This window comes from Streptomyces sp. NPDC051569, from assembly GCF_044454085.1.
GTDB lineage: Bacteria > Actinomycetota > Actinomycetes > Streptomycetales > Streptomycetaceae > Streptomyces.
In genome coordinates, this window is sequence record NZ_JBITDJ010000001.1 from 549,939 (window position 1) to 664,341 (window position 114,403).

At 71.2% G+C, this 114,403-nt stretch carries 102 protein-coding genes, 5 tRNA genes, 3 pseudogenes and 1 riboswitch (1 of these 111 running past the window's edge); of the genes and pseudogenes, 81 read left to right on the plus strand and 29 right to left on the minus strand.

Translation table 11 applies throughout. The annotated features are described in order from the left end of the window. The 6 genes from ACIBAE_RS02315 to ACIBAE_RS02340 all read left to right on the plus strand — a co-directional run. Positions 1-581, plus strand: the 3' portion of a protein-coding gene (locus ACIBAE_RS02315) for an ABC transporter ATP-binding protein (protein ID WP_399281870.1). 520 nt of this gene lie to the left of the window's left edge; only the last 581 of its 1,101 coding nucleotides appear in the window; its start codon lies off the left edge, out of view; the stop codon is at positions 579-581. Further along, positions 578-1,558, plus strand: coding sequence for an ABC transporter permease (locus ACIBAE_RS02320; RefSeq protein ID WP_399281871.1), 981 nt, complete (start codon positions 578-580; stop codon positions 1,556-1,558). The genes ACIBAE_RS02315 and ACIBAE_RS02320 overlap by 4 nt, the downstream gene beginning before the upstream one ends. 3 nt (positions 1,559-1,561) lie before the next feature. Beyond that, on the plus strand, positions 1,562-2,641 hold the full coding sequence (locus ACIBAE_RS02325) for an ABC transporter permease (protein WP_399281872.1): 1,080 nt from the start codon (positions 1,562-1,564) through the stop codon (positions 2,639-2,641). Then, positions 2,638-3,630, plus strand: a complete 993-nt coding sequence (locus ACIBAE_RS02330) for an ABC transporter ATP-binding protein (RefSeq protein ID WP_399281873.1) — start codon at positions 2,638-2,640, stop codon at positions 3,628-3,630. Before ACIBAE_RS02325 ends, ACIBAE_RS02330 begins: the two co-directional genes overlap by 4 nt. A 93-nt stretch (positions 3,631-3,723) precedes the next feature. Then, positions 3,724-5,163, plus strand: a complete 1,440-nt coding sequence (locus ACIBAE_RS02335) for a GH1 family beta-glucosidase (protein ID WP_399281874.1) — start codon at positions 3,724-3,726, stop codon at positions 5,161-5,163. Between the two features lie 130 nt (positions 5,164-5,293). After that, a complete protein-coding gene (locus ACIBAE_RS02340) occupies positions 5,294-6,388 on the plus strand; it encodes a hypothetical protein (protein WP_399281875.1) in 1,095 nt (364 codons plus the stop codon). A gap of 96 nt (positions 6,389-6,484) precedes the next feature. On the opposite strand, the gene ACIBAE_RS02345 is transcribed toward ACIBAE_RS02340, so the two are convergent. Beyond that, positions 6,485-7,102: a YceI family protein gene (locus ACIBAE_RS02345; protein ID WP_399281876.1), complete on the minus strand. Its 618-nt coding sequence runs from the start codon at positions 7,100-7,102 to the stop codon at positions 6,485-6,487. A gap of 224 nt (positions 7,103-7,326) precedes the next feature. On the opposite strand from ACIBAE_RS02345, the gene ACIBAE_RS02350 reads away from it, so the two are divergent. After that, positions 7,327-7,836, plus strand: a complete 510-nt coding sequence (locus tag ACIBAE_RS02350) for a hypothetical protein (protein WP_399281877.1) — start codon at positions 7,327-7,329, stop codon at positions 7,834-7,836. A gap of 77 nt (positions 7,837-7,913) precedes the next feature. On the opposite strand, the gene ACIBAE_RS02355 is transcribed toward ACIBAE_RS02350, so the two are convergent. Continuing rightward, on the minus strand, positions 7,914-9,119 hold the full coding sequence (locus tag ACIBAE_RS02355; RefSeq protein WP_399281878.1) for a glycoside hydrolase family 64 protein: 1,206 nt from the start codon (positions 9,117-9,119) through the stop codon (positions 7,914-7,916). A gap of 106 nt (positions 9,120-9,225) precedes the next feature. On the opposite strand from ACIBAE_RS02355, the gene ACIBAE_RS02360 reads away from it, so the two are divergent. The 3 genes from ACIBAE_RS02360 to ACIBAE_RS02370 all read left to right on the plus strand — a co-directional run bounded on the left by ACIBAE_RS02360 (position 9,226) and on the right by ACIBAE_RS02370 (position 13,651). After that, positions 9,226-11,661, plus strand: a complete 2,436-nt coding sequence (locus ACIBAE_RS02360; protein ID WP_399281879.1) for a polysaccharide lyase 8 family protein — start codon at positions 9,226-9,228, stop codon at positions 11,659-11,661. Between the two features lie 152 nt (positions 11,662-11,813). Then, on the plus strand, positions 11,814-13,397 hold the full coding sequence (locus ACIBAE_RS02365) for an acyl-CoA carboxylase subunit beta (protein WP_399281880.1): 1,584 nt from the start codon (positions 11,814-11,816) through the stop codon (positions 13,395-13,397). Between the two features lie 47 nt (positions 13,398-13,444). Beyond that, on the plus strand, positions 13,445-13,651 hold the full coding sequence (locus tag ACIBAE_RS02370; RefSeq protein ID WP_399281881.1) for an acyl-CoA carboxylase subunit epsilon: 207 nt from the start codon (positions 13,445-13,447) through the stop codon (positions 13,649-13,651). Between the two features lie 89 nt (positions 13,652-13,740). Here ACIBAE_RS02370 and ACIBAE_RS02375 read toward each other — a convergent pair whose 3' ends face one another. From ACIBAE_RS02375 to ACIBAE_RS02410, 8 genes are all read right to left on the minus strand, one after another. Further along, positions 13,741-14,322 (minus strand): ATP/GTP-binding protein, encoded by a 582-nt coding sequence (locus ACIBAE_RS02375; RefSeq protein WP_031229389.1) that lies wholly within the window; start codon positions 14,320-14,322, stop codon positions 13,741-13,743. After that, positions 14,303-14,965: a DUF742 domain-containing protein gene (locus ACIBAE_RS02380; protein ID WP_399281882.1), complete on the minus strand. Its 663-nt coding sequence runs from the start codon at positions 14,963-14,965 to the stop codon at positions 14,303-14,305. Before ACIBAE_RS02380 ends, ACIBAE_RS02375 begins: the two co-directional genes overlap by 20 nt. A gap of 93 nt (positions 14,966-15,058) precedes the next feature. After that, positions 15,059-15,472 (minus strand): roadblock/LC7 domain-containing protein, encoded by a 414-nt coding sequence (locus ACIBAE_RS02385; protein WP_010984131.1) that lies wholly within the window; start codon positions 15,470-15,472, stop codon positions 15,059-15,061. Positions 15,473-15,482: 10 nt separating this feature from the next. Next, complete coding sequence (locus tag ACIBAE_RS02390; protein ID WP_399281884.1) at positions 15,483-18,647, minus strand: nitrate- and nitrite sensing domain-containing protein; 3,165 nt, start codon at positions 18,645-18,647, stop codon at positions 15,483-15,485. 337 nt (positions 18,648-18,984) lie between these two features. Next, positions 18,985-19,566, minus strand: coding sequence for an ATP/GTP-binding protein (locus ACIBAE_RS02395; RefSeq protein WP_189282429.1), 582 nt, complete (start codon positions 19,564-19,566; stop codon positions 18,985-18,987). Then, a complete protein-coding gene (locus ACIBAE_RS02400; RefSeq protein WP_030351795.1) occupies positions 19,547-19,954 on the minus strand; it encodes a DUF742 domain-containing protein in 408 nt (135 codons plus the stop codon). The genes ACIBAE_RS02395 and ACIBAE_RS02400 overlap by 20 nt, the downstream gene beginning before the upstream one ends. 110 nt (positions 19,955-20,064) lie before the next feature. Further along, positions 20,065-20,478, minus strand: coding sequence for a roadblock/LC7 domain-containing protein (locus tag ACIBAE_RS02405; RefSeq protein ID WP_030351794.1), 414 nt, complete (start codon positions 20,476-20,478; stop codon positions 20,065-20,067). Positions 20,479-20,487: 9 nt separating this feature from the next. Continuing rightward, entirely contained in the window at positions 20,488-24,306 is a 3,819-nt protein-coding gene (locus tag ACIBAE_RS02410) for a nitrate- and nitrite sensing domain-containing protein (protein ID WP_399281886.1), read from the minus strand. A 576-nt stretch (positions 24,307-24,882) separates the two neighbouring features. Between ACIBAE_RS02410 and ACIBAE_RS02415 the strand changes: the two are divergent. From ACIBAE_RS02415 to ACIBAE_RS02450, 8 genes and pseudogenes are all read left to right on the plus strand, one after another. Continuing rightward, positions 24,883-25,062: pseudogene (locus ACIBAE_RS02415) on the plus strand (hypothetical protein); the annotation flags it as partial. 238 nt (positions 25,063-25,300) lie between these two features. Continuing rightward, positions 25,301-26,086, plus strand: a complete 786-nt coding sequence (locus ACIBAE_RS02420; protein ID WP_399281887.1) for a fumarylacetoacetate hydrolase family protein — start codon at positions 25,301-25,303, stop codon at positions 26,084-26,086. Beyond that, positions 26,079-27,569: a glutamate--tRNA ligase gene (gene gltX / locus ACIBAE_RS02425; protein WP_399281888.1), complete on the plus strand. Its 1,491-nt coding sequence runs from the start codon at positions 26,079-26,081 to the stop codon at positions 27,567-27,569. Before ACIBAE_RS02420 ends, gltX begins: the two co-directional genes overlap by 8 nt. A gap of 178 nt (positions 27,570-27,747) precedes the next feature. Then, positions 27,748-27,819, plus strand: a tRNA-Gln gene (locus tag ACIBAE_RS02430). A gap of 20 nt (positions 27,820-27,839) precedes the next feature. Beyond that, a tRNA-Glu gene (locus tag ACIBAE_RS02435) sits at positions 27,840-27,912 on the plus strand. Positions 27,913-27,973: 61 nt separating this feature from the next. Further along, positions 27,974-28,046: transfer RNA gene (locus ACIBAE_RS02440), tRNA-Glu, on the plus strand. A gap of 16 nt (positions 28,047-28,062) precedes the next feature. After that, positions 28,063-28,134, plus strand: a tRNA-Gln gene (locus ACIBAE_RS02445). Positions 28,135-28,151: 17 nt separating this feature from the next. After that, positions 28,152-28,224, plus strand: a tRNA-Glu gene (locus ACIBAE_RS02450). 327 nt (positions 28,225-28,551) lie between these two features. Here the strand turns inward: ACIBAE_RS02450 and ndgR are convergent. Beyond that, positions 28,552-29,268 carry an IclR family transcriptional regulator NdgR gene (gene ndgR / locus ACIBAE_RS02455; RefSeq protein WP_030361934.1) on the minus strand — a complete coding sequence of 239 codons (717 nt, stop codon included), beginning with the start codon at positions 29,266-29,268 and terminating at the stop codon, positions 28,552-28,554. 193 nt (positions 29,269-29,461) lie between these two features. Between ndgR and leuC the strand changes: the two genes are divergently transcribed. The 4 genes from leuC to ACIBAE_RS02475 all read left to right on the plus strand — a co-directional run bounded on the left by leuC (position 29,462) and on the right by ACIBAE_RS02475 (position 32,650). Then, positions 29,462-30,901, plus strand: a complete 1,440-nt coding sequence (leuC, locus tag ACIBAE_RS02460; protein ID WP_399281889.1) for a 3-isopropylmalate dehydratase large subunit — start codon at positions 29,462-29,464, stop codon at positions 30,899-30,901. A 2-nt stretch (positions 30,902-30,903) separates the two neighbouring features. Then, complete coding sequence (gene leuD, locus ACIBAE_RS02465; RefSeq protein ID WP_399281890.1) at positions 30,904-31,512, plus strand: 3-isopropylmalate dehydratase small subunit; 609 nt, start codon at positions 30,904-30,906, stop codon at positions 31,510-31,512. Between the two features lie 104 nt (positions 31,513-31,616). Further along, positions 31,617-31,844 (plus strand): hypothetical protein, encoded by a 228-nt coding sequence (locus ACIBAE_RS02470; protein ID WP_399281891.1) that lies wholly within the window; start codon positions 31,617-31,619, stop codon positions 31,842-31,844. Positions 31,845-31,987: 143 nt separating this feature from the next. Continuing rightward, positions 31,988-32,650 (plus strand): HU family DNA-binding protein, encoded by a 663-nt coding sequence (locus ACIBAE_RS02475; protein WP_399281893.1) that lies wholly within the window; start codon positions 31,988-31,990, stop codon positions 32,648-32,650. Positions 32,651-32,731: 81 nt separating this feature from the next. Here the strand turns inward: ACIBAE_RS02475 and ACIBAE_RS02480 are convergent, their stop codons facing one another. Continuing rightward, the gene (locus tag ACIBAE_RS02480) at positions 32,732-32,935 is read right to left on the minus strand and encodes a hypothetical protein (RefSeq protein WP_399281894.1); all 204 of its coding nucleotides are present in this window, start codon (positions 32,933-32,935) and stop codon (positions 32,732-32,734) included. 37 nt (positions 32,936-32,972) lie between these two features. Next, positions 32,973-33,758 (minus strand): 2-phospho-L-lactate guanylyltransferase, encoded by a 786-nt coding sequence (gene cofC / locus ACIBAE_RS02485; RefSeq protein ID WP_399281895.1) that lies wholly within the window; start codon positions 33,756-33,758, stop codon positions 32,973-32,975. A 156-nt stretch (positions 33,759-33,914) separates the two neighbouring features. On the opposite strand from cofC, the gene ACIBAE_RS02490 reads away from it, so the two are divergent. From ACIBAE_RS02490 to ACIBAE_RS02500, 3 genes are all read left to right on the plus strand, one after another. Continuing rightward, complete coding sequence (locus tag ACIBAE_RS02490; protein ID WP_399281896.1) at positions 33,915-34,667, plus strand: lysophospholipid acyltransferase family protein; 753 nt, start codon at positions 33,915-33,917, stop codon at positions 34,665-34,667. After that, positions 34,664-35,665 (plus strand): NAD(P)H-dependent glycerol-3-phosphate dehydrogenase, encoded by a 1,002-nt coding sequence (locus ACIBAE_RS02495; protein ID WP_399281897.1) that lies wholly within the window; start codon positions 34,664-34,666, stop codon positions 35,663-35,665. The genes ACIBAE_RS02490 and ACIBAE_RS02495 overlap by 4 nt, the downstream gene beginning before the upstream one ends. A gap of 160 nt (positions 35,666-35,825) precedes the next feature. Then, positions 35,826-37,007, plus strand: a complete 1,182-nt coding sequence (locus ACIBAE_RS02500) for a D-alanine--D-alanine ligase family protein (protein ID WP_399281898.1) — start codon at positions 35,826-35,828, stop codon at positions 37,005-37,007. A 57-nt stretch (positions 37,008-37,064) separates the two neighbouring features. Here the strand turns inward: ACIBAE_RS02500 and ACIBAE_RS02505 are convergent, their stop codons facing one another. Further along, positions 37,065-37,541, minus strand: a complete 477-nt coding sequence (locus ACIBAE_RS02505) for a DUF3515 domain-containing protein (protein ID WP_399282001.1) — start codon at positions 37,539-37,541, stop codon at positions 37,065-37,067. Positions 37,542-37,582: 41 nt separating this feature from the next. Continuing rightward, positions 37,583-37,816, minus strand: coding sequence for an Lrp/AsnC ligand binding domain-containing protein (locus tag ACIBAE_RS02510; protein WP_399281900.1), 234 nt, complete (start codon positions 37,814-37,816; stop codon positions 37,583-37,585). A 206-nt stretch (positions 37,817-38,022) separates the two neighbouring features. On the opposite strand from ACIBAE_RS02510, the gene ACIBAE_RS02515 reads away from it, so the two are divergent. Together ACIBAE_RS02515 and thiD are read left to right on the plus strand one after the other, a co-directional pair. Then, on the plus strand, positions 38,023-38,991 hold the full coding sequence (locus ACIBAE_RS02515) for a thiamine-phosphate kinase (protein WP_399281901.1): 969 nt from the start codon (positions 38,023-38,025) through the stop codon (positions 38,989-38,991). 10 nt (positions 38,992-39,001) lie between these two features. Beyond that, positions 39,002-39,808 (plus strand): bifunctional hydroxymethylpyrimidine kinase/phosphomethylpyrimidine kinase, encoded by an 807-nt coding sequence (gene thiD / locus ACIBAE_RS02520; RefSeq protein ID WP_399281902.1) that lies wholly within the window; start codon positions 39,002-39,004, stop codon positions 39,806-39,808. Positions 39,809-39,953: 145 nt separating this feature from the next. Here thiD and rpmB read toward each other — a convergent pair whose 3' ends face one another. Continuing rightward, positions 39,954-40,139: a 50S ribosomal protein L28 gene (gene rpmB / locus ACIBAE_RS02525; protein ID WP_003957616.1), complete on the minus strand. Its 186-nt coding sequence runs from the start codon at positions 40,137-40,139 to the stop codon at positions 39,954-39,956. A gap of 278 nt (positions 40,140-40,417) precedes the next feature. On the opposite strand from rpmB, the gene ACIBAE_RS02530 reads away from it, so the two are divergent. From ACIBAE_RS02530 to mutM, 9 genes are all read left to right on the plus strand, one after another. After that, complete coding sequence (locus tag ACIBAE_RS02530; protein ID WP_399281903.1) at positions 40,418-42,052, plus strand: DAK2 domain-containing protein; 1,635 nt, start codon at positions 40,418-40,420, stop codon at positions 42,050-42,052. Positions 42,053-42,158: 106 nt separating this feature from the next. Beyond that, a complete protein-coding gene (gene recG, locus ACIBAE_RS02535; protein WP_399281904.1) occupies positions 42,159-44,360 on the plus strand; it encodes an ATP-dependent DNA helicase RecG in 2,202 nt (733 codons plus the stop codon). A 237-nt stretch (positions 44,361-44,597) separates the two neighbouring features. After that, a complete protein-coding gene (rsmD, locus tag ACIBAE_RS02540; protein WP_399281905.1) occupies positions 44,598-45,182 on the plus strand; it encodes a 16S rRNA (guanine(966)-N(2))-methyltransferase RsmD in 585 nt (194 codons plus the stop codon). Positions 45,183-45,208: 26 nt separating this feature from the next. Next, positions 45,209-45,697 (plus strand): pantetheine-phosphate adenylyltransferase, encoded by a 489-nt coding sequence (coaD, locus tag ACIBAE_RS02545; protein WP_399282002.1) that lies wholly within the window; start codon positions 45,209-45,211, stop codon positions 45,695-45,697. A gap of 90 nt (positions 45,698-45,787) precedes the next feature. Further along, positions 45,788-46,939 (plus strand): cell division initiation protein, encoded by a 1,152-nt coding sequence (locus ACIBAE_RS02550; RefSeq protein WP_399281906.1) that lies wholly within the window; start codon positions 45,788-45,790, stop codon positions 46,937-46,939. A gap of 176 nt (positions 46,940-47,115) precedes the next feature. Next, on the plus strand, positions 47,116-47,751 hold the full coding sequence (locus ACIBAE_RS02555) for a YceD family protein (RefSeq protein WP_399282003.1): 636 nt from the start codon (positions 47,116-47,118) through the stop codon (positions 47,749-47,751). Between the two features lie 2 nt (positions 47,752-47,753). Next, positions 47,754-47,927, plus strand: a complete 174-nt coding sequence (rpmF, locus tag ACIBAE_RS02560; protein WP_003965982.1) for a 50S ribosomal protein L32 — start codon at positions 47,754-47,756, stop codon at positions 47,925-47,927. A 19-nt stretch (positions 47,928-47,946) separates the two neighbouring features. After that, positions 47,947-48,825: a ribonuclease III gene (gene rnc, locus ACIBAE_RS02565; RefSeq protein ID WP_399281907.1), complete on the plus strand. Its 879-nt coding sequence runs from the start codon at positions 47,947-47,949 to the stop codon at positions 48,823-48,825. A gap of 136 nt (positions 48,826-48,961) precedes the next feature. Then, complete coding sequence (gene mutM, locus ACIBAE_RS02570; RefSeq protein WP_399281908.1) at positions 48,962-49,816, plus strand: bifunctional DNA-formamidopyrimidine glycosylase/DNA-(apurinic or apyrimidinic site) lyase; 855 nt, start codon at positions 48,962-48,964, stop codon at positions 49,814-49,816. A 27-nt stretch (positions 49,817-49,843) separates the two neighbouring features. Here mutM and ACIBAE_RS02575 read toward each other — a convergent pair whose 3' ends face one another. Continuing rightward, positions 49,844-50,746, minus strand: a complete 903-nt coding sequence (locus tag ACIBAE_RS02575; protein WP_399281909.1) for a CAP domain-containing protein — start codon at positions 50,744-50,746, stop codon at positions 49,844-49,846. A 134-nt stretch (positions 50,747-50,880) separates the two neighbouring features. Here ACIBAE_RS02575 and ACIBAE_RS02580 point away from each other — a divergent pair, with 134 nt between their 5' ends. The 4 genes from ACIBAE_RS02580 (at position 50,881) to ACIBAE_RS02595 (ending at position 57,352) form a co-directional block, all read left to right on the plus strand. Further along, positions 50,881-51,162 carry an acylphosphatase gene (locus ACIBAE_RS02580; protein WP_399281910.1) on the plus strand — a complete coding sequence of 94 codons (282 nt, stop codon included), beginning with the start codon at positions 50,881-50,883 and terminating at the stop codon, positions 51,160-51,162. 390 nt (positions 51,163-51,552) lie between these two features. Further along, positions 51,553-51,771, plus strand: a complete 219-nt coding sequence (locus ACIBAE_RS02585) for a hypothetical protein (RefSeq protein WP_399281911.1) — start codon at positions 51,553-51,555, stop codon at positions 51,769-51,771. Positions 51,772-52,001: 230 nt separating this feature from the next. Further along, entirely contained in the window at positions 52,002-55,847 is a 3,846-nt protein-coding gene (locus ACIBAE_RS02590) for an AAA family ATPase (protein ID WP_399281913.1), read from the plus strand. A 65-nt stretch (positions 55,848-55,912) separates the two neighbouring features. Continuing rightward, positions 55,913-57,352, plus strand: coding sequence for a sugar porter family MFS transporter (locus ACIBAE_RS02595; protein ID WP_399281914.1), 1,440 nt, complete (start codon positions 55,913-55,915; stop codon positions 57,350-57,352). Between the two features lie 58 nt (positions 57,353-57,410). Here ACIBAE_RS02595 and ACIBAE_RS02600 read toward each other — a convergent pair whose 3' ends face one another. Next, positions 57,411-58,901: a purine-cytosine permease family protein gene (locus ACIBAE_RS02600; RefSeq protein ID WP_399281915.1), complete on the minus strand. Its 1,491-nt coding sequence runs from the start codon at positions 58,899-58,901 to the stop codon at positions 57,411-57,413. A 198-nt stretch (positions 58,902-59,099) separates the two neighbouring features. On the opposite strand from ACIBAE_RS02600, the gene ftsY reads away from it, so the two are divergent. Continuing rightward, entirely contained in the window at positions 59,100-60,326 is a 1,227-nt protein-coding gene (gene ftsY / locus ACIBAE_RS02605) for a signal recognition particle-docking protein FtsY (RefSeq protein ID WP_399281916.1), read from the plus strand. A 127-nt stretch (positions 60,327-60,453) separates the two neighbouring features. Here ftsY and ACIBAE_RS02610 read toward each other — a convergent pair whose 3' ends face one another. Further along, positions 60,454-61,110, minus strand: coding sequence for a bifunctional DNA primase/polymerase (locus ACIBAE_RS02610; RefSeq protein WP_399281917.1), 657 nt, complete (start codon positions 61,108-61,110; stop codon positions 60,454-60,456). 424 nt (positions 61,111-61,534) lie between these two features. Here ACIBAE_RS02610 and ACIBAE_RS02615 point away from each other — a divergent pair, with 424 nt between their 5' ends. The 5 genes from ACIBAE_RS02615 to ffh all read left to right on the plus strand — a co-directional run bounded on the left by ACIBAE_RS02615 (position 61,535) and on the right by ffh (position 69,246). After that, complete coding sequence (locus tag ACIBAE_RS02615) at positions 61,535-63,013, plus strand: hypothetical protein (protein ID WP_399281918.1); 1,479 nt, start codon at positions 61,535-61,537, stop codon at positions 63,011-63,013. 426 nt (positions 63,014-63,439) lie between these two features. Then, entirely contained in the window at positions 63,440-64,720 is a 1,281-nt protein-coding gene (locus ACIBAE_RS02620; protein ID WP_399281919.1) for an ammonium transporter, read from the plus strand. Beyond that, entirely contained in the window at positions 64,717-65,055 is a 339-nt protein-coding gene (locus tag ACIBAE_RS02625) for a P-II family nitrogen regulator (protein WP_384184609.1), read from the plus strand. Before ACIBAE_RS02620 ends, ACIBAE_RS02625 begins: the two co-directional genes overlap by 4 nt. A gap of 35 nt (positions 65,056-65,090) precedes the next feature. Then, positions 65,091-67,526 (plus strand): [protein-PII] uridylyltransferase, encoded by a 2,436-nt coding sequence (locus tag ACIBAE_RS02630; protein ID WP_399281920.1) that lies wholly within the window; start codon positions 65,091-65,093, stop codon positions 67,524-67,526. A gap of 166 nt (positions 67,527-67,692) precedes the next feature. Then, the gene (gene ffh / locus ACIBAE_RS02635; RefSeq protein ID WP_399281921.1) at positions 67,693-69,246 is read left to right on the plus strand and encodes a signal recognition particle protein; all 1,554 of its coding nucleotides are present in this window, start codon (positions 67,693-67,695) and stop codon (positions 69,244-69,246) included. A gap of 160 nt (positions 69,247-69,406) precedes the next feature. On the opposite strand, the gene ACIBAE_RS02640 is transcribed toward ffh, so the two are convergent. Continuing rightward, positions 69,407-70,318 carry a methyltransferase domain-containing protein gene (locus ACIBAE_RS02640; RefSeq protein WP_399281923.1) on the minus strand — a complete coding sequence of 304 codons (912 nt, stop codon included), beginning with the start codon at positions 70,316-70,318 and terminating at the stop codon, positions 69,407-69,409. A gap of 223 nt (positions 70,319-70,541) precedes the next feature. Here ACIBAE_RS02640 and proS point away from each other — a divergent pair, with 223 nt between their 5' ends. From proS to ACIBAE_RS02730, 18 genes and pseudogenes are all read left to right on the plus strand, one after another. Continuing rightward, positions 70,542-71,957, plus strand: coding sequence for a proline--tRNA ligase (proS, locus tag ACIBAE_RS02645; protein WP_399281925.1), 1,416 nt, complete (start codon positions 70,542-70,544; stop codon positions 71,955-71,957). 285 nt (positions 71,958-72,242) lie between these two features. Continuing rightward, a complete protein-coding gene (locus ACIBAE_RS02650; RefSeq protein ID WP_399281926.1) occupies positions 72,243-72,836 on the plus strand; it encodes a hypothetical protein in 594 nt (197 codons plus the stop codon). 197 nt (positions 72,837-73,033) lie between these two features. Then, positions 73,034-73,480 carry a 30S ribosomal protein S16 gene (gene rpsP / locus ACIBAE_RS02655; protein ID WP_399281927.1) on the plus strand — a complete coding sequence of 149 codons (447 nt, stop codon included), beginning with the start codon at positions 73,034-73,036 and terminating at the stop codon, positions 73,478-73,480. Between the two features lie 2 nt (positions 73,481-73,482). Next, positions 73,483-73,722, plus strand: a complete 240-nt coding sequence (locus tag ACIBAE_RS02660; RefSeq protein ID WP_030011889.1) for an RNA-binding protein — start codon at positions 73,483-73,485, stop codon at positions 73,720-73,722. Positions 73,723-73,829: 107 nt separating this feature from the next. Then, positions 73,830-74,453, plus strand: a complete 624-nt coding sequence (rimM, locus tag ACIBAE_RS02665; RefSeq protein ID WP_399281928.1) for a ribosome maturation factor RimM — start codon at positions 73,830-73,832, stop codon at positions 74,451-74,453. Then, positions 74,453-75,274 carry a tRNA (guanosine(37)-N1)-methyltransferase TrmD gene (gene trmD / locus ACIBAE_RS02670; RefSeq protein ID WP_399281929.1) on the plus strand — a complete coding sequence of 274 codons (822 nt, stop codon included), beginning with the start codon at positions 74,453-74,455 and terminating at the stop codon, positions 75,272-75,274. The genes rimM and trmD overlap by 1 nt, the downstream gene beginning before the upstream one ends. 131 nt (positions 75,275-75,405) lie before the next feature. Continuing rightward, entirely contained in the window at positions 75,406-75,756 is a 351-nt protein-coding gene (gene rplS / locus ACIBAE_RS02675) for a 50S ribosomal protein L19 (RefSeq protein WP_399281930.1), read from the plus strand. 72 nt (positions 75,757-75,828) lie between these two features. Then, positions 75,829-76,662, plus strand: a complete 834-nt coding sequence (gene lepB / locus ACIBAE_RS02680) for a signal peptidase I (RefSeq protein WP_399281931.1) — start codon at positions 75,829-75,831, stop codon at positions 76,660-76,662. Beyond that, positions 76,655-77,793, plus strand: a pseudogene (lepB, locus tag ACIBAE_RS02685) (signal peptidase I). The gene lepB (ACIBAE_RS02680) and the pseudogene lepB (ACIBAE_RS02685) overlap by 8 nt, the downstream one beginning before the upstream one ends. Then, positions 77,762-78,715, plus strand: coding sequence for a signal peptidase I (gene lepB, locus ACIBAE_RS02690; RefSeq protein ID WP_399282004.1), 954 nt, complete (start codon positions 77,762-77,764; stop codon positions 78,713-78,715). The pseudogene lepB (ACIBAE_RS02685) and the gene lepB (ACIBAE_RS02690) overlap by 32 nt, the downstream one beginning before the upstream one ends. A gap of 59 nt (positions 78,716-78,774) precedes the next feature. Continuing rightward, positions 78,775-79,536, plus strand: coding sequence for a signal peptidase I (gene lepB / locus ACIBAE_RS02695; RefSeq protein ID WP_399281932.1), 762 nt, complete (start codon positions 78,775-78,777; stop codon positions 79,534-79,536). Between the two features lie 100 nt (positions 79,537-79,636). Continuing rightward, positions 79,637-80,143, plus strand: coding sequence for an NUDIX hydrolase (locus ACIBAE_RS02700; protein ID WP_399281933.1), 507 nt, complete (start codon positions 79,637-79,639; stop codon positions 80,141-80,143). 54 nt (positions 80,144-80,197) lie between these two features. Then, positions 80,198-80,506, plus strand: a complete 309-nt coding sequence (locus tag ACIBAE_RS02705) for a DUF2469 domain-containing protein (RefSeq protein WP_014675276.1) — start codon at positions 80,198-80,200, stop codon at positions 80,504-80,506. Positions 80,507-80,603: 97 nt separating this feature from the next. Then, positions 80,604-80,981 carry a YraN family protein gene (locus ACIBAE_RS02710; protein ID WP_399281934.1) on the plus strand — a complete coding sequence of 126 codons (378 nt, stop codon included), beginning with the start codon at positions 80,604-80,606 and terminating at the stop codon, positions 80,979-80,981. Further along, positions 80,981-82,618 carry a YifB family Mg chelatase-like AAA ATPase gene (locus ACIBAE_RS02715; protein ID WP_399281935.1) on the plus strand — a complete coding sequence of 546 codons (1,638 nt, stop codon included), beginning with the start codon at positions 80,981-80,983 and terminating at the stop codon, positions 82,616-82,618. The genes ACIBAE_RS02710 and ACIBAE_RS02715 overlap by 1 nt, the downstream gene beginning before the upstream one ends. Beyond that, the gene (gene dprA, locus ACIBAE_RS02720; protein WP_399281937.1) at positions 82,615-83,778 is read left to right on the plus strand and encodes a DNA-processing protein DprA; all 1,164 of its coding nucleotides are present in this window, start codon (positions 82,615-82,617) and stop codon (positions 83,776-83,778) included. Before ACIBAE_RS02715 ends, dprA begins: the two co-directional genes overlap by 4 nt. A 241-nt stretch (positions 83,779-84,019) precedes the next feature. Next, the gene (gene whiG, locus ACIBAE_RS02725) at positions 84,020-84,856 is read left to right on the plus strand and encodes an RNA polymerase sigma factor WhiG (RefSeq protein ID WP_399281938.1); all 837 of its coding nucleotides are present in this window, start codon (positions 84,020-84,022) and stop codon (positions 84,854-84,856) included. A gap of 79 nt (positions 84,857-84,935) precedes the next feature. Beyond that, positions 84,936-85,475, plus strand: coding sequence for a TetR/AcrR family transcriptional regulator (locus tag ACIBAE_RS02730; protein ID WP_399282005.1), 540 nt, complete (start codon positions 84,936-84,938; stop codon positions 85,473-85,475). Between the two features lie 143 nt (positions 85,476-85,618). Here the strand turns inward: ACIBAE_RS02730 and ACIBAE_RS02735 are convergent. Then, positions 85,619-86,188, minus strand: a pseudogene (locus ACIBAE_RS02735) (peptidoglycan DD-metalloendopeptidase family protein); the annotation flags it as partial. A gap of 235 nt (positions 86,189-86,423) precedes the next feature. On the opposite strand from ACIBAE_RS02735, the gene rpsB reads away from it, so the two are divergent. The 9 genes from rpsB (at position 86,424) to ACIBAE_RS02780 (ending at position 96,418) form a co-directional block, all read left to right on the plus strand. Further along, positions 86,424-87,374 carry a 30S ribosomal protein S2 gene (gene rpsB / locus ACIBAE_RS02740; protein ID WP_399281939.1) on the plus strand — a complete coding sequence of 317 codons (951 nt, stop codon included), beginning with the start codon at positions 86,424-86,426 and terminating at the stop codon, positions 87,372-87,374. Positions 87,375-87,461: 87 nt separating this feature from the next. After that, entirely contained in the window at positions 87,462-88,298 is an 837-nt protein-coding gene (gene tsf, locus ACIBAE_RS02745; RefSeq protein ID WP_399281940.1) for a translation elongation factor Ts, read from the plus strand. 180 nt (positions 88,299-88,478) lie between these two features. Further along, positions 88,479-89,246 (plus strand): UMP kinase, encoded by a 768-nt coding sequence (pyrH, locus tag ACIBAE_RS02750; protein WP_399281941.1) that lies wholly within the window; start codon positions 88,479-88,481, stop codon positions 89,244-89,246. Between the two features lie 127 nt (positions 89,247-89,373). After that, entirely contained in the window at positions 89,374-89,931 is a 558-nt protein-coding gene (gene frr, locus ACIBAE_RS02755; protein ID WP_399281942.1) for a ribosome recycling factor, read from the plus strand. Further along, positions 89,931-91,001, plus strand: coding sequence for a phosphatidate cytidylyltransferase (locus ACIBAE_RS02760; RefSeq protein ID WP_399281943.1), 1,071 nt, complete (start codon positions 89,931-89,933; stop codon positions 90,999-91,001). The genes frr and ACIBAE_RS02760 overlap by 1 nt, the downstream gene beginning before the upstream one ends. 173 nt (positions 91,002-91,174) lie before the next feature. After that, the gene (rlmN, locus tag ACIBAE_RS02765; RefSeq protein ID WP_399281944.1) at positions 91,175-92,287 is read left to right on the plus strand and encodes a 23S rRNA (adenine(2503)-C(2))-methyltransferase RlmN; all 1,113 of its coding nucleotides are present in this window, start codon (positions 91,175-91,177) and stop codon (positions 92,285-92,287) included. Positions 92,288-92,318: 31 nt separating this feature from the next. Further along, a riboswitch (TPP riboswitch) is annotated at positions 92,319-92,444 on the plus strand. 85 nt (positions 92,445-92,529) lie between these two features. Then, positions 92,530-93,630, plus strand: a complete 1,101-nt coding sequence (locus ACIBAE_RS02770) for a thiamine ABC transporter substrate binding subunit (RefSeq protein ID WP_399281945.1) — start codon at positions 92,530-92,532, stop codon at positions 93,628-93,630. A gap of 89 nt (positions 93,631-93,719) precedes the next feature. Next, positions 93,720-95,333 carry an ABC transporter permease gene (locus ACIBAE_RS02775; protein ID WP_399282006.1) on the plus strand — a complete coding sequence of 538 codons (1,614 nt, stop codon included), beginning with the start codon at positions 93,720-93,722 and terminating at the stop codon, positions 95,331-95,333. Then, entirely contained in the window at positions 95,333-96,418 is a 1,086-nt protein-coding gene (locus ACIBAE_RS02780) for an ABC transporter ATP-binding protein (protein ID WP_399281946.1), read from the plus strand. The genes ACIBAE_RS02775 and ACIBAE_RS02780 overlap by 1 nt, the downstream gene beginning before the upstream one ends. Before the next feature lie 3 nt (positions 96,419-96,421). On the opposite strand, the gene ACIBAE_RS02785 is transcribed toward ACIBAE_RS02780, so the two are convergent. From ACIBAE_RS02785 to ACIBAE_RS02805, 5 genes are all read right to left on the minus strand, one after another. Further along, positions 96,422-97,555 carry an LOG family protein gene (locus ACIBAE_RS02785; RefSeq protein WP_399281947.1) on the minus strand — a complete coding sequence of 378 codons (1,134 nt, stop codon included), beginning with the start codon at positions 97,553-97,555 and terminating at the stop codon, positions 96,422-96,424. Positions 97,556-97,709: 154 nt separating this feature from the next. Next, positions 97,710-98,894 carry a hypothetical protein gene (locus tag ACIBAE_RS02790; RefSeq protein WP_399281948.1) on the minus strand — a complete coding sequence of 395 codons (1,185 nt, stop codon included), beginning with the start codon at positions 98,892-98,894 and terminating at the stop codon, positions 97,710-97,712. After that, a complete protein-coding gene (locus ACIBAE_RS02795; RefSeq protein ID WP_399281949.1) occupies positions 98,876-99,604 on the minus strand; it encodes an ABC transporter ATP-binding protein in 729 nt (242 codons plus the stop codon). Before ACIBAE_RS02795 ends, ACIBAE_RS02790 begins: the two co-directional genes overlap by 19 nt. Positions 99,605-99,813: 209 nt before the next feature. Then, the gene (locus ACIBAE_RS02800; RefSeq protein ID WP_399281950.1) at positions 99,814-101,193 is read right to left on the minus strand and encodes an aspartate aminotransferase family protein; all 1,380 of its coding nucleotides are present in this window, start codon (positions 101,191-101,193) and stop codon (positions 99,814-99,816) included. Further along, positions 101,178-101,669, minus strand: coding sequence for an Lrp/AsnC family transcriptional regulator (locus ACIBAE_RS02805; protein WP_399281951.1), 492 nt, complete (start codon positions 101,667-101,669; stop codon positions 101,178-101,180). The genes ACIBAE_RS02800 and ACIBAE_RS02805 overlap by 16 nt, the downstream gene beginning before the upstream one ends. 225 nt (positions 101,670-101,894) lie before the next feature. On the opposite strand from ACIBAE_RS02805, the gene ACIBAE_RS02810 reads away from it, so the two are divergent. Next, positions 101,895-103,334, plus strand: coding sequence for a gamma-aminobutyraldehyde dehydrogenase (locus ACIBAE_RS02810; RefSeq protein WP_399281952.1), 1,440 nt, complete (start codon positions 101,895-101,897; stop codon positions 103,332-103,334). Positions 103,335-103,519: 185 nt separating this feature from the next. On the opposite strand, the gene ACIBAE_RS02815 is transcribed toward ACIBAE_RS02810, so the two are convergent. Then, positions 103,520-104,212, minus strand: a complete 693-nt coding sequence (locus tag ACIBAE_RS02815; RefSeq protein WP_399281953.1) for a glycerophosphodiester phosphodiesterase — start codon at positions 104,210-104,212, stop codon at positions 103,520-103,522. 26 nt (positions 104,213-104,238) lie between these two features. Next, positions 104,239-105,264, minus strand: a complete 1,026-nt coding sequence (locus tag ACIBAE_RS02820; RefSeq protein ID WP_399281954.1) for an adenosine deaminase — start codon at positions 105,262-105,264, stop codon at positions 104,239-104,241. A gap of 159 nt (positions 105,265-105,423) precedes the next feature. On the opposite strand from ACIBAE_RS02820, the gene ACIBAE_RS02825 reads away from it, so the two are divergent. Continuing rightward, entirely contained in the window at positions 105,424-106,200 is a 777-nt protein-coding gene (locus ACIBAE_RS02825; protein ID WP_399281955.1) for a DUF4190 domain-containing protein, read from the plus strand. Here the strand turns inward: ACIBAE_RS02825 and ACIBAE_RS02830 are convergent. Beyond that, a complete protein-coding gene (locus ACIBAE_RS02830) occupies positions 106,190-106,723 on the minus strand; it encodes an NADAR family protein (RefSeq protein ID WP_399281956.1) in 534 nt (177 codons plus the stop codon). The genes ACIBAE_RS02825 and ACIBAE_RS02830 overlap by 11 nt on opposite strands. 175 nt (positions 106,724-106,898) lie before the next feature. On the opposite strand from ACIBAE_RS02830, the gene ACIBAE_RS02835 reads away from it, so the two are divergent. The 6 genes from ACIBAE_RS02835 to ACIBAE_RS02860 all read left to right on the plus strand — a co-directional run bounded on the left by ACIBAE_RS02835 (position 106,899) and on the right by ACIBAE_RS02860 (position 114,336). Next, complete coding sequence (locus ACIBAE_RS02835) at positions 106,899-108,416, plus strand: gamma-aminobutyraldehyde dehydrogenase (protein ID WP_399281957.1); 1,518 nt, start codon at positions 106,899-106,901, stop codon at positions 108,414-108,416. Between the two features lie 72 nt (positions 108,417-108,488). Continuing rightward, positions 108,489-109,736 carry a PotD/PotF family extracellular solute-binding protein gene (locus tag ACIBAE_RS02840; RefSeq protein WP_399281958.1) on the plus strand — a complete coding sequence of 416 codons (1,248 nt, stop codon included), beginning with the start codon at positions 108,489-108,491 and terminating at the stop codon, positions 109,734-109,736. 140 nt (positions 109,737-109,876) lie between these two features. Then, positions 109,877-111,088: an ABC transporter ATP-binding protein gene (locus ACIBAE_RS02845; RefSeq protein WP_399281959.1), complete on the plus strand. Its 1,212-nt coding sequence runs from the start codon at positions 109,877-109,879 to the stop codon at positions 111,086-111,088. After that, positions 111,085-112,035: an ABC transporter permease gene (locus tag ACIBAE_RS02850; protein ID WP_399281960.1), complete on the plus strand. Its 951-nt coding sequence runs from the start codon at positions 111,085-111,087 to the stop codon at positions 112,033-112,035. Before ACIBAE_RS02845 ends, ACIBAE_RS02850 begins: the two co-directional genes overlap by 4 nt. Continuing rightward, the gene (locus ACIBAE_RS02855) at positions 112,035-112,838 is read left to right on the plus strand and encodes an ABC transporter permease (protein WP_399281962.1); all 804 of its coding nucleotides are present in this window, start codon (positions 112,035-112,037) and stop codon (positions 112,836-112,838) included. Before ACIBAE_RS02850 ends, ACIBAE_RS02855 begins: the two co-directional genes overlap by 1 nt. 82 nt (positions 112,839-112,920) lie before the next feature. After that, entirely contained in the window at positions 112,921-114,336 is a 1,416-nt protein-coding gene (locus ACIBAE_RS02860; protein ID WP_399281963.1) for an NAD(P)/FAD-dependent oxidoreductase, read from the plus strand. Positions 114,337-114,403: the final 67 nt, after the last annotated feature.

Sequence of the window (114,403 nt, forward strand, 5' to 3'; positions counted from 1 at the left end):
AGCGCCAGCGCGTCGCCATCGCCCGCGCGCTGGGAGCCGATCCGCAGGTGCTGCTGGCCGACGAGCCGGTCTCGATGCTCGACGTCTCCATCCGGCTCGGTGTCCTCAACCTCCTGCGCGACCTCAAGGAACGCCTGCGGCTCGCGATCCTCTACATCACCCACGACATCGCCTCCGCACGGTACTTCGCGGACACGACGCTGGTGATGTACGCGGGCCGGATCGTCGAGGGCGGGGACAGTGAGACCGTCACCCAGCGCCCCGCCCACCCCTACACCCAGCTGCTCATCGCCTCCGCGCCGGACCCCGACCGGATCGTGGCCGAGGGACCGGAGGGCGCCGAGGGTGAGGAGGACGAGGAGGCGCGGGAGGAGGCGCGGGAGGACCGGGGCGGCGGAGAACCGCCCTCGCTCATCACCCCGCCCGGAGGCTGCCGCTTCCACCCCCGCTGCCCCCGGGCGATGGAGCGCTGCCGCACCGAGCTGCCGCCGCGCTTCGCGCTGGACGGCGGCCAGTGGGCCGCCTGCTGGCTGTACGCGGACCGCCCGGTGAGCGCCGCCGAGGAGGTGACCGCACGGTGAAGTACGTACTCCAGCGGCTCGCCTTCTACGCCGTCACCGCGTGGGCCGCGATCACCATCAACTTCCTGATCCCCCGGCTGATGCCCGGCGACCCCGTCCAGTCGCTGATCTCCCGCTTCCAGGGCCAGCTCGACAGCCACGCGGTCACCTCCCTCAAGGCCCTCTTCGGCCTCGACAAGGAACGCTCGCTCTGGCAGCAGTACACCGACTACTGGTCGCACCTCCTCCAGGGCGACCTCGGGCTGAGCTTCACCTTCTTCCCCACCCCGGTGGCCGAGGTGATCTCCCAGTCACTGCCCTGGACGCTGGCCCTCGTCGGCACCACCACCCTGATCAGCTTCCTGCTCGGCACCGGCATCGGCGTCTACAGCGGCTGGCGGCGCGGTTCCTGGCTGGACGGACTGCTGCCCGTCACCACCTTCATCTCGTCGATCCCGTACTTCTGGCTCGGCCTGATCGCCATCGCGCTCTTCGCCGTGAAGTGGCCCTTCTTCCCGGCCGCCGGGGGCTACGACAGCTCGCTGGTGCCCGCCTTCGACGTGCCGTTCATCTCCAGCGCGCTCTACCACGCCGTCCTGCCGGGCGTGACGATCGTGCTGAGCGCCGTCGCCGGCTGGATCCTCGGCATGCGCAACATGATGGTGACCGTCTCCTCCGAGGACTACGTGATGGTCGCCCAGGCCAAGGGGCTCTCGGAGCGGCGCGTGATGTTCTCGTACGCCGCCAGGAACGCGATCCTCCCCAACATCTCCGGCTTCGCCCTGTCCCTCGGCTTCATCGTCGGCGGCACCCTGCTGGTCGAGATGGTCTTCTCCTATCCCGGCATCGGCTACCAGCTCTTCCAGGCCGTCGGCGCCAAGGACTATCCGCTGATGCAGGGCGTCTTCCTGATCATCACGTTGTCGGTGCTCGCCGCGAACCTGCTGGCCGACATGGTCTACCTGCTGCTCGACCCCCGTACCCGAAGGGAGGCCTGAGCCATGGCCGTCACCGCTGCCGAAGTCGCCGTACTCGACGTGGCCGAAACGCCCGCGCCCGGCCGGCGGACCAGGCTGCGCTTCCTGCGCGGCGGTAAGACCGTCACCGGCCTCGCGATCCTCGGATTCTTCGCCCTGATCGCGGTCATCGGGCCCTGGATCGCGCCGTACGACCCCGACAAGATGAGCGACGCCATCCTCCGGTCGCCCTCCGCAGCGCACTGGTTCGGGACCACCCAGACCGGTCAGGACGTGCTCTCGCAGATCCTCATCGGGACCCGGGGCGTCCTCGTCGTCGGCTTCGTCGCCGGAATCTTCGCGACGGTGCTGTCCGTGCTGATCGGCGTCAGCGCCGGCTTCCTGGGCGGCGCCGCCGACGAACTGCTCTCGGCGCTCTCCAACATCTTCCTGGTCATCCCCGCGCTGCCCCTGATCATCATCATCGCCAGCTTCGTCGCGGACGCCGGGGATCTGCTGATCGCCTGCGTCATCGCCTTCACCTCATGGGCGTGGGGTGCCCGGGTGCTGCGCGCCCAGACGCTCTCCTTGCGCCGCCGCGACTACGTGGAGGCGGCCCGGGCCACCGGCGAACCCACCTGGCGGATCATCTGCTTCGAGATCATGCCCAACCTGACCGCCGTGATCGCGTCCGGTTTCGTCGGCACCGTCATCTTCGCCGTCCTGCTGGAGATCACCCTCGCCTTCACGGGCGTCGCCGACATCTCCCAGTGGAACTGGGGGACGGTGCTCTTCTGGGCCCAGTCGAATCAGGCCCTGGCGCAGGGCGCGTGGTGGTGGTTCGTCCCCGCCGGGCTCTGCATCGCCCTGCTCGGCGCGGCCCTCTCGCTCATCAACTTCGGCATCGACGAATTCATCAACCCACGGCTGCGCACCGGGACGGGCGCCTCCCGCAAGGTCAGGATGCGGGTCGGCTTCACACCGGTGGTGCGCACCGCACCCGCGGACCGGCCGCCCGGCTCCGACGAGCACACCGGTGCCCGTCAACAGGCAGGTGCCCCGACGCACGCCGGTGCCCCCACGCACGCCGATGCCCCGACGCACGACAAGGAGCCGCGCGCATGACCGGCCGCCCCGTCCTCACCATCAGCGGCCTGCACGTCGACTACGGCACCGGAAGCGGCGCCGTGCACGCCCTGCGGGACATCGATCTGACCCTGCACCGGGGCGAAGTCCTCGGCCTCGCGGGCGAGTCGGGCTCCGGCAAGTCCACGCTCGCCTACGCCGTGACCCGGCTGCTCTCCCCGCCCGGGGTGATCACCGGGGGAGACGTCCACTACCACCCGCACGACGGGGAACCGGTGGATCTGCTGGGGCTCACCGCCGAGCAGCTGCGGGCCTTCCGCTGGCAGGAACTGTCGATCGTCTTCCAGGGCGCGATGAACTCCCTCAACCCGGTGCACACCGTCCACAGCCAGCTCACCGATGTCCTGCGGGCCCACCGGCCCCGGATGAAGGGCGCCGAGCGCACCGCGCGGGCCGAGGAGCTGCTCTCGCTGGTCGGGATCTCCCGGGACCGGCTGGTCGCGTATCCGCACCAGCTCTCCGGCGGCATGCGCCAGCGGGTGATGATCGCGATGGCTCTCGCACTGGAGCCCGAGGTCGTCATCATGGACGAACCGACCACCGCGCTCGATGTGGTGATGCAGCGTCAGATCCTACGGCAACTGGTCAGACTCCGCGAGGAGCTGGGCTTCTCGGTCGTCTTCATCACGCACGACATCTCGCTGCTGATCGAGTTCTCCGACCGGATCGCGATCATGTACGGCGGCCGGATCGTCGAGGAGGCCGGCGCCGCCGAGATCTACCGGGACCCCCGCCATCCGTACAGCGAAGGACTGCTGCACTCCTTCCCGGCCCTGCACGGTCCGCGCCGCGAACTGACCGGCATCCCGGGCTCGCCACCGCACCTGACCGCGATGCCGGCGGGGTGCGCGTTCCATCCGCGCTGCGGCAAGGCGTTCGCGCCGTGCTCCGGCGAGGTCCCGGTGCTGGCCGGCCGGGCCGGCGACACCACCCGGTCGGTGGCCTGCTGGCTGCACCACCCGGCCTGACCCGCGCCGATTCCGCGCCCATGCCGCGCCGATTCCGCGCCGATTCGGGCCGTTCCCGCGCACTTCGTGTGTTCCTTCTGACTCAGGAGCCCCATGGACACCACCCCCACCCCCACCACCCCCACCACCGCCGGCCAGGCCGCCGCCGCCCGCCCCGCCGTGGCGGTCCCCGGCCTGCCCGCGGACTTCCGCTGGGGCGTCGCCACCTCCGCCTACCAGATCGAGGGCGCGGCTGCCGAGGACGGCAGGACCCCCTCGATCTGGGACACCTTCTGCCGGGTCCCGGGCGCGGTCACCGGCGGCGAGCACGGTGATGTGGCGTGCGACCACTACCACCGGATGCCCGAGGACGTGGCGCTGATCGCCGGGCTCGGCGTCGACACCTACCGCTTCTCGCTCGCCTGGCCGCGCATCCAGCCCGGCGGCAGCGGCCCCGCCAACGCCAAGGGCCTGGACTTCTACAAGCGGCTGATCGACGAGTTGCGCGGGAAGGACATCACCCCCTGGATCACCCTCTACCACTGGGACCTCCCGCAGGAGCTGGAGGACGCGGGCGGCTGGCCGGCCCGCGACACCGCCTACCGGTTCGCCGACTACGCGATGCTCGCCTACGAAGCACTCGGCGACCGGGTCGAGCACTGGACGACCCTCAACGAGCCCTGGTGCTCGGCCATGCTCGGGTACGACATCGGCGTCCACGCCCCCGGCCGGCGGAACTTCGGCGAGGCCATCCACGCCGTCCACCACCTCCTCCTCGGCCACGGCCTCGCCTCCCGGCGCATCCGCGAGGCGGCCGGCGCCAACCCCCTCGAACTCGGCATCACCCTCAACCTCGGCACCGCCACCCCGGAGACCGCCGGCGCCGCGGACGCCGAGGCCTGCCGCCGCGCCGACGGCCTGGGCCGGCGGCTCTACCTCGACCCGCTCGTCCACGGCCGCTACCCCGAGGACGTCCTCGCCGACCTGGCGCTGCGGGACGTCGAGATCCCGGTACGCGACGGCGACCTGGAGATCATCTCCGCGCCGCTCGACGTCCTCGGCGTCAATTTTTACCGGGGCACCCTCTTCTCCGGGGTCACCGAAGAGGGCTCACCGGTGGACGCCGACGGGCTGCCCGTCACCCGGGCCGTCCCGCGCGACCTCCCCCGAACGGCCATGGACTGGGAGATCACCCCCACCGAACTCACCGACCTGCTGCTGCGCCTCCAGGAGGAGTACGGCGTGCCGACGGTCATCACCGAGAACGGCGCCGCGTTCGATGACACCGTCGCCGCCGACGGCTCGGTCCCGGACGCCGACCGCACCGCCTATCTCGCCGACCACATCGCGGCCGTCACCGAGGCGCGCGCCCAAGGAGCCGACGTACGCGGCTACTTCGCCTGGTCCCTGATGGACAACTTCGAGTGGGCGTACGGCTACGACAAGCGCTTCGGCATCGTCCGGGTCGACTACGACACCCAGGCCAGGACCCTCAAGGACAGCGCCAAGTGGTACCGCGACACGATCCGCCTCACCCGCGACGCGAAGCCGTAACACCACTGCGCACACCACCCCTTACCCGTACACCTCCCCGTGCGGGCTGTGCGGCGGCGACCGGAAAGCCATTCCGGGCGCCGCCGCATTTTTTGTCCGGGAGTGCCCCGCTTCGGGTAGCGTCCTGCCCATGAGGACCAGGGTGCTTTTCCCACTGTCCGCGCTGCTGCTCGCCTTGTCGGCGGCCGTCTTCGTGACCGCGCCGGACGCGCGGGCGGCCACCGGCCCCGCGACCGTGGCCGAGACCCTCAAGAAGGGCCCGGGGTACGTGGATCCGCGTGCCGCCTCCCGGGGCAGTGGCACCGCCCCGGTCGACGGGGCGGATGACGCGGGCAGCGTCTCGACCGTACTGATCGTCCTCGGCTCGGTGGTCGTCCTGGGCGGCGCGGGTGCCTACGCGGCGGTGCGCCGGGGCCACCGCAAGCGGGCCGAGCGCGAGCGCGCGGCGCTGGACACGCTGCGGGTCGTCGTCGACGAGGACATCACGGCCTTCGGCGAGGAACTCGACCGGCTGGACTTCCACCCCGCCGAGGCCGGCGCCGACGACGCGATGCGCGCCGAGTACGAACGCTCCCTGGACGCGTACGAGAAGGCCAAGTCCCTGATGGGCTCCGCCCGGCGGCCCGATGGCGTGCGCGGGGTGACCTCGGCGCTGGAGGACGGCCGGTTCTCCCTCGCCGCCCTGGACGCGCGCAGGAGAGGTGCTCCGCTTCCGGAGCGCCGCTCGCCGTGCTTCTTCGACCCGCGCCACGGCCCGTCCATGACCGACGCGCGGTGGGCCCCGCCCGCAGGTGTCCCGCGCACGGTCCCGGTCTGCGCGGCCGACGAGGCCAGGCTGCACGACGGCGAGGACCCGATGACCCGCACGGTGCGGACCGAGCTGGGACCGCGCCCGTACTGGGAGGCCGGCCCCGCGTACGGTCCCTGGGCCGGCGGCTACTTCGGCGGCGGCCCGCTGCCCGGGCTGCTCGCGGGCACGATGCTCGGCTCGATGATGGCGACCCCCGCGTACGCGGCCGACTTCGGCGGTGACGATGCGGGCGGTGACCACTCCGCCGGGGATTCACCGGGGGGCGATCACGACCCGGGTGACTTCGGCGGCGGAAGCTTCGGCGGCGGAGGCTTCGACGGGGGCGGGTTCGGCGGGGGCGGGGATTCCGGCGGGGGCGGGGATTCCGGCGGAGGCTTCGACGGGGGCGGGTTCGACGGCGGGGGCGGGTTCTAGACCCGGCCGGTCCTCTGCCCCGCCCCGCCCGTCCCCGCCCGTACCGTCCCCGCCCGTTCCCCCATCGTCGGTCCCGTCACCACGGCGGTCGCCGGATCAGGCGGCTTCGGGGGCCTTCTTGATCGCGGAGACGTCGAAGTTCAGCTTGACCTTGTCGCTGACCAGAACGCCGCCGGTCTCCAGCGCCGCGTTCCAGGTCAGGCCCCAGTCGGCGCGCAGGATGGTCGTGCTGCCCTCGAAGCCGACACGCTGGTTGCCGAACGGGTCGGTCGCGGAGCCCGTGAACTCCAGGTCGACGGTGAACGGCTTGGTGACGTCCTTGATCGTGAGGTCGCCGGTGACGCGGTAGGTCTCGTCGTCGACCGGCTCGATGGCGGTGGAGCGGAAGGTCATCTTCGGGAACTGCTCGACGTCGAAGAAGTCGGCGCTGCGCAGGTGGCCGTCACGGTCGGCCACGCCGGTGTCGATGCTGGTCATCGAGACATCGAAGGAGGCCGAGGAGGCCGAGGGGTTCGAGCCGTCCAGCTGGAGGAAGCCCTCGACCTCGCCGAAGGTGCCCCGGACGTTGGTGACCATCGCGTGACGGACGGTGAAGCTGAGGCTGGTGTGGGTGGGGTCGGTGGTGTACTCGCCGGTCAGCGCGGCCAGCGCCGGGTTCACCTCGCCGGTGGCGGTGGTGACCTGGGCGTTGTTCTTGCGGCCGAAGAGGGCCATGAAATCTCCCGTGGAAAGTTTGGTTGAAGCTTGAACGATATCGACTGTAAACCATCCTCGTTCAACGTTCAACAATATGCGCGAATCCTCTCTTGTCCGAGCCGCAATCGGCCGGTATGCCCTCTGGCGGACGCGCGTAGACATCGGGCAGGATCTCCCTGCTCCACCTGCACAACCGCCTCCATCGCCCCAACGATTCTGGTCTCAGCAGGAGGGATCCCCCCATGAAAATCCGCTCGGTACTCACCGCGCTCGCCCTGGTCCTCGGCGCGCTCTTCGCCCCCGCCGTCGGTGTCCTCAGTACGGCCACCGACGCACAGGCGGCGACCAAGCTCAGCCACGCCTCCGCGACCTCGATGTTCAGCTCGTCCGGGATCACCTGGTCCTCGTCCGGCGGCTGCTCCAACCGCAACGTCTCGACCTGTACCTCGTTCGACCAGCTCAACCTCACCTCGGCCCAGGGCGCGCAGACCCTGAAGAGCGCCTCCGGCTGCGCCCTGAACATCACCGGCGGTACGGAGACCGGGCACGCGAGCGGCACGTACTCGCACTGGAACGGCTACAAGCTCGACTTCGGCAAGAACACCTGCATCACGAACTACGTCAAGAACACCTTCACCTACATAGGGCTGCGCGGTGACGGCTACCCGCAGTGGCAGTCCGCCGCCGGCAACCTCTACGCGGACGAGGGCAGCCACTGGGACGTGACCTTCATGACCTGCGGCGGCTGCTGATCACTCGTGTGACGTGACGGTGCCCTGCCCTCCGGTGAACGGGGAGGGCAGGGCACCGGATCGCGCCGAGCCGGGCGTCAGGAGCCGACGGACACCGTCCAGCGGCGCGGATTGCCGTCGTGCGCGGCGCCCGAGACGTCCGGCTGGCCGTCCGGCTGGACGTCGTCGTACGGGAAGGCGTAACCGATCGGGGTGTTCGCGTGCAGCACCCGCGCGAAGTGGTTGGTGACCGGATCGCGGTAGTAGTCCGCCGCCGTGGCGCCGTTCGGCTGATCGGCGTGGCTGAGGACCGTCGAGCGGTTGAAGGCGGCCGCGAGCCGTGCGAGCAGCCCCTTCTTGTCGTCCGAGTCGCCGGGGTTGTTGGCGAAGGGACCGCTGTTGCACGTGAAGATGTCCATCGAGGTCGGCCTGGCGAAGGTGTGGCCACCGTTGAAGGTGAGCGTGTCGCCGCTGACCCGGCCGGTGAACACGCCCCGGCCGCCCTGGAGATCGATGGTCAGGTCCGTCGACCTGTACTTCTCCCAGACCTGGTCGACATAGCTGGTGAAGACGTCCGCGAAGGGCGTCTCGCCGGCCAGATTCTGCGGCGAGATCACCCGCAGTACCTGTCCGTCCGTGCCGCGCAGGACAAGCCTGTCCCAGGGGTGCCCGTCGACGGCCGCCTGCGCCGTGAGCCCGTCCGCGATCTTCTCCAGGGCGCCCTGGGGCAGCGGGGCGACCGTGTGGGTGGCGTCGCCCTCCAGGGTGATGCCGATGGGCAGCGCCGTCACCAGGTCGACGTAGCTGATGTTCGAGTACAGCTGGTCCTGGTTGAAGGTGAACTCGCAGAACGACCAGGTGCGGCCGTAGTTCGAGTCGGCCGAGGTCGCGAAGGCCGGCTCGACCAGGGCGGGGCCCGGGTTGAGGAAGAAGTCCAGCGTGTCGTCCCGCACGAAGTAGACCCGCGCACCGTACATCTGAGGCAGTGTCAGGACGACGGGAGCGCTGCCCGCCGCACCCAGCGGAATGGCGCAGTCGACCGGCAGCGGGGTCCCCGGCGCGCCCGGGGAGTCCGGCCGGTAGACGCTGCCGTCGGCGCGCAGCAGCGCCCAGCCGCCGGTGGCCTGTTCGTGGCCGGTGACGTACGCGTTGACCGAGCCGGGCAACGACACGTTCCGCAGGGCGATTTCACAGGTGTCCGCGGCCGCCATCGCGCGGGGGCTGAGGCCGCTTCCCCAGAGGGGGTAGGTGAGCGCGGCCGCGGTGGCGGCCGTACCGGTCAGGAAGAGTCGTCGCGATATCACGGATGTTCTCCTGAGAGTGTGGGGGGAACGCAGGGGGCGCGGTGTGTGGGGGGTCGCGCCTGCGTCCCGACCACTCTCGCGAGGCGGGGGAAAGGCGTCAAGGGGTATGACTGAGAGCGCTCTCAGAAAGCTGTCCGGCTGGTCCCGTCGTGCGCTGCTGGCCGCCACCGGAGCCGGCGCGCTCTCCCTCGCGCTCCCCGGGGCCGCTTCCGGCGACCGGACCGGCCCCGCCCGGCCCACCGACGTGTTCGAGGCGCTGCGGCTGCGCTGGGTGGACCTGCAGCTCGGTACCGGCTACGACCCGGCCGCCGAGCCGTTCGCCTCCCGCCTCGCGGAGACCGGCCAACTGGCCGAAGCGTTAAGGAAGTCGATGAAGCCGGCCGCCACCTCACTCTGGCCGGACCGCCCCTTCGACCCACCGGCCGGCATCACGGCCGGCTACACCAGGCTCTGGACCATGACCCAGGCGTACGGGCAGCCGGGCACCGGACTCACCGGCGACCCCGCTCTCCTCGCCGCCCTCCTGCGCGGCCTCGACCATCTCGCCGAGACCGTTTACCACCCCGCGACCACCCCCTACGGCAACTGGTGGGAGTGGCGGATCGGCAGCCCCCGTCCGCTCCTGGACATCCTCGCCGTGCTGGGCGACCGGCTCACCGAGGAGCGGCGGGCCGCAGCCCACGCCGCCGTCGACCACTTCATCCCCGACGCCCTGCTCGGCGCCTACACGGGCACGTCCACCGGCGCCAACCGTGTCGATCTCTGCCGCTCCGTCGCCCTGCGCGGAGTCCTCGGCGGGAATCCCGCCAAGATCGCCCTCGCCCGGGACGCGCTCTCGCCCGTCTTCCCGTACGTCACGCGGGGCGACGGCCTCTACGCCGACGGCTCCTTCATCCAGCACACCTGGGTCGCCTACTCGGGGACGTACGGACAGGTCATGCTGGACGGCCTCGGCCGGCTCCTCACCCTGCTCGCCGGATCCGACTGGGCCGTCACCGACCCCGACCGGCAGATCGTCCTCGACAGTGTCGAGCGCTCCTACGCCCCGCTGATCCTCAACGGGCTGATGATGGACTGCGTCAACGGCCGCGCCATCAGCCGCGGTTACCTCGAAGGCGACGACCGCCGCGTGATGCGCGGCGACCACTTCCACGGACAGGCGCTGATCGCGGCGATCCCGCTGCTCGCGGGCGGCGCCGGCCCGGCCGCGCGCGAGCGCTGGAACGCGCTGGTCAAGGGATGGATCGAGCGGGACAGGACCGCCCCCGTGCTCACCGCACGCCAGCTCGACGTCGCCGACCTCGCCCGGCTGCACGCCGTCGCCGCGTCGGACGTTCCCGCCGCGCCCGAGCCGGTCGGCCACACCCTCTTCGCCGCGATGGACCGGGCGGTGCACCGCCGGCCCGGCTGGGCCGCCGCCATCGCCATGGCGTCCGAGCGGATCACCCACTACGAATGCGGCAACGGCGAGAACCAGCGCGGGTGGCACACCGGCGCCGGAATGCTCTACCGGTGGGGCTCGGAGAACGGCCCGGAGGAGGGGAACGACCAGTACACCGACTGGTTCTGGCCCACCGTGGACCCGTACCGGCTGCCGGGGACGACCGTCTCCACGCTACGGCTCGCGGACCGGGCCGGCGGCGAGTGGGGAGCGCCCCGGCCGGCCACCCGGTGGGTCGGCGGCACGACCGACGGGGAGTTCGCCGCCGTCGGGCAGCACCTGCGGGGGCTCGGCTCCACCCTCGAAGCCCGGAAGTCCTGGTTCTGCGTCGCCGACACGATCGTCTGCCTGGGCGCCGGGATCACCAGCACGGACGGCGTACCCGTCGAGACGGTCATCGACAACCGCAATCTCGGCGAGAAGGGCGAGAAGGGCGAGAAGGGCGAGAAGGGCGAGAAGGGCGAACAGGGCGACGGCGGCTTCACGCTCGACGGCCGGGGGCCCCGCCCCCGCTGGGCGCACCTGGCCGGCCACGGCGGCTGGGTCTTCCCCGGCGGCGCCGCCGTCCGGACCCTGGCCGAGGGCCGCACCGGCTCCTGGCACGACATCAACACCACCAGCACCACCGAACGGCGCACCCGCCACTACCGCACCCTCTGGCTGGACCACGGCACCGACCCCGTGGACGCCTCGTACACGTACCTCCTGATGCCGGCGGCCTCCCGGCAGGTCCTCGCGGCCCGCGCCGCCGACCGGCACTGGCTGGAGGTTCTCGCCAACACGGCCGCCCGGCAGGCGGTGGCGATCCGCTCGATCGGCTGCACCGCCGCGAATTTCTGGGCGCCCGGGAGGGCGGGCCCGCTCACCGCGACCGCACCCGCGAGCGTCCTCGTCGTGGTGCGCGGCCGGACCGCGACGCTGCACGTCAGCGACCCCATGAGGAGCGGGCGGCCGCTGGAGATCGGCTGGGACCGGCCGGTACGGCGGATCACCGCCCGGGACCCGGCCGTCGAGGTGCTCACGGCGGGGCACGCCGTACGGCTGCGGATCACTCCCGGTATGGCGGGCCGCACGCACCGGTGTGAGATGGCGCTGCCATGACATCTAGGGGAATCCCACAAGCGAGGGGGGTAGCTTGCTGTCCGGGGACCCCGCATCGGGCAGGGTTCTGTCCAGGCCCACCAGGAATACAGCCGTGAGACTGTGTGGAGTCGACGGCATGTTTTCCTTGGCTCTGTTCGTAGGGTTGATACATGACCGTAGTGGACGAGACGCTGAGCGAGCCCGCCGACGCCCGGGGGCGTGTGGCCGAACTGCACGCCCTGCGTGAGGAGGCCCGACGAGGGCCCAGCGAGCGCGCGACCGAGGCCCAGCGCGCCAAGGGCAAGCTGACCGCCCGCGAGCGCATCGACCTGCTGCTCGACGAGGGGTCCTTCAAGGAAGTCGAGCAGCTGCGCAGGCACCGCGCGACCGGCTTCGGCCTGGAGGCGAAGAGGCCGTACACGGACGGTGTCATCACCGGCTGGGGCACGGTCGAGGGCCGCACGGTCTTCGTCTACGCCCACGACTTCCGGATCTTCGGCGGCGCGCTGGGCGAGGCCCACGCCACCAAGATCCACAAGATCATGGACATGGCCATCTCGGCCGGTGCCCCGCTGGTGTCGCTGAACGACGGCGCCGGTGCCCGTATCCAGGAGGGCGTCTCCGCGCTCGCCGGTTACGGCGGCATCTTCCAGCGCAACACCCGCGCCTCCGGTGTCATCCCGCAGATCAGCGTGATGCTCGGCCCGTGCGCGGGCGGCGCCGCCTACAGCCCGGCCCTCACGGACTTCGTGTTCATGGTCCGCGAGACCTCGCAGATGTTCATCACCGGGCCGGACGTGGTCAAGGCCGTCACCGGCGAGGAGATCAGCCAGAACGGCCTCGGCGGCGCCGATGTGCACGCCGAGACCTCGGGCGTCGCGCACTTCGCGTACGACGACGAGGAGACCTGCATCGCCGAGGTGCGCTACCTCCTGTCGATGCTCCCGCAGAACAACCGCGAGAACCCGCCGACGACCCCGTCCGAGGACCCCGCGGACCGCCGCTCCGACGTGCTGCTCGACCTGGTGCCCGCCGACGGCAACCGCCCGTACGACATGCACAAGGTGATCGAGGAGCTCGTCGACGACGGCGACTTCCTGGAGATCCACGAGCGCTGGGCCCGCAACATCATCTGCGCGCTGGCCCGGCTCGACGGCCAGGTCATCGGCATCGTCGCCAACCAGCCGCAGTCGCTGGCCGGTGTGCTGGACATCGAGGCGTCCGAGAAGGCCGCGCGCTTTGTCCAGATGTGTGATGCTTTCAATATCCCGATCGTCACGCTGCTGGACGTGCCCGGCTTCCTGCCGGGCGTCGACCAGGAGCACGGCGGCATCATCCGGCACGGTGCCAAGCTGCTCTACGCCTACTGCAACGCCACCGTGCCGCGGATCTCGCTGATCCTGCGCAAGGCATACGGAGGCGCGTACATCGTCATGGACTCCCAGTCCATCGGGGCCGACCTCACCTACGCCTGGCCCACCAACGAGATCGCGGTGATGGGCGCCGAGGGCGCGGCCAACGTCATCTTCCGCAAGCAGATCGCCGAGGCCGAGGACTCCGAGGCCATGCGCGCCCGCATGGTGAAGGAGTACAAGGCGGAGCTGATGCACCCCTACTACGCGGCCGAGCGTGGTCTGGTCGACGACGTCATCGACCCCGCCGAGACCCGCGAGGTGCTCGCCGGAGCGCTCGCGATGCTGCGTACCAAGCACGCCGACCTGCCGTCCCGCAAGCACGGCAACCCCCCGCAGTAGTACCGCGTCCCGCGCCCTCCTGCCGAGAAGACGGAGACACCACCCTCATGAGCGATCCGACGAACAAGTCCCTGCTCCGCGTCGAGAAGGGCCACGCCGGCCCCGAGGAACTGGCCGCCATCACCGCGGTCCTGCTCGCCCGCGCCGCCGCCCAGCCCGCGGCCCCGGCAGGACGCGCCGCGCAGTCGGTGGCCGGCTGGCGCCGGCTGGAGCGCACGCCCGGCTTCCGTGCCCCGCACAGCTGGCAGGGCTGAGCCCCACCGGGCGGACCCGCTCACCGGACAACGCCGAAGGCCCCGCACTCCTCGGAGTGCGGGGCCTTCGGCGTCGGTAGGGGTACGGCTTACCGGAGTCGTGCCATGAGGGCGTGTTCGACGAGGGTGATGAGGCCGCTTTTGGCGTCGGCGCGGTGGCGGGCGTCGGTGGTGATGATGGGGGTGTCGGGGCCGATCTGGAGTGCTTCGCGTACTTCGTCGGGGGTGTAGGGCTGGTGTCCGTCGAAGCCGTTGAGGGCGATGACGAAGGGGAGTCCTGAGTTTTCGAAGTAGTCGACGGCGGGGAAGCAGTCGGCGAGGCGGCGGGTGTCGACGAGGACGACGGCGCCGATGGCGCCGCGGACGAGGTCGTCCCACATGAACCAGAAGCGGTCCTGTCCGGGGGTGCCGAACAGGTAGAGGATGAGGTCTTGGTCGAGGGTGATGCGGCCGAAGTCCATGGCCACGGTGGTGGTGGTCTTGTCTCCGGTGTGGGTGAGGTCGTCGATGCCGGCTGATGCGCTGGTCATGACGGCTTCGGTACGCAGCGGGTTGATCTCCGAGACGGCGCCGACGAACGTGGTCTTGCCCACGCCGAAGCCGCCCGCCACCACGATCTTCGCGCTGGTGGTTGAGCGGGCCGCACCGCCGCTAGAGCTTGCGAAGTCCACTGAGCACCCTTTCGAGCAGTGTCACGTCTGGTTGGCCCCCGACGGCTTCGTCGCCGCCGGGCTGATGGATGGCGACAAGCCCGGCCTCCGCCAGGTCGGCTACGAGGATCCGGGCCACGCCGAGGGGGATGGAGAGGAGCGCCGAAATCTCGGCGACCGATTTGATCTCGAAACAAAGCCGGCAGATCCGCTGATGCTCGGGCAACTGCCCCTGCAACTGCGACGGATCAGCCGTCGTACTGACCAGCGCCTCGATGGCGAGCTGGTATCGCGGCCGGGTCCGTCCGCCGGTCATGGCGTACGGGCGTACCAACGGATTGTGGTGGCCCATGGAGGGATCGGATTCGGGTTCCGGCGGGCGGCGCGGCGGAACCGGCTGGATGCGGGACCCCCGGGGCTGCTCGTACGGCTGATCCGACTCGTACGGCTGCTCGTACGGCTGCTCGTACGGCTGCTCATACGACGGGTCGTACGGCTGCCGCCGGGAAGGCCGCTGCGGTACGGACCGGCCGCCCTGGCTCCCCTGCCCCCCCGGGCCGCTCTGTCTGCTCGGTGTGGAGGGGAAGTTGAAGCGGTTCCGGGCGTGCTCACCCGGGGACTGCTGGGCACCGTCATAGGGGTGTCCGCCTGGGGATGTAGCCACGTTTCCTCCTCCGACAGCCGGTCGCCGGTCCCTGTCCCTGTGGAGCCGCGCCACCGCACCCTAATGGTGCGGCGGCGAGAAGCGCATTGTCTGTCAGTTGAGCAGACTTCCCTGGAGCTCGGCCCGCAGGTCCGGGGTGAGGACGGTGCCGGCGCGGTCGACCAGCAGGGCCATCTCGTAGCCCACCAGGCCGATGTCGGCCTCCGGGTGGGCGAGCACGGCCAGCGAGGAGCCGTCCGAGATGGACATGAGGAAGAGGAAACCGCGCTCCATCTCGACGACCGTCTGGTTCACGGCGCCGCCCTCGAAGATCCGGGAGGCCCCGGCGGTCAGCGAGGTCAGGCCGGAGGCGACCGCCGCGAGCTGGTCGGCCCGGTCACGCGGGAAACCTTCGGACATGGCCAGCAGGAGTCCGTCTGCGGAGACCACCACCGTGTGGGACACCCCGGGGGTGTTGTCCACGAAGTTGGTGATCAACCAGTTCAGATTCTGCGCCGCCTGGCTCATCGGGCTCACACTAACGCTCCTGGTGGTAGGTACTGCCCGGGCCGTGGCCCGGTCCGTTCGTGTCCGTTCCCGCGTCACGCCCCCGCTGGACACCGCGCCGCAGGTTGCTCAACCTGCCGCGCACGTCCTCCGGGTCGCGGGAGACCTGTGGGCCGCCCTGCGGGGTCTGCTCCGCCGCTCCCTCGACCAGGTTGGCCTTGGGCACGCGGCGGGGGAGACCGGACGAGGTGACCCCGCCCGCCTTGGGCTCACGGAGTTTCTCGGCCCGCTGCCAGCGATCGTCGTTCTGGGAACGCCAGTCGTCGGAACCGTCCGCCTCGTGCTGCCCGTTCAGCGGGGTCTGTCCGGCCTCCTGGGTCGGTCCGTCGTGCTGACCGGAGGGCTCCCACTGCTGCGCCTGCTGGCTGCTGCCACGGCGCGGCAGGCCCGCGCCGGTCAGCGTGTGACTGGCGCTCGGAGAGGGACCCGGACGGTCGAAGCCTACGCGGTCCCGGGCGTTCTCGGGAGCGCCGGGGGCGGATTCCGGTTCTGTCCGCCGCTCCAGCGCGTAACTGCCGCCGTACGCACCCTGATCCGGCCACTCACCCTGGTGGGCCCGGGGGGTGGCCGCGTCCTCGAACGGCGTACCGGAGCCGCCCTGAGCCCACAGGGACGATTCCGCATAGGACCGCTCCGGCTGCTCCGGGTACGCGTCCCGCCGCTGCGGCGCGAACGCCGGTCCGTGCGGGGCCTCTTGCGGCGCGTAGCGGCCGTCCACCTCGTCGCGGTACCGGCCGTCCGTCTGCTCGGGGAAGAGCGGCGGGCGGCCGTCCGCCGGGGCATCGAGGGCCAGGCGCGGCTGAACGCCCGTCAGCGGGCCGCTGAGCGGCTCGTGTTGACGTGTGGCGTCCGCCGACTGGTCCTCGTACCGGGAGTCGTCGAAGCCCAGGTCCGCGGCGGTCAGCACGGGTGCGGTCGGGAAGCCCCGCTCCTCCGGCTGGGCCTGCTGCCCCGGGATGATCTGCGAGACGGTGAAGTCGTCGGGAGCGGTCGGTTCGCCGCCACCGCCGTGGGTGATCGCGTCGGGGAGCATGACCAGCGAGGTCGTACCGGCCTGTTCGCCCGAGGGGCGCAGCTGGACGCGGATGCCGTGCCGGTCGGCGAGGCGGCCGACCACGAAGAGCCCCATGCGCTGGGAGACGGCGGCGTCCACGGTCGGCGGGTTGGCCAGCTTGTGGTTGATGTCCGCGAAGTCCTCGGCGGTCAGGCCGATGCCCTTGTCGTGGATCTCGACCATCACGCGGCCGTCCGGCAGCCGGGTCGCGGTGACCCGGACCTTTGTCTGCGGCGAGGAGAACGTGGTGGCGTTCTCCAGCAGCTCGGCGAGCAGATGCACCAGGTCGGTCACGGACTCGCCGTGAATGTCCGTCTCGGGGACACCGGTCAGCTCGACGCGCTCGTACGACTCGACCTCCGAGGAGGCGGCACGGAGTACGTCGACCAGCGGCACCGGCTGGTTCCAGCGCCGGCCCGGCTCCTCGCCCGCGAGAACCAGCAGGTTCTCGCCGTTGCGGCGCATACGGGTCGCGAGGTGGTCCAGCCGGAAGAGGGAGGACAGCTGGTCCGGGTCCGCCGCGTTGTTCTCCAGATCCGAGATGAGGGTCAACTGCCCCTCGATCAGCGACTGGTTGCGGCGCGACAGGTTGGTGAAGATGGCGTTGACGTTGCCGCGCAGCATGGCCTGCTCGGCGGCGAGCCTGACCGCCTCGCGGTGGACCTGGTCGAAGGCCCGGGCGACCTCGCCGATCTCGTCGCGCGAATCGATCGGGATCGGCTTGACGCGGGTGTCGACCCGGCCGGGTTCGGCGCGCGAGAGCTGGTCGACCAGCATCGGCAGCCGCTGCTCGGCGATGCCGAACGCGGCCGTACGCAGCGACCGCATCGAGCGGCTCATCTGCCGGGCCATCATCCCGGCCAGGATGAACGCGGCCAGCAGCGCGAGCACGACGATCGCCCCGTTGGTGATCGCGTCGTTCCTGGCGTTCGCCGAGATCTGCGCCGCTTCGGCCACGGCCTTGTCGACGAGCTCCTTCTCGATCACCGTGTAGCCGTCGAACTCGGAGGTGGCGGCGGCCATCCAGGCCTCCGGCGTCACCCCGCGGGCGGCGAGCTGCTCGGGGGCGGCGCCGGTGGCGATCGCGGCGACCATGCCGTCGAGGACGGAGCCCTCCACGCTCGGCGGGGCGGTGAAGTCCTTGCCGGCGGCTTCCGCGTCCTGCTGGGCGGCGGAGAGCTTCCTGGCCCCTTCGACCGCCTGCTGCCGCATGACGTCCTGGAGCCTGACGGTGTCCGCCTCGGTGCCGCCGGAGACGTACTCCCCGACGGCGACGGTCTCCAGATAGGCGTACGAGGAGAACGCGACCGTCTGGCCGGCCCTGACGCCGTCCTTCTGGCTCGGCCTGACCAGCAGATGCGTCCCGATCGAGCGCTGGAGCGACTCGGCGGCCTTCGCGAGCTGGAGCGCGTAGACCGTACGGCCGTAACTGGTGATGTTGCCGGTACCGAGACCGAGCTCGTTGGCGAACTCCATGAGGGAGTGCTGGATCAGCACATAGCCCTCCTCGGTCGCCACCGGGCCGCCGTTCCCGCCGGTCTTGTCAGGGGTCTCGACGGCCGCCGTGTACGCGGACTTCCGCAGGGCCGCCAGCTTGGGCTCCTCGCTCCTGAACAGCGTGAGGCGGCGCCGCAGTCCCTCCTTCACGGGCATGTCCCGCACCGCCAGGTCGAACGCCGCCTTCGCGGCGTCCGTCGCCGCGCGGGTCCTGCCCACGACCGGCGCGTCGCGTCTGCCGGTCAGCAGCGGCTGAGCGGTGAGGTCACGTTCGTTCAGCAGCGCCTGGCCGTACGCGGAGGCGGCCCGCACGACGAGCGCCGTCCGCTCGGCGTCCTGCGCCTCCTGCCAGGTGTCCACGGACGCCTTGACCTGGAAGCCGCCCATCACGAGGCCGACCAGTGCGGGTATGAGGAGAATGGCGTTCAGCCGCGTGGGCACCCGCCAGTTGCGCGGGGCGAACCGGCTGGAGCTGCCCGGCGCCGGGGCGGAGTCGGCCGGGGGCCCGGCCGACTCCGCCGCACGCGGTGGCGGGGTGAAGTTGCCCCGCGTCTGCTGTGCGGAGCCCGCCTTGCTTCGCCTCACTCGACCAACAACCTCTCGGCGTCTGTACCTACGTCATGCCGTGTTCTGTTCAGGGCCGTACTACGGGGAAGTCTTCGAATTCCAGCACGGGGAACGGCCGCCTTCCAAACAGCGGGAATCAGTCGTTCCGCGTGTCAGGGCCTCCAATAAAAGGGGCAAAAAGAGCGAGCCCCGTCAAAAGCCGGGGCTGACGTGTGCGCAGGGGTACCGGTCGAGTGCGTCGGGTGTCCGGGTCCCGTCAATTCTCTCTCGAAATGTTATGGAAGCGGAGGTGGGCCGTGCCGGGAGACACAGCCCACCTCCGGAGTCACCTACGACAACCGCCGTAGGCGGCCGTCTACTTGAGTCGTGCCATGAGGGCGTGTTCGACGAGGGTGATGAGGCCGCTTTTGGCGTCGGCGCGGTGGCGGGCGTCGGTGGTGATGATGGGGGTGTCGGGGCCGATCTGGAGTGCTTCGCGTACTTCGTCGGGGGTGTAGGGCTGGTGTCCGTCGAAGCCGTTGAGGGCGATGACGAAGGGGAGTCCTGAGTTTTCGAAGTAGTCGACGGCGGGGAAGCAGTCGGCGAGGCGGCGGGTGTCGACGAGGACGACGGCGCCGATGGCGCCGCGGACGAGGTCGTCCCACATGAACCAGAAGCGGTCCTGTCCGGGGGTGCCGAACAGGTAGAGGATGAGGTCTTGGTCGAGGGTGATGCGGCCGAAGTCCATGGCCACGGTGGTGGTGGTCTTGTCTCCGGTGTGGGTGAGGTCGTCGATGCCGGCTGATGCGCTGGTCATGACGGCTTCGGTACGCAGCGGGTTGATCTCCGAGACGGCGCCGACGAACGTGGTCTTGCCCACGCCGAAGCCGCCCGCCACCACGATCTTCGCGCTGGTGGTTGAGCGGGCCGCACCGCCGCTAGAGCTTGCGAAGTCCACTGAGCACCCTTTCGAGCAGTGTCACATCCGGCGTGCCGCCGGCCTCTCCGTTACCCGGCTGGTGGATGGCCACCATGCCGGCCTCCGCCAGGTCGGCCACAAGGATGCGGGCGACCCCGAGCGGCATCGTCAGCAGCGCCGACACCTCCGCCACCGACTTGACCTCACGGCACAGGTGGCAGATCCGCTGATGCTCGGGGAGCAGGGTGGCGAGATGCGCCGGGTCTGCTGTCGTACTGACCAGCGCCTCGATGGCGAGCTGGTACCGCGGCCGGGTCCGTCCGCCGGTCATGGCGTACGGGCGTACCAACGGCTGGTCGCCCTCGGGTCCGTACGACGCGTCGACCGAGGCGCCGTACGGATCGTGAGAGGCGGGTGGCGGGGTCATTAATCCTCCGGGCGTGACAGCAAGATGTCTGCGTGCCGTCTGACTTGGCCGGTGGGGGGCCGGTTGGGCGGCCTGACGGTGTTGGAGCTGTGGGGCGTTCCTCAAAACCTCTAGTGCAACAGACTTCCCTGGAGCTCGGCGCGCAGGTCCGGGGTGAGGACCGTACCGGCGCGGTCGACCAGGAGGGCCATTTCGTATCCGACCAGGCCGATGTCGCACTCGGGATGGGCGAGCACGGCCAGGGAGGAACCGTCGGAGACGGACATGAGGAAGAGGAAGCCGCGCTCCATCTCCACCACGGTCTGGTTGACCGGGCCGCCTTCGAAGATCCGGGACGCCCCCGCGGTCAGCGAGGTCAGACCGGACGCCACGGCCGCGAGCTGGTCGGCTCGGTCGCGGGGGAAGCCCTCGGACATGGCCAGCAGAAGTCCGTCTGCGGAGACCACCACCGTGTGGGACACCCCGGGGGTGTTGTCCACGAAGTTGGTGATCAACCAGTTCAGATTCTGCGCAGCCTGACTCATCGGACTCAACTAACGCTCCTGCTGGTGAGAGGTGCCGAGGTTGAAGCCGTTGCCCGCCGGACCGGTGTTACCGGCCTGGCGACCCTGCTGAATACCCCGACGGAGATTGGTCAGCCGGCCACGTACGTCCGCTGGCGCACGTGAAACCTGCGGACCGGCCTGGTTGTTCTGTTCCTGCGCGGTGCCGGGCACCAGATTGGCACGCGGTACCCGGCGGGGCAGACCGGAGGTGGTGATACCGCCCGCCGCGGGCTTCTTGACCCGCTCCGCCTGGCGTACCAGCTCGTCGTTGGGCGACGTGCGCCAGGAGGAGGTCGCGCCGGCGCCGTGGGCACCGGAACCGTTCGTACTCGGAGCGGGCAGGCCGGGGCCGCCCGCTCCGCCGGTGGAACCGCGCTGGGGCATCGGCTCACGGCGCGGCATCGAGGCGGGCCCGGACGGCCCACCCTGCTGCGGCGCCTGCTGCTCCTGCGGGCGGCCGCCCGGCTGCGTGCCGTGGAACCAGTTCGTCTCCAGCGAGTCGAACAGCGGCGTGCGGCCGTCACCGGGACCGGCCGGCGGCAGCGCCTCGGGCCCCGGCTGCTGCGGCAGACCCGGCTGGCGGTACCCGCCGCCCGGACCGGACGCGGGTGACGGCGCCTGCGGACGCGGGGCGTTGAAGTCCTGCTGCGGGGCGCTGTAGCCCTGCTGCGGGGCGTTGAAGTCGGCCGGCCCCCGGTAGCCGGACTGCGGCGCGGCGTAGTTCTGCTGCGCGTTGTAGTCCGGCTGATAGCCGCTGCCGGCAGGGGTGCCGCTGCCGCCGGCGTTGCCGGTGGTGCCCGGGTTGTCGTAGCCCGCCGGGGCGTTGTCGAAGTCCGGGCGGGGGAACTGGGCCGTGGCCGCGGCGTCCTGCTGTTCGCCGCCGCGCCCCTGGTTCAGGTCGGGCCGGGGCCCGTTGTAGTCCGGGCGCTGGAACTCGGCGGTGGAGCCGGGCCCCTGCCGCTCGGCCATCGGCCTGCCGTACTGGCCGGTGGTCTCGTGCTCCTCGTGGCCGCGCGGGGCGTCCAGCGAGGGGCGCTGCGGTGCGGACGGCTGCTCGCTGCCCCAGCTGGTGGTCTCGGGACGCTGCTGCCGGGGCTGCGGGTTGCCGCCGGGCAGTTCGGCGCGCGGCCCGCCGGGCGGCGGGAGCTGCCGGCCGTGGTCGGGGGCGCCGCCCTGCTGGAAGGCGTTCTGGGCGTGGCCGCCGTAGCCGTTCTGGCCCCCCTGGCCGTGCTGGCCCTGCTGGCCGACCGGCGCCCCGGGATGGTCCGTACGGCCCTGCCCCTGATGCTGACCCTGGCTCTGGTCGCCGTGGCCCTGACCACCCTGACCGCCCTGGCCGTTTTGGCCGGGGCCCTGGTTCTGCGCGCCGAAGGCGTTCTGGCCGAAGACGCTGGGCTGGCCGGATCCCTGACGCTGCTGGTCCTGCGCTCCGCCGGCCTGGGGTCCGCCCTGCGATCCGTCACGCGACGGCAGCGCGGCGCGCGGGCTCGTACCGGCCCCGACCTGGCCGCGCGGCGCACCCGCGGCGAGACCGGGACGGCCGCCACCGGCCGCACCGGGACCGCTGGTCAGCTGGCCGCCCACAGCGCCGGGACCGGCGCTCACGCCGTTCTGGCCGCCGGGTGCGCCCACACCGGGCCGGCCGACCGGGCCCTTCTTGCCGCCGTGGGCGACATCGACCGGCAGCATGACGAGCGCGGTCGTACCGCCGGAGTCGGACGGACGCAGCTGGATCCGGATGCCGTGGCGCAGGGACAGCCGGCCGACCACGAACAGACCCATCCGGCGCGAGACCGAGACGTCCACGGTGGGCGGCGAGGCGAGCCGCTCGTTGATCGCCGCGAGGTCCTCGGGGGAGAGACCGATGCCCGTGTCGTGGATCTCGACCAGCACCCGCCCGTCGGGCAGCGCGTGACCGGTGACCCGGACCTTCGTCTGCGGCGAGGAGAACGACGTGGCGTTCTCCAGCAGCTCGGCGAGGAGGTGCACGAGGTCGTTGACGACGCGTCCGGCGACCTCGGTCGCCGGGACCGAGGTCAGCTCGATGCGCTCGTACTGCTCCACCTCGGAGGCGGCGGCACGGAGTACGTCGACCAGCGGGACCGGCCGGGTCCACCGGCGGCCCGGCTCCTCACCGGCGAGGACCAGGAGGTTTTCGCCGTTACGGCGCATACGGGTCGCGAGGTGGTCCAGCTTGAAGAGCGAGGAGAGCTGGTCCGGGTCGGCCTCACGGGACTCCAGCTCGGAGATCAGTGACAGCTGACGCTGGATGAGGCCCTGGCTGCGGCGCGAGAGGTTGGTGAACATCGCGTTGACGTTGCCTCGCAGGAGGGCCTGCTCGGCGGCGAGCCGGACGGCCTCGCGGTGCACGTCGTCGAAGGCCGCGGCGACCTGTCCGATCTCGTCCCGGGAGTGCACACCGACCGACTCGACGGACGTGTCGACATCCTGCGGGTCCGACTCGGAGAGCTGCTTGACCAGCTCGGGCAGCCGTTCCTGGGCGACCTTGGTCGCCGTGTCCTGGAGCCGGCGCAGCGAGCGGATCATGGAGCGGGCCACCACGAAGGCGCCGACGAGCGAGACGCCGAGGACGACGAGGATCAGCGCACCGTTGATGAGCGCCTCGCGCTGCGAGTCCTGCCGCAGCTCACGGGCCTTGCCCTCCATCTCGCCCAGCAGCGTGGCCTCGATGGTCTTCATCGCGTTGATCCGGGTGGACGCCTGGTCGGTCCAGTCCAGATACGAGCGGTTGGGCCGGTCCCGCAGTCCGTCCTCGGTACCGAGGACGCGGTCCGCGTACTTGGCGGCCGCCTCGATCTCCGGGTTGCCCTGGCCGTTGAGCGGTGCCATCAGCTCTTCGGCGTCGCCGCCCATGGATTCGTACAGCGAGCTGAAGGAGGTGAGGGCGTTCTTCTCCTTGGTCGCCGCGGCCAGACCGTAGAGCCGGTCGTTCTCGCTGAGCTTGCCCTTGATCTTGGGGTCGGCGGGCAGCGCGGCGGCGATGATCGCCCGCTGGATGGAGGCGTACTCCTTGGCGGACGAGAACGCGGCCAGCGCACGGGTCCGCTTGATCATGTCCGGGTTGCTGGTCGCCTGGGCCATGTCCTGCGAAAGGCTCAGCAGGGAGTCGATCAGTCCGCTGTACGCGTCGACCGTCAGGGCGTCCGAGTCCGAGGTGTAGGCGGACTTGCGGATCTTGTTGATCTCGTTGACCTGGCTGGCGATCTGGTTGACGTTGGAGCGGATGCTCTCCAGCGCCTCGTCACCGTCGGTGTTGCCGATGTCGACGGTGGCGTCGAGGAAGGCCTTCTTCGCCCGGTCGGTCTTCGTACGGCGGTCCTGGACCTTGAAGTCCTTGGAGCCCTGGCCGTTGGTGAGCGGACCGGCCGACTCGTCACGCTCCGCCTGGAGCGCGGCGGCGAGGCTGGTCGCCTCCTTGGTCATCTTGGTCAGCAGCTGCATGTGCTCCAGCTGCTGCATGTCGTTCATCGACTCGTTGATCCGGAGGCCGCCCAGCGTGGTGGCCGCGACCACCGGAAGAGCGAGCAGGGAGACGAGACGGGTGCTGATGCGCCAGTTGCGCAGCGCTATTCGGGAGCCCGCGTCAGGGGGGCCCACGGGCTCGGGCGCGGCCACGGGACTCTCGCCGACGGGCGCGGCTCCGGAGTGGCCGCCACGGCCGCCGTTCTCGCCCGAGGCTGCCGGGCCCGGGTTCTGGGTGTGCTGGGGCGAGGAGCCGCGGTCGGTTCCGCCACGGGACTCCTGCTCCGCCGCAGCGCTGCTATCCCTCTTGAAACGTCCCTGCACTAGCGTCGCAACCTCTGGACCAGGCGTCCCTCCGCTGAACGGCGGGACGGTGTCGGCGTCGTGGGGTGCAGAACGCTCCCCAGTGGTGGTCGTGAGTGACCGGCGCAGCTCCCCTTCCCCCGCCGCCACTCGGCGCTCTGCAGCGCCTCTGCGCGCCGGTTTGAAACCCGCGGCGGTGGGGGGAATTCCAGCACAGTGCAGGATCTCCAACAAGGGCGGCCGGTTCGGCCGCGGTCGCATGACACGGCGTGAGCGCCGCATCACGAGCCGTAGAAGCGGTTCGTGGAGGAAGCGGACTTTTCTTTACAAAGCACTTACGGGCAGGGGGTGTCGAGGCCCCCGTGGGCCTGAGTGGAATGAAACGTTCAGTGAGGCAATGTCCGTTTCTGTGGCGGCCCGCGACTGTCCGTAATGAGGTAAATGCCTGTCCAGTCGTGAGCAAACTCACATGTGATTCGGCGGGAGATCCCGGCCCGCGCCGGGAATCGGATGTTTAGCCTGACGCTTTACAGGGATGGAACATCCGACCACCGGCGCCCTGGGCGCCCCGCCGCGAACAGGGCTCAGAGACCACAGATGAAGACGACAACGTCCGGCAATACGGCCAACCCCCGGCGCACCACGCTCGCGCACCTCAAGGACGCCGCGCACCTGATCCCCACCGAACGGCCGGAGCACCCGCTCACCCTGCCGACCCGGACCGCCAACCCGCGCCGCACGATCCTGATGGTCGCCCCCGCCGCGTCGGCCGCCTCCACGGCGCAGGACCTCTCCCCGGCCCCGGAGACCGCCGCGCCGGACGCCGCCACCGCCCAGGACGCGTCCACCGGGCAGTAGGACGCGTCCGCCGGGCAGTGGAGGGGATCCGCCCGCCGCCCATCGGCATGATCCGCATCGGCCCGCACGGAAAGCCGCGAGGCCGCCTTCACCCGCCGCGCTAGCCTGGAGCGTCAGTCTCCAGTACCAGCCAGCAAGTGAAGGGCGACAGCATCCCGTGCGCATCGCCAGATTCTCCATCGACGGCAATGTCGCCTTCGGCGCGGTCGAGGGCGAAGGCAGCGGCGACCCCGCCGGCCTCGTCCTCGACATCATCAAGGGCATTCCGTACACCGACTTCGAGCTCTCCGGGGTCAAGGTCCCGCTGAGCAAGGTACGGCTCCTCCCGCCCGTGCTCCCCAACAAGGTCGTGGGTATCGGCCGCAACTACGCGGAGCACGCGGCGGAGCTGGGCAACGCGGTCCCCGAGGCGCCCGTCGCCTTCTTCAAGCCCACCACCTCGGTGATCGGCTCCGGCGACGCGATCGAGTACCCGGCCTTCTCGAACGAGGTCCATCACGAGGCCGAACTGGCCGTCGTCATCGGCCGGATGTGCCGCGAGGTCCCCCGTGAGCGCGTCAAGGACGTCATCTTCGGCTACACGTGTGCCAATGACGTCACCGCCCGCGACGCGCAGGAGCGCGAGAAGCAGTGGGCCCGCGCCAAGGGCTTCGACACCTCGTGCCCGCTCGGCCCCTGGGTGGAGACCGACTTCGACCCCTCCGATGTCACCATCCAGTGCACGGTCAACGGCGAACAGCGCCAGCTCGGCCGTACGAGCGACATGATCCGCTCCATCGAGGACCTGGTCGTCCACATCACCGAGGCCATGACGCTGCTCCCGGGCGACGTCATCCTCACGGGCACCCCCGCCGGGGTCGGCCCCCTCAGTGTCGGCGACGAGGTCGCCGTCACCATCGAAGGCATCGGCACTCTCACCAACAGGGTGATCAAGCGTGGCTAGCGCACACAGCGGTACGGACACGTCCGTCCGCGTACGTTTCTGTCCCTCGCCGACCGGCAACCCGCACGTGGGCCTGGTCCGCACCGCCCTCTTCAACTGGGCGTTCGCCCGCCACAACGGCGGCACCATGGTCTTCCGCATCGAGGACACCGACGCGGCGCGCGACTCCGAGGAGTCGTACCAGGCGCTGCTCGACTCGATGCGCTGGCTGGGGCTCGACTGGGACGAGGGCCCCGAGATCGGCGGCCCGCACGCCCCCTACCGCCAGTCGCAGCGGATGGACCTCTACCGCGACACCGCCGAGAAGCTGCTGGCCGCGGGGCACGCGTACCACTGCTACTGCACGGCCGAGGAGCTGGAGGCCCGCCGCGACGCCGCCCGCGCCGCCGGCAGGCCCTCGGGCTACGACGGGCACTGCCGCGACCTGTCGGACGCGCGGGTGGCCGCGTACGAGGCCGAGGGGCGCACCTTCATCGTGCGCTTCCGGATGCCCGACGAGCCGATCACCTTCACGGACCTGGTCCGCGGTGAGCTGACCTTCACCCCGGAGAACGTCCCGGACTACGGGATCGTCCGCGCCAACGGGGCCCCTCTCTACACGCTCGTCAACCCGGTCGACGACGCGCTGATGGAGATCACGCACGTACTGCGCGGTGAGGACCTGCTGTCCTCCACCCCGCGCCAGGTCGCGCTCTACAAGGCGCTGATCGAGCTGGGCATCGCCAAGGAGATCCCGGCGTTCGGGCACCTCCCGTACGTGATGGGCGAGGGCAACAAGAAGCTCTCCAAGCGTGACCCGCAGGCGTCCCTCAACCTCTACCGCGAGCGCGGGTTCCTGCCCGAGGGGCTGCTCAACTACCTCTCGCTGCTGGGCTGGTCCCTCTCGCACGACCGCGATCTCTTCTCCATGGAGGAGATGGTCGCCGCGTTCGACATCGCGGACGTCAACGCCAACCCGGCCCGCTTCGACCTGAAGAAGGCCGAGGCGATCAACGCCGACCACATCCGGCAGCTGGACGTGAAGACGTTCGCCGAGGCCTGCGGCCCCTGGCTGAAGGCCCCGCACGCGCCCTGGTCCCCGGAGTCCTTCGACGCCGCCGCCTTCGACGCGCTGGCCCCGCTGGCCCAGACCCGGCTCACGGTGCTCTCGGACATCACCGCCAACGTCGATTTCCTCTTCCTCGACGAGCCGGTCGAGGACGAGGCGTCCTGGGCGAAGGCGATGAAGCCGGGCGCCAACGCCCTGCTGGCCACCGCCCGTACGAAGATCGCCGAGGCGGACTGGAACACCGAGGCGCTCAAGAACGCGGTCCTCACCGCCGGCGAGGAGCACGGCCTCAAGCTGGGCAAGGCCCAGGCCCCGGTCCGCGTGGCCGTCACCGGCCGCACGGTGGGCCTGCCGCTGTTCGAGTCCCTGGAGCTCCTGGGCCGCGACCGCACCCTGTCCCGCATCGACGCGGCCCTGGCGAAGCTCGCCGCGTAGGTACGGTCCGTACGGCGAAAGGGCGGCCCCCGGTAACCCGGTGGCCGCCCGGCGCTTACCCGTTTTGGAGCGCTGTCCACCTTCGGGTAATGTTCTTCCTGCGCCGCCCGAGAAGGCCGAAAGGCCGGACCGAGAGGCGCAAGCCAAGCAAAGCCCCCTGGCGGGGGTTGAGTTTTGGTGGGCTATGGTGTAATTGGCAGCACGACGGTTTCTGGTTCCGTTAGTCTAGGTTCGAGTCCTGGTAGCCCAGCGCAGAAGATGTTCTGCAACGCCCCCGTTGTGTAGCGGCCTAGCACGCTGCCCTCTCACGGCAGTAGCGCCGGTTCGAATCCGGTCGGGGGTACAGATCCTTCTCTCCGATGTCTTCGGGTCGCACCCGGACGCGTCGATGCAGGATCGCTAGGGCCCCCGTTGTGTAGCGGCCTAGCACGCTGCCCTCTCACGGCAGTAGCGCCGGTTCGAATCCGGTCGGGGGTACGCACAGTAATCACCATGGGCTATGGTGTAATTGGCAACACGACGGTTTCTGGTTCCGTTGTTCTAGGTTCGAGTCCTGGTAGCCCAGCTGGACCTCTGGTCCTTGCCCCCGTTGTGTAGCGGCCTAGCACGCTGCCCTCTCACGGCAGTAGCGCCGGTTCGAATCCGGTCGGGGGTACAACAAGACGCAGGAAGGCCCTCCGCATCGCGGAGGGCCTTCCTGCTTTTCTCCGTTCCGTGCCGTTCCCGCGCCCGTCCCACGTCGCAAGCCTCCTCGGCCGAGCGCCGGTTGGATCCCTCGGTCTCCGACCGGGCGCCGCCCGCGCGGCTGCTCCTCATGGGATGCGCGTCAGCAAGTTCCGCGCGCCGCGCAGCTGGTGGCCGGTCGCGGGAGTGCGAGGGCCGACAGGGCCGGGTGCCGGGCCGGTCGCTGCGGCGCTGGAGCGGCCGGCCGGTGGCGGTGAGCGCGGCGGTGAACGCGGCGGTTCGCGCGGACGCGCGGGCGTCAGCTCGTGCGGCGCAGGGCCTCGCTGAGCCGCCCCGCCGCGTCGATCACGGCCTGGGCGTGCATCCGCCCCGGGTGCCGGGTGAGGCGCTCGATCGGTCCGGACACCGACACGGCGGCGACCACACGGTTGGACGGGCCGCGCACCGGCGCCGAGACCGAGGCCACGCCCGGCTCCCGTTCGCCGATCGACTGGGCCCAGCCCCTGCGCCGTACGCCCGAGAGCGCCGTCGCCGTGAAACGGGCCCCCTGCAGTCCTCGGTGCAGCCGCTCGGGCTCCTCCCAGGCCATCAGGATCTGGGCCGAGGAGCCCGCCTTCATGGTGAGGGTCGAGCCGACCGGGACGGTGTCCCGCAGACCGGACAGCCGCTCCGCCGCCGCCACGCAGATCCGCATGTCGCCCTGACGGCGATAGAGCTGAGCGCTCTCGCCGGTCACGTCCCGCAGATGCGTGAGTACGGGCCCGGCCGTGGCCAGCAGGCGGTCCTCGCCCGCCGCCGCGGCCAGCTCGGCCAGCCGGGGGCCGAGGATGAACCGGCCCTGCATGTCCCTCGCCACCATCCGGTGGTGTTCCAGAGCCACGGCCAGCCGGTGGGCCGTGGGTCGTGCGAGCCCGGTCGCCGCGACCAGCCCGGCGAGGGTGGCCGGACCGGACTCCAGGGCGCTCAGTACGAGAGCAGCCTTGTCGAGAACGCCGACGCCGCTAGAGTTGTCCATGCAACGATATTCGCGTCTCACTCTGTGAAACGCAAGTTCCTTTTCGCGGCGAACTTGTCAACCTGTAACTACGGGCCCGCGGACCATCGGGTCCCCGGCCGGCGTCCAGCACGTGGGACAGAGCGCGTGCGGCAGGACATGGCCGCATATCTCTAGGAGCGCCGGCCGCACCAGGCCGGCCGGAGGGAAAGCGATGGGTAGGACACTCGCGGAGAAGGTCTGGGACGACCATGTCGTCCGGCGCGCGGAGGGCGAGCCCGACCTTCTCTTCATCGATCTGCACCTGCTGCACGAGGTGACCAGCCCCCAGGCGTTCGACGGCCTGCGCCAGAACGACCGCCAGGTGCGGCGGCTCGACCTCACCATCGCGACCGAGGACCACAACACCCCGACCCTCGACATCGACAAGCCCATCGCGGACCCGGTCTCCCGTGTGCAGCTGGAGACGCTCCGCAAGAACTGCGCCGACTTCGGCGTCCGGCTGCACCCGCTGGGCGATGTCGAGCAGGGCGTCGTCCATGTCGTCGGCCCCCAGCTGGGGCTGACCCAGCCCGGCACCACCGTGGTCTGCGGCGACAGCCACACCTCCACCCACGGCGCCTTCGGCGCGCTCGCGTTCGGCATCGGCACCAGCCAGGTCGAGCACGTCCTGGCCACCCAGACACTGCCGCTGGCCCGCCCCAGGACCATGGCCATCACGGTGGAGGGCGAGCTGCCCGACGCCGTCACCGCCAAGGACCTGATCCTCGCCATCATCGCCAGGATCGGCACCGGCGGCGGCCAGGGCTACATCCTCGAATACCGGGGCTCGGCCATCGAGAAACTCTCGATGGAGGCCCGGATGACCATCTGCAACATGTCGATCGAGGCCGGCGCCCGCGCGGGCATGATCGCCCCGGACGAGACCACCTTCGCCTACCTGGAGGGCCGCGACCACGCCCCCCGGGGCGAGGACTGGGACGCGGCCGTCGCGTACTGGAAGACGCTGCGCACCGACGACGACGCGGTCTTCGACGCCGAGGTCTTCATCGACGCCACGGAACTCGCGCCGTTCGTCACCTGGGGCACCAACCCGGGCCAGGGCGCACCGCTCTCCGCACGGGTCCCCGACCCTGCCTCGTACGAGGACGCTTCGGAGCGCCACGCCGCCGAAAAGGCCCTGGAATACATGGGGTTGACCGCCGGGCAGGCGCTGCGTGACATCAGCGTCGACACCGTCTTCGTAGGCTCCTGCACCAACGGCCGTATCGAGGACCTGCGCTCCGCCGCCTCGATCCTGGACGGCCGCAAAGTCGCCGACGGCGTGCGGATGCTGGTGGTCCCCGGCTCGGTACGGGTCGCGCTCCAGGCGGTCGAAGAGGGCCTGGACAAGGTCTTCACCACCGCCGGAGCCGAATGGCGGCACGCGGGCTGCTCCATGTGTCTGGGCATGAACCCCGACCAACTCGCGCCCGGCGAACGCTCCGCCTCCACCTCCAACCGCAACTTCGAGGGCAGGCAGGGCAAGGGCGGCCGCACCCATCTGGTCTCTCCCCAGGTCGCCGCCGCCACCGCCGTGCTGGGCCATCTGGCCTCGCCCGCCGACCTGTCCGACGAAGCCGCCGACGTCCGTACGCCCGCTGGAGCGCGATAACCATGGAAGCCTTCACCACGCACACCGGCCGCGCCGTCCCGCTGCGCCGCGGCAACGTCGACACGGACCAGATCATCCCGGCCCACTGGCTCAAGAAGGTCACCCGCGACGGCTTCGAGGACGGGCTCTTCGAGGCGTGGCGCAAGCAGCCCGACTTCGTCCTCAACCAGCCCGTGTACGCCGGGGCGACCGTCCTGGTGGCCGGACCCGACTTCGGTACGGGTTCCTCCCGGGAACACGCCGTCTGGGCCCTGCAGAACTACGGCTTCAAGGCCGTCATCTCCTCGCGGTTCGCGGATATCTTCCGTGGCAACTCGCTCAAGAACGGTCTGCTGACCGTGGTTCTGGAGCAGTCGGTCGTCGACGCCCTCTGGGAGATCGCCGAGAGCGACCCGCGGTCCGAGGTCACCGTCGACCTGGAGCGGCGCCAGGTCCGTGCCGCCGCTCCCGGCGGCGTGGAGCTGTTGGCCGATTTCGAGCTTGACGAAGACGCCCGCTGGCGCCTGCTGAACGGGCTCGACGACATCAGCCTCACCCTTCGGAGCGAAGCGGACATCGCCGCTTACGAGACGGCCCGACCGGCCTTCAAACCCCGCACGATTACCGCCTGAGCAGCGCTTTTCCCCCACTGCACCCCCTGCCGTCCGGCAGGGGGTGCAGTTGCTTGTTGACACCCCCTGAAGCGACAACTCGCCCCAGATGGCACAATCGGTGCATGGAACGCGACAACCAACTCAAGCTTTACGGGTTGGTCGCCGAACAACTGAAAGAAGCGCACACAACAGTGCGCGGACTGCAAGTCCCGGAGAGCGTACGGATGGCGCTCTCCCGGAAGCTGCTGGTCATCACGGCCGCGGCGAAACACGATCTCCCGGACGCGGCAAGGCGTCTGGACCGCTTCAAGAAGGACCTCGACGAGGGCCGTTTTCCCGAAGGTGTCTGACCTCGGCGGAACTCCGCCAGGTCGACTTCGTTGCGGCACTAGGGTGATTAGCCCGTTTCGTGTTTGATTTGCGGTATATATCTGCCTAACGTGCGAAAACGCTTGAACACTTTCGTTCTGGCAATGTCTCCGAAGGGGAAGACGTGAACAAGGCGCAGCTCGTAGAAGCGATTGCGGACAAGGTCGGCGGCCGCCAGCAGGCCGCGGACGCGGTCGACGCGGTACTCGACGCGATCGTCCGCGCGGTGGTCGCGGGCGACCGGGTCTCGGTCACCGGCTTCGGCTCGTTCGAGAAGGTCGACCGTCCGGCCCGTTACGCCCGCAACCCGCAGACGGGTGAGCGCGTACGGGTCAAGAAGACCTCCGTTCCGCGCTTCCGCGCGGGTCAGGGCTTCAAGGACCTGGTCAGCGGCTCGAAGAAGCTCCCCAAGAACGACGTGGCCGTCAAGAAGGCCCCCAAGGGCAGCCTCTCGGGCGGTTCTTCCACCCGTACGACCGCCAAGGCCGCGGCCAAGAAGGCCACCGCCAAGAAGGCGACGGCGGCGAAGACGACCGCCAGGAAGACCGCGCCCGCGAAGACCGCGCCCGCGAAGACCGCGGCGAAGAAGACCACGACGGCGGCGAAGAAGACCACCGCCAAGAAGGCCACTCCGGCGGCGAAGAAGACCGCCGCCACCACGACCGCGGCCAAGAAGACCGCCGCGAAGAAGACCGCGCCGGCCAAGAAGGCCATCGCCAAGAAGGCGCCCGCGAGGAAGACCACCGCGCGTACGACGACCGCCAAGAAGACCGCCGCCGCCAAGTAAGCGGCGACATGGCCACACGCGCCGGGCCGGGCTCCCCTCGGGGAGCCCGGCCCGCGGTGTTGTACGGGGCGATCGGCCCGCTCAGAACGTCTGGAGCGTCACCAGGGTGATCCGGCGGGCCGCGCCCTCGCCCTCGGTCTCGATCCGCACCCGCTGGCCCGCCCGGAGCAGCCGCAGGCCGCCGGCGTCGAAGGCCGCCGCGTCGAACTCCACCGGGGTGCCGTCGTCCAGCAGCACACTCCCGCTGCGGGATTCGGATGCGTATGTGTACGCGGTCGCCTGCATACCGCCAGCGTATCGGTCCCGCCTCCGGAGCCCGCCCTCAGTGGCCCGGCCGCGGCCGGACACCTGGCTCCGTCCGTGGCTCCGGTCGGGCTTCGGCCCGTGCCGCGGGCCGTGTCCCGGTCCGCTGCTGGGTCCTCCCCTCCGGTTCGGACCGCGGCGGCGATCCGTACGCCGCGTACCGCCGGGCCGTGTACGGGCCGAGGCCCAGCGCCGCGGCCACCAGCAGATCGTCACCCGTATCGACGTCCCGCCGCACGGAATCCACCCCCGCCAGTTCTATTTCCACCGCGCCCGAGGACAAATGCCGGTGCCTCGACGGGCCGCCGAATGCCGGATTCAATTCCGTACCCGGAGCGGTCGTCAGCAATGTCGTACCGATTTCGGCGGCATCCGCGAGAAAAGCACGCGGAAATGCCCCGGCGGCGGTCAGGACCCGGGCCAGTTCCCCGGGCCGGAGCGCCGGCAGATCCGCGTTGAGCGCGGCCACCGCCGCGCCGGGCCGGGCTGCCCTGACGGCGTCCACACCATGCGCCAGCGCCGCGTTGAGGCCGCCCGCCGGGGTGTCCGCCACGATGCGCGCCCCCAGCGCGGCGAGCTCCGCCGCCGCCGTCGCATCGTCCGTGATGACCACCACATCCAGGACAGCGGGGCAGGCCAGCGCGGCGGCGACCGTGTCCTGCGCGAACGCCAGGGCGAGCAGCGGACGCAGGGCGTCCCCGGCGGACCGGGCGAGCCTGCTCTTGGCCAGCCGGAGCGGTTTGAGCGGAACGACCAGGGACCAGCGCCCGGTCGGGTCGGTGTTCGTGGCGAACTCTCCGTCCATGTGTATCGGCCCTCTATTGTGGCCCGGCACCCTCGCGGCCCACGGGACCGGTCCCGCCACCGGGGCGTACGGTGTTCTCGACAGAGCAGGGGGCCGGGGCGACACTTGGCCTCCCGCGGCCGGGCGTCAGCCGGGCCGGAACAGGAAGGTGTCCGAGTGTCCCGCCGCAGAATCGGCTTCTGGTACCGCCTGGCGGCGGTCATCGCCAAACCGCCGCTCGTCGTTCTGTTCAAGCGGGACTGGCAGGGTCTGGAGCACATTCCGGCCGACGGTGGATTCATCACCGCGGTCAACCACAACTCCTATCTGGACCCTCTCTCCTACGCCCACTTCCAGTACAACACCGGACGCGTCCCGCGATTCCTGGCGAAGGCGGCGCTCTTCAGGGGTTCCTTCGTCGGCGCGATACTCCGTGGCACCGGGCAGATTCCCGTCTACCGCGAGAGCACCGACGCACTGGACGCGTTCCGGGCGGCGGTCGACGCCATCGAGCGCGGCGAATGCGTCGCCTTCTACCCGGAAGGCACCCTCACCCGCGACCCCGAGATGTGGCCGATGGCCGGCAAGACCGGCGCGGCCCGGGTGGCGCTGCTCACCAAGGCCCCCGTCATCCCCGTCGCGCAGTGGGGCGCCAACCTGGCGATGCCGCCGTACGCCAAGGAGAAGCGCTTCCGGCTCTTCCCGCGCAAGACGCTGAAGGTCCTGGCCGGACCGCCGGTCGACCTCTCCCGGTTCGAGGACCGGGAAGCCACGCCTGAACTGCTGCGCGAGGCGACCGAGGTCATCATGGCCGCCATCACGGAGCTGCTCTCCGAGGTACGCGGGGAGCCGGTGCCCACGGCCACCTACGACCATCGCAAAGCCAGGGCGGAACAGCGGCGCAAGGCCGCGGAAGAGGGGTCGAAGTGACGCGGGTCGCCGTTTTCGGAGCGGGTTCCTGGGGGACCGCGTTCGCCATGATCCTCGCCGACGCCGGGTGCGAGGTGACCATCTGGGGCCGGCGCCAGGAGATCGCCGACATCATCAACACCACCCGTACCAACCCCGACTATCTGCCGGGCCTCGAACTGCCCGCCGGGGTAACGGCCACGACCGACCCGGCGGCCGCCGCGAGCGGCGCCGACTTCACCGTGCTCACCGTGCCCTCGCAGACGCTGCGCGGCAATCTCGCCGAGTGGGCGCCCCTGCTGCCCGGCGACACCGTGCTCGTCTCGCTGATGAAGGGCGTCGAACTCGGCACCGCCAAGCGGATGAGCGAGGTGATCGAGGAGGTCGCCAAGGTGCCGGCCGAGCGGGTCGCCGTGGTCACCGGGCCCAACCTCGCCGCGGAGATCGCCGCCCGGATGCCGGCCGCGGCCGTGGTCGCCTGCCGGGACGAGGCGGTCGCCCAGCGGCTCCAGTCCGCCTGCCACACGCCCTACTACCGCCCCTACACCAACACCGATGTCGTCGGCTGCGAACTCGGCGGAGCGGTCAAGAACGTGATCGGTCTCGCCGTCGGCATCGCCGACGGCATGGGCCTCGGCGACAACACCAAAGCCTCCCTGATGACCCGGGGCCTCGCCGAGACCACCCGGCTCGGGATGGCCATGGGCGCCGACCCGCACACCTTCTCCGGCCTCGCCGGCATGGGTGATCTGATCGCCACCTGCTCCTCGCCGCTCTCCCGCAACCACACCTTCGGCACCAACCTGGGCCGCGGCATGACACTCCAGGAGACCATCGCCGTCACCAAACGGACCGCCGAGGGCGTCAAGTCCTGCGAATCCGTACTGGATCTGGCCCGGCGCCACCGGGTCGACATGCCGATCACCGAAACCGTGGTGGACATCGTGCACAACGGCAAGCCGCCGCTCGTCGCGCTCAAGGAGCTGATGTCGCGCAGCGCCAAGGCCGAACGCCACTGAACGGCGGTCTCCGAACGGCGGTCTCCGAACGGCGGTCACCGAACGGCGCTCTCCGAACGCCATCGACCGGCACGCCGGTGCGACCGACCGCGTCAGCCGCGCCCGGCCAGGCCCTGTCGCCGCTGACTCCCGCGCGGTCAACAGGTACTCTCATCGCGATATGAGCAGCGAGAACCCCTCCCAGAGCCCTGAGCAGCAGCTCCGCAAGCCGCGTGTCGCCGTCGTGTTCGGCGGCCGGAGCTCCGAGCACGCCATTTCGGTGGTCACGGCCGGCGCCGTGCTGCGGTCCATCGACCGGACCAAGTACGACGTCCTGCCGATCGGCATCACCACCGACGGCCGCTGGGCGCTCACCGCCGACGACCCGGAGCGGATGGCCATCGCCGACCGCACCCTGCCGAGCGTCGAGCAGATCGCCGAGTCCACGGAGGGCGGGATCGTCCTCTCCGTCGATCCGGGCAACCGCGAGGTCGTCTACAGCGAGCCGGGCTCCGTGCCCAAGGCGCTGGGCGAGGTCGACGTCGTCTTCCCCGTGCTGCACGGCCCGTACGGTGAGGACGGCACCCTGCAGGGCCTGCTGGAACTCTCCGGAGTCCCCTACGTCGGCGCGGGCGTCCTCGCCTCGGCCGTCGGCCAGGACAAGGAGTACATGAAGCGGGTGTTCACCTCCTTCGGGCTGCCTGTCGGCCCGTACGTGGTGATCCGCCCCCGCGAATGGGAGCAGGGCCCGGACGGGGGCACCGCCGGCAAGGGCGCCGCGGCCCGCGAGAAGATCGTGGACTTCGCCGCCGAGCACGGCTGGCCGCTCTTCGTGAAGCCCGCCCGGGCCGGTTCCTCCATCGGGATCACCAAGGTCGACGACATCTCAGGACTCGACGAGGCGATCGCCGAGGCCCAGCGCCACGACCCCAAGATCCTGGTGGAGGCGCTGCTGCGCGGCCGCGAGATCGAGTGCGGTGTGCTGGAGTTCGAGGACGGGCCGCGGGCGAGCGTGCCCGCCGAGATCCCGCCCGTCACGGCGCACGACTTCTACGACTTCGAGGCCAAGTACATCGACTCGGCGGCCGGTCTGGTGCCCGCGCCGCTGACCGAGGAGCAGACGGCCGAGGTGCGGCGGCTCGCGGTCGACGCGTTCGAGGCCGCGTCCTGCGAGGGGCTGGTCCGCGCGGACTTCTTCCTCACCGAGGACGGCGAGTTCGTCATCAACGAGATCAACACGATGCCGGGCTTCACCCCGATCTCCATGTACCCGCGGATGTGGCAGGAGAGCGGTGTCGGCTACGCGGAACTGGTCGACCGGCTGATCGAGGCGGCCCTGCGCCGCCCGACCGGCCTGCGCTGACCCGTCAGGTCCCGCAGGCCCCAGAGGTCCCGCACCCGGTCCCGTTCCGCCTGTCCGTCACAGGCTGGACGGGACCGTCCTCGCGACCGGCCCGGCGAGCTCGGTGAGCGGACCCGCGTCATGGGTGAACCGCGTGCTCAGGGAGACCTCGACATAGGTCTCGCGATACGTGGTGGTGAACCGGGGCCCCGAGTCGCGTTCTTCCAGCATCCAGTTGACGCCGTTGACCTCCACGCCCCGCGCCTGGGGGTCGCTCATCCGGTCGGGCCGGGGGACGCCGCAGCGCAGCACGATCGCGCCGTCGCCCCAGCCGGCGGTCAGCTCGGAACGGGGTGCGGGATCCTCCCGGCCGAGCCCCGCCACCTTCTCCGGCAGCTCCTGGTGCAGCGACCCGCAGAGCGCCGCCTCCTTCTGGGGCGGGCTCGGGACGGCGACCCGCGCCGCCCCTCCCGTGGCGGAGCAGCCCGCCGCCGTCAGCAGGACGACGGCGGGAAGCCAGCCGAGCGGACGGCCGGATAGCCTGCGGCATGACAGCGGGCGGCGGGAAGATGTCACCGCCCAAGCGTAGACGGGGGCTACAGGTGCACGACCGGGCAGGTCAGGGTGCGGGTGATGCCGTCCACTTGCTGGACTCTGGCGACCACCATGCGGCCCAGCTCGTCGACGGTGTCCGCCTGAGCGCGCACGATCACGTCGTAGGGACCGGTGACGTCCTCGGCCTGGATCACTCCCGGGAGCTTGGCGATGGTCTCGGCGATGATGGTCGCCTTGCCCACCTCGGTCTGAATAAGGATGTACGCCTGTACCACGGAACCTCCAGGGCGGCCACGAGGATCGTGTGGGGGAAAGAGACGCCACGGTATCGCGTCGCCGCGGGCCACGGGGAGACCCGGGCGTTCGGTGGCGCCCCCGGTGGGGCGTACACAGGACAGAAGTTGACGTTCGTCTTGACGGTACCTACAGCAGTGACGGCCCGCGACCGCACGTGCGGCCCGGCGATCAGAGGGGAGACTCGGTGAAGGGAACCGTGGGCGAGTTGGGGGAGTTCGGCCTCATCAGGGAGCTCACATCCCGGCTCACCACCACTCCGGCGGTCCGGCTCGGTCCGGGCGACGACGCCGCGGTGGTGGCCGCGCCCGACGGCAGGGTCGTGGCGAGTACGGACCTGCTGCTGGAGGGGCGGCACTTCCGCCGGGACTGGTCGACAGCGTACGACGTGGGGCGCAAGGCGGCCGCCCAGAATCTCGCCGACATCGCCGCGATGGGCGCGGTGCCCACCGCGCTGCTGCTCGGCCTGGTCGTCCCGGCCGAACTCCCGGTCACCTGGCCCACCGAGCTGATGGACGGTATCCGGGACGAGTGCCAGGTCGCGGGCGCGGCGGTGGTGGGCGGCGATGTCGTACGCGGCGACACCATCACGATCGCCATCACGGCGCTCGGTGATCTGCGCGGCCACGAGCCGGTGACCAGGTCGGCCGCGCAGCCGGGCAATGTGGTCGCCTACACCGGCTGGTTGGGCTGGTCGGCCGCCGGACTGGCGGTGCTGTCGCGCGGTTTCCGCTCGCCGCGCGCCTTCGTGGAAGCGCACCGCAGGCCCGAACCGCCCTACCACGCGGGCCCTGCGGCGGCCGGGCTCGGCGCCACCGCCATGACCGACATCAGTGACGGGCTCGTCGCCGACCTCGGGCACATCGCGGAGGCCAGCAACGTCCGGATCGACCTGCGCTCCGGTCTGATCGACATCCCCTCGCAGATGCACGACATCGGCCAGGCGGTCGGGATCGACCCGCTCCAGTGGGTGCTGACCGGGGGAGAGGACCACGCGATCGTGGCCACGTTCCCGCCGGAGGTGAAGCTGCCGGCCCGCTGGAAGGTGATCGGCGAGGTCCTCGGCCCGTCCGCGCCGCCCCTGGTGACGGTCGACGGCGCCCCCTGGACCAGCACGGGCGGCTGGGACCACTTCGGGGACATCGAGGACGCGTAGATTCGGGTCCATGACGGTCCCCGCGCACGCGCCTCCCCGCGTTCTCACCGTCGCCGGTTCCGACTCCGGCGGCGGTGCGGGCCTGCAGGCGGACCTGAAGACCCTGCTGGCCTTCGGGGTGCACGGCATGAGCGTCGTCACGGCGGTCACCGCGCAGAACTCACGCGGCGTGCGGGGCATCTGGGAGCTGCCCGTGGACGCTGTGCGGGCCCAGTACCGCGCTGTCGTGGAGGACATCGGCGTCCAGGCCGTGAAGACCGGCATGCTCTCCTCCGCCGAAATCGTCGCCGCCGTCGCGGACCTCCTCGCCGGGACCGCCGCCCCCGTGGTCGTGGACCCGGTCGGGCTCTCCAAGCACGGTGACCCGCTGCTGGCCGCCTCGGCCCTGGACGCCGTACGGACGCGACTGCTGCCGGCCGCGACCGTCGCCACGCCCAACCTGGACGAAGTGGCGCAGCTCACGGGCGTACAGGTGACGGACGAGGCGGGGATGCGCCGGGGAGCGGACGCCGTACTCGCCCTCGGGCCGCGCTGGGCGCTGATCAAGGGCGGTCATCTGCCGGGCGGCGGCGACGCGGTGGATCTGCTGACCGACGGCGGCGAGGAGCACTGGCTGCGGGCGCCGCGCCACGACAACCGGCATACGCACGGGACGGGGTGCACCCTCGCGTCGGCGATCGCCGCCGGGCTGGCCAGGGGGCAGGACGTCGTGGCGGCCACGGTCGCCGCCAAGGAGTATGTGACCGGCGCGATCGCGCACGGCTTCCCGCTGGGCGCGGGCATCGGCCCGGTGGACCACGCCTGGCGCCTGCGCTGACCGGTTCCTGGCCGTACGGCCAGGAACGGCCAGGAGGGAAGGCGGGAAGGCGGGAAGGCGGGCTCACGGGCACGACAAAAAGCCGGCCCACCGAGGTGGACCGGCTTTTCAAGGCAACCGCAGGGGCTGCGCTACGACGCAGGCGTCAGCGCGAGACCTTGCCGGCCTTGATGCACGAGGTGCATACGTTGAGCCGCTTCGGCGTCCGACCGACCACGGCACGCACACGCTGGATGTTCGGGTTCCAGCGACGAGACGTACGGCGGTGCGAGTGCGAAATGTTGTTGCCGAAGCCCGGCCCCTTGCCACAGACGTCGCAGTTGGCAGCCACGGGTCACTCCAAAGACTTCAGATGCACTTACAGAGAAATCCGGCGTGCCCGAATCAATGAATGATGTGGCGTTACCGGGGGAATGGCCCGACTTTCGTCGGGCAACCGAAGCAGCATACAACGCCTGCTTCGGTGCAACGAAACTAGCATGACCTCCCGCCGTCTCCTCCCGGCCCCCTCGCCGTCACCGCTCCGGTCCGCGGTCCGGGCAGGCCGGGACCCGGCCGCGGGCTACCCTGCGTGCAGCCCGCTTCCAGGCCGCCAAGGAGGACCATCAGGTGCCGCACACCCTCGACGCCACCACGGTGCGGAACTGGTGCTCGCTGTCGCTGGAGGCCCTCGGCCGGGAGCGCGAGGAGATCGACGCGATCAACGTCTACCCCGTCGCGGACGGCGACACCGGCACCAATCTCTACCTGACCCTGGAGTCCGCGGCGCGGGCCGTCGAGGCGGTCTTCGCCGCGCACGAGACCGGTGACTCCGAGCCCGCCCCGGCCGACGCCGTACGCGCCATGGCGCACGGCGCGCTGATCGGCGCCCGGGGGAACTCCGGCACGATCCTGGCGCAGCTGCTGCGCGGGATGACGCAGGTACTGGCGGACGAGACGCCCGGTGACGGACATCACCTCGCCCCGGCGCTGCGCCGCGCCGCCGAACTCGCCCGCGAGGCCGTCGCGCACCCCGCCGAGGGCACCATCCTCACCGTGGCCGACGCGGCGGCGGAGGCGGCGGAACGCGCCGCGGAGGCCGGAGAGGCGCGGGCGGGGACGGCCGCCACCGTGCGCGCGGCGTACGCGGGGGCGCGCGCCGCGCTCGCCGCCACCCCGGGACAGCTGGCCGTGCTCGGACGGGCGGGTGTCGTCGACGCGGGCGGGCGGGGGCTGCTCGCCGTCCTCGGCGCGCTGGTGGGCTCCGTCACCGGGCACGCCCCGCCGGCCTTCCCGGTGAGCCACCGCCGCTACGAGGACCCGTCCGTACCGGGTGCGGCCGAGTCCTGCGCGGAGGGCGACGGGCCCGCCTTCGAAGTGATCTATCTGCTGGAGGCGGACGACAGCGCCGTGGCGCGGCTGCGGGACCGGCTCGACGGACTCGGCGACTCCCTGGTCGTCGTCGGCGGCGACGGTCTCTGGAACGTCCACATCCATGTCGACGACGCGGGCGCCGCCGTGGAGGCCGGGGTCGAGGCGGGGCGCCCGTACCGCATCCGGATCAGCCACTTCGGCGCCGTGGCCGAGCGACGGCCGGAGCGGGTCCAGCGGGCCGTCGTCGCGGTGGTCCCCGGCGAGGGGCTCGCCGGGCTCTGCGCGGAGGCGGGCGCGACGACCGTGCTCGCGCGCCCCGGGGAGCCGCCGGCCAGCGGCGAGCTGGTCGAGGCGATCCGGCGGGCCCACGCACACGAGGTGGTGCTGCTGCCGAACGACGCCGACCTGCGGCACACCGCGGCCGCCGCCGCCGAACAGGCGCGTACCGAAGGGGTGCGGGTCGCCCTCATCCCGACCCGGGCCGCCGTCCAGGGCATCGCGGCGCTCGCCGTGCACCAGCCGGACCGCCGCTTCGACGAGGACGTGGTGGCCATGACCTCCGCGGCCGGTGCCACCCGCTACGCCGAACTGGCCGTCGCCGAGCGGCAGTCCTGGACCATGGCGGGGGTCTGCCAGGCCGGGGACGTGCTGGGGCTCATCGACGGCGATGTGGCGGTGATCGGCGCCGACCTCGCCGCCACCGCCGAGGCGGTCCTGTCCCGGATGCTGGCCGCCGGCGGGGAACTGGTCACGCTGGTGCTCGGCGAGGGCCTGCCCGACGCCCTCGCGGAAGGACTGGAGCTCTACGTACGGGAGGGTCATCTCGCCGTCGACACCGTCGTCTACCGGGGCGGCCGGCAGTCCGCGCCGCTGCTCATCGGCGTCGAATAGCCGAGCCGGCCGGGCATCCGGGCAGCCGGGCAGCGGCCCGCGCCGCACGGCCCCCGACCCGCTGGAACCCGAGGGTGCGCGACGGCTGTCAGTGCCGTGGTGTGCAATGGATTCCGTGTCCGCGCTGGATGAACCCCTCAAGAAGACGCTCGGCCCCGCCACCGCGAAGGTGATGGCCGAACACCTCGACCTGCACACGGTCGGCGACCTGCTGCACCACTACCCCCGGCGGTACGAGGAGCGCGGCCAGCTGACCAAGCTGGCCGACCTGCCGCTGGACGAGGACGTCACCGTGGTCGCCCAGGTCGCCGACTCCCGGGTGCTGAAGTTCAACAACGGCCGGGGCCAGCGCCTGGAGATCACCCTCACCGACGGCAGCGGCCGGCTCCAGCTGGTCTTCTTCGGCAGGGGAATCCACAAGCCGCAGCACGACCTGCCGCCGGGCAGCCGCGGGATGTTCGCCGGCAAGGTGTCCGTCTTCAACCACAAGCTCCAGCTCGCCCACCCCACGTACGTCCCGCTGGGCGCGGCCACCGGCGACGCCGCCGACGCCACCGCGGAGGCGGCGGACACCTTCGCGGGCAAGCTGATCCCGATCTATCCGGCCTGCAAGGGGCTGGAGTCCTGGAAGATCACCAAGGCGGTCGACGCGGTCCTGCCCAGGGCCGCCGAAGCCGTCGACCCGCTGCCGCCCGCCCTGCGCGAGGGACGCGGCTTCGCCTCGCTGCCCGAGGCGCTGCTCAAGGTCCACCGGCCCGAGAGCCGGGCGGACATCGAGGGTGCCCGGCAACGTCTCAAGTGGGACGAGGCGTTCGTCCTCCAGGTCGCGCTCGCCCGGCGGCGGCACGCGGACGCGCAGCTCCCCGCCGTGGCCCGGAAACCGGTGCCGGACGGATTGCTCGACGCCTTCGACGCCGAGCTGCCGTTCACCCTCACCGACGGCCAGCGGAAGGTCACCGGCGAGATCTTCGCGGACCTCGCCACCGAACACCCCATGCACCGGCTGCTCCAGGGCGAGGTCGGCTCCGGGAAGACCCTCGTCGCGCTGCGGGCGATGCTCACCGTCGTCGACGCGGGCGGCCAGGCCGCCATGCTGGCGCCCACCGAGGTCCTCGCCCAGCAGCACCACCGCTCGATCACCGAGATGATGGGCGAGCTGGCCCGGGGCGGGATGCTGGGCGGCGCCGAACACGGCACCAAGGTCGTCCTGCTCACCGGCTCCATGGGCGCGGCGGCACGCCGCCGGGCGCTGCTCGACCTCGTCACCGGCGAGGCCGGGATCGTGATCGGTACGCACGCCCTGATCGAGGACAAGGTGCGGTTCCACGACCTGGGCCTGGTCGTCGTGGACGAGCAGCACCGCTTCGGCGTGGAGCAGCGCGACGCCCTGCGCTCCAAGGGCAAGCAGCCACCGCACCTGCTGGTCATGACGGCCACGCCCATTCCCCGCACCGTCGCGATGACCGTCTTCGGCGATCTGGAGACCTCCGTCCTGGACCAGCTCCCGGCCGGCCGCTCACCCATCGCCAGCCACGTCGTCCCGGCCCAGGACAAGCCGCACTTCCTCGCCCGCGCCTGGGAGCGGGTGCGCGAGGAGGTCGGCAAGGGCCATCAGGCGTACGTCGTCTGCCCGCGCATCGGTGACGACGAGGACGACCCGAAGAAGAAGGCAGCCGCCGAGGAGGCGGACAAGCGCCCGCCGCTCGCCGTCCTGGACATCGCCGCCCAGCTGGCCCGGGGACCGCTGGCCGGGCTGCGCGTCGAGGTCCTGCACGGCCGGATGCCACCCGACGACAAGGACGCCGTGATGCGGCGCTTCGCCTCGGGCGAGGTCGACGTCCTCGTCGCGACCACGGTCATCGAGGTCGGTGTGAACGTGCCCAACGCCACCGCGATGGTGATCATGGACGCGGACCGGTTCGGCGTCTCCCAGCTCCACCAGCTGCGCGGCCGGGTCGGCCGGGGGTCCGCCCCCGGTCTCTGCCTGCTGGTCACCGACATGCCGGAGGCGGCCCCCGCCCGGGCCAGGCTCGGCGCGGTCGCCGCCACCCTCGACGGCTTCGAGCTCTCCCGCATCGACCTCGAACAGCGCCGTGAGGGCGATGTCCTCGGCCAGGCCCAGTCCGGTGTCCGGTCCTCGCTGCGGATGCTCGCGGTCATCGAGGACGAGGAGATCATCGCGGCGGCCCGCGAGGAGGCCGTCGTGGTCGTCACCGAGGACCCGGAGCTGGCGGGACACCCGGAGCTGCGCACGGCACTGGACGCGCTGCTGGACGCGGAACGCGAGCAGTACCTCGAAAAGGGCTGAAAAAGGCTGACAAGGCTGAAAGGACTGACGAGGCTGTTGAGGGCTGCGAAGAGCTGAGAAGGGGTGGCAGGGGCCGGTGCCGCGCGGCCCCGTCGCGATGACCGCGCGCCCCCCGTCGCGATGCCCGTGCGCTCGCGGCCCCGCCGCGGTGGTACCCGTCGGGCCCGGGCCGGGGGAGGGCCATATCGTGGGGGGAGTAATCCGTCGTCCCACCACGAACCCGAGGACCCGACACCCATGACCCGCGTGATCGCCGGTGCCGCCGGCGGACGCCGTCTCGCCGTACCGCCCGGCACCGGTACCCGCCCCACCTCCGACCGGGCGCGCGAGGGACTCTTCTCCAGCTGGGAGTGGCTCCTCGGCACCCTCGACGGAATCCGCGTCGCCGACCTGTACGCGGGATCCGGCGCGGTCGGCCTGGAGGCCCTGTCGCGCGGCGCCTCGCACGCCCTCCTCGTCGAGGCGGACAGCCGTGCCGTCCGCACGGTGCGCGAGAACGTCCGCACCCTGGGACTGCCCGGTGCCGAGGTCCGGGCCGGCAAGGCCGAGCAGATCGTGACGGGTCCGGCCCCGGACGCTCCGTACGACCTGGTGTTCCTCGACCCCCCGTACGCCGTCACCGATGACGATCTTCGGGAGATCCTCCTCACACTCCGGACCAAAGGGTGGCTCACGGGCGATGCCGTCGCCACCGTGGAACGCAGCACCAGAGGCGGGGAATTCGGCTGGCCGGAAGGATTCGAGCCACTGCGCTCCCGTCGCTACGGCGAGGGGACGCTTTGGTACGGTCGCGCCGCCTCTACGTGCGAAGACGCACCATGACCGGACCGGAGAGCGAGGGAAATCAGTTGCGCCGCGCCGTCTGTCCGGGGTCCTTCGACCCCATCACCAATGGACATCTCGACATCATCGCCCGCGCCTCCAAGCTGTACGACGTCGTACATGTCGCGGTGATGATCAACCAGTCCAAACAGGGACTGTTCTCGATCGAGGAACGGATCGAGCTGATCCGCGAGGTCACCGGCGACTTCGGCAATGTCGAGGTGGAGTCCTTCCACGGCCTCCTGGTCGACTTCTGCAAGCAGCGCGACATCCCGGCCATCGTGAAGGGCCTGCGCGCCGTCAGCGACTTCGACTACGAACTCCAGATGGCCCAGATGAACAACGGGCTCTCGGGTGTGGAGACCCTGTTCGTCCCCACCAACCCCACGTACAGCTTCCTCTCCTCCTCCCTGGTCAAAGAGGTCGCCACCTGGGGCGGAGACGTCTCCCACCTGCTGCCCCCGGCCGTCCACGCGGCCGTCGTGGAGCGCATCGGCCGGCCCCGAGGGGTTTGACGGGCAGTCACCCGGTGTCCGAGGGGCCCGAACTGGCCGTACAGTCGTTGCGTCCGTCTCCCAACCAGCTGAGAGAGTGGCGAGCACACGGTGGACGTGCAGAAGAAGCTCGACGAGATCGTCGACACGGTGGGCAGTGCCCGCTCCATGCCCATGTCGGCGTCCTGCGTGGTGAACCGCGCCGAGCTGCTCGCGATGCTCGAAGAGGTACGGGACGCCCTCCCGGGCTCGCTGGCCCAGGCCCAGGAGCTGATCGGCGGGCGGGAGCAGCTCGCCGAGCAGGCCCGCCAGGAGGCCGAGCGCATCATCGAGGGAGCGCACGCGCAGCGCTCCACGCTGATCTCGGACACCGCGATCGCCCGCAGGTCGCAGGAGGAGGCCGACCGGATCCTCGCCGAGGCCCGCAGGGACGCCGAGGAGATCCGCGCCGAGGCGGACGACTACGTCGACTCCAAACTCGCCAACTTCGAGGTCGTCCTCACGAAGACCATCGGCTCCGTCGACCGCGGCCGCGACAAGCTCCTGGGCCGCGCCCCCGGCCCCGACGAGCAGGGCTACCACCCCGACGAGGACGACGCTCCCGAATACAGCGCCGACCCCGAGACCCTGATCCGGCGGGCGGACGACTACGTCGACGCCAAGATCGGCGCCTTCGAGGCGGTCCTCACCAAGACGCTCGAAGCGGTCGGCCGCGGCCGACAGAAGCTGCACGGCAGGACCGCCTCGGACGAGCTCGGGGCGCACATGGCGGCCCAGGACGCGGCGGGCCCGCAGGGGCGCACCAGCGACGCCGACTTCCTGGCGGACCTGGCCGGGACCCCGCGCGAGGCGCCGGAGGCTCCCGTACCGGCCCAGCAGCCCCGTATCCCGGCGCAGGCGCAGGCGCAGGAGCCGTACGTCGACCCCGCCTATCCGGCCACCCAGGCCGGTTACCAGGAGACGGGGTACGCCGGGACCGGCTACCGGGACCCCGGGTACGCCACCGAGACCGGCTACCCGGGATACCAGCAGCAGGACGCGTACGGCTACCAGCAGGACCCGTACGCGTACCAGCAGCAGGACTATCCGGCCCAGGACCAGGGGTACGACCAGAACTACGGCTGGCAGCAGCCCGAGGCCCAGCCGCAGCAGCACGCACTGCCCCCGGCCGCCGGGCAGCAGAGCGCCCTCGACGAGACCAGCCTCTTCGACACCAGCATGATCGACCTCGAACAGCTGCGCCGGTACGAGCAGGGCCGCTGAGCGGACTCCCGGCCCGGAAGGGCCGCCGGGAGGAGCCGGGAAGGACCGGATTGGGCCTATGGCGGCCCGTCCAGTACTCTGGCTCTTCGGTCGCGTGTATGTCCGCGGCCCCGGCTGCCCGCTTCGCTTTCCGCGACGGTGGCGGCCCCCCTCACGATCCGAAAGCGGGAAAAGCCCTGAACGCGCGCCTCGACCATCGCAACCCCCTCGTGTTCGACACACACGAGCTGGGGCGGCGTCCGGGCGCCCTCCGGAAGCTGACCCGCTCGGTGCCCGCCCCCAAGGATTTCGGGATCGCGGACGTCATCGGAACGCCCGAGGGCGCGCCCGTGGAGCTGGCCCTCCGCCTCGAATCGGTCATGGACGGAGTGCTCGTTACGGGTACCGCCCGTGCGACGGTCGAGGGGGAGTGCGTAAGGTGTCTGGAGCCGCTGAGCCAAGAGGTGAACGCGGACTTCCAGGAGATGTTCTCGTACCACGACGCCGATGACCGGGGCCGCCCTCGCGCGGAGCCGGCCGACGACGCCGAGGACGAGGACACACTCTTCATCGAGGACGGCTTGTTCGACCTCGACCCCGTGCTGCGTGATGCGGTGGTGCTCGCACTGCCGATGCAGCCGGTGTGCCGGGAGACCTGTGCCGGTCTGTGTTCCGAATGCGGGATCAGGCTGGACGAGAACCCGGACCACCACCATGACGCCCTCGACATCCGTTGGGCGGCACTGCAGGGACTCGCCGAGACCGTCAAGGACGGCGAGAAGGACAACATGGGCGGCGCCGAAGCGGGCGTCGACGAGAAGCAGGAGAAGTAGCCGTGGCTGTTCCGAAGCGGAAGATGTCGCGCAGCAACACGCGCCACCGCCGGTCGCAGTGGAAGGCTGCGGTCCCCACCCTGGTTTCGTGTGAGCGTTGCCAGGAGCCGAAGCTGCAGCACATCGCGTGCCCGAGCTGCGGCACCTATAACAAGCGCCAGGTCCTCGAGGTCTGAGCGGCTGGTGAGAGGCTCCATGTCTGAACTGTCCAACGCTAAGAAGCAGACAGACAACGTCAGCACAGCCTCGTCCCACACGCTTCTGGAAGGGCGGCTCGGCTATCAGCTCGAGTCCGCCCTTCTGGTGCGTGCGCTGACCCATCGTTCGTTCGCGTACGAGAACGGCGGTCTGCCCACCAACGAGCGGCTCGAATTCCTCGGGGATTCGGTGCTCGGCCTGGTGGTCACGGACACGCTGTACCGCACCCACCCCGACCTGCCTGAAGGCCAGCTGGCCAAATTGCGGGCCGCGGTGGTCAACTCGCGTGCGCTTGCGGAAGTGGGCCGCGGCCTCGAACTCGGCTCCTTCATCCGGCTCGGCCGGGGCGAAGAGGGCACGGGAGGCCGGGACAAGGCGTCCATTCTCGCCGACACCCTTGAAGCGGTGATCGGCGCTGTCTATCTCGACCAGGGCCTCGACGTGGCGGCCGAGCTGGTACACCGGCTCTTCGACCCGCTCATCGAGAAGTCCTCCAACCTCGGCGCCGGCCTGGACTGGAAGACCAGTCTCCAGGAACTCACCGCGGCGGAGAGTCTCGGCGTGCCCGAGTATCTCGTCACGGAGACCGGCCCGGACCACGAGAAAACCTTCACCGCTGCCGCCCGCGTCGGTGGTGTCTCGTACGGCACCGGCACCGGCCGCAGCAAGAAGGAAGCGGAGCAGCAGGCGGCGGAGTCCGCATGGCGGTCCATCCGGACCGCCGCGGACGAACGGCTCGCGGCGGCCAGTACCGTCGTGGTCGTCGAAGGGATCGCCGACACTCCTGCGGCCCCCACGGAGCCGGACTCGACGAGCCCGGCACCCGCGGAGCCGGCTCCGGCGGGATCCGCTCCGGCGGACACGGCCGGCGCCTGACCGTCCGTGCTTTCCTTCCTGGTACGCCCCTCACACCGACACCCGGCGTGAGGGGCGTCCCGCGTTCCCGACGCGTCGCCCCGAGCGACCACGCGTCGCCACGCGTCGCCACGAGTCGTCCTGAGGAGTCCCGCCCGTGCCCGAGCTGCCCGAGGTCGAAGTCGTCCGGCGTGGACTCGAACGCTGGGTGAGCGGCCGCACCATCGCCGAGACCGACGTGCTGCATCCGCGCTCGGTACGGCGCCATCTCGCCGGCGGTGACGATTTCGCCGCCCGCCTGAAGGGCCACACCATCGGGACCGCCCGCCGGCGCGGCAAGTACCTCTGGCTGCCGCTCGCCGACACGGACGCGTCGATCCTGGGCCACCTCGGGATGAGCGGCCAGCTGCTCGTCCAGCCGGAAACGGCGCCCGACGAGAAGCACCTGCGCATCCGGATCCGCTTCGCCGACGCCCTCGGCACCGAGCTGCGCTTCGTCGACCAGCGCACCTTCGGCGGACTCTCGCTGCACGACAACACTCCCGACGGGTTGCCGGACGTCATCGCGCACATCGCCCGGGATCCGCTCGACCCCGCCTTCGACGAGGCCGCCTTCCACACCGCGCTGCGGCTGCGCCGTACGACGGTCAAGCGCGCGCTGCTCGACCAGTCCCTGATCAGCGGGGTCGGCAACATCTACGCGGACGAGGCGCTCTGGCGCAGCAAGCTTCATTACGAACGGCCCACCGCGACCCTCGCCCGGCCGCGCTCGGTCGAGCTGCTCGGTCATGTGCGGGACGTGATGAACGCGGCCCTCGCCGTCGGAGGGACCAGCTTCGACAGCCTGTACGTCAACGTGAACGGCCAGTCCGGCTACTTCGACCGGTCGCTGGACGCGTACGGACGCGAGGGCGAGCCGTGCCGCCGTTGCGGCACCCCGATGCGCCGCCGCCCGTGGATGAACCGCTCCAGCTACTTCTGCCCGCACTGCCAGCGGCCGCCGCGCGCGTAGGTCCTGTCCGGCGGCCCCAGGCCGGGGTCAGAAGCCGAAGTCCTGCGTCCACCAGGGGCCGCCGGAGCCGGTGCGCACTCCCACGCCGATCCGGGTGTAGTCGCAGTTCAGGATGTTCGCGCGGTGGCCCTCGCTGTTCATCCAGGCGTCCATCACCGCCTGGGCGGTCGCCTGCCCCCGGGCTATGTTCTCGCCGCCCAGATTCTTGACGCCCGCCTTGTCGGCGCGGTCCCAGGGGGTCTTCCCGTCGGGGTCCGTGTGGTCGAAGAAGCCGCGCTCCGCCATGTCGTCGCTGAAGTTCTGCGCGAGCGCGCCCAGACCGGAGTCGGCGCGCAGCGGGCCGCAGCCCACCCTGGCCCGCTCCTTGTTGACCAGGGTCAGCACGGCCGACTCGGCCGCGTTCGGCCCCGCCGGGGCGGCCGGCGCCTCGGGCGCCGAAACGGCGCGGTCCGTCGTCTGCCCGGGCGCGGGGGCCTGGCTGGACGGGCTCTCGCTCTTCGGCGGCTCCGGCGGGGCGGTCGACGGCTTCGACTCCGGCGAAGGAGTGGCCGAGGGCTTCGCCGGGGCGGGCGACGACGGCTTCACCGGAGCCGGCGTCCAGCCGGTGCCCGTACTCGGGGACACCGGGGTCCCGGTGCTCGGGGCGGCGGCGGAGCCACCCTGCTGCTGCGGCTGGGGCATGCCGTCGGCGCGGACCTGACCGCCGTTGGTGGCGCCGGAGCCGATGGTGAGCTGACTGCCGCCGGGCAGCAGACCCGAGGCCACCGCGACAGCGCCGACGGCCATGGCCGCCGAGGCACCGAGCAGTCCGGTACGGACGGGAACGGCGATCCGCCCCTTGCGCCGCCTACCGCCCCGGTGCCGGCCCGCCGCGCCGTCCGCGGAATCGTCAGCGGGCGGTACATCGGCGGAGCGTCGATGGCGTCCCATCTGCTGTGCCTTCCTCATACTCTCGACAGCAACGCGCCTCACTCGTATGAGTGAGGCTCATTGCGACCGGACTGTACGGCATCACGTGTGGGGCCGCCCGGCCGAGCAAGCAATTGGCCGGTTAGTTTGCGTTCATGAAAGAAGACGTACGACTCACGGTATGGGTACGCGGCCGAGTACAGGGAGTGGGATTCCGCTGGTTCACCAGGGCGAACGCACTGGAGATCGGTGCTCTCACCGGATTCGCGCTCAATCTCGACGACGGCAGGGTGCAGGTCGTCGCGGAGGGGCCGCGTGAGAATTGCCACCGTCTGCTGGAGTGGCTGCGCTCCGGCGACACACCCGGACGCGTCGACGGCATCACTGAGATCTGGGACACCCCGAGGGGTGGATACGCGACCTTCGCGATCCGCTGAGCCGTCCATCTTTCACCAGTCTCCGACAGGCTCGGAGAGGCCGCCGGAATGCCACGGGCACATGCCCACTTCCGCGATGACCTGGTGGTTGCCAAGAACGGCCAGGCGTGTCAGGCTGCGCGGTTAACGAAGATCTCCACGTCCTCAGGGCCCTGTGCGAGAGGCGGCGCCGCGCGATTCGCGGCGGTGCGCCCCCGGGCCGCCCGTCGCCGCGGGCTGTGATCGTGTTGACCGTCAAACTTTTTGGTGAGAGTCTGGAAGCCCCGCGCACCTTAGCTGTTTGGCAGTAAGAACAGCAGTTGAACAAGGGCTGCCAGGCATCGCGGGTGCGATTTCCCTCACGACCCACACCGCATTCGGTCGGTCACTCAATGTGGAGGACCATCCATCATGGCAAAGGCGCTTCTCGGTTATGTCGGCGGTTCCGACCCGCGACTCCTCGCCGAGATGCGACGGCTTCAGCAGCGCGTCCAGGACCTCGAATCCGAGCTTGTACGGATCCAGTCCGAGAACGACGCGCTGAACGCTGCCGTCGCACAGCACCCCGGAGAGTCGCTGCTCGACGGCATCGACATGGACGTACATCACGCGGAGCCCGCGCTCACCTGATGACAGCCCCGTCCGGGGACAGGTGAGAGACACTTTCGCGAAAAAGCAGCAGGATATGCAAGGGACGCTTCGGCGTCCCTTCTTTCTTTTCTGCTCCGGATCACGGAGCCCCTCTGCGGTGCCCCACGCGTGGTTGGCGGTGGTGACGTCCTGCTTAACGTCTGATGTGCCCTGCGGGTTCCGCGGTGAAACCGCCGGGGGACCAGGAGGGCCGGGTAGAGTCCGGCGGCGTGCATCTCAAGGCCATGACCCTGCGCGGTTTCAAATCCTTCGCCTCCGCCACGACCCTGCGTTTCGAGCCCGGTATCACCTGTGTCGTGGGACCCAATGGCTCCGGTAAGTCCAATGTCGTGGACGCGCTCTCCTGGGTCATGGGAGAGCAGGGGGCGAAATCACTGCGCGGCGGAAAAATGGAAGATGTGATCTTCGCCGGTACGACCGGGCGCCCGCCGCTCGGCCGCGCGGAGGTCTCTCTCACGATCGACAACTCCGACGGCGCGCTGCCCATCGACTACGCCGAAGTCACCATGACCCGGATCATGTTCCGCAACGGCGGCAGCGAATACCAGCTCAACGGCGATACCTGCCGGCTTCTCGATATCCAGGAGCTGCTCTCCGACTCCGGTATCGGCCGGGAGATGCATGTCATCGTCGGGCAGGGCCGGCTCGACTCCGTACTCCACGCGGATCCGATGGGGCGAAGAGCCTTCATCGAGGAAGCGGCAGGAGTTCTGAAACACCGCAAGCGGAAAGAGAAGGCGCTGCGGAAACTGGACGCCATGCGGGCCAATCTCGCCCGCGTCCAGGACCTCACCGACGAATTGCGCCGCCAGCTCAAGCCGCTCGGACGCCAGGCCGCCGTCGCCCGGCGGGCCGCCGCCATCCAGGCCGACCTGCGCGACGCGCGGCTGCGGCTGCTCGCCGACGATCTGGTGCTGCTACGTGAGGCGCTGCGTGCGGAGATCGCCGACGAGGCCGAGCTCAAGCAGCGCAAGGAGACCGCCGGGAGCCGCCTCCAGGCCGCCACGGCACGCGAGTCCGAGCTGGAGGAGGAGGTGCGGCAGCTGGCGCCGCACCTGGGGCGGGTCCAGCGGACCTGGTACGAGCTGTCGCAGCTGGCCGAGCGGGTACGCGGCACGATCTCGCTGGCCGACGCGCGGGTCACGAGCGCGACGGCCGCCCCGGCGGAGGAGCGGCGCGGCCGTGACTCCGAGGACCCCGAGGCCATGGAACGCGAGGCGGCCCGGATCCGGGAGCAGGAGGCGGAGCTGGCGGCGGCCCTGGAGGCGGCCGAGCACGCGCTGGAGGACACCGTCGCGCACCGCGCCGAGCTGGAGCGCGAGCTGACCGCCGAGGAACGGCGGCTCAAGGACGCCGCCCGCGCGATCGCGGACCGCCGCGAGGGCCTGGCCAGGCTGACCGGCCAGGCCAACGCGGCCCGGGGCCGGGCCGCCTCGGCCCAGGCGGAGATCGGCCGCCTCGCCGCCGCACGCGACGAAGCGGGAGAGCGCGCGGCCGCCGCGCGGGAGGAGTACGAGCAGCTCAGGGCCGAGGTCGAAGGAGCGGACGCGGACGACCACGCACTCGCCGAGCGGTACGCGAGCGCCCGGGACGCGCTGTCCGGCGCGGAGAGCTCCCTGACGGCGGCGCGCGAAGCCGTCACCACGGCGGAACGCGAACGCGCGGCTCTCACCGCCCGGCGTGACGCCCTCGCCCTGGGACTGCGGCGCAAGGACGGGACCGGCGCGCTGCTCGCCGCCCGGGACCGCCTCACCGGCCTCCTCGGCCCGGCCGCCGGACTCCTCACCGTCACCCCCGGCTACGAGATCCCCGTGGCGGCCGCGCTCGGAGCCGCCGCCGACGCGGTCGCCGTCGCCGACCCCGCGACGGCGGCGGCCGCCATCCGCCTGCTCCGCGAACAGGACGCGGGCCGAGCGGCCCTGCTGGTCGCCTGGCCGGGGACACCACCGGGCGCGGGCGCCGTTCCCGGCCAGGCGACGGACCCCCTGCCCGGGGAGGGAGAACGCGCCTCCGGCCGGCCGCGCCCGGCCGCCGTCGTGCTGCCTGGTCAGGTCGAAACGCGGGGCGTGGCGACGCGCGGTGCGGAAAGCCGGGGCGTGGCGACGCGCGGTGCGGAAAGCGGGGGCGCGGCGACGCCCGATCGGGGCCGTACGGGACCTGGCAGGGTCCCCGAACCCGGTGACGGGGGGTCCGGCCCGGCGCCCGGGCCGGGTGGCCGGGCCGTCGTCGTCGACGGTTCCGCGCCGTACGTCGTCAGTCTCCTCCGGGGACCCGACGCGGTCATGGGAGCCGTACGGCGGCTCGTGCGGGACATGGTGGTCGTGGCGACGCTCACGGACGCCGAGCGGCTGCTCGCCGGGCAGCCCGCGCTGACCGCCGTCACCGCCGACGGCGATGTCCTCGGGACGCACTTCGCGCAGGGCGGCTCCGCCGGAGCGCCGAGTCTGCTGGAGGTGCGGGCCTCCGTCGACCAGGCGGCCGCCGAGCTGGCCGAGCTGGCCGTACGGTGCGAGGAGCTGGCCGAGGCACAGCACCGGGCCAGCGGGCGGCGGGCCGAGGCCGCCGCGCTCGTGGAGGAGCTGGGGGAGCGGCGCCGGGCCGCCGACCGGGCGAAGTCCGCCGTCTCCGGGCAGCTGGGGCGGCTCGCCGGGCAGACCCGGGGCGCCGAGGGCGAGGCCGAGCGGACGGCCGCCGCCGCGGCCACGGCGCAGGACGCGGTGGAGCGCGCCACCGCCGAGGCGGAGGAACTGGCCGAGCGGCTGCTCGTCGCCCAGGAGGAAGCCGCGTTCCGGGACGGGGGCGACGAGGAGCCGGACACCTCCGTACGGGACCGGCTCGCCGCCGACGGGGCCAACGCCCGGCAGACGGAGATGGAGGCCCGGCTCCAGCTCCGTACCCATGAGGAGCGGGCGAAGGGGCTCGCGGGCCGGGCCGAGGCGCTCGACCGGAGGGCGCGCGCCGAGCGCGAGGCGCGGGCGCGCGCCGAGCAGCGGCGCGCGCGGCTGCGCCACGAGGCCCGGGTCGCCGGGGCCGTCGCGGCCGGGGCCCGGCAGCTGCTCGCGCGCGTGGAGGTGTCGGTCGTACGGGCCGAGGGCGAACACGCCGCCGCCGAGGCCGCCAAGGCCGGACATGAGCGGGAGCTGGCCGAGGAGCGGGAGAGGAGCCGCGCGCTCAAGAGCGAGCTGGACAAGCTCACCGACTCGGTGCACCGCGGCGAGGTGCTCGGCGCGGAGAAGCGGCTGCGCATCGAGCAGCTGGAGGCGAAGGCCCTGGAGGAGCTGGGCATGGAGCCGGCCGGGCTGATCGCCGAGTACGGCCCGGACCAGCCCGTACCGCCGTCGCCGCCCGCCGACGGCGAGGAACTCCCCGATGATCCCGCGCATCCGCGCCACCAGCCGAAGCCGTACGCGCGGGGCGAGCAGGAGAAGCGGCTCAGATCGGCCGAACGGGCGTATCAGCAGCTCGGCAAGGTGAATCCGCTCGCCCTGGAGGAATTCGCGGCCCTGGAGGAACGGCACACGTTCCTCTCCGAGCAGCTCGAAGACCTGAAGAAGGCCCGGGCCGACCTGCTCCAGGTGGTCAAGGAGGTCGATGTCCGGGTGGAGCAGGTCTTCACCGAGGCGTACCGGGACACGGCCCGGGAGTTCGAGGGCGTCTTCTCGCGGCTCTTTCCGGGCGGCGAGGGCCGGCTGGTCCTCACCGACCCGGACAACATGCTCACCACGGGTGTGGACGTCGAGGCCAGGCCGCCGGGCAAGAAGGTCAAGCGGCTGTCGCTGCTCTCCGGCGGCGAACGCTCGTTGACGGCCGTCGCCCTGCTGGTCTCGATCTTCAAGGCCAGGCCCAGTCCGTTCTACGTGATGGACGAGGTCGAGGCGGCGCTCGACGACACCAATCTGCAGCGGCTGATCCGCATCATGCGGGAGCTGCGGGAGAGCTCCCAGCTGATCGTCATCACGCATCAGAAGCGGACGATGGAGGTCGCGGACGCGCTCTACGGCGTCTCCATGCAGGGCGACGGCGTGTCCAAGGTCATCAGCCAGCGCCTGCGCTGACACTGCGTACATCGACTCTCCCACCCCACGCCCGGCGCCCCGGCCGGGCGGTCCCAGGAGTTCATGTGTCCAGCAGCACAGCGCAGGAGCCGCCGACCGGCCAGGAACCCCCGACCGGCGGCCGGGCGGCCCGGCCCGACCACCTCGGCCACGTCGTCTTCATCGCGGCGGCCGCCGCGATGGGAGGTTTCCTCTTCGGCTACGACAGCTCGGTGATCAACGGCGCCGTCCAGGCCATCCGGAGCCGTTACGACATCGGCTCCGCGGCCCTCGCCCAGGTCGTCGCCATCGCCCTGATCGGCAGCGCGATCGGAGCGGCCACGGCGGGCCGGATCGCCGACCGGATCGGCCGTATCCGCTGCATGCAGATCTCCTCGGTCCTCTTCACGATCAGCGCCGTCGGCTCGGCACTGCCGTTCGACATCTACGACCTGGCCATCTGGCGGATCATCGGCGGCTTCGCGATCGGGATGGCGTCGGTGATCGGCCCGGCGTACATCGCCGAGGTCTCGCCCGCCGTCTACCGGGGCCGGCTCGGGTCCTTCCAGCAGGCCGCCATCGTCATCGGCATCGCCCTCTCGCAGCTGGTGAACTACGGCATCCTCCAGCTCGCCGGCGGCGACCAGCGCGGCGACCTCGCCGGTCTGGAGGCCTGGCAGTGGATGCTCGGGGTGATGGTCGTCCCGGCGCTGACGTACGGCGCGCTGACCTTCGCGATCCCGGAGTCGCCCCGCTACCTGATCTCGGTGGGCCGGGACGACCGCGCCCGGGAGGTGCTCGCCGAGGTCGAGAACAGGAACGTCGACCTGGACGCCCGGGTCGCCGAGATCGAGCTGGCGATGCGCCGGGAGCACAAGTCCGTCTTCCGGGACCTGCTGCGGACCCGGTTCAGCTTCCTGCCCATCGTGTGGGTCGGCATCGGTCTGTCGATGTTCCAGCAGCTCGTGGGCATCAACGTGGCGTTCTACTACTCGGCGACGCTGTGGCAGTCGGTCGGCATCAACCCGTCCAGTTCGTTCCTCTATTCGTTCACGACGTCCATCGTCAACATCATCGGCACCGTGATCGCGATGCTCCTGGTGGACCGGGTCGGCCGTAAGCCGCTCGCGCTCACCGGTTCCTTCGGCATGACCGTCGCGCTCGCCTTCGAGGCGTGGGCGTTCTCCCCGAAGCTCGTGCACGGCAAGCTGCCCAGCCTCGAAGGGACCGTGGCCCTCGTCGCGGCCCATGTGTTCGTGCTCTTCTTCGCGCTCTCCTGGGGCGTCGTCGTCTGGGTCTTCCTCGGCGAGATGTTCCCGAACAAGATCCGCGCCGCCGCGCTCGGCGTCGCCGCCTCGGCACAGTGGATCGCCAACTGGGCCATCACCGCGAGCTTCCCGAGCCTGGCCGGCTGGGACCTCTCGGCCACGTACATCATCTACGCGTGCTTCGCGCTGCTCTCCATCCCGTTCGTGCTCCTGTTCGTGAAGGAGACGAAGGGGAAGACGCTCGAAGAGATGGGCTGACGTCAGGGAGGGGCACATCGGGGAGGGGCACGTCAGGGAGGGCCGCCACCACCCGGCGTCAGCTGGTGGGCTGGGTCGCGCCGTCGTCCTCGCCGGTGGCGGCGGCGCCCCTTCCCGCCGCGTTCCGGGCGGCGGCCGGCTCCGGCGCCGGCTCGCGTGGCAGCGCCGCGTACAGCCCCGCCGACACCACGATCGTGACCACCCAGCCCAGACCGTTCGCCCCGAGCCAGCTCCCGGCGAGCGGGCCGGCGAACCAGTCCACCCGGGTGAACAGCAGCCCCACCACCAGTGCCGTACCCCAGGCGGCCATCGCCGACCTGGCGAAACCGCCCCGGTACCAGTAGGCGCTGGTGCGTGTCGTGTCCATCAGTGCCGCGCCGTCGTACGTACGGCGCCGCAGCATGTCCACCCCGAAGACCCCGATCCACGCCGAGAACGCCACCGCGAGCAGCGTGAGGAAGGACACGAACGAGCCGATGAAGCTGGTGGCCACCACCATCAGCAGGAAGCCGAGGACGAGGCTGATCACCGCGTTCACGCTGACCGCCCAGGCGCGCGGCACCCTGATGCCCAGGGTCTGCGCGGTGAAGCCCGCCGAGTACATCGACATCGAGTTGATCAGCACCATGCCCACCAGGGCGATCAGCAGGTACGGCACCGAGATCCAGGTGGGCAGCAGCGTACCGATGAAGGACACCGGGTCCCGGGCGTCGGCCAGATCCGGGGTACCGACCGCCATCACCGCGCCCATCAGCACCATCGGCAGCACCACGACCCCGGCGCCGCCGACCGTCGCGCCGACCATGGCCCCGCCGGAGACGGAGCGCGGCAGGTAGCGCGTGAAATCCGGGCCGGAGGGGACCCAGCTGAGGCCCCCGGCCGCGACGGTGCCGATGCCCGCGATCATCAGCGCCGTCGACCCGGCCGGTCTGCCGAAGACGGCCGGCCAGTCGGTGGTGGAGACGAGGTGGACGAGGACGAGCACGCTGAAGGCGCCGAAGAGATAGGCCGACCACCTGCCGCACACGCGCAGCGCGTTGATGCCGAGCCCGGAGACCAGGAAGGTGCAGGCCACGAAGGTCAGCAGGGTGACGATGATCAGCGGGGTGCCGCTCCGGACGCCGAAGAGCAGGTCGAGAATGGTCAGGAGGGCATAGGCGCCGGTGACCGCGTTGATCGTCTCCCAGCCCCAGCGCGCGATCCAGATCAGCGAGCCGGGGAAGAGATTCCCGCGCTGGCCGAACACGGCCCGGGACAGTGCCATGCCGGGGGAGCCGCCGCGCTTCCCGGCCAGCGAGATCAGCCCGACGATGCCGTACGAGACGCCGGGCGCGGCGATCGCGACGATCAGGACCTGCCAGAAGTTCAGGCCGTTGAAGACGATCAGGCCGGCACCCATGGTGAGGAGCAGCACGCTGATGTTGGCCGCGACCCAGGTGGGGAAGAGTCCACGGGCGTGACCGGTGCGCTCCCCGTCGGGGACGGGCTCCAGGCCACGGGTCTCCATCGCGCCTTCGGATACGCCCGCGGAGGTGGCGGCGTGGGGCATGGGAGGGCTCCGTACAGAGGTGGGGGACTCTCAGGGACTCTCTGAGGCTCGCAAGCTCGCTGGATCCGGGGGAGTGGAGGCTGACCCGGAATCCTCACCATCGTACGTTCCGCGCAAAAGGCCCATATCGCCACGGGCTCCCTGTGCGATCCTCTACGGCCGGGGCCGGGCCCGGCCGTAGCCGATACTGGGAGCGTTATGGACATCGTCATCCTTGTTGTAGTCATCGCCCTGGTCGCGGTCGGCGCGATCAGCGGGCTCGTGGTCGGCAGCCGCAAGAAGAAGAAGCAGCTGCCGCCCACGGCACCGCCGAGTACGCCGACCATCACAGCTCCGCCCGCCGAACCACAGGTCGGCGACGAGGCTCAGCCGCCGCGCGACGAACCGCGCCGCACCGTCGAGGAGGTCGACCTCCCCGACGCCGCCGACGCCACCGGGACGCCGGTCGCCGTCGAGGACCCGGTCGTCGCCGAACCGCCGGCCCCGCGGATCGAGATCCCCGAGCCCACCGCCGGCCGGCTGATCCGGCTCCGTGCCCGCCTCGCCCGCTCCCAGAACTCGCTCGGCAAGGGGCTGCTCACGCTGCTGTCGCGTGAGCACCTGGACGAGGACACCTGGGAGGAGATCGAGGAGACCCTCCTCGTGGCCGATGTCGGCGTCGCACCGACCCAGGAACTCGTCGAGCGGCTGCGCGAGCGGGTACGGGTGCTCGGCACCCGGACGCCCGAGGAGCTGCGCGCGCTGCTGCGCGAGGAGCTCGTACACCTGCTCCACACGGACTTCGACCGCGCCGTGAAGACCGAGAGCGGCCTGGACACGCCGGCCGTCGTGATGGTCGTCGGGGTCAACGGCACCGGCAAGACCACCACCACCGGGAAGCTGGCACGGGTGCTGGTCGCGGACGGCCGGTCGGTCGTGCTGGGCGCGGCGGACACCTTCCGCGCGGCCGCCGCGGACCAGCTCCAGACCTGGGGCGAGCGGGTCGGCGCGCGCACGGTACGCGGCCCGGAGGGCGGCGACCCGGCGTCGATCGCCTTCGACGCCGTCAAGGAAGGCATCGCGGAGTCCGCGGACGTCGTCCTCATCGACACGGCGGGCCGGCTGCACACCAAGACCGGTCTCATGGACGAGCTGGGCAAGGTCAAGCGGGTCGTGGAGAAGCACGGACCGCTGGACGAGGTGCTGCTCGTCCTGGACGCCACGACCGGGCAGAACGGCCTGGTGCAGGCGCGGGTGTTCGCGGAGGTCGTGGACATCACCGGCATCGTGCTGACCAAGCTGGACGGCACCGCCAAGGGCGGCATCGTGATCGCGGTCCAGCGTGAGCTGGGCGTACCGGTGAAGCTGATCGGTCTCGGCGAGGGCCCGGACGACCTGGCGCCCTTCGAGCCCGAGGCGTTCGTCGACGCGCTGATCGGCGACTGAGCGCGTTCCTCCGTCGTTCGTCCGCGCCCGCCCCCGAGTGAACCGGGGGCGGGCGCGGACGTGTGAGGGCGCCGCGGCGGCGCTCAGCAACGGCCGCTGCTTGCCGCCGAGCCGCCGCCCACCGTCGCTACGCCGCCGCCGAGCGGTGGCAGATGTACGCCAGGGTGCCGAGCAGCAGCCTCGCCTGGGGCGGGTCGGCCGCCGTGTCCAGGGACGGCGGGCGCAGCCAGCGGACCGGGCCCAGGCCCGCCACCTCCGAGGGAGGGGCCGCGACGTGGGACCCCGGGCCCAGGCAGTGCAGGTCCAGATCGGCGTCGTCCCAGCCCATCCGGTAGAGCAGCTCCGGCAGCTCGGCCGCCGCGCCCGGGGCCACGAAGAAATGGGCGCGGCCGGCCGGGGTCGCCGTGACCGGGCCCACCGGGAGCCCCATCCGTTCGAGTCGCACCAGCGCGCGGCTGCCCGCCGGTTCCGCGACGTCGATGATGTCGAAGGCGCGGCCCACCGGCAGCAGGACGGCCGCGCCCGGCAGGCCGGACCAGGCCCGGGTGACGTCGTGGAGGGTGGCGCCGGCCGGGATCTCGCGGCCCCGGTCCAGGGGATGGGCGCCCGGTGACGCGCAGCGCGTGTCCGCGCAGGAGCACCGCCCGCCCGTGGCCCGCGTGCCGGGCACGACGTCCCAGCCCCACAGTCCGGTGTACTCGGCCACCGCGGTGCAGTCTGTGGTGCGGCCGCGGCGGCGTGCGCCGGACCGCATCTCCCGGATGCCGCCGATCGTGAAGCCCATGCCCCCTCCAACGGGTCGAACGCGCCGGTGGTTACGTATCGCGGTCTCTCTGTGACACTCCGTCGTCTCCCGGTCGATGGCTACGGCGCGAAGTGGCACCGGGGGTGGTGTGCTTCACTTCGCGCGCCCCGGCGCGCAGCGCTCCACCCACCCTGATCGTCACCTGTCAAGTGAAGCGCGCCCGGCCGGGGGTGAGTTCATTCGAAGGGGTGGCGAATGGTGGCGTTTGTGGAATCACCCTCGTGGACGGGTGATCGTAGGATTACTTTCAGTGCACGGACCTCGGGGAAAGCACACGCGTGGGTATGCCGGGGGCAACCCGATTTCCTGTTCGAAGGGGTGCGAACCCCGGACAGGGGGCCATCACTCACGGCATTCTGATAGCGGTTCGCGCGACAAGGCTTCAGCGGATGGGGGCGTTCCAGTGACCGGCAGTGGCGCAGGCGGTACGAACGGCGGCAAGCGCCCGAACGGGCAGCTCGGCTCATGGTTCATGCGCAGCGGCTGGTCCAAAGGTGAGCTGGCCCGCCAGGTCAACCGCCGGGCACGCCAGATGGGCGCGCACCACATCAGCACCGACACCTCACGGGTACGCCGCTGGCTCGACGGCGAACAGCCGCGCGAACCGATCCCGCGCATCCTCTCCGAGCTGTTCTCCGAGCGCTTCGGTGCCGTCGTCGCCATCGAGGACCTCGGGCTGCGCTCCGCGCACCAGTCGCCCGCGGTCTCCGGTGTCGACCTGCCGTGGGCCGGCCCGCAGACCGTCGCCCTGATCAGCGAGTTCTCCCGCAGCGACCTGATGCTCGCGCGGCGCGGCTTCCTCGGCTCCTCGCTCTCGCTGGCCGCGGGACCCGCCCTCGTCGAGCCCATGCAGCGCTGGCTGGTGCCCGCCGCGCCGGGCGAGCGGGAGCGGCCCGACCCGGCCGCCGCCCCCACGAACCGCCCCTCGCGGCTCTCCACGGCGGAACTGGACCTGCTGGAGTCGACGACCGCGATGTTCCGGCAGTGGGACGCCCAGTGCGGCGGTGGCCTGCGCCGCAAGGCGGTCGTCGGCCAGCTGCACGAGGTCACCGACCTGCTGCAGGAGCCGCAGCCCGAGGCCACCTCCCGGCGGCTGTTCCGGTGCGCCGCCGAACTGGCGGAGCTGGCCGGCTGGATGAGTTACGACGTCGGCCTGCAGCCCAACGCCCAGAAGTGCTTCGTCCTCGCGCTGCACGCCGCCAAGGAGGCCGGGGACAAGCCGCTCGGCTCGTACATCCTGTCCTCCATGAGCCGTCAGATGATCCATCTGGGCCGGCCCGAGGACGCGCTCGAACTCATCCACCTCGCGCAGTACGGCAGCCGCGACTGCGCCACCCCCCGGACCCAGGCGATGCTGTATGCGATGGAGGCCCGCGCGTACGCCAATATGGGCCAGCCGAGCAAGTGCAAGCGGGCCGTCCGGATGGCCGAGGACACCTTCTCCGACGCCGGGCTCGACGGCGGGCCCGAGCCCGACTGGATCCGCTTCTTCTCCGAGGCCGAACTCAACGGCGAGAACGCCCACTCCTACCGCGACCTGGCCTACGTCGCGGGCCGCAGCCCCACCTACGCCTCCCTCGCCGAACCCGTGATGCTGCGCGCCGTGGAGCTCTTCGAGAAGGACGACGTGCACCAGCGGTCGTACGCGCTGAACCTGGTCGGTATGGCCACCGTCCACCTCCTCAAGAAGGAGCCCGAGCAGTCCGCCGTCCTGGCCCAGCAGGCCCTGAAGGTGGCCCGCCGGGTTCGCTCCGAGCGGGTCAACACCCGGCTCCGCAAGACCGTCGACACCGCTGCCAGGGAATTCGGCGGCATCCCCGAGGTCGCGGATCTCACCGACCTGCTCACCACCCAGCTGCCCGAGTCCGTGGAGGCCGTCTGAGCGGCGGACGCACCCGCGGACCGCTCGTACACAGCGGACCGCTCAGGCCCGCCCGCTCCGCCCCGCCAGAGCCCCGGCCGCGGCAGTCGCCCCGTAAAGCCCGACACGGCTCCCCCGCCGCGAGGTCAGCTGGGCGGCGCCGCGGCCGGTTTCCGACCCCCGGGGAGGGGGTCCACGGCCGCCGGCCCGGATCCGCCGGTTCATCACGCCGTAACACGCTGGATGCCTTCGTCACTGCCGTGAAACATCGAGCGGCACTGGCCGAAACGGCGCTGCGCCAACCTCCTCAGACAGTCGGCCCATAACCTGCTGGGGCCTGTGCGACACCTGGCGCGGTCCGCCCCCTGGGCGGAGTCGGGCGGAATGTGCCGGACAGGCCCTGGAGCATCCGCACGGGCCGTTCCCATCCACGAGGAGACGCTGGCCTTGAATGGCGCAGATACCGCATTCGTACTGATCAGTGCCGCGCTCGTCATGCTGATGACGCCCGGCCTGGCATTCTTCTACGGCGGCATGGTGCGGGTGAAGAGCGCCCTCAACATGCTCATGATGTCCCTGATCTCGCTCGGAATCGTCAGCGTGCTGTGGGTGCTCTACGGATACTCACTGACCTTCGGTGACGACCTCGGCGGCGGTCTCCTGGGCAACTTCGACCACGTCGGCTTCCGGGGCATCACCGCCGAAACGCTCACCGGCAAGGGCGGCATCCCGGTCTTCGCCTTCGCCCTCTTCCAGCTGATGTTCGCCGTCCTGACCCCCGCGCTGATGAGCGGGGCGCTCGCGGACCGGGTGAAGTTCACCGGCTGGGCGCTCTACATCACGCTCTGGGTCTCGCTGGTCTACTTCCCGATCGCGCACTGGGTCTGGGGCGCCGACGGCTGGCTCCACAAGCTCGGCGTGATCGACTTCGCCGGTGGTACGGCGGTCCACATCAACGCCGGTATCGGCGGGCTCGCCGCGGTCCTGGTCGTCGGTAAGCGCATCGGATTCAAGAAGGACCCGATGCGGCCGCACAACCTGCCGCTCGTCGTCCTCGGCGCCGGTCTGCTCTGGTTCGGCTGGTTCGGCTTCAACGCCGGCTCCGAGCTGGCCGCCGACGGCACCGCCGCCCTCATGGCCTTCAACACGCAGATCGCCACCGCGGCCGCCATCATCGGCTGGCTCGCCTACGAGCGGATCCGGCACGGCGCGTTCACCACGCTGGGCGCCGCCTCCGGCGCCGTCGCGGGCCTCGTCGCCATCACCCCGTCGGGCGCCAACGTCAACCCCTGGGGCGCCCTGCTCATCGGCGTCGTCGCCGGAGCCCTCTGCTCCTGGGCCGTCAGCCTCAAGTACAAGCTCGGCTACGACGACTCCCTCGACGTCGTCGGCGTCCACCTCGTCGGCGGTGTGATCGGCACCCTGCTCGTGGGCGTCCTCGCGATCGACGGCGCCGGCGGTGCCTCGCAGCTCGGCAAGCAGGCCGTCGGTGCGTTCTCGGTGATGGCCTACTCCTTCGTGGTCTCCTGGATCCTCGCCAAGATCGTCCAGAAGACCATCGGATTCCGTGCCTCCGAGGACGACGAGACCAGCGGTCTGGACAGCGCCTACCACGCGGAGACCGCATACGACTACAGCGCGGTCGGGGGTACGCCGGTGGGCCGTAGTAGCCTGCCCGCCGACCAGAACCCGACCAACGCCGCGAAGAACAAGAAGGTGGACGCATGAAGCTCATCACCGCAGTCGTGAAGCCCCACCGGCTGGACGAGATCAAGGAGGCCCTGCAGGCCTTCGGCGTCCAGGGGCTCACGGTCACGGAGGCCAGCGGGTACGGCCGCCAGCGCGGCCACACCGAGGTCTACCGGGGTGCTGAGTACACCGTCGACCTCGTACCGAAGATCCGCATAGAGGTGCTGGTCGAGGACGCCGACGCCGAAGAGTTGATCGACGTCGTGGTGAAGGCCGCCCGCACCGGCAAGATCGGTGACGGAAAGGTATGGAGCGTGCCGGTCGACACGGCGGTCCGGGTACGGACCGGCGAGCGCGGCCCGGACGCCCTCTGAGAGACAGGAACACCTGGGTGACGAGCCTCGAAGACATGACCGACCAGGCAGACTCGGGACCCAGCGGCTATGCGGCGGCCCGGCTGCGCCTTCTCCAGGAGAAGGCGCAGCCAGGGCCGCCGCGCCGTACCGCCCTCGCCCGGCTGACCGACGACTGGCTGAACGCGCTGTTCACCACCGCGGCCCGGGAGGCCGGGGTGAGCGGAGCGGCCCTCGTCGCCGTCGGCGGTTACGGACGCGGAGAGCTGTCCCCGCGCAGCGACCTCGATCTGCTCCTCCTGCACGACGGCACCGCCGGCGCCCCCGCGATCGCCCATCTCGCCGACCGCGTCTGGTACCCGGTGTGGGACCTCGGGGTCGCGCTCGACCACTCCGTCCGCACCCACGCCGAGGCACGCAAGACCGCCGCCGAGGACCTCAAGGTGCAGCTCGGTCTGCTCGACGCCCGGCACGTCGCCGGCGATCCGGCCCTGGTCAGCGGGTTGCGTACGGCGATCCTCGCCGACTGGCGCAACACCGCCGCCAAACGCCTGCCCGAACTCGACGAACTCTGCCGGGAACGCGCCGAACGCCAGGGCGAGCTGCGGTTCCTCCTCGAACCCGACCTCAAGGAGTCCAGGGGCGGACTGCGCGACGCCACCGCGCTGCGCGCCGTCGCCGCGTCCTGGCTCGCCGACGCGCCCCGCGAAGGACTCGACGACGCCCGCCGCAGGCTCCTCGACGCGCGCGACGCCCTGCACCTGACGACCGGACGCGCCACCGACCGGCTCGCCCTCCAGGAACAGGACCCCGTCGCCGCGGAACTCGGCCTCCTCGACGCCGACGCACTGCTGCGCCAGGTGTACGAGGCGGCCCGCACGGTCTCCTACGCCTCCGACGTCACCTGGCGCGAGGTCAACCGGGTGCTGCGCGCCCGGTCCGTACGCCCCCGGCTGCGCGCCATGCTCGGCGGCAAGCCCGCCCCCGACCGCAGCCCGCTCGCCGAAGGCGTCGTCGAACAGGACGGCGAAGTCGTCCTCGCGCGCACCGCGCGCCCCGAACGCGACCTCGTACTCCCCCTGCGCGCGGCGGCCGCCGCCGCCCAGGCGGGCCTGCCCATCTCGCTGCACGCCGTCCGCCGTCTCGCCGCCGCGTCCAAACCGCTGCCGGTTCCCTGGCCCGCCGAGGCCCGTGACGAGCTCATCACCCTGCTCGGCGCGGGCGAATCGACCGTGCCGGTCTGGGAGGCCCTGGAGAACGAGGGGCTGATCACCCGGCTGCTGCCGGACTGGGAGCGCGTGCGCTGCCGGCCGCAGCGCAATCCCGTCCACACCTGGACCGTCGACCGCCACCTCGTGGAAACCGCCGTCCAGGCGTCCTCGCTGACCCGCCGCGTCGGCCGCCCCGACCTGCTGCTCGTCTGCGCGCTGCTGCACGACATCGGCAAGGGCTGGCCCGGCGACCACTCCGTGGCCGGTGAGGTCATCGCCCGCGACGTCGCCTCCCGGATGGGCTTCGACCACGACGACATGGACGTCATCGCCACCGTCGTCCGCCACCACCTGCTGCTCGTCGACACCGCGACCCGGCGTGACCTCGACGACCCCGCGACCGTCAGCTCGGTCGCCACCAGGATCGGCTCGCTCGCCACTCTGGAACTGCTGCACGCCCTCACCGAGGCCGATGCCCTCGCCACGGGTCCTGCCGCCTGGTCGTCCTGGCGGGCCTCGCTCGTCGCCGACCTCGTCACCCGGGTCGCCGCCGTCCTCGCGGGCGACGGCCCCGCCGACCCCGACCCCGCCGCACCCAGCGCCGAACAGGAACGCCTGGCCGTCGAGGCGCTGCGCACCGGCGGCCCCGTGCTCGCCCTGCACACCCAGAGCGAGCCCCCGCAGGAGGACACCGAACCCGAACCCGAGCCGGTCGGCGTCGAACTGCTCATCGCCCTGCCCGACCAGCCGGGCGTGCTGCCGGCCGCCGCCGGGGTGCTCGCCCTGCACCGGCTCACCGTCCGCGCCGCCGACCTGCGCGCCGTCGAGCTGCCCTCGGAACTGGGCGGGACCCGCGAGGTCCTGCTGCTCAGCTGGCGGGTGGCCGCCGCGTACGGCTCGCTGCCGCAGGCCGTGCGCCTGCGCGCCGATCTCGTACGGGCCCTGGACGGCTCGCTCGACATCCCGGCCAGGCTCGCCGAACGCGAGGCCGCGTACCCGCGCCGCCGTGGCGTCCAGGCCCCGCCGCCCCGGGTGACCGTGGCGGCCACCGCCTCCCAGCACGCGACGGTGATCGAGGTCCGCGCCCAGGACGCACCGGGACTGCTGCACCGGATCGGCCGCGCCCTGGACGAGGCGGCGGTACGGGTACGCAGCGCGCACGTCTCCACGCTGGGCGCCAACGCCGTCGACGCCTTCTACGTGACGTCCGAGGACGGCAAGCCGCTGTCCGCGACGGCCGCCGCCGAGCTGGCGCGGGTCGTCGAGAGCGCGCTGCGCTGAGCCTGACGGGACACCGGCCGTACGGGAGCAATCCTCCCCGCTGCGGCCGGTGCCACCCGCAGGGCAGACCCCACCGCACGCGGCCGGATACCCTGGGGAACGGTCTGTCCCTCACCGTGCGGGACAGCCCCCACGCCCGCCCCCGACCTGAGGATCCGCGACCGCCGTGTTCGACACTCTCTCCGACCGCCTCGCAGCCACATTCAAGAGCCTCCGGGGCAAAGGGCGCCTCAGCCCGGAGGACATCGACGCCACGGCCCGCGAGATCCGTATCGCGCTGCTCGAGGCGGACGTGGCACTGCCCGTCGTCCGCTCCTTCATCGCCAAGGTCAAGGAGCGCGCGGCCGGTGCCGAGGTGTCCCAGGCGCTGAATCCCGCCCAGCAGATCATCAAGATCGTCAACGAGGAGCTCATCGGCATCCTCGGTGGCGAGACCCGCCGCCTGCGCTTCGCCAAGCAGCCGCCGACGGTGATCATGCTCGCCGGTCTCCAGGGCGCCGGTAAGACCACCCTGGCCGGAAAGCTCGGCCTCTGGCTCAAGGGCCAGGGCCACACCCCGCTGCTCGTCGCCTGCGACCTCCAACGCCCCAACGCCGTCACCCAGCTCTCCGTCGTCGCCGAGCGCGCGGGCGTCGCGGTGTACGCCCCCGAGCCGGGCAACGGCGTCGGCGACCCGGTCAAGGTCGCCAAGGACTCCGTCGAGTACGCCCGCACCCGGCAGTACGACGTCGTCGTCGTCGACACCGCCGGCCGCCTCGGTATCGACCAGGAGCTGATGAAGCAGGCCGCGGACATCCGCGACGCCGTCAGCCCCGACGAGGTCCTCTTCGTCGTCGACGCGATGATCGGCCAGGACGCGGTCAACACCGCCGAGGCCTTCCGTGACGGCGTCGGCTTCGACGGTGTCGTGCTCTCCAAGCTCGACGGTGACGCCCGCGGTGGCGCCGCGCTCTCCATCGCCCACGTCACCGGCAAGCAGATCATGTTCGCCTCCAACGGCGAGAAGCTCGACGAGTTCGACGCGTTCCACCCGGACCGCATGGCGTCCCGCATCCTCGACATGGGTGACCTGCTCACCCTCATCGAGCAGGCGGAGAAGACGTTCAGCCAGGCCGAGGCCGAGCAGATGGCCTCCAAGCTGGCGAGCAGCAAGGGCAAGGACTTCACCCTCGACGACTTCCTGGCCCAGATGGAGCAGGTCAGGAAGATGGGCTCCATCTCCAAGCTGCTCGGCATGCTGCCCGGCATGGGGCAGATCAAGGACCAGATCAACAACATCGACGAGCGGGACGTGGACCGTACCGCCGCGATCATCAAGTCGATGACGCCGGGCGAGCGGCACGACCCGACCATCATCAACGGATCGCGCCGGGCGCGTATCGCGCGTGGTTCCGGTGTCGAGGTCAGCGCCGTGAAGAACCTGGTGGAGCGGTTCTTCGACGCCCGCAAGATGATGTCCAAGATGGCGCAGGGCGGCGGGATGCCGGGCATGCCGGGCATCCCGGGGATGGGCGGCGGCCCCGGCCGCACGAAGAAGAAGCAGAAGCAGGCCAAGGGCAAGCAGCGGTCGGGCAACCCGATGAAGCGCAAGGCGGACGAGCAGGCCGCGGCCGCGAAGCGCGAGGAAGCGGCGCAGTCCGGCAACGCCTTCGGCCTGCCGGCCGGCGAGCAGGACAAGAACTTCGAACTGCCCGACGAGTTCAAGAAGTTCATGAGCTGACGGTGGCCTGACGGCCACTCGGGCCGTCGCCCCGGAGCGGGGTGACGGCCGGGCGCGCCGGGGCGGGCGGGCAGGGAGCCCGCCTCGCGCACGGGCCCGTCCCCACCCGCGAGGTCAGGCCGGTGAGGTCAGGCCCGCGAGGTCAGGCCGGTGAGGTGGGTCAGGGCGTACGGGCGATCAGGTAGCGGAAGACGTTCGGCATCCACACCGTGCCGTCCCGGCGCAGATGCGGGTGGAGCGCCTCGCCGACCTCCTTCTCCACCTGCCGCCGGTCCGTGGCCCGTATCGCACCGTCGAACACCCCGGTCGACAGCAGACCCCGGACCGCGCTCGACATGTCCGCGTACCCGAAGGGGCAGGCCACCCGCCCCGAGCCGTCCGGCTTCAGCCCGGCCCGCGCGGCCACATCCTCCAGGTCGTCCCGGCGCGCCGGGCGCCAGCCGCCCTTGCGCAGCCGGTCGGTCAGCCGTCCCGCGACCCGCAGCACCGCGTCCGTGGCACACCGCTCCGGCGGGCCCCAGCCGGCCAGCACCACCGGGGTGCCGCGCCCGGCCAGCGGTACCGCCGTGTCGAGCGCGGTTCCGAGACCCTCGGCGTCCCCCGCCACCCGGCCGACCGGCTCGAAGGCCGTGATCAGGTCGTACGGCGGACGGTCGGACCGCGCGCCGGTATCGGCCATCAGGTCCACCGGCAGCAGCCTGCCGGTGTCCGCCGCGGGACCGGCGGCGCGGCCGTCGTGTTTCCCGTTGTGTTTCCCGTCGGCGAGCAGCCGTTCGCGGGCCAGCGCGAGCCGCTCCTCGTCGGAGTCGACGCCGGTCACCCGCGCGCCACGTGAGGCCGCCAGGAGCAGCGCGAGCCCCGAACCGCAGCCGAGCCCCAGCACCCGGGTCCCGGTGCGGACCTCCAGGCGCTCGTACACCGCTTCGTAGAGCGGCACCAGCATCCGTTCCTGGATCTCGGCCCAGTCGCGGGCGCGGGCGCCGGGGTCCGCGGGGCCCGCGTCCGACGGGAGCGCCGGTGCAGGGGCCGCGGGTGATGGCTGCTGATGGTGCTGGACGAGCGTACGTGTCATGGATAGCGCCCCAATCCGCCGAGAGGTCGGTAGTGCCCTGATTGACAGCCCCCCGTGTACGTGCGCGCACACATCCCCCGTATGCCAGGGAACGCCCCATCCGCGCCCGCGTCCAGTGGGCGATTGGCAAAGTGTGACGAGCGCCGGGCGTGCGCCCCCGCGCACTGCCCTGCGGGCGAGCCGGAAACCGTTTCCCGGGCACCGCCGCCTTACGATGCGCGCCATGGCGAAGGCACCCGTTCTCACACCTCAGGCGGACGATTTCCCCCGCTGGTACCAGGACCTGATCAACAAGGCCGAGCTGGCCGACAACGGCCCGGTGCGCGGCACGATGGTGATGAGGCCGTACGGGTACGGCCTGTGGGAACGGATGCAGGAGGAGCTGGACGCCCGCATCAAGGAAGCCGGCGCCTCTAACGCGTACTTCCCCCTCCTCATCCCGCAGTCGTACCTGACCCGGGAGGCCGAGCACGTCGAGGGCTTCGCGCCCGAGCTGGCCGTCGTCACCCGGGCCGGCGGCAAGGTGCTGGACGAGCCGGTCGTCGTACGCCCCACCTCCGAGACGATCGTCAACGAGTACTTCTCCCGGTGGGTACGGAGCTACCGCGACCTCCCGCTGCTCATCAACCAGTGGGCCAATGTCGTCCGCTGGGAGATGCGTCCCCGGATCTTCCTGCGCACCACCGAATTCCTCTGGCAGGAGGGTCACACCGCCCACGCCACCTCCAAGGACGCCCGGGACTACGCCGCCCGCATCCACCGCGACGTATACGCCGACTTCATGACCGACGTGCTCGCCATCGATGTCGTCCTGGGCCGCAAGACCGCCCGCGAGCGTTTCGCCGGCGCCGTCAACACCCTGACCCTCGAAGGCATGATGGGCGACGGCAAGGCCCTCCAGCTGGGCACCAGCCATGAACTCGGCCAGAACTTCGCCAAGGCGTTCCACATCCGCTACCTGTCGAAGGAGGGCACCGAGGAACTGGTGTGGCAGACCTCCTGGGGTGCCTCCACCCGGATGGTCGGCGGCCTGATCATGACGCACGGCGACGACAACGGGCTGCGCGTGCCGCCCCGGCTGGCCCCCGTCCAGGTGGTCGTTCTCGCCATCAAGGGCGACGAGGCCGTCCTCGCCCAGGTCCGGGAGACCGCCGGCCGCCTCGGGGCCGCCGGACTCCGCGTCCTGGTCGACGACCGTACCGACACCCCCTTCGGCCGCCGCGTCGTCGACTGGGAGCTGAAGGGCGTGCCCGTACGGATCGAGATCGGCCCGCGCGACCTGGAGACCGGCACCGCGATGCTGGCGCGCCGGATCCCCGGGGGCAAGGAGCCCGTCGCCGTGGACGCCCTCGCCGGGCTGCTGCCCACGCTCCTGGAGGAGGACCAGGCACTGCTGCTGCGGCAGTCCCGCGACCGGCGCGTCTCCCGCACGAGCGAGGTCTCCTCCGTCGCCGAGGCGGCCGAGGCGGCCGGCGCCGGGGGGTGGGCGCGCATCCCCTGGGCGACGCTGGGACCCGGCGGCGAGGCGGCTCTGGCGGAGCGCGGCGTGTCCGTACGGTGCCTGGTCGCCGAGGACGGGTCGGTGCCGGAGAGCGACGACGCCCCGGGTACTGTCGCCGTCGTGGCCCGCGCCTACTGATCGCGAGAGGGCCCGCGTACGGCCCGCATACGGCCCGCCCGGACGCCCTGGCAGGGCCCGGAGGACTCTCCCCGGCGGCCGGGAGAAACCCGGCGTACGTAGATCGTCTACGCGCGGATGCGTACGCGACGCTACGTACCACCTTGCGGCGAGCTGCGCCGCTTCTCCGCAGTTCGCCGCACCCGCCCTCGTCAGGACGCATCAAGGGCAACTGACGGGTACGTGCAAATTATTTGGGATGCCCCGTAATGGAACCCGGGAGCGTTCCGGCTCGTTATTCACGACGTGAGCACGACACCACCTGTTCTCGCCGCAGAGCTGGCGCAGGCGTGGGCCGATATTCAGCGGTCCCACCCTGAGCTGCCGGATCTAGCCGCGCCAGAGTCCCTGATCGGAGAGTCCTCGTCCGCCTGTGGCGGCGAACTCTCCTTCGAACGACTGCTTCACGAAGCGGTCCACGGCATCGCCGCCGCGCGAGGCGTCCGTGACACCTCGCGCGCGGGCCGTTACCACAACCGCCGATTCCTGGCGATCGCCGAGGAGATGGGCCTCGACCACCCGGAGGAGCCGCATCCCAGCAGCGGTTTCTCCCTGGTCTCGCTCAGCCCCGAGGCGAAGCGGCGGTATCGACCCACCATCGAGCGGCTGCAGCGCGCCCTCAAGGCGCACACGGTCGCGACAGCCGCGGACACCAAGCGCAGCTTCCGCGGTCCGGCCGCCCGGCACGGATCGTCCGGCGGCGGCGTACGCGTCAAAGCCGTCTGCGACTGCGGCCGTAATGTCCGGGTCGTGCCGTCGGTGCTCGCCCAGGCGCCCATCGTCTGCGGCGGCTGCGGCAAGCCCTTCCGCATCCCGGAAGTGGTCGCCGCCGCGAGCTGAGCACCCGGGCCCCGGAGCTGTCACCGTCCGGGTCATGCCGCGCCGCGCGTGTGTGGCAGAATGGCCAGCTGTACTCGACAGTCGCATAGGACCCCTCTCTCCTCCGGCTGACGCGTCCATCGGGCGAATCGGGTACCGCAACCCCACGCGGCATCCCGGTGTGCCCAATCACGTCAAGACCAGGAGACACCACTCCAGTGGCAGTCAAGATCAAGCTGAAGCGTCTGGGCAAGATCCGTTCGCCTCACTACCGCATCATCGTCGCCGACTCCCGTACCCGCCGCGACGGCCGGGCCATCGAGGAGATCGGTCTGTACCACCCGGTGCAGAACCCCTCGCGTATCGAGGTCGACTCGGACCGCGCGCGTTACTGGCTGTCCGTCGGCGCCCAGCCGACCGAGCCCGTTCTCGCGATCCTCAAGCTCACCGGTGACTGGCAGGCGCACAAGGGCCTCCCGGCCCCCGCGCCGCTGCTCCAGCCGGAGCCGAAGGCCGACAAGCGTGCCCTCTTCGAGGCGCTCGTGAAGGACGCCGGCGACGAGCCCAAGGGTGAGGCGATCACGCCGAAGGCCAAGAAGGCCGACAAGAAGGCCGACGAAGCCGGCACCGAGGCTTCGGCCGCAGCCGAGTCGACCGAGGCCTGAGCATGCTCGAGGAGGCTCTCGAGCACCTCGTGAAGGGCATCGTCGACAACCCGGACGAGGTGCAGGTGGCCTCGCGCAACCTGCGCCGCGGCCAGGTGCTTGAGGTCCGGGTGCACCCCGACGACCTCGGCAAGGTGATCGGCCGCAACGGCCGCACCGCGCGTGCTCTGCGGACCGTCGTGGGCGCCATCGGCGGCCGTGGCATCCGTGTCGACCTCGTCGACGTGGACCAGGTTCGCTGAGAATTCGTACGTCCGGCACGGGCCGGGGAGGGCGTCCGCCCTCTCCGGCCTTTGTCGTTCCCGGCAGGGACGGTAACCATCCCTTCGCAGAGAGGCAGGCACTGCACGTGCAGTTGGTAGTCGCGCGGATCGGCCGCGCCCACGGCATCAAGGGTGAGGTCACCGTCGAGGTGCGCACCGACGAGCCCGAACTGCGCCTCGGGCCCGGCGCCGTACTCGGCACGGAACCGGCCTCGGCCGGACCGCTGACGATCGAGACGGGCCGGGTGCACAGCGGCAGGCTGCTGCTGCGCTTCGAGGGCGTACGCGACCGGACGGGCGCCGAGGCCCTGCGCAACATCCTGCTGATCGCCGAGATCGACCCCGAAGAACTCCCCGAGGACCCGGAGGAGTTCTACGACCATCAGCTGATGGACCTGGATGTCGTCCTGGCCGACGGCACGGAGATCGGCCGGATCACCGAGATCACCCACCTGCCCTCGCAGGACCTCTTCATCGTGGAACGGCCTGACGGCAGCGAGGTGATGATCCCCTTCGTCGAGGAGATCGTCACCGAGATCGACCTGGAGGAGCAGCGGGCCGTCATCGACCCGCCGCCCGGACTCATCGACGACCACGCGGAGGTCGCGGCCGGCGGGGACGACGCGCACGCCGCCGTCGACGGGGACGCGGAGACCGCCTCCGGCGGGACCGCGTCACGTGAGACCGCCTCCGGCGAGGAAAACGACTGATGCGGCTCGATGTCGTCACGATCTTCCCGGAGTACCTGGAGCCGCTGAACGTCTCGCTCGTCGGCAAGGCGCGGGCGCGCGGTCAGCTCGGCGTGCACGTGCACGACCTGCGGGAGTGGACGTACGACCGGCACAACACGGTCGACGACACCCCTTACGGCGGCGGCCCCGGCATGGTCATGAAGACCGAACCCTGGGGTCACGCCCTGGACGACGTGCTCGCGAACGGGTACGACGCGGGTGCCCACGGCCCCGTGCTGGTCGTCCCCACCCCCAGCGGCCGCCCGTTCACCCAGGAACTCGCCGTCGAACTCTCCGAGCGGCCGTGGCTGATCTTCACGCCCGCCCGCTACGAGGGCATCGACCGCCGGGTCATCGACGAGTACGCCACCCGGATACCGGTCTACGAGGTGTCCATCGGCGACTACGTGCTGGCGGGCGGCGAGGCGGCCGTCCTGGTCGTCACCGAGGCCGTCGCCCGGCTGCTGCCCGGCGTCCTCGGCAACGCCGAGTCGCACCGCGACGACTCCTTCGCCCCCGGCGCGATGGCCAATCTGCTGGAGGGGCCGGTCTACACCAAGCCGCCGGAGTGGCGCGGACACGGGATCCCCGACGTGCTGCTCAGCGGCCACCACGGCAGGATCGCCCGCTGGCGGCGGGACGAGGCGTTCCGGCGCACGGCTCTCAACCGGCCCGATCTGATCGAGCGCTGCGACCCCGCCGCCTTCGACAAGAAGGACCGCGAGATGCTCTCCATCCTGGGCTGGTCGCCGGAGCCCGGTGGCCGATTTTGGCGTAGACCAGCGGCCATGGAAGAATGAGCCGTTGCCGTACGTCCGGCGCGCGCCCCTGCCACAGGGGGAACGACGCCCGTCCGACGCGAACGGCACCCCCAGACTCTCATTTCGATCACCGTTGATGACCTGTGGCATCAGCGAGGAAGCAGTCCCACATGACCAGCCTGCTCGACAACGTCGACGTAGCGTCGCTCCGCAGCGACCTGCCCGCCTTCCGCCCCGGTGACACCGTGAACGTTCACGTGCGTGTCATCGAAGGCAACCGCTCCCGTATCCAGCAGTTCAAGGGCGTGGTCATCCGCCGTCAGGGTTCCGGCGTCCGCGAGACCTTCACGGTCCGCAAGGTCTCCTTCTCCGTCGGTGTCGAGCGCACCTTCCCCGTCCACAGCCCGATCTTCGAGAAGATCGAGCTCGTGAGCCGCGGTGACGTCCGTCGCGCCAAGCTCTACTACCTCCGTGAGCTGCGCGGCAAGGCCGCGAAGATCAAGGAGAAGCGCGACAGGTGAGCGCTCGGCGCCCGGGCTGACGCCCGGACTCGCGCCCGGTTCCCCAGGGTCGCCGGATAAGATCTGGCCCCGATGGACACCGAAGCACAGCACTCGGAGCGCGACCGCTCCTCCGAAGCCCCCGCCGGGGCGGAGGAGCGGTCGCGCTCCCTGCGTTTTCCGGCGGTTCCGGCCATGGGCAGGCTCATCTCGCGCTTCCCGGCCACGCGCTCCCCCCTCATGGGGGAGCCCCGCGACCCGTGGCTCTCCTGGCGCCGGGCGGGGCTGCTGGGCGCCGCCTGCGCGGTCTTCGCGCTGCTGTTCAGCACCTTCGTGACGCAGCCCTTCCTGATCCCCAGCGGCTCGATGGAGCCCACGCTCCAGGTCGGGGACCGGGTACTGGTCAACAAACTGGCGTACCGCTTCGGGAGCGCGCCGGTCCGCGGTGAGGTGGTCGTCTTCGACGGCACCGGATCCTTCGTCGCGCAGCCGGCGCCGCGCGACCCGGTCACCACGCTGCTGCGCGGCGCGGCCGCGGCATTGGGTCTCGCCGAGCCCGCCGAGACCGACTTCGTGAAACGGGTGATCGGGGTGGGGGGTGACCGGGTGGTCTGCTGCGACCGCAGGGGCAGGGTCGAGGTGAACGGCCGGCCGGTGGACGAGCGGTACCTGTACCCCGGCGACGCACCCTCCCTCGTTCCGTTCGACATCGTGGTTCCGCGCGGGAGGCTGTGGGTCATGGGCGATCACCGGAGCAACTCCCGCGACTCCCGGGACCACCTCGGTGAGCCGGGCGGCGGCATGGTGCCCGTCGACGAGGTCATCGGGCGGGTGGCGTGGATCGGCTGGCCGCTGGGCCGCTGGTCCTCGGTGGAGCCGGCCGACGCCTTCAGGGGCGTACGGGAACCGGGTGGCGCTCATGGGTAGGCGCGGACGCCCCCCGGGCCACGGGGCCGGCGGGCAGGGAGACGGCCGGCAGGGGGCGGACCCGCACGGGATCGGTCCTGACGGGATCGGTCCTGGCGGGATCGGTTCTGACGGGGACGGTTCTGACGGGAATCGTCGTCACGGGGACGGTGGCGGCCGGCCGGCCGGCGGCGGGTCCGCGAGCGGACGTCCGCTGCCCGGCCGGGCGGAGCGGCGCAAGCTGGCCCGCAAGGTCAAGCGTCGCCGTCGCCGGTCCGCCGTCACCGAGATCCCTCTGCTGATCGTCGTGGCCCTCCTGATCGCGCTCGTCCTGAAGACGTTCCTGGTGCAGGCGTTCGTGATCCCGTCCGGGTCGATGGAGCAGACCATCCAGGTCAGTGACCGGGTCCTGGTGGACAAACTCACCCCCTGGTTCGGCGCGAAGCCGAAGCGCGGCGATGTCGTGGTCTTCAACGACCCCGGACACTGGCTCGACGGCGAACCGCCCGCGCCCGACGACTCCCCGGTGGGCCTCAAGCAGATCAAGCAGGCTCTCACCTTCGTCGGGCTGCTGCCGTCCGCCAACGAGCAGGACCTGATCAAGCGGGTCGTCGGGGTGGGGGGCGACACCGTGGCGTGCTGCGACAAGAACGGCAGGGTCACCGTCAACGGCGTGCCCCTCACGGAGCCGTACCTGTACCCCGGCAACGTTCCCTCGCTGGTCTCCTTCACGGTGAAGGTGCCGGCCGGGCGTATTTTCGTCATGGGGGACCACCGGGCGAATTCGGCCGATTCCCGCTTCCATCTCAGCCAGCCGTTCCAGGGCACGGTCTCCGAGGAGGACGTCGTCGGGCGGGCGGTCGTCATCGCCTGGCCGTTCGGTCACTGGCGCAGACTGGAGGAGCCGGAGACGTACGCTTCGGTCCCGCAGGCACGTGCCGCGCCGACGACGGCCGCGCGCGCGTCGAATAGTGTGTCCTCCCAGGATCGACACGGATTGATCCGGCTCCCGACCCCTGCGGAACTCCCGCTCGTTATGGGAGTGGTGGCCCTGCCCCTGATGGGGATCAGGCGATCACACGGAGCGAATCGCACGGAGTAAGGAGTGGATGTGGGGGATGTGGCGGTCGGCGCACGATCCGGACACGATGATCCCGAGGAGGGACACGAGCAGCTCGCCGAGTCGCCCGCGGTCGTGACGGACGGTACGACGGAACCCGAGAGCGGGATCGTGGACAGCGGTGGCTCGGACACGGGCGTCCCGGGCAGTGACGAATCGGACCGGGACGAGCCCGCCGGGAGGAGCCAGCGCTCCTTCTGGAAGGAGCTGCCCCTGCTGATCGGTATCGCGCTGGTGCTCGCGCTGCTGATCAAGACCTTCCTGGTGCAGGCGTTCTCGATCCCCTCGGACTCCATGCAGGACACCCTGCAGCGGGGTGACCGGGTGCTCGTGGACAAGCTCACGCCCTGGTTCGGCTCCGAGCCGGAGCGCGGTGAGGTCGTGGTCTTCCACGACCCGGGCGGCTGGCTGGACGGCGCCGAGACACCTGAGCCGAATGTGGCGCAGAAGTTCCTCAGCTTCATCGGGCTGATGCCGTCCGCGGAGGAGAAGGACCTGATCAAGCGGGTCATCGCGGTCGGCGGTGACACGGTGCAGTGTGACAAGGGCGGCAAGGTCAAGGTCAACGGGCACCCGCTGAACGAGACCGGGTACATCTACCCCGGGAACACCCCGTGTGACGACGAGCCGTTCGGCCCGATCCACGTGCCCAAGGGACGTATCTGGGTGATGGGCGACCACCGGCAGAACTCGCTGGACTCCCGCTACCACCAGAGCCTGCCCGGTCACGGCACGGTCTCCACGGACGAGGTCGTCGGCCGCGCCTTCGTCGTCGCCTGGCCGGTCAACCGGTGGTCCACGCTCCCGGTGCCCGGCACGTTCGACCAGCCGGGGCTGAGCACGGCCGCGTCGGCCGCCATGGCCGCGGCTCCCGGGGCGCTCGGCGTCGCGGGCGCGCTGCCGCTGGTGCTGTGGCGCAGGAAGCGGCTGACCGGCGGGCGTACCGCCGGGTAGGGTGCCGTCCCGGATCGTCGATCTCCGAGGATCCTTTCTCCGGAGCGGGGAGTGCTGGGATGAGCGGTACCGGACGGGTGAAGGACGGCCACGGCCGCCTCGGCAGCGTGCTGTCGGGGCTGGCCGTGGCCGTCGGCTGTGTCCTGTTCCTCGGCGGATTCGTCTGGGGAGCCATCGAATACCAGCCCTACACCGTGCCGACCGGCTCGATGACCCCGACGGTGAAGGCCGGGGACCGCGTACTGGCCCAGCGGATATCGGGCGACGAGGTACGGCGCGGGGACGTGGTGGTCTTCACCGACGCCCGGTGGGGCGGTCTCCCGATGGTCAAGCGGGTGGTCGGGGTCGGCGGCGACACGATCGCCTGCTGCGACGCGCGAGGCCGGCTGACCGTCAACGGCGAGCCGGTCGAGGAGCCGTATCTGCCGGGCACACCCGGCGGGCGGGCCTCCATGAACGACTTCGACGCGAGTGTGCCGAAGGGGCAGCTCTTCCTGCTCGGTGACGAACGCACCGGCTCGCTGGACTCACGCGTCCATCTCCAGGAGCCGGGGGACGGCTCGGTGCCGCGCTCGGAGGTGGACGCGCGTGTCGACGCCGTGGCCTGGCCGCCGGCCGGACTGATCGACCGGCCGGGGAGCTTCGCGGCGCTGCCGGGCGGGGTGTCCGCTCCGGGACCGGTGAGGCTGGTCGTCGGGGCCGTGCTGGCGGGGGCGGTACTGATCCTGGGCGGGGCGGCGTACGGACCGGTCGCGCGGCTGCTGTCGAAGCGGCGGCGGTCGCGCCGGTACGACGAGGGGGTGCCCGCCGGTGTCCGCTGACGGCGCCCCCCTGGGTCCGGGCGAGGGCGCGTCGGACGGGAGCGCGTCGGGCGGGAGCGCTTCCGGCGGAGGCGCGTCCGGCGGATGCGAGGCGCCAGGTGTGGACGGCGGGGTGGACGGCGGCGGCGCGCTGCGGAAGGTCGCGCGGGTGGTGCTGCTGGATCCCGGGGACCGGATCCTGCTGCTGCACGGGCACGAGCCCGACGATCCGGCCGACGACTGGTGGTTCACGCCCGGCGGCGGCCTGGAGGGCGACGAGACCCGGGCTCAAGCGGCGCTGCGTGAACTGGCCGAGGAGACGGGGATCACACAGGTGGACCTGGGGCCCGTGCTGTGGCGGCGGACCTGCTCCTTCCCGTTCGACGGACGGCGCTGGAACCAGGACGAGTGGTACTTCCTGGCACGTACGGCACAGACCGAGACCTCGTCCGGCGGGCTGACCGAGCTGGAGCGTCGCAGTGTCGCGGGGCTGAGGTGGTGGACCTCCGCCGAACTGTCGGCGGCGCGTGAGACGGTGTATCCGACCAGGCTCGCCGAGCTGCTGCGTACGCTGCTCGCCGAGGGTCCTCCGGATGCGCCGGTGGTCCTCGCCCCCCACGTCGTATAGGGGCGCGGGGGCCGGAGCACAATAGGGGGACGTACGGCTGAAGGGGAACATGCCATGAGCGCCGAGGACCTCGAGAAGTACGAGACCGAGATGGAGCTGAAGCTCTACCGGGAGTACCGCGATGTCGTCGGTCTGTTCAAATATGTGATCGAGACCGAGCGTCGCTTCTATCTCACCAATGACTACGAGATGCAGGTGCATTCGGTACAGGGAGAAGTCTTCTTCGAGGTCACGATGGCGGACGCCTGGGTCTGGGACATGTACAGGCCGGCCAGGTTCGTCAAGCAGGTGCGGGTGCTCACGTTCAAGGACGTGAATATCGAGGAGCTGAACAAGAGCGATCTCGAACTGCCCGGTGGCTGAAGAGAGTGACCGGGTTGTCCACAACCGCTGAGTTGTCCACAAAGATCCACTAGTTGCGGGCGATCGCGTCAGAGTCGGTGCCGGAGGTGGTGCCGACATGAACGCGACGGGGGCACTGGGACGGTACGGCGAGGAACTGGCCGCGCGACGGCTGGTCGCGTCGGGGATGACCGTGCTGGCACGCAATTGGCGATGCGGCAGAACCGGCGAGATCGACATCGTGGCCCGGGACACGGACGTCCGGGGCGGAGAAGTACTGGTCGTCTGTGAGGTGAAGACCCGCAGAGACGCTTCCTTCGAGCATCCGATGGCCGCGCTCACGCGCGACAAGGTGGACCGGCTCCGGCGGCTGGCGGCCTGCTGGCTGGAGCGCTGCGGAGGCCCGCCGCCCGGCGGGGTGCGCATCGATCTGATCGGGGTGCTGCTGCCCCGGCGGGGCGCACCCGTGGTGGAGCACGCGCGGGGGGTGGCCTGATGGGGTTCGCGCGGGCGTGCTCGGTGGCGCTGGTGGGCGTCGAGGGCGTGGTGGTCGAGGTCCAGGCCGACCTGGAGCCCGGGGTGGCCGCCTTCGCCCTGGTGGGGCTGCCGGACAAGAGCCTCGTGGAGAGCCGCGACCGGGTACGGGCGGCGGTGGTGAACTCCGGCGCGGAGTGGCCGCAGAAGAAGCTCACGGTGGGGCTCAGCCCCGCGTCCGTACCGAAGAGCGGCAGCGGGTTCGATCTCGCCGTCGCGATCGCCGTCCTCGGGGCGGCGGAGCGTATCGACGCCAGGGCCATCGCCGACCTGGTACTCATCGGGGAGCTGGGGCTGGACGGGCGGGTCCGGCCGGTGCGAGGTGTGCTGCCGGCGGTGCTCGCGGCGGCGGAGGCCGGCTACCGGCAGGTCGTCGTCCCGGAGCAGACGGCCGGCGAGGCGTCCCTGGTGCCCGGCGTATCGGTTCTCGGCGTCCGCAGCCTGCGTCAGCTCATCGCCGTCCTCACCGGCGAACCGGTGCCCGACGAACCGCCGCAGGTCCTGGACGGGCGTCCCGACCCGATACTGGCCGGGCTGCTGGTGCCGGGCACCGGCGTCGGCACCGGCCTCGCCTCCGGGAGCGGCCGGAGCGGCGGACACCGGCCGGATCTGGCGGACGTCGCCGGTCAGACGGCGCCCCGCACCGCCCTGGAGGTCGCCGCGGCGGGCGGGCACCATCTCCTGCTCCAAGGCCCTCCCGGAGCGGGCAAGACCATGCTGGCGGAGCGGTTGCCGGGTGTCCTGCCGCCCCTGACCAGGCAGGAATCCCTGGAGGTCACCGCCGTGCACTCGGTGGCGGGGATGCTGCCACCGGGCCAGCCGCTCGTCGACACACCGCCCTACTGCGCACCGCACCACTCGGCGACCATGCAATCGCTGGTCGGCGGCGGGAACGGTCTGCCGAGACCAGGTGCGGTCTCGCTGGCGCACCGCGGAGTCCTCTTCCTGGACGAGGCCCCCGAATTCTCGGGCCGGGCCCTGGACTCCCTGCGCCAGCCGCTCGAATCGGGACATGTGGTGGTGGCGCGCAGCGCGGGGGTGGTACGGCTGCCCGCACGTTTCCTGATGATCCTGGCGGCCAATCCCTGCCCGTGCGGGCGCCACACCCTGCACGGCGCCGGGTGCGACTGTCCGCCCTCGGTGATCCGCCGGTATCAGGCACGGCTGTCAGGACCGCTGCTCGACCGGGTCGACCTGCGGGTCCAGGTCCAGCCCGTCCATCGCGCCGATCTGCTGGGACAGGGCGGCCGGGGCGAGTCGACGGCGGTGGTCGCCGCGCGGGTGCGGGCCGCCAGAGAGCGGTCGGCGGCCCGGCTCGACGGCACACCATGGTCGGTGAACAGCGAGGTGCCGGGCCACGAGCTGCGGACCCGCTGGGCCGTCGCACCCGGAGCCCTCGCCGCCGCCGAGCGGGACCTGGAGCGGGGGCTGCTCACCGTCCGCGGCCTGGACCGGGTGCTCCGGGTGGCCTGGACGGTCGCGGACCTCGCCGGCCGCGACCGTCCCCAGGCGCGTGATGTGGACCTGGCGCTGGAGCTGCGGACGGGCATCGCCCGGGGCGCGGTCGGCGCGGCCGGCACGGTCGGAGGGAGGCCGTGACGGGCGGCGTCACCCCGAGTGAGCGGCTGGCGCGGGCCGCGCTGACCAGGGTCTTCGAGCCGGGGGACGAGCGCGGCGGACACTGGCTGCGGGAATTCGGCGCCGGCGGGCTGCTGGCGCTGCTCACCTCGGCGGACGGCGGGAAGCAACTCGCCGGGGTCGGCGCACGCCGGCTCGGCGGCTACCGGATACGGGCGGCCGGGGCCGACCCCGAGCGCGATCTGTCGGCGGTGGCCGCGCACGGCGGCCGGTTCGTCTGCCCCGGTGACACCGAGTGGCCCAGCCAGCTCGACGACCTGGACGCGGCCGGACCCATCGGGCTCTGGGTGCGGGGCGGTCCCGATCTGCGGATCTGGTCGCTGCGGTCCGTCGCGGTGGTCGGGGCCAGGGCCTGTACTCCGTACGGGGCGCATATGGCGGCCACGCTCGGCTCGGGACTCGCCGAGCGCGGCTGGGTCGTGACGTCCGGCGGCGCGTTCGGGGTCGACGGCGCCGCCCACCGGGGGGCGCTGGCGGCAGGCGGGGCCACCGTCGCGGTGCTCGCCTGCGGCGTCGACGTCGTCTATCCGCCCGGTCATACCGAGTTGATCGGACGCATCGCCGAACAGGGTCTCGTCGTCACCGAATTACCGCCGGGCGACCACCCCACCCGCAGCAGATTCATCCTGCGCAACCGCGTGATCGCCGCGCTCACCAGGGGAACGGTCGTCGTGGAGGCGGCGTACCGCAGCGGCTCGCTGGTCACGGCGCGCTGCGCCCTGCGGCTCGGCCGCTTCACGATGGGCGTGCCCGGACCGGTCACCAGCGGCCTCTCCGCCGGGGTGCACGAACTGCTGCGCGGTGAGGGCGTCCTGGTCACGGACGCCGCCGAAGTCGTGGAGCTGGTGGGCGAGATCGGCGATCTCGCTCCGGTCCGCCGCGGCCCCGTACTCCCGAGGGATCTGCTCGGACCGGTCAGCGCACGGGTCCTGGACGCGCTGCCCGCCCGGGGAGCCGCCGACGTGCGGGAGATCGCGCGGAGCGCCGGGACGACTTCGGACGAGGCGCTCGGCAGGCTGTACGAACTCCACTCGTTGGGGTTTGTCGAACGGCTCGGCGACCGTTGGCAGTTGACGGTCAGGGTGACACCGGACGCCGCGGCGCGGCGAGGCGGTGCTTGACCTGGGGCATTCGGGTGAAAAGGTGATGCCGATGGCTCCCGTGTCACTGTCGGCGGCATCCTGGGGGTCGGCGCGAGCTGCGTCGGCCCCCGCTCGAAGGTGTGGTCGACGGCGTCCACCCGGGCAGGCGCGGGCACCTGTTCGGCGCACACCGCGATGCTTCAGTCACGCTACGCTCACCTGATTCCGGCCCAGACAGACGTCCCCCCGCACGTCACAGCAGAACGGCTCAAGGCAACGCATGCCCCAGCACACCTCCGGGTCTGACCGCGCGGCGGCGCCCCCCGCCGCGCGGAGCGCCGTGCGGCCCCCCGCGCCCTCGTCGCTCGACGAGTTGTGGCGGTCGTACAAGACCACGGGTGACGAGCGGCTGCGGGAGCAGTTGATCCTGCACTACTCGCCGCTGGTGAAGTACGTCGCGGGCCGGGTCAGCGTGGGGCTGCCGTCCAACATCGAGCAGGCCGACTTCGTCTCCTCCGGGGTCTTCGGCCTGATCGACGCGATCGAGAAGTTCGACATCGAGCGGTCGATCAAGTTCGAGACCTACGCGATCACCCGGATCCGCGGCGCGATGATCGACGAACTCAGGGCCCTGGACTGGATCCCGCGTTCCGTGCGGCAGAAGACGAAGGCCGTCGAGCGCGCCTACACGACGCTGGAGGCGCAGCTGCGGCGCACTCCCTCGGAAAGTGAGGTCGCCGCCGAGATGGGGATCGCCCTGGAGGAACTGCACGCCGTTTTCAGCCAGTTGTCCCTGGCGAACGTCGTGGCGCTGGAGGAGCTGCTGCACGTCGGCGGCGAAGGCGGTGACCGGCTCAGCCTGATGGACACGCTGGAGGACACCGCCGCCGACAATCCGGTGGAGGTCGCCGAGGACCGGGAATTGCGACGGCTGCTGGCCCGGGCGATCAATACGCTCCCCGACCGTGAGAAGACCGTGGTCACGCTCTACTACTACGAGGGCCTCACGCTCGCCGAGATCGGCAATGTGCTCGGGGTGACCGAGAGCAGGGTCAGTCAGATCCACACCAAATCCGTGCTGCAACTGCGTGCGAAGCTGGCCGACGTCGGACGCTGACGCGGTGCCGGTCCCGCCCGATCCGTAGAGTGGAGACGTGCCCAGGATTCGAGCGGCCTCGGTGGCCGAGCACCGGACCATGCAGCGCGGCGCCCTGCTGGACGCCGCACGCTCCCTCCTGTCCGAAGGCGGTACGGAAGCGCTGACCTTCCCCGCCCTCGCCGAACGCACGGGCCTTGCCAGATCCTCGGTCTACGAGTACTTCCGCTCGCGCGCCGCCGTCGTCGAAGAGCTCTGCGCCGTGGACTTCCCGGTCTGGGCGGCGGAGGTCGAAGCGGCCATGGCCGGCGCGGACAGCCCGGAGGCCAGGATCGAGGCGTACGTAAGGCAGCAGCTCGCGCTCGTCGGGGACCGCAGGCACCGCGCCGTCGTCGCCATCTCCGCGAGTGAGCTGGACGCCGGGGCCCGCGAGAAGATCCGCGCCGCGCACGGCGGCCTCATCACCATGATCGTGGAGGCCCTGGCCGAACTGGGCCACGACCAGCCGCGCCTCGCCGCGATGCTGCTCCAGGGAGTGGTGGACGCGGCGGTCCGCCGTATCGAACTGGGCGTGGCCGAGGCGCCGCCGGAGATCGCCGAGGCCGCGGTGTCCATGGCGCTGCGCGGCGTACGGGGCTGAGCGCCGGGCAGCCATGGGACGCCGAGGACCGGGAGCAGGCGCGAAGGGCCCCGGCGGAGCAGCCCGGGCGGCAGCAGGGACAGCGGGTTGAGATAGGTCTGGCCCCGCAGCAGGCCCCAGTGCAGGCAGCCCGACGCGCAGTGCGCCGCCGCCGGTGTCGCCAGCGTGGCCACCACCTGTCCCGCGCTCACCTCGTCGCCCTCGGTGACCTGCGGGTCCACCGGTTCGTAGGTGATCCGCAGGGGTGGGACGCCGGTACCCGGCAGGGTGACCGAGAGCACCCCGCGCCCCGCCACCCGGCCCGCGAAGGAGACCCGGCCCGGCGCCGCCGCCCGGACCGGCGATCCGGGTGCGGCGGCGAGGTCGACCCCCCGGTGGCCGGGCCCGTACGCCGAGACCGGTGGCTCCCATCCCCGCAGCACCGCCGGACGCGAGCCGACCGGCCAGGCCCGGCCGCCCCCACCCCCACCGCCCCCACCACCCCCACCACCCCCACCACCCCCGCCGGGCCCGGCGGGGGTGGTGGGGGTGGCCGTGAAGGCGGAGGCAGCGGCGGCGGAGCCGTACGCCGGCGCGAGGACGCACAGGACGAGGCACAGGACGGCGGCGACGGCGGAGGCCCGGACCGGTGGCCGGATCGGTGGCCCGAAGACTGAACGCACAGTGATCATGCCGTTCACGGTCGCGCACAGCGACGCGACCGCGCTGATCATGACCCCGTTCTGTGGAGTACCGACCGGTTGTGGACATCGCCGTCACCCGGGGGTGCGAAGGTCCCGTACACTTCTTGTGGCGATCCGGGTCCCCGGGTCGACTTCGCACGCCCCGCCATCGGCCGTCTTCGCCGGGGTCAGCGCCTCTCGGTCCTTCGTGGCTCGGCGCATCGGGGCGTCAGGCGCGACCGCCGTCCGGCGGACGCGGTAACCGAGTACACCAAGGAGTACGGCCATGGCCGTCGTCACGATGCGGGAGCTGCTGGAAAGCGGCGTCCACTTCGGTCACCAGACCCGTCGCTGGAACCCGAAGATGAAGCGCTTCATCTTCACCGAGCGCAACGGCATCTACATCATCGACCTGCTCCAGTCGCTGTCGTACATCGACCGCGCCTACGAGTTCGTCAAGGAGACCGTCGCCCACGGCGGCTCCATCATGTTCGTGGGTACGAAGAAGCAGGCCCAGGAAGCCATCGCCGAGCAGGCGACGCGCGTGGGTATGCCCTACGTCAACCAGCGCTGGCTGGGCGGCATGCTCACCAACTTCTCCACCGTCTACAAGCGCCTTCAGCGTCTGAAGGAACTTGAGCAGATCGACTTCGAGGACGTGGCCGCCTCCGGCCTCACCAAGAAGGAGCTGCTGGTCCTCTCCCGCGAGAAGGCCAAGCTGGAGAAGACCCTTGGTGGTATCCGCGAGATGCAGAAGGTGCCCAGCGCCGTCTGGATCGTCGACACCAAGAAGGAGCACATCGCCGTCGGTGAGGCGCGCAAGCTCCACATCCCGGTCGTCGCGATCCTCGACACCAACTGTGACCCCGACGAGGTCGACTACAAGATTCCGGGTAACGACGACGCGATCCGCTCCGTCACGCTGCTCACCCGCGTGATCGCCGACGCCGTCGCCGAGGGCCTCATCGCCCGTTCCGGTGTCGCCACCGGTGACTCGAAGCCGGGCGAGAAGGCCGCCGGCGAGCCCCTCGCCGAGTGGGAGCGCGACCTGCTCGACGGCGAGAAGAAGGACGACGCCGAGGCCGAGAAGCCGGCTGAGGCCGCTGCCGCCGACGCCGACGTCCAGACCTCCGCCGAGACGGAGAAGGTCGCCGACGCCGAGCAGGCCGAAGCCCCCGCCGAGGCCGAAGCCCCCGCCGAGGCCGCTGCCCCCGCCGCGGACGCTGAGCAGGCCTGACCTTCACAGGTTCGGATGCTGACGGCGGGGGCCCTGGCCCCCGCCGTCCACCCGTAGATCTTCGACTTCCGAGAGAGATTCACAGACATGGCGAACTACACCGCCGCTGACGTCAAGAAGCTCCGCGAGCTCACCGGCGCCGGCATGATGGACTGCAAGAAGGCCCTGGACGAGGCCGACGGCAATGTCGACAAGGCCGTCGAGCTGCTCCGCGTCAAGGGGCAGAAGGGCGTCGCCAAGCGCGAAGGCCGTTCGGCCGAGAACGGCGCCGTCGTCTCCCTCATCTCCGAGGACAAGACCTCCGGCGTCCTGGTCGAGCTGAAGTGCGAGACGGACTTCGTCGCCAAGGGTGAGAAGTTCCAGAACGTCGCCAACACGCTCGCCGCGCACGTCGCCGCGACCTCTCCGGCCGACCTCGCGACGCTGCTCGCGTCCGAGATCGAGGCCGGCAAGACCGTCCAGGCGTACGTCGACGAGGCCAACGCCAACCTCGGCGAGAAGATCGTCCTGGACCGCTTCGCGCAGTTCACCGGCGGTTACGTGGCTGCCTACATGCACCGCACCATGCCGGACCTTCCGCCGCAGGTCGGCGTCCTCGTCCAGCTGGACAAGGAAGACGCCCAGGTCGCCAAGGACGTCGCGCAGCACATCGCCGCCTTCGCCCCGACGTACCTGAACCGCGACGAGGTCCCGGCCGAGACGGTCGAGAACGAGCGCCGCGTCGCCGAGGCGACCTCTCGCGAGGAGGGCAAGCCCGAGGCCGCCCTTCCCAAGATCGTCGAGGGTCGCGTCAACGGCTTCTTCAAGGACGTCGTCGTCCTGGACCAGGCGTTCGCCAAGGACAACAAGAAGTCCGTCCAGAAGGTTCTGGACGAGGCCGGTGTCTCCCTGACGCGCTTCTCGCGCATCAAGGTCGGCATCTGAGTCTGTACGCGATCAACCAAAGACCCCGATAGGGTCTGACGCAGCCGCCCGCGTTTGCCAGACGGCATACTTCGTTCACGCGGCCGGGCGACCGCAGATCTGACGAGGAGGCCATTGCCGCACAGGGAACCGCAAGGACCCCGGCAATGGCCTTCTTCGTATGCGCACGAGGAGATCTCCATGGAACAGGCCGACAAGAGCGACGACGGCAAGAGCGTCGGCAAGGGCGCCGGCCGCTTCATGCTGAAGCTGTCAGGTGAGGCGTTCGCCGGCGGCGGAGCACTCGGCGTCGACCCCGACGTCGTACACGCCATCGCCCGCGAGATCGCCGCCGTCGTCCGCGACGGCGCCCAGATCGCGGTCGTCATCGGCGGTGGCAACTTCTTCCGGGGCGCCGAGCTCCAGCAGCGCGGCATGGACCGGGCCCGCTCCGACTACATGGGCATGCTCGGTACGGTCATGAACTGCCTGGCCCTCCAGGACTTCCTGGAGAAGGAAGGCATCGACTCCCGCGTCCAGACGGCCATCACCATGGGCCAGGTCGCGGAGCCGTACATCCCGCTGCGCGCCGTACGCCACCTGGAGAAGGGGCGTGTCGTCATCTTCGGCGCCGGCATGGGTATGCCGTACTTCTCCACCGACACCACCGCCGCCCAGCGCGCCCTGGAAATCGACGCCGAGGCGCTGCTGATGGGCAAGAACGGTGTGGACGGGGTCTACGACTCCGACCCCAAGACCAACCCCGGAGCGGTCAAGTTCGACGCGCTGGAGTACAGCGAGGTGATCGCCGGCGATCTGCGGGTCGCCGACATGACCGCGATCACGCTGTGCCAGGACAACAAGCTGCCGATCCTCGTCTTCGAATTGCTGGCCGAGGGCAATATCGCGCGCGCGGTCAAGGGTGAGAAGATCGGCACGCTCGTGAGCGACCAGGGCACCCGGTCCTGATCCGGGTCGGCCCCGCACGAGGATGGACAGAGCCCTGCCGGTCGGACACCGTGCAGGACACAACGCGACGCAGGTTCCGCCGGCCCAGTAGCACTCCGGGCCCACTCAAGACACGCAGGAGCAAGTGGTGATCGAAGAGACCCTCCTCGAGGCCGAGGAGAAGATGGAGAAGGCCGTCCTCGTCGCCAAAGACGACTTCGCCGCCATCCGCACCGGCCGGGCGCACCCGGCGATGTTCAACAAGATCGTGGCGGACTACTACGGTGCCCTCACCCCGATCAACCAGCTGGCGTCGTTCGCCGTGCCCGAGGCGCGGATGACCGTGGTGACCCCGTTCGACAAGAGCGCGCTGCGCAACATCGAGCAGGCGATCCGCGACTCCGACCTCGGTGTCAACCCGAGCAACGACGGCAACATCATCCGGGTGGTGTTCCCGGAGCTGACCCAGGACCGCCGCAAGGAGTTCATCAAGGTCGCCAAGACCAAGGCCGAGGACTCGAAGATCTCGATCCGCGCCGTCCGCCGCAAGGCCAAGGAGACCATCGACAAGCTGGTCAAGGACGGCGAGGTCGGCGAGGACGAGGGACGCCGCGCGGAGAAGGAGCTCGACGACACGACCGCGAAGTATGTCGCGCAGGTCGACGAGCTGCTCAAGAACAAGGAAGCCGAGCTGCTCGAAGTCTGATGAACGACTCTTCCTGGGGCGCCCCGCCGACAGCCGGTCACCGGCGACCGCCCGACCAGGGGGCTGCCCCGGCGGGTCCCGCATACGATGAGCATCCCGCACAGCAGACTCGGCCCATGCCCATCGTGCCCGACGGACCCGCCGGCGGCGGGGACCAGGATGACCACCGGGGGGCTGCTCGGCCGGGCGGCCCCCTGTTCCGCGACGAGATTCCGCAGGAGCCCATGGCCGCCCCTATGCCGCCGCCGCCCAAGAAGCGGGCCGGACGTGACCTGCGAGCGGCCATAGGGGTCGGTGTCGGACTCGGCGCGGTGGTCGTGGCCTCGCTCTTCATCGTCAAGGCGGTGTTCGTCGGTGTCGTGGCGGTCGCCGTGGTCGTCGGGCTGTGGGAGCTGACCTCCCGGCTCGACGAGAAGAAGGGCATCAAGGCCCCGCTCGTACCGCTGGCCGTCGGCGGCGCCGCGATGGTGGTCGCCGGGTACGCGAGCGGTGCGGAGGGGGCATGGGTCGCGATGGCCCTCACCGCCCTCGCGGTGCTGGTCTGGCGGATGACGGCGCCGCCCGAGGGGTACCTCAGGGACGTCACGGCCGGGGTCTTCGCCGCGTTCTACGTACCCTTCCTGGCCACGTTCGTCGCACTGATGCTGACGGCGGACGACGGTGCGCGCCGGGTGCTGATGTTCCTGGTGCTCACGGTCGTCAGCGACACCGGCGCGTACGCGGTCGGCTGGCGTTTCGGCAAGCACAAGCTCGCGCCGCGCATCAGCCCGGGCAAGACCAGGGAAGGGCTGATCGGAGCCGTCGCCTTCGCGATGGCGGCCGGTGCGCTCTGCATGCAGTTCCTGATCGACGACGGGGTCTGGTGGCAGGGGCTGCTGATCGGCCTGGCCGTCGCGGCCAGTGCCACGCTCGGCGATCTCGGCGAGTCCATGATCAAGCGGGATCTCGGCATCAAGGACATGGGCACGCTGCTGCCGGGTCACGGCGGCATCATGGACCGGCTCGACTCCCTGCTGCCCACGGCGCCGGTCGTCTGGCTGCTGCTGGTGCTCTTCGTCGGCTCGGGCTGAGCGACACCGGTTACCCTGAAAGGGCTCGCCGCTCCAGGGCGGCGGGCCTTTTTCGTCCCCGCGGCTGCGGGGACGCCCCCGTGAGGTCTCCCGGCGCCGGCAGCGTCCTGCCGTCCTCCCCGTGTCAGCGGGGGGATCCGCCCGGCCTCGCCGCACCGAGGAGATTGCTTTTCATGGCCCCGCCGACCCCCGGAGAACTCACTTTCGTCGCGCCCCGCGGAGTCAAGAAGCCGCCGCGGCACCTCGCCGACCTCACCCCCGAGGAACGCCGCGAGGCCGTCGCCGCGATCGGTGAGAAGGCGTTCCGCGCCAAGCAGCTGTCGCAGCATTACTTCGCGCGCTACGCGCACGACCCCGAGCAGTGGACCGACATCCCGGCGGGCTCCCGCCAGAAGCTCGCGACGGAACTGCTGCCCGACCTGATGTCGGTGGTACGGCACATCTCCACCGACGACGACACCACCCGCAAGACGCTCTGGCGGATGCACGACGGCACGCTCGTCGAGTCCGTGCTGATGCGCTACCCGGACCGGGTCACCATGTGCATCTCCTCGCAGGCGGGCTGCGGGATGAACTGCCCGTTCTGCGCGACCGGACAGGCGGGCCTGGACCGCAACCTGTCCACCGCCGAGATCGTGCACCAGATCGTGGACGGCATGCGCGCCCTGCGCGACGGTGAGGTCCCCGGCGGCCCCGCCCGGCTGTCCAACATCGTCTTCATGGGCATGGGCGAGCCGCTCGCCAACTACAAGCGGGTGGTCGGCGCGATCCGCCGGCTGACCGACCCGGAGCCCGACGGCCTGGGCCTGTCGCAGCGCGGGATCACCGTGTCGACCGTGGGCCTGGTGCCGGCGATGCTGCGCTTCGCCGACGAGGGCTTCAAGTGCCGCCTCGCGGTTTCCCTGCACGCCCCGGACGACGAGCTGCGCGACACGCTCGTCCCCGTCAACACCCGCTGGAAGGTCCGGGAGGTGCTGGACGCCGCGTGGGAGTACGCGGAGAAGTCCGGTCGCCGTATCTCGATCGAGTACGCGCTGATCCGCGACATCAACGACCAGGCGTGGCGCGGTGACCGGCTGGGCCGGCTGCTCAAGGGCAAGCGCGTGCACGTCAACCTGATCCCGCTCAACCCGACCCCCGGGTCGAAGTGGACGGCGTCCCGCCCCGAGGACGAGAAGGCGTTCGTCGAGGCGATCGCGGCCCATGGTGTGCCGGTGACCGTGCGGGACACCCGAGGCCAGGAGATCGACGGAGCGTGTGGTCAGCTGGCCGCGACGGAGCGCTGACGCCGGGGTACTCTGAGCCCGCACACATCAGATATTCCGACAGGGGAGCGCCACAGCGCTGAGAGTGCGGCATATGTCCGTGAGAACGGGCAGCGGCCGCAGACCCTCTGAACCTCGCCCAGGTCATTCTGGGTAGGAAGTTCGGACACCACTCAAGCTGTTGCGCCCTGCCCGCCTTCCGGTCCTTCCGGGCGGCCGGGCAGGGCCGCGTCTTCTCCTGGACATCCCAGGAGGAAATTTCCGTGAGCACCACCAGAAAGATGGCGGTCGCCGCGATCGCCGCCGCGCTCGGCGTCTCGACCTTGGCCGCGTGCGGCACTTCCGGCGACTCCGGCTCGTCCGGCGAGGGCGGCGGGAAGCGGTCCAGGACCGTCACGCTCGTCAGCCACGACTCGTTCAACGCCTCTCCTTCCGTGCTGAAGGAGTTCACCCAGGAGACCGGTTACACGGTCAAGGTGCTCAAGAGCGGTGACGCCGGCGAGGCGCTCAACAAGGAGATCCTCACCAAGGGCTCGCCGCAGGGCGATGTCTTCTTCGGCGTCGACAACACCCTGCTCTCCCGGGCCCTCGACAACGGTCTGTTCACGCCGTACCAGGCGAAGGGCCTCGACCAGGTCGCCGCCGGCACCCAGCTCGACCGGGCCGAGCACCGGGTCACCCCGATCGACACCGGCGACATCTGCGTCAATTACGACAAGAAGTACTTCGCGGACAAGAAGCTCGCGCCGCCGGCGTCCTTCGACGACCTGATCAAGCCCCGGTACAAGAACCTGCTCGTCACCGAGAACCCGGCGACGTCCTCGCCCGGCCTCGGCTTCCTCCTCGGCACGGTCGCCGCACAGGGCGACGCCGGCTGGAAGACGTACTGGTCGAAGCTGAAGGCCAACGGCGTCCAGGTCGTCGACAGCTGGGAGCAGGCCTACAACGAGAACTTCTCCGGCTCGGCGGGCGGCAGGAAGGCCAAGGCGGACCGGCCGCTGGTCGTCTCGTACGCCTCCAGCCCCCCGGTCGAGGTGCTGTACGGGGACCCGCGGCCGACGACGGCCCCGACCGGGGTCGCCACCGGCACCTGCTTCCGGCAGATCGAGTTCGCGGGCCTGCTCACCGGCGCGAAGAACGAGACCGGTGGCAAGGCCCTGCTGGACTTCCTGATCAGCAAGAAGTTCCAGGCGGACATGCCGCTGAACATGTTCGTGAACCCGGTGGTCGAGGACGTCCAGCTGCCGGAGCTCTTCACCAAGTTCGGCGCGACCGTCGAGCGGCCCGAGACCGTGGCCCCCGACAAGATCGCCGCCAACCGTGAGCAGTGGATCGAGACGTGGTCCTCACTCGTCGTGAAGTAGCCACGGAAGCCACCGCCGGAGCCGCCGCCGGAGCCACCGCCGGAGCGCCGGCCCGGCGCGGGAAGGGGAACGCGGTGCGGCTCGGCCTGATGGCCGTGCCCGCCGCGTTCTTCGCGGTCTTCTTCGCCTACCCCGTGGCGGCGATCCTCGGCCGCGGGCTGAGGAGCGACGGCGTCTGGCAGTTCGACCGGATCGGCGAGGTGCTGAGCCGGCCCGACATCCTCGGTGTCCTGTGGTTCACCACCTGGCAGGCGCTCGTCTCCACGGTCCTCACCCTCCTGATCGCGCTCCCCGGCGCGTACGTCTTCGCCCGCTTCGACTTCCCCGGCAAGCAGCTGCTGCGCGCGGTCGTCACCGTGCCGTTCGTGCTGCCGACCGTCGTCGTCGGCACCGCCTTCCTGGCGCTGCTCGGCCGTGGCGGGCTGCTCGACGAACTGTGGGGCGTACGCCTCGACACCACCGTCTGGGCGATCCTCCTCGCGCACGTCTTCTTCAACTACGCGGTGGTCGTCCGGACCGTCGGCGGCCTCTGGTCGCAGCTCGACCCGCGCCAGGAGGAAGCCGCGCGGGTACTCGGCGCCGGCCGGCTCACGGCCTGGTGGCGGGTGACGCTGCCCGCGCTCGCCCCCGCCGTCGCGGCGGCCGCCCTGATGGTCTTCCTCTTCACCTTCACCTCCTTCGGAGTCGTCCAGATCCTCGGCGGACCCGCCTACTCCACCCTGGAGGTGGAGATCTACCGGCAGACCGCGCAGCTGCTCGCCCTGCCCACCGCCGCCGTCCTGACGCTGACGCAGTTCGCGGCGGTCGGCGCGATCCTGGCGGTGCACGCCTGGACCGTACGGCGGCGGGAGACCGCACTGAAGCTGGTCGACCCGGCCGGGACCGCGAGCCGGCCCCGGGGCGCCGGGCAGTGGGCGCTGCTCGGCGGGGTGCTCGCCACCGTGGCCGTGCTGATCGTGCTGCCGCTCGCGGTGCTGATCGAGCGCTCCTTCGACGGTCCGGGAGGATACGGCTTCGCCTTCTACCGGGCGCTCGGCTCCGCCGGGGCGAGCGGCGGCACGTTCCTCGTACCCCCGCTGGCGGCGGTCGGGAACTCCCTGCGGTACGCCCTCGTCGCCACGGCCATCGCCCTGGTCGTGGGCGGTCTGGCCGCCGCCGCGCTCACCCGGCGCGCCGGCCGCCTCGTGCGCGGCTTCGACGCGCTGCTGATGCTGCCGCTCGGCGTCTCCGCCGTGACCGTCGGCTTCGGTTTCCTGATCACTCTCGACAAGCCGCCGCTGGATCTTCGGGCCTCCTGGATCCTGGTGCCGCTCGCCCAGGCGCTGGTCGGTGTGCCTTTCGTCGTACGGACCATGCTGCCGGTGCTCCGGGCGGTGGACGGACGGCTGCGCGAGGCCGCCGCCGTCCTCGGGGCGTCGCCGCTCCGCGCCTGGCGGGAGGTCGACCTGCCCCTGGTGCGGCGGGCGCTGCTGGTCGCGGCGGGCTTCGCCTTCGCCGTCTCGCTGGGCGAATTCGGCGCGACGGTCTTCATCGCGCGCCCCGACCGGCCGACGCTGCCGGTGGCCGTGGCGCGGCTGCTGGGGCGGCCCGGCGAGCTGAACTACGGCCAGGCCATGGCCCTGTCCACGGTGCTGATGGTGGTGTGCGCGGTGTCACTGCTGGCGCTCGAACGTATCCGTACCGACCGCTCCGGAGAGTTCTGATGGCCCTGCTGACCCTGGCGGACGTGACCGTACGGTTCGGGGAGCGCCCCGCCCTCGACGCGGTGGATCTCGACGTCGCCGAGCACGAGATCGTCTGCGTGCTCGGGCCGAGCGGCAGCGGCAAGTCGACGCTGCTGCGGGTCGTCGCCGGGCTGCGGGTCCCGGACGGCGGGCGGGTGTTGCTCGACGGCGCCGACCAGGCGGGGGTGCCGGTGCACCGGCGGGGCGTCGGCCTGATGTTCCAGGACCATCAGCTCTTTCCGCAGCGCGATGTGGCCGGCAATGTCGGTTTCGGGCTGCGGATGCGCGGCGTCACGGGTGGCGAACAGCGGCGCCGGGTCGACGAGCTGCTCGATCTCGTCGGCCTGCCGGGCGCCGGGCGGCGGGCCGTCGCCACGCTGTCCGGTGGCGAACAGCAGCGCGTCGCCCTCGCGCGGGCGCTCGCCCCCCGGCCCCGGCTGCTGATGCTGGACGAGCCGCTCGGCCAGCTCGACCGGAGCCTGCGGGAGCGCCTCGTCGTCGAACTGCGCGGCCTCTTCGGGCGGTTGGGTACGACCGTGCTCGCCGTCACTCACGACCAGGGTGAGGCGTTCGCGCTCGCCGACCGGGTCGTGGTGATGCGGGACGGCCGCATCGCGCAGACCGGCACCCCGCTGGAGGTCTGGCAGCGGCCGGCCTCCGCCTTCGTGGCGCGGTTCCTCGGCTTCGACAACGTGGTGCCCGCCACCGTGAGCGGCGAGGCCGCCGACACCCCCTGGGGCACGATCCCGGTCCCCGCCGGATCCCCCCAGGGCCCCCGGACGGTGCTGGTGCGCCCTGCCGGGGTCCGGCTCGTCCCCGCCGGCGACGGCCTGCGCTGCGTGGTCGAGGCCCGGACCTTCCGGGGCAGCCGCGTCGCCGTCCTCCTCCGTCCCGCCGGCGCGCCGGTCCTGGAGGCCGAATGCGACCTGCGGGACGCGCCGCGTGAGGGGGCGACGGTGGGGGTCGCGTTCGGCTCCGAGGACGTGGTGGTGCTGCCGGACCAGGCCCAGGGACCCCACGCGCAGGACCCGGGCCGGGCCCGGCGCCAGGACCGGGATGTGTAGGACCTAGGGACGGAGGCTGAGCGCGCACTGCGCGAGCGCCTCCGGGACCTCCTCCACCGTGTCGACCAGCGCGATCCGGGACTCCATGGACCGGCCCTTCGCCAGTGACCGGAGCAGCGGCCAGGCCGGCAGCGTCCGGGTCCAGTGGTCGCGGTCGACCAGGATCATGGGAGTCGGTTCGCCGCGCGAGGCGTAGTAGTTGGGCGTCGCGTTGTCGAAGATCTCCTGGACGGTGCCCGCCGCTCCGGGCAGGAAGACCACGCCGGCGTTGGAGCGGGCCAGCAGGCCGTCCTCGCGGGTGGCGTTGGCGAAGTACTTGGCGGTGTGGTCCGCGAAGGCGTTGGGCGGTTCGTGGCCGTAGAACCAGGTCGGGACGCCGACGGAGGAGCCGCCCCCGGGCCAGCGGGACCGTACGGCGAAGGCGGCCCGCGCCCAGGCGGAGACGGACGGGACGAACGACGGCGTCCCCGCGAGGAGCTCCAGCGCTTCGTCCAGCATCCCGTCCGGGTGCGGAGCGGCGTACGCGCCGAGGTTCGCGGCCTCCATCGCGCCGGGGCCGCCGCCGGTCGCGACGGTCAGCCCGGTACGGGCGAGAGCCCGGCCGAGGCGGGCCGCGCCGGCGTACGCCTCCGTACCGCGCGCCATCGCGTGTCCGCCCATGACGCCCACCACCCGCGCGTCGGACAGGAGTTCGTCCAGCGCGTCCGATATCGCGTCGTCGTGCACCGAGCGCAGCATGGACGCGAAGATGTCGCCGTCGGCCTTGGTCCGCTGGAACCAGGCGTACGCGAGGGCGTCGGGGGTGGTCTCGTAACCGCCCTCGCCGAGGCCCTCGAAGAGCTGGTCCGGCGTGTAGACGAACCCACGGTACGGGTCGAAGGGGAGGCCCGGCACGGGCGGGAACACCATGGCCCCGTCGGCCCGCACCTTCGCCGTGGCCTCGGGCTCCATGGGGCAGCCCAGGAAGACGGCGCCGGCGGTGTCGGTGCGCAGGAGCGCGGAGGTGCGGCTCGTCAGGTCGACGGACTGCAGCCGGTATCCGCCGAGGGTCCCGCCGGAGACGGTCCGGTCGAACTCGTCGAGGGATTCGATCTCCCGGTCCGGGCTGTGCGTGTGGAGCTGCTCGCCATTCACCATGGGCTCACGATAGGCGCCGGGCGCACGGGAGTTGCTCCCGGAGTCCGGACGGCGGGGTACGGCCGTCACCGCGCACGGGGAAGTCGGCAACCGCCCCGCCCCGCCCCGCGCCGCCGCGCCGTCCCGTCACCGGACGCGCGGCGGCGCAGATGCCTCACGCCGTCAGGGGGATCGCCGCCAGGGCCGCCACGGCCCAGGTCAGGGGGGCGAAGGTGGCGAGGAGCATGGTCGTGCGCACCGCCGCCGCCGTACGCAGGAGGGTGGCGGGGGTGCCCAGCCGCCGGAGGGCTTCGGTGGTCGCGGCGCGGGCCTGGCGGGACTCCAGGGCGGCGGTCAGGAGCGTGGCCGCCGTGCAGCCGATGACCAGGGCGGCGCCGAGGCCGGTGAGAGGCCCGAAGGGGCGTTCGTCTCCCGGGCCGTACAGCGACGCGGCGGCGAACGTGCCCGAGAGCACCGCGCACATGACGCCCAGCGGGCGGCCGATGCGGCGGGCCTCGGCCATCAGGGTGCGGCCCGCCAGCAGACGGACCGCACCGGGGCGCAGCGCCTGGAGCAGCCGGCCACAGAGGTGGGTGATGCCGGGCCCGGCCAGGGCGAGGCCGATCGCCGTCAGCGACCAGCCGGCCAGGACGCCGGCGGGGCTGCCGTCGAAGTGGCCCGGCAGCGGCAGCGCGGAGCCGCCGGCCTCCCGGCTCGCGTACGTCTCGACCGCCAGGCCCGCCGCCATCAGGGCGACGCCCCAGGGCAGGCCGGCCGGGGCCGGGACCGGCGCGGGCGCCGCGCCGGGCTCGGATGTCGCGGCGGGCTCGGGAGCGGCATCCGCGGCATCCGTGCGACGCGCGCGGGGGCGCAGGACGAGACCGGTCGCGGTCGTCGCCAGCACCGGCACCACCGCCAGCAGCGTGAGTACCGCCGCCAGCGGCAGGGGCCGGTCGGCGGCCAGCAGATCCGCCGCCTCCCCGTCGAACGGCATCCCGCTCAGGTCGCCGCGCAGATGCAGGAAGACCAGCAGGGCGACCGCGCTGCCCAGGGCGCAGGCCACCCCCGTCGACAGGGCGGCCAGCACCGTGAGCCGGGCCGGGCCGAGGCCGACCGCCGACAGGCCGGTGCGCGGCCGGGTGCCCGGATCCGTACGGGCCACGGCGACCGCGAACTGGACCGTCGCCGCCAGCGGGATCAGACACCAGAGCAGACGCACCACGGACCCGGCCGGGTGGTCGATCGCCCAGCCCAGCGTGCACAGCAGCAGGAAACCGGCCCCGGCGGAGGCGGCGGCGACCAGCAGCCGGCGCAGCAGGACGACGGGGTGGGCGCCGCGGCCTAGACGGAGAGCGAGCACGCGGCCCGGCCTTCCGTCTCGGAGGACCACGCGGCGTCGACACGGCGGCCGTCGAGCAGGGAAACCGTACGGTCGGCGAGTGTCGCGACCTCCGGGTCCATGGTCGCCAGGACGACGATGATCTGGTGCGAGCGGGCCGCGGTGGTCAGCGTACGCAGCACCTGGCCCCGGTCGCCCTGGTGCAGCGGCGCGGTCGGCTCGTCCGCGAAGAGCACCGCGGGCGTGGTGACGAGGGCGCGGGCCACGGCGACGCGCTGCCGCTGGGACTGGAGCAGGGCGCGCGGGCGTTTGCGGGCGCACGCGCCGATGTCCAGGCGCTCCAGCCACTCCATCGCGGTCGTCCTGGCGGCACGGTGGGAGGAGCCGCGCATCAGCAGCGGCAGGGCCGCGTTCTCCCAGGCGCTCAGCTCCGGTACGAGGGCGGGCTCGGAGTCGATCCAGCCGAAGCGGTCGCGGCGCAGCCGTTCGCGGGTCACCCCGCCCATCGTGTGGACCGGCGAGCCGTTGAACCAGACCTCGCCCTGCTGGGGGACCAGCTGCCCCGACAGGCATCGCAGCAGGGTGGTCTTGCCGCTGCCGCGCGGGCCGTTCACGGCGAGGATCTCACCCTCCCGCACACCGAGCGAGACGCCGTCGAGGGCGGGCGAGCCGTTGTGGGAGTAGTTCAGGGAACGCGCCCAGAGCACGTCGTTGTCCGGTGGGGCCACCATGGCGTACACCTCGGTTCTGATCAGATTTACCTGGGCACGGTAGGACTCCTCGCCGGGTGTGCGGACAGCACGCGGCCCGGGCGCCGCCCTTCTCACTCGAAAGGGGGGCGCCCGGGCCGTCATGCGGGTGGTCCGTCGTGCGGGTGGTCCGTCGTGCGGGTGGTGCGGGTGCGGGTGCGGGTGGTGCGGGTGCGGAACGGCTCAGCGGGTCAGAGCTTCGTCCACGCCTCCGTGAGCACCGCTCGCAGGATTCCCTCGATCTCGTCGAACGTCGCCTGGTCGGAGATCAGCGGCGGCGCCAGCTGGACGATCGGGTCGCCCCGGTCGTCGGCGCGGCAGTACAGCCCGTTGTCGTACAGCGCCTTGGAGAGGAATCCGTACAGGACGCGCTCGGTCTCCTCGTCCGTGAACGTCTCCTTGGTGGCCTTGTCCTTCACCAGCTCGATGCCGTAGAAGAAGCCGTTGCCGCGGACGTCGCCGACGATCGGGAGGTCGTGCAGCTTCTTCAGCGTGTCGAAGAACGCGCCCTCGTTGTCGAGAACGTGCTGGTTGAGGCCCTCGCGCTCGAAGATGTCGAGGTTGGCGAGGCCGACCGCCGCGGAGACCGGGTGGCCGCCGAAGGTGTAGCCGTGCAGGAAGGTGTTGTCGCCCTGGTAGAACGGCTCGGCGAGCCGGTCGGAGACGATGCACGCGCCGATCGGGGAGTAGCCCGACGTCATGCCCTTGGCACAGGTGATCATGTCCGGCACGTAGTCGAACTTGTCGCAGGCGAACATCGTGCCGAGCCGGCCGAAGGCGCAGATGACCTCGTCGGAGACGAGCAGGACGTCGTACCGGTCGCAGATCTCGCGGACCCGCCGGAAGTATCCGGGCGGCGGCGGGAAGCAGCCACCGGCGTTCTGCACCGGCTCCAGGAAGACCGCGGCGACCGTGTCCGGGCCCTCGAAGAGGATCTCCTGCTCGATCTGGTCAGCGGCCCAGCGGCCGAACGCCTCGGGGTCGTCCCCGTATATCGGGGCGCGGTAGATGTTGGTGTTCGGGACCTTGTGCGCGCCCGGGACCAGCGGCTCGAACGGTGCCTTGAGGGCCGGCAGGCCCGTGATGGACAGGGCCCCCTGCGGTGTGCCGTGGTAGGCGACGGCGCGCGAGATGACCTTGTACTTGGTCGGCTTGCCGGTCAGCTTGAAGTACTGCTTGGCGAGCTTCCAGGCGGTCTCGACCGCCTCGCCGCCGCCGGTGGTGAAGAAGACCTTGTTGAGGTCGCCCGGCGCGTAGTGGGCGAGCCGCTCGGCCAGCTCGACCGCGTTCGGGTGGGCGTAGGACCAGATCGGGAAGAAGCCCAGCTCCTGGCCCTGCTTGTAGGCGGCCTCGGCCAGTTCGTGGCGGCCGTGGCCGGCGTTGACCACGAACAGGCCGGAGAGGCCGTCCAGGTAGCGCTTGCCCTTGTCGTCGTAGATGTAGGTGCCCTCGCCCCGCACGATGGTGGGCACGGGCGCGTTCTCGTACGAGGACATGCGGGTGAAGTGCATCCACAGGTGGTCGTACGCGGTGTTGGAGAGGTCCTTGCTCACGGCTATCGGGTTCCCCACATGTAGGTCTGCTTCTTCAGCTTCAGATAGACGAAGCTCTCGGTGGAGCGCACGCCGGGGAGCGCGCGGATGCGGCGGTTGATCACTTCCAGCAGATGGTCGTCGTCCTCGCAGACGATCTCCACCATCAGGTCGAAGGAGCCCGCGGTCATCACCACGTACTCGCACTCGTCCATGGCTGTCAGCGCGTCGGCGACGGTCTCCGTGTCACCCTCGACGTTGATGCCGACCATCGCCTGCCGCCGGAAGCCGACGGTGAGCGGGTCCGTGACGGCGACGATCTGCATCACGCCCTGGTCGAGCAGCTTCTGGACGCGCTGGCGCACGGCCGCCTCGGAGAGGCCGACCGCCTTGCCGATCGCGGCGTACGGGCGCCGCCCGTCCTCCTGGAGCTGCTCGATGATGGCGAGGGACACGGCATCGATCGACGGCGACGATCCGCTCCCGGTCCTGGAGTCTGCGCTACGACTGGCCACGCGATTCACTGTGCACTGCGGCTCGTCTGTCTGGCAACCCCATATCGATGAAATTCGTTGTTGTGGCCCCTCCATAGAACTGAATCCGCAGATGCCGAGCGTCGGGCCTGTCGAAAGCGTCGACCGAGCGATTAGGGTGGGTGTCTCACCCAGCGGACATCCGGTACGTGACACCTCAACGACGTGGCACCTGAACGTCCGCGACATCTGACAGGAGGGGTGGCAGTGACCACCGAGCTGCGCCGTCTGCGTAACTACATCAACGGGGAGTTCCGGGACGCCGCCGACGGGCGGACCATCGACGTGGTCAACCCGGCCACGGGCGAGGCGTACGCCACGTCCCCGCTCTCCGGCCCGGCCGACGTCGACGCCGCCATGGAAGCGGCCGCGGCCGCCTTCCCGGCCTGGCGCGACGCCACCCCCGCCGAGCGCCAGAAGGTCCTCCTGAAGATCGCGGACGCCTTCGAGGAGCGGGCGGAGGAGCTGATCGCCGCCGAGTGCGAGAACACCGGCAAGCCGGTCGGACTGACCCGTACCGAAGAGATCTCGCCGATGCTGGACCAGATCCGCTTCTTCGCGGGCGCGGCGCGGATGCTCGAAGGCCGCGCGGCCGGGGAGTACATGGACGGCTTCACCTCCATCGTGCGGCGCGAGCCGGTCGGGGTCTGCGCCCAGGTCGCGCCGTGGAACTACCCGATGATGATGGCCGTGTGGAAGTTCGCGCCGGCCCTCGCCGCGGGCAACACCGTGGTGCTCAAGCCGTCGGACACCACTCCGGCCTCCACCGTGCTGATCGCCGAGATCATCGGCGCGATCGTGCCCAAGGGTGTCTTCAACGTCCTGTGCGGCGACCGCGAGAGCGGCCGCGCGATGGTCGAGCACCCGACCCCGGCGATGGCCTCCATCACCGGTTCCGTACGGGCCGGCACGCAGGTCGCCGAGTCCGCGGCGAAGGACGTCAAGCGGGTCCACCTGGAGCTGGGCGGCAAGGCCCCGGTCGTCGTCTTCGAGGACGTCGACATCACCAAGGCCGTCGAGGACATCGCGGTGGCGGGATACTTCAACGCCGGCCAGGACTGTACGGCCGCCACCCGCGTCCTCGTCCACGAATCGATCCACGACGAGTTCGTGACCGCGCTCGCCCAGGCCGCGAAGGACACCAGGACCGGCGGGCCGGACGACGAGGACGTGCTCTACGGGCCGCTCAACAACGCCGCCCAGCTCCAGCAGGTCTCCGGCTTCATCGAGCGCCTCCCCGCACACGCCAAGGTCCAGGCCGGCGGTCACCAGGTGGGCGACAAGGGCTACTTCTACGCCCCCACCGTCGTCTCCGGCCTGAAGCAGGACGACGAGATCATCCAGAACGAGGTCTTCGGCCCGGTCATCACCGTCCAGTCCTTCACGGACGAGGCGCAGGCCCTGGCATACGCGAACGGCGTCGAGTTCGCGCTCGCCTCCTCCGTCTGGACCAAGGACCACGCCCGCGCGATGCGGATGTCCAAGGCGCTCGACTTCGGCTGCGTCTGGATCAACACCCACATCACGCTGGTCGCGGAGATGCCGCACGGCGGCTTCAAGAAGTCCGGCTACGGCAAGGACCTCTCGTCGTACGGCTTCGACGACTACACACGCATCAAGCACGTGATGACCTCGCTCGACGGCTGACCCGCACGTCCCGCGAACGGGGGTCCGGACATCATGTCCGGGCCCCCGTTGCGGTCCCCGCCCCTGCCCCCGCCCCTGCCCCTGCCCCCGCCCCCGCCCCCGTCGGGAGCGGGTCCGGGTGCGAGCGGATGCGCGCCACGGGACCTGGGGGAGTCGATATTCCCTCAGGCCGATGCCGGCACCGGTCAGGAGAGCGGTCGTCGGCCCGTCATGCCGGACAGGACATCGATCCGGTTGGTGGTGATCGAGTCGACGCCCCGTGCCATCAGCCGCCGCATGCTGCGCCGGGTGTCCACCGTCCAGGCGGAGACCAGCAGCCCGTCGCGGTGGTCACGGTCCGTCAGCTCCCGGCTGACCAGCCCGAAGCGGTAGTTGAGCCAGCGCGGTCGGACCGCCGCGAGCAGGACCGGCCGGGGCGGCGCGAGCGTCGTCCAGGTCATCGCGATCTCGGCGGCGGCGTCGGTGGCCCGTACGGCGAGCATGGCGGCGGGACCCGCGCAGTAGTAGACCCGGTCGGCCGCCCCGCACGCGCGGACGGTGGCGACGACCGTCCGGACCGACGCGTCCGTGGCGCCCGGAAGATCGATCATGAGCCGCGCCGTCCTCGCCGCCGACAGCGCGTCCCGCAGTGTCGGGACCCCGCCGCCCGTCAGCTCGTACAGCTCCGCGTGGGTCAGCTCCGCGAGCGGCCGGTCGTGCCCCCACAGGCGTTTCAGCGAGGAGTCGTGCAGCAGGACGGGCACGCCGTCACGGGTGAGCCGGACATCGGCCTCGATCGCGTCCGCTCCCCGTTCCAGCGCGGAGCGGAGCGACGGGAGGGTGTTCTCCCGGACACGGTAGGGATCGCCACGGTGGCCTACGGCGACGATGGTGCGCATGAGGCCATTGTGGTCGTCGGCCGCCGCTACCGCGCGAGCCACCCGGCGGTGTACGTGTCGATCTCCGCGGTGAGCCGCAGCTTGCCGGCCGCGTCGAGGAAGGACGCCTCGACACCGTTCTTCGCCAGATCGGCCAGCCCCCGCTCGTCCAGGCCGAGCAGCCGCGCGGCGACCGCGTACTCCTGGTTGAGGTCCGTGCCGAACATCGGCGGGTCGTCGCTGCCCAGCGTCACCAGCACCCCGGCCGAGACCATCTCCTTGATCGGGTGCCGGTCCAGATCGGCGACGGCGCGGGTGGCGATGTTGGAGGTCGGGCACACCTCCAGCGGGATACGGTGCCGGGCGAGGTGCGCCAGCAGCTCCGGGTCCTGGACGGCGCTGGTGCCGTGGCCGATCCGCTCCGCGCGCAGCTCCGTGAGGGCGTCCCAGATCGTGCCGGGGCCGGTCGTCTCACCGGCGTGCGGTACGGAGTGCAGGCCCGCGTCGATCGCCCGGTCGAAGTACGGCTTGAACTGCGGCCGGGGCACGCCGATCTCGGGGCCGCCGAGCCCGAAGGAGACCAGGCCCTCGGGGCGCAGATCCACCGCGAGCCGGGCCGTCTCCTCGGCCGCGATCAGCCCGGCCTCGCCCGGGATGTCGAAGCACCAGCGCAGCACCACGCCCAGCTCGGCCTCGGCCGCCTTCCTGGCGTCCTCGATGGCCTCCATGAAGCCCTGTTCGGGGATGCCGCGGCTGGTCGAGCTGAACGGCGTGACCGTCAGCTCCGCGTAGCGGATGTGCTGGCGGGCCATGTCACGCGCGACCTCGAAGGTCAGCAGCCGGACATCCTCCGGCGTACGGATCAGGTCGACGACGGAGAGATAGACCTCGATGAAGTGCGCGAAGTCGGTGAAGGTGAAGTAGTCGACGAGCGCCTCGGGGTCGGTGGGCACCCTGGAGTCCGGGTGCCTGGCGGCCAGTTCGGCCACGATGCGCGGCGACGCCGAGCCGACATGGTGGACATGCAGCTCAGCCTTGGGCAGCCCCGCGATGAAGGGGTGCAGATCGGTCATCGGGAACCTCCAGGTGCTGGGCGGACGCCTACGTACGGCCGCGGCGGGGCGGGGCCGCCCCGGCCCGGTCCGCTCGGGTCAGGGAATCATCGTAGGCCGGGCCGGTTCCGGTAACGGCGCAGGCCGTAGCATGACGGACTTACGAAGGGGGAGGCCCGAATGTCAGAGAAGAGCGAGCCGCCGGTGGGCGGCTACGAACCGAGTGATCCCTGGGCTCCGCCACAGGACGGGGTGGAGCTGGGGAAGCCGGCCGCGCAGCCGGGGTCTTACCAGCAGCCGCAGCCGACACTGCCTCAGCAGCCGGTCGGATCAGTGCACGACCAGCCGACGGTCATCGGCACGCCCGGAGCCGTTCCCGGCTCCGAGTCCGGCGGCGCACCGCCGCCGCCGACCGCGCCCGGCGGACCGGGCCCGCACGCGCCGGGACCCTACGGCTACCCGAGCGCCCCGCCGGTCCAGTCCGCGCCGAGCACCGAGCAGTCGGCCGCTCCGGGCGCGGCGGGCTACGGCTACCCGGGACCGGGACCCGCCTACCCCGGCTACCCGGCCGCCGGTTATCCCGCCGCCGGATATCCGGGCTACGGCCAGGCCGGCTGGCAGCCGCAGCAGCAGCCGGCGAACGGCTTGGGCGTCGCCGCGATGGTGCTCGGCATCCTCTCCGTCTGCCTGTTCTGCCTGTACGGCATCGGCGGGGTCGTCCTGGGCGTCCTCGCCCTGATCTTCGGCGTCCTCGGCAGGAAGCGGGTCGCGCAGGGGCAGGCCACCAACGGCGGGCAGGCCCGCGCCGGCATCATCCTCGGCTCCATCGGGATCGTCATCGGTCTCGTCGTCGCCGGCCTGCTCGTCTGGGGCATCACCATGGCCGTCAACGAGAGCGACAACTCGGATCCGTACGACGACTACTCCACCTCCCTGGTGACCGACGTCATCCGTTAGGACCCGCACCGTCGCCCGCGCGGAGCCGCTCACGCGCCTCCATCAGCGCGAAACCCAGCAGGTTGAGTCCGCGCCAGCGCGCGGGATCGCCCGCCCGCTCGTCGCTCGCGGCCAGCCCGATGCCCCATATCCGGTCCATCGGGCTGGCCTCGACGAGCACCCGGTCGCCCGTGGCCAGCAGAAACGCGCGCAGCGCGGCATCCTGTCCGAACTTGTGGACACTGCCCTCGACCACGATGCCGAAGCGCTCGCGCTCCCAGACCGTCTCGTCGAAAGCGCGCACCAGCCGTCCCGCCTTCTTCGCGAGGGCCGGATGCGCCGCCCCGACCGCGCGGCGCTCGGCCTCCTCGTCCCCGAACAGACGGGCCTTGGCCGCCATCATCCAGTGCTCCGCCGTCGCGTAGGTGACCCCGTCGACCGTGAAGGGCGCCGGCCACCACTGGCTGAGACAGGACGTGCCGATCGTGCCGTCCCGCCGCGGCGCGTGTCCCCAGAAGTGCAGATACCTCACGTGCTTCCCCATGCCCGTGAGTCTGGCAGCCACCACCGACAGCCCGGCCGCCGATAAAGCCGCAGCCGGGCTTCCGAGGCGACCGAATCCGTCGCGTAACCAAAAGGCAACAACGGAATCCCTTGTTGAGGTAGCTGTGCTCTGTCAGGATCGGCAATCAATTCCAGCTGGACCAACGGAGAGCGTCATGGGCAACCGTTTCCAGGTGCGCGACCGCTTCGCGGACGGCGCGCAGTTCATCGGCGGCCGGACGCGCCCCGGAACCTCAGGACGTACCCACGCCGTCGTCGACCCGGCGACCGGCGAGGAGATCCACCGCTACGAACTGGCCGGCCCGGCCGACGTCGACGCGGCCGTCGCCGCCGCGCGGGCCGCCTTCCCCGGCTGGGCGGGCGCCACCCCCGGAGAGCGCTCCGACGCCCTGCACCGTCTCGTGGGCATCCTCGCCGAACAGGCCGACGACTTCGCGTACGCCGAATCCCTCCAGTGCGGCAAGCCCATCAGGCTGTCCACCGAATTCGACGTCCCGGGCACGGTCGACAACACCGCCTTCTTCGCGGGCGCCGCCCGCCATCTCGAAGGCGCCTCGGCCGGTGAGTACAGCGCCGACCACACGTCCTACGTACGCCGGGAGCCGATCGGCGTCATCGGCTCCATCGCCCCCTGGAACTACCCGCTCCAGATGGCCGCCTGGAAGATTCTCCCGGCCGTCGCGGCGGGCAACACCATCGTCCTCAAGCCCGCCGAGATCACCCCGTTCACCTCGCTGATGTTCGCGCGAGCGGCGCGACGGGCCGGGATCCCGGACGGTGTGATCAACATCGTCACCGGCGCGGGTCCCGAGGCCGGTGAGCACCTCGTCGGCCATCCCGATGTCGTGATGGTCTCCTTCACCGGCTCCACCTCCGTCGGCAGGCGCGTCGCCGGGATCGCCACCTCCACCGTCAAGCGCCTCCACCTCGAACTCGGCGGCAAGGCACCCTTCCTGGTCTTCGACGACGCCGACCTGGAGGCCGCGGTCCACGGCGCGGTCGCCGGATCGCTCATCAACGGCGGCCAGGACTGCACCGCCGCCACCCGCGCCTACGTCCAACGGCCGCTGTACGACGCCTTCGTCAGCGGCGTCGCCGAGCTCATGGAGACCGTGCGCCTCGGCGACCCCCTCGATCCGGCGACCGACCTCGGTCCGCTGATCTCGCACGCCCACCGCGACCGGGTGGCCGGTTTCGTCGACCGTGCCCGCGCCCACGCCCGTGTCGTCACCGGCGGCCGGGCCCCCGGCGGCGACCTGGCGAACGGCGCGTACTACCGCCCCACACTCGTCGCGGACGCCGCGCAGGACAGCGAGATCGTCCGGTCCGAGATCTTCGGCCCGGTCCTCGTCGCCCTCCCCTTCGACTCCGACGACGACGGCATCCTGCTCGCCAACGACAGCCCGTACGGCCTCGCCGCCTCCGCCTGGAGCCGCGACGTCTACCGCACCGGACGCGCGACCCGGGAGATCAAGGCCGGCTGCGTCTGGGTCAACGACCACATTCCGATCATCAGCGAGATGCCGCACGGCGGCTACAAGGCAAGCGGGTTCGGAAAGGACATGTCGGCGTATTCCTTCGAGGAGTACACACAGGTCAAGCACGTGATGTACGACAACACAGCGGTCGCCAGGAAGGACTGGCACCGCACGATCTTCGGAGACCGGACCTAGGCACTGTCGGACAGTGCCTGGGCCGGTCCCGGACCGACCGGTCCCGGCCACCCACCCGAAAGGGCACAGCGCATGGAGCAGTACGAGCCCGACCGCCTGTCCGCGGCCCAGCTGGCCGCGATGCGGCGCAGCATGACCAGCGGCAGGGGCGCCCTCACCCGCCGCTCGCTGCTGCGCGCCACCGGCGTCGGCGCGCTCACGATCGGCGGGCTCGCCGGTCTGAGCGGCTGCGGAATCCCGCCCGCGAAGCGGGAGGACTCGGGCCCGGCGTCCACCGACCACTCGGCTCAGGAGAAGCAGGTCTTCTTCTCCAACTGGACCGAGTACATGGACGTCAGCGAGGACGAGAAGCACTACCCGACCCTGGAGGCGTTCACCGGTCGCACCGGGATCAAGGTCAAGTACACGGCGGACATCAACGACAACGTCGAGTTCTTCGGCAAGATACGTCCGCAGCTGGCGGCCGGTCAGGACACCGGCCGCGACCTCATCTGCGTCACCGACTGGCTCGCCGCCCGCATCATCCGGCTCGGCTGGGCGCAGAAACTCGACCCGTCGAACCTGCCGCACGCCTTCGCGAACCTCTCCGAGCAGTTCCGCTCACCCGACTGGGACCCGGGCCGGGCCCACTCGTACCCCTGGACCGGCATCCCCACCGTCATCGCCTACAACGCCAAGGCGACCGGCGGGCGTACGGTCGACTCCGTCTCGCAGCTGCTGGACGACCCGAAGCTCAAGGGGCGCGTCGCCTTCCTCTCCGAGATGCGCGACAGCGTCGGAATGACCCTGCTGGACCTCGGCAAGGACCCGGGGACGTTCACCGACGACGACTTCGACGCCGCGATCGCCCGGCTCCAGAAGGGCGTCGACCAGCGGCAGATCCGCCGCTTCACCGGCAACGACTACACCGCGGACCTCGACAAGGGCGACATCGCCGCCTGCGTCGCCTGGGCCGGTGACATCGTCCAGCTGCGGAACGACAACCCGGACATCAAGTTCGCCATCCCGAAATCCGGCTACATCATCTCCAGCGACAACCTGCTGGTCCCGGCACGGGCGCGGCACAAGACCAACGCCGAGAAGCTCATCGACCACTACTACCGGCCGCCGATCGCCGCTCAGCTCGCCGCGTACATCAACTACGTCTGCCCGGTCGACGGGGTGCGCGCCGAACTCACGAAGATCGACAAGTCGATGGCCGACAACACGCTGATCCTCCCGGACGCGGCGATGGCCGCCGCCTCGCACGCCTTCCGCTCCCTCAGCAGCAAGGAAGAGACGGCGTACGAGGAGAAGTTCGCCAAGCTCATCGGAGCTTAGGTCCTGTCCGGCGGATCCAGTGCCGTTCCCGGCAAGATGTGCCCGTCGGGCAGACATCGCCGGTCGTGGCACCGGTCCGGCGCATCCCGCCCGCCGGCCCCCGCCCGTCCACCTTCCCCAAGCCCCCAGGACCGTTACCCATGACAGAGACCGCATCAACCAGCCGGGGCGGCGACGATGTCCGCCTCACCGGGATCAGCAAGACGTACGGCTCCTTCCAGGCCGTGCACCCGCTCGATCTCACCGTGCCGCAGGGCTCGTTCTTCGCGCTCCTCGGCGCGTCGGGCTGCGGCAAGACCACCACGCTGCGGATGATCGCCGGCCTGGAGGACCCGACCACCGGGTCGGTCTTCCTGGGCGACAGGGACGTCACCGACCTGCCCTCGTACAAGCGACCGGTCAACACCGTCTTCCAGAGCTACGCGCTCTTCCCGCACCTCGACATCTACGAGAACGTCGCCTTCGGCCTGCGCCGCCGGGGCATCAAGTCCGTCGCCAAGCAGGTCGGCGACATGCTCGACCTCGTCCAGCTCGGCGACTTCGCCCGGCGCAAGCCCCACCAGCTCTCCGGCGGCCAGCAGCAGCGGGTGGCCGTCGCCCGCGCGCTCATCAACCACCCGCAGGTGCTGCTGCTCGACGAGCCCCTCGGCGCCCTCGACCTGAAGCTCCGCCGCCAGATGCAGCTGGAACTCAAGCGCATCCAGACCGAGGTCGGCATCACGTTCATCCATGTCACCCACGACCAGGAGGAGGCCATGACCATGGCCGACACCGTCGCCGTGATGAACGCGGGCCGGGTCGAGCAACTGGGCAGCCCCGCCGATCTCTACGAGAACCCCGGGACGACCTTCGTCGCCAACTTCCTCGGCACCTCCAACCTCATCGAGGCCGAGGTCGCCGAGGCCCACGGCGGCGACGTGGTGGTCGCCGCCGGCGGCGCCACGCTGCGCCTGCCCGCCGGGCGCTGCACCGCGCGGACGGCGAGCGGCGACAAGCTGCTGGTCGGCGTCCGCCCCGAGAAGATATCCCTCGCGCACGCCGACGACGCGGGCACGATCCCCGACGGCCGCAACCGGATCACCGGCCGCATCGCCGACTCCAGCTTCATCGGTGTCTCGACGCAGTACGTGATCGACAGCCCGTCCTGCCCGGAGCTGGAGGTGTACGCGCAGAACATCGAGCGCGACAGCCGGCTCGCCCCCGGTGCCGAGGTCGTCCTGCACTGGAACCCCGCGCACACCTTCGGCCTCGACGCCGCCCAGTCCCCTCTCGCCGGCACCGTGGATTCCGTGGGCTCCGTGGGCTCCGTGGGCTCGGCGGGCCTCAAGGCGGCGGACGGGGAGGCGTCGTGACCGCCACGCAGGTCCCCGCCACCCCGCCGGCCCCTCCCGTCCCGCCGGCCGCCGGGACCGACCTCCCCGTCCGCACGGCGTCCACGCGGCGGCGTCTCGTCCCGTACTGGCTGCTGCTCCCCGGCATCGCCTGGCTGCTGGTCTTCTTCGCGCTGCCGCTCGTCTACCAGGCGTCGACCTCCGTGCAGACCGGCTCCCTCGAAGCCGGCTTCCAGGTCACCTGGCACGTCCAGACCTACTGGGACGCGCTGCGCGAGTACTACCCGCAGTTCATCCGGTCCCTGCTGTACGCGGGCACCGCCACCGTCCTGTGCCTGCTGCTCGGCTACCCGCTCGCGTATCTCATCGCCTTCAAGGCCGGCCGCTGGCGCAACCTGCTGCTGGTCCTGGTCATCGCACCGTTCTTCACCAGCTTCCTGATCCGCACGCTCGCCTGGAAGACGATCCTCGCGGACGGCGGCCCGGTCGTCGGCGTCCTCAACTCCCTGCACGTCCTCGATGTCACCAGCTGGCTCGGCTGGACCGAGGGCAGCCGGGTCCTGGCCACGCCCCTGGCCGTGGTCTGCGGCCTGACGTACAACTTCCTGCCGTTCATGATCCTGCCGCTCTACACCTCGCTGGAGCGCATCGACGGCCGGCTCCACGAAGCCGCCGGCGACCTCTACGCCACGCCCCTGACCACCTTCCGCAAGGTGACGTTCCCGCTCTCCATGCCGGGTGTCGTCTCCGGCACCCTGCTCACCTTCATCCCGGCGAGCGGCGACTACGTCAACGCCGAGCTGCTGGGCTCCACCGACACCAAGATGGTCGGCAGCGTGATCCAGACACAGTTCCTGCGCGTCCTCGACTATCCGACGGCCGCCGCACTCTCCTTCATCCTCATGGCGGTCGTCCTGATCATGGTCACCGTCTACATCCGCCGAGCAGGGACGGAGGACCTGGTCTGATGGGCGTGACACGCTGGATCCGGCGCAACCTGGTCGTCATCGCGGGCGTGCTGACGCTCGGCTACATGATCGTGCCCAACCTCGTCGTGATGGTCTTCTCCTTCAACAAGCCGCAGGGGCGCTTCAACTACTCCTGGCAGCGCTTCTCCCTGGACGCCTGGAAGGACCCCTGCGGAGTCGCCGACCTGTGCGGTTCGCTGACCCTCTCGCTGCAGATCGCCGCCTGGGCGACCCTCGGCGCCACCGTCCTCGGCACGATGATCGCCTTCGCGCTGGTCCGCTACCGCTTCCGGGCGCGCGGCCCGGTCAACTCGCTGATCTTCCTGCCGATGGCGATGCCCGAGGTCGTCATGGCCGCCTCGCTGCTCACGCTCTTCCTCAACGTGGGCGCGCGGCTTGGCTTCTGGACGATCCTGATCGCCCACATCATGTTCTGCCTCAGCTTCGTGGTGACGGCGGTCAAGGCGCGCGTGATGTCCATGGACCCCCGGCTCGAAGAGGCGGCGCGCGACCTCTACGCCGGGCCCGTGCAGACCTTCGTACGGGTCACCCTGCCGATCGCCGCCCCCGGCATCGCGGCGGGCGCGCTGCTCGCCTTCGCGCTCTCGTTCGACGATTTCATCATCACCAACTTCAACGCCGGCTCGACCGTGACGTTCCCCATGTTCGTCTGGGGCTCCGCACAGCGCGGCACGCCGGTGCAGATCAACGTCATCGGCACGGCGATGTTCATCATTGCCGTGGTGCTGGTGATCGCGGGTCAGCTGGTCGGCAACCGCCGGAGGAAGACCGCCGCGGCCTGAACACCGGACCGCGATCACCCCACCCTGAGCGGCACCCCCCTGAGCGGCACCCCCTGAGCAGGTCCCGAAGGAGTTGGAAGACATGGCCCCAGGAGCCATGCGTACCGCCGCGGCATCCCTCTCCGGCGTCCGGCCGGTCCCGTACTGGCTGGACGACCCCGGCAGGCCCGGGGCGCTGCCCGCCCTCACCGGCGACGAGCAGGCCGATCTCCTCGTCATCGGCGGCGGTTACAGCGGACTGTGGACCGCGCTCCTCGCCAAGGAGCGCGATCCGGAGCGGGACGTCGTCCTGATCGAGGGCCACGAGGTGGGCTGGGCCGCCTCGGGCCGCAACGGCGGCTTCTGCGCCGCCTCCCTGACCCACGGTTTCAGCAACGGCCTCGCCCGCTTCCCGGGCGAGCTGCGGAAGCTGGAGGAGCTGGGCGAGCGCAATCTCGACGCCATCGAGGCGGCGGTCGCCCGCTACGGCATCGACTGCGCCTTCGAGCGCACCGGTGAGATCGACGTGGCCACCGAGCCGTACCAGCTCGACGACCTGCGCGCGGCGTACGAGGAGGCCACCCGGCTCGGCCGTCCCGGGCTGGAGCTGCTCGACCGGGACGCGGTACGCGCCGAGGTCGACTCGCCGACCTTCCTGGGCGGGCTCTGGGACCGGCGCGGGGTCGCCATGCTGCACCCGGCCAAACTGGCGTGGGGGCTCAAACAGGCCTGCCTCGACCTCGGTGTACGGCTCTACGAGAACACCCGCGGCCTGGAACTGGCCAGGTCAGGGAGCGGGATGGCGGTCCGCACCCCGTACGGCCGGGTCTTCGCCCGCCGCGTCGCGCTCGGCACGAACGTCTTCCCGTCGCTGGTCAGGCGGGTGCGTTCGTACACCGTCCCGGTCTACGACTACGCCCTGATGACCGAGCCGCTGACGGCGGAGCAGCAGGCCGCGATCGGCTGGCGGCGACGGCAGGGCCTCGGGGACAGCGCCAACCAGTTCCACTACTTCCGGATCACCCCCGACCACCGCATCCTGTGGGGCGGTTACGACGCGGTCTACCCGTACGGCGGCAGGCTCAGCACCGAGCTGGACCGGCGCCCGGAGACCTATCTCACCCTCGCCTCGCACTTCTTCCGCTGCTTCCCCCAGCTGGAGGGACTGCGTTTCAGCCACGCCTGGGGCGGCGCGATCGACACCTGCTCGCGCTTCTCGGCCTTCTTCGGCACCGCGTACGGCGGCCAGGTCGCGTACGCCGCCGGGTACACCGGGCTCGGCGTCGGCGCCACCCGCTTCGGCGGGGACGTGATGCTGGACCTGCTGGCGGGGGAGCGGACCGAGCGTACGGAGCTGGAGATGGTCCGCAGCAAGCCGCTGCCGTTCCCGCCCGAGCCGGTCGCCTGGGCCGGGATCGGCCTCACCAAGTGGTCCCTGGCCCGCGCGGACGCCCGGGGCGGCCGGCGCAACGCGTGGCTGCGGACCATGGACCGGCTGGGGCTGGGCTTCGACAGCTGAGCCGCCGCCCCTGCGTGATCCGCGCCCGTGATCCGCGTCCGTGATCCGCGTCCGTGATCCGCGTCCG

What these genes read in the sequence shown, in the direction of transcription:
- ACIBAE_RS02325 (WP_399281872.1), top strand. Translation starts at nt 1,562, where the DNA reads ATGGCCGTCACCGCTGCCGAAGTCGCCGTACTCGACGTGGCCGAAACG.
- ACIBAE_RS02330 (WP_399281873.1), top strand. Translation starts at nt 2,638, where the DNA reads ATGACCGGCCGCCCCGTCCTCACCATCAGCGGCCTGCACGTCGACTAC.
- ACIBAE_RS02335 (WP_399281874.1), top strand. Translation starts at nt 3,724, where the DNA reads ATGGACACCACCCCCACCCCCACCACCCCCACCACCGCCGGCCAGGCC.
- ACIBAE_RS02340 (WP_399281875.1), top strand. Translation starts at nt 5,294, where the DNA reads ATGAGGACCAGGGTGCTTTTCCCACTGTCCGCGCTGCTGCTCGCCTTG.
- ACIBAE_RS02345 (WP_399281876.1), bottom strand. Translation starts at nt 7,102, where the DNA reads ATGGCCCTCTTCGGCCGCAAGAACAACGCCCAGGTCACCACCGCCACC.
- ACIBAE_RS02350 (WP_399281877.1), top strand. Translation starts at nt 7,327, where the DNA reads ATGAAAATCCGCTCGGTACTCACCGCGCTCGCCCTGGTCCTCGGCGCG.
- ACIBAE_RS02360 (WP_399281879.1), top strand. Translation starts at nt 9,226, where the DNA reads ATGACTGAGAGCGCTCTCAGAAAGCTGTCCGGCTGGTCCCGTCGTGCG.
- ACIBAE_RS02365 (WP_399281880.1), top strand. Translation starts at nt 11,814, where the DNA reads ATGACCGTAGTGGACGAGACGCTGAGCGAGCCCGCCGACGCCCGGGGG.
- ACIBAE_RS02370 (WP_399281881.1), top strand. Translation starts at nt 13,445, where the DNA reads ATGAGCGATCCGACGAACAAGTCCCTGCTCCGCGTCGAGAAGGGCCAC.
- ACIBAE_RS02385 (WP_010984131.1), bottom strand. Translation starts at nt 15,472, where the DNA reads ATGAGCCAGGCGGCGCAGAATCTGAACTGGTTGATCACCAACTTCGTG.
- ACIBAE_RS02400 (WP_030351795.1), bottom strand. Translation starts at nt 19,954, where the DNA reads ATGACCCCGCCACCCGCCTCTCACGATCCGTACGGCGCCTCGGTCGAC.
- ACIBAE_RS02405 (WP_030351794.1), bottom strand. Translation starts at nt 20,478, where the DNA reads ATGAGTCAGGCTGCGCAGAATCTGAACTGGTTGATCACCAACTTCGTG.
- ndgR (WP_030361934.1), bottom strand. Translation starts at nt 29,268, where the DNA reads ATGGACAACTCTAGCGGCGTCGGCGTTCTCGACAAGGCTGCTCTCGTA.
- leuC (WP_399281889.1), top strand. Translation starts at nt 29,462, where the DNA reads ATGGGTAGGACACTCGCGGAGAAGGTCTGGGACGACCATGTCGTCCGG.
- leuD (WP_399281890.1), top strand. Translation starts at nt 30,904, where the DNA reads ATGGAAGCCTTCACCACGCACACCGGCCGCGCCGTCCCGCTGCGCCGC.
- ACIBAE_RS02470 (WP_399281891.1), top strand. Translation starts at nt 31,617, where the DNA reads ATGGAACGCGACAACCAACTCAAGCTTTACGGGTTGGTCGCCGAACAA.
- ACIBAE_RS02480 (WP_399281894.1), bottom strand. Translation starts at nt 32,935, where the DNA reads ATGCAGGCGACCGCGTACACATACGCATCCGAATCCCGCAGCGGGAGT.
- cofC (WP_399281895.1), bottom strand. Translation starts at nt 33,758, where the DNA reads ATGGACGGAGAGTTCGCCACGAACACCGACCCGACCGGGCGCTGGTCC.
- ACIBAE_RS02500 (WP_399281898.1), top strand. Translation starts at nt 35,826, where the DNA reads ATGAGCAGCGAGAACCCCTCCCAGAGCCCTGAGCAGCAGCTCCGCAAG.
- thiD (WP_399281902.1), top strand. Translation starts at nt 39,002, where the DNA reads ATGACGGTCCCCGCGCACGCGCCTCCCCGCGTTCTCACCGTCGCCGGT.
- recG (WP_399281904.1), top strand. Translation starts at nt 42,159, where the DNA reads ATGGATTCCGTGTCCGCGCTGGATGAACCCCTCAAGAAGACGCTCGGC.
- rsmD (WP_399281905.1), top strand. Translation starts at nt 44,598, where the DNA reads ATGACCCGCGTGATCGCCGGTGCCGCCGGCGGACGCCGTCTCGCCGTA.
- rnc (WP_399281907.1), top strand. Translation starts at nt 47,947, where the DNA reads ATGTCTGAACTGTCCAACGCTAAGAAGCAGACAGACAACGTCAGCACA.
- ACIBAE_RS02575 (WP_399281909.1), bottom strand. Translation starts at nt 50,746, where the DNA reads ATGGGACGCCATCGACGCTCCGCCGATGTACCGCCCGCTGACGATTCC.
- ACIBAE_RS02580 (WP_399281910.1), top strand. Translation starts at nt 50,881, where the DNA reads ATGAAAGAAGACGTACGACTCACGGTATGGGTACGCGGCCGAGTACAG.
- ACIBAE_RS02585 (WP_399281911.1), top strand. Translation starts at nt 51,553, where the DNA reads ATGGCAAAGGCGCTTCTCGGTTATGTCGGCGGTTCCGACCCGCGACTC.
- ACIBAE_RS02600 (WP_399281915.1), bottom strand. Translation starts at nt 58,901, where the DNA reads ATGCCCCACGCCGCCACCTCCGCGGGCGTATCCGAAGGCGCGATGGAG.
- ftsY (WP_399281916.1), top strand. Translation starts at nt 59,100, where the DNA reads ATGGACATCGTCATCCTTGTTGTAGTCATCGCCCTGGTCGCGGTCGGC.
- ACIBAE_RS02610 (WP_399281917.1), bottom strand. Translation starts at nt 61,110, where the DNA reads ATGGGCTTCACGATCGGCGGCATCCGGGAGATGCGGTCCGGCGCACGC.
- ACIBAE_RS02625 (WP_384184609.1), top strand. Translation starts at nt 64,717, where the DNA reads ATGAAGCTCATCACCGCAGTCGTGAAGCCCCACCGGCTGGACGAGATC.
- ACIBAE_RS02630 (WP_399281920.1), top strand. Translation starts at nt 65,091, where the DNA reads ATGACCGACCAGGCAGACTCGGGACCCAGCGGCTATGCGGCGGCCCGG.
- ACIBAE_RS02640 (WP_399281923.1), bottom strand. Translation starts at nt 70,318, where the DNA reads ATGACACGTACGCTCGTCCAGCACCATCAGCAGCCATCACCCGCGGCC.
- proS (WP_399281925.1), top strand. Translation starts at nt 70,542, where the DNA reads ATGGCGAAGGCACCCGTTCTCACACCTCAGGCGGACGATTTCCCCCGC.
- ACIBAE_RS02660 (WP_030011889.1), top strand. Translation starts at nt 73,483, where the DNA reads ATGCTCGAGGAGGCTCTCGAGCACCTCGTGAAGGGCATCGTCGACAAC.
- trmD (WP_399281929.1), top strand. Translation starts at nt 74,453, where the DNA reads ATGCGGCTCGATGTCGTCACGATCTTCCCGGAGTACCTGGAGCCGCTG.
- rplS (WP_399281930.1), top strand. Translation starts at nt 75,406, where the DNA reads ATGACCAGCCTGCTCGACAACGTCGACGTAGCGTCGCTCCGCAGCGAC.
- lepB (WP_399281931.1), top strand. Translation starts at nt 75,829, where the DNA reads ATGGACACCGAAGCACAGCACTCGGAGCGCGACCGCTCCTCCGAAGCC.
- lepB (WP_399281932.1), top strand. Translation starts at nt 78,775, where the DNA reads ATGAGCGGTACCGGACGGGTGAAGGACGGCCACGGCCGCCTCGGCAGC.
- ACIBAE_RS02705 (WP_014675276.1), top strand. Translation starts at nt 80,198, where the DNA reads ATGAGCGCCGAGGACCTCGAGAAGTACGAGACCGAGATGGAGCTGAAG.
- ACIBAE_RS02710 (WP_399281934.1), top strand. Translation starts at nt 80,604, where the DNA reads ATGAACGCGACGGGGGCACTGGGACGGTACGGCGAGGAACTGGCCGCG.
- ACIBAE_RS02715 (WP_399281935.1), top strand. Translation starts at nt 80,981, where the DNA reads ATGGGGTTCGCGCGGGCGTGCTCGGTGGCGCTGGTGGGCGTCGAGGGC.
- whiG (WP_399281938.1), top strand. Translation starts at nt 84,020, where the DNA reads ATGCCCCAGCACACCTCCGGGTCTGACCGCGCGGCGGCGCCCCCCGCC.
- ACIBAE_RS02730 (WP_399282005.1), top strand. Translation starts at nt 84,936, where the DNA reads ATGCAGCGCGGCGCCCTGCTGGACGCCGCACGCTCCCTCCTGTCCGAA.
- rpsB (WP_399281939.1), top strand. Translation starts at nt 86,424, where the DNA reads ATGGCCGTCGTCACGATGCGGGAGCTGCTGGAAAGCGGCGTCCACTTC.
- tsf (WP_399281940.1), top strand. Translation starts at nt 87,462, where the DNA reads ATGGCGAACTACACCGCCGCTGACGTCAAGAAGCTCCGCGAGCTCACC.
- pyrH (WP_399281941.1), top strand. Translation starts at nt 88,479, where the DNA reads ATGGAACAGGCCGACAAGAGCGACGACGGCAAGAGCGTCGGCAAGGGC.
- ACIBAE_RS02760 (WP_399281943.1), top strand. Translation starts at nt 89,931, where the DNA reads ATGAACGACTCTTCCTGGGGCGCCCCGCCGACAGCCGGTCACCGGCGA.
- rlmN (WP_399281944.1), top strand. Translation starts at nt 91,175, where the DNA reads ATGGCCCCGCCGACCCCCGGAGAACTCACTTTCGTCGCGCCCCGCGGA.
- ACIBAE_RS02775 (WP_399282006.1), top strand. Translation starts at nt 93,720, where the DNA reads ATGGCCGTGCCCGCCGCGTTCTTCGCGGTCTTCTTCGCCTACCCCGTG.
- ACIBAE_RS02780 (WP_399281946.1), top strand. Translation starts at nt 95,333, where the DNA reads ATGGCCCTGCTGACCCTGGCGGACGTGACCGTACGGTTCGGGGAGCGC.
- ACIBAE_RS02785 (WP_399281947.1), bottom strand. Translation starts at nt 97,555, where the DNA reads ATGGTGAATGGCGAGCAGCTCCACACGCACAGCCCGGACCGGGAGATC.
- ACIBAE_RS02795 (WP_399281949.1), bottom strand. Translation starts at nt 99,604, where the DNA reads ATGGTGGCCCCACCGGACAACGACGTGCTCTGGGCGCGTTCCCTGAAC.
- ACIBAE_RS02815 (WP_399281953.1), bottom strand. Translation starts at nt 104,212, where the DNA reads ATGCGCACCATCGTCGCCGTAGGCCACCGTGGCGATCCCTACCGTGTC.
- ACIBAE_RS02820 (WP_399281954.1), bottom strand. Translation starts at nt 105,264, where the DNA reads ATGACCGATCTGCACCCCTTCATCGCGGGGCTGCCCAAGGCTGAGCTG.
- ACIBAE_RS02825 (WP_399281955.1), top strand. Translation starts at nt 105,424, where the DNA reads ATGTCAGAGAAGAGCGAGCCGCCGGTGGGCGGCTACGAACCGAGTGAT.
- ACIBAE_RS02830 (WP_399281956.1), bottom strand. Translation starts at nt 106,723, where the DNA reads ATGGGGAAGCACGTGAGGTATCTGCACTTCTGGGGACACGCGCCGCGG.
- ACIBAE_RS02835 (WP_399281957.1), top strand. Translation starts at nt 106,899, where the DNA reads ATGGGCAACCGTTTCCAGGTGCGCGACCGCTTCGCGGACGGCGCGCAG.
- ACIBAE_RS02840 (WP_399281958.1), top strand. Translation starts at nt 108,489, where the DNA reads ATGGAGCAGTACGAGCCCGACCGCCTGTCCGCGGCCCAGCTGGCCGCG.
- ACIBAE_RS02845 (WP_399281959.1), top strand. Translation starts at nt 109,877, where the DNA reads ATGACAGAGACCGCATCAACCAGCCGGGGCGGCGACGATGTCCGCCTC.
- ACIBAE_RS02855 (WP_399281962.1), top strand. Translation starts at nt 112,035, where the DNA reads ATGGGCGTGACACGCTGGATCCGGCGCAACCTGGTCGTCATCGCGGGC.
- ACIBAE_RS02860 (WP_399281963.1), top strand. Translation starts at nt 112,921, where the DNA reads ATGGCCCCAGGAGCCATGCGTACCGCCGCGGCATCCCTCTCCGGCGTC.